Here is a 112,836-nt window from a genome sequence, read left to right on the forward strand (position 1 = left end):
CGCTGCGGATGCTGGCCGAGACGCCGGGCGTGGCCAACCGGGACGCGGTCGAACGGGCCCTCGCCAAGATCGAGGACGCCGCCGGTGACCAGGTGGCGGCCCCGGTGGAGGTGCGGCTGCCCGGCGACACCGGCCGGGTGGAGCAGCTCCGTGCCGCCGTGGAGGGCGGCCGCGCGCTGCGCATCACGTACTACACGGCGGCGCGGGACGAGACCACCGAACGCGTCATCGACCCGCTACGGGTGCTAATGGTCAGCGGTCGGACATACGTCGAGGCGTGGTGCCGCCGGGCCGAGGCGGTCCGGTTGTTCCGGGCCGACCGGATCGACGCGGTCACCGAGCTGGCCGAGCCGGCCGTGGTGCCGCCGCAGGCCCGCCCGCAGGACCTCAGCGAGGGCGTGTTCCGGCCCTCGTCGGAGCTGCCGCTGATCACGCTGCGGATCGGCCGGGGGGAGCGGTGGATCACCGAGTACTACCCCTGTGAGCGGATCGAGTCCGACGGCGAACGCTGGGTGGTCTCGCTGCGCGTCACCGACCTGGGCTGGGCCCGCCGGTTCGTGCTCGGCCTCGGGCCGGACGTCACCGTCGTGGCTCCGGCCGAGCTGGCCGAGCAGGTGCGGGACGCGGCCGTGGCGGCCCTGGAGGCGTACGCGACGCCGGTGTCACCGGGTGCGGACCCGGCGGCGCAGGCGGTCAGGCAGTAGGCTGACGCCCGTGCTGAAGTGGATCGTGCTCGCGCTGGTGCTGGTGCCGTTGGTCGTCCTCGCGCTGGCGGTTCGTCCGGTGCTGGCCCGGTTGCCGCATCTGCGCCGGGCAGTCGGGCGGTTGCAGCGGCGGGCCGACGAGGCCGTCGCGCTGAGCGCCGCCGCGGAGAGCCTCCAGCAGCGTGCCGAGAGCCTGCAGAGCCGGTTGGAGACGACCGAGCAGCGGCTGACCCTGATCCGCGCCCGCCGGGGCGACTGAGCGTCGACCTGCCCCGATCCGGCCCCGCATGATCGATTCGGTGGTTGACGGGATGCTCGTACGTGGTCGAGACTTCACCCACCGGGACGCCCCTTCGCCCGGCGGGTGGCAACAGCCGATGACGCACGTACGATGGGCTGCGGTACACCCTCATCGACACAGAGCGACTGGAGTTTCCCATGGGTGCCCTCAGGCCCTGGCACATCGCCGTACTCGTGGTCGTGATGATCCTGCTCTTCGGTGCGAAGCGGCTTCCCGACGCGGCGCGCTCCCTGGGCCGCTCGCTGCGGATCATCAAGGCTGAGACCAAGAGCCTCGCCGACGACGACCGCGACCTCGCCGGCAAGGCCGACGCGCAGGCCGGCTACCAGCCGTACCCGCCGCAGCAGCCCCAGCATGCCCCCCAGCAGCCGCCGTACCAGGGCACTGTGCAACCGCCGTACCAGGGTTCCGTGCAGCAGCCGGTCGCCGACCCGGTGCAGCGCGTCCGCGAGAACTGATTCCGGAGGCCGATCACCGTGGCCTTCGGACTCCGCAAACGCGGGCCGAGCAACTTCGAGCGGGCCTCCGACGGCTCGATGACCCTGGTCGAGCACTTCCGTGAGCTGCGCACCCGGCTGTTCAAGGCGTCGCTGGCCATCCTGGTCGGCTTCGGCATCGGTATCTGGCTGGCTGGTCCGGTCCGTCATTTGTTGTCGCAGCCGTACTGCCAGCTTCCCGGTAGTACGACGCCCGACGGTCGATGCAACTTCGTCCAGCTCGGCCCGGCGGACCTCTTCCTGCTCAACCTGAAGATCGGGTTGTGGGTCGGGTTGATCATTGCCGCGCCGATCTGGCTCTACCAGCTCTGGGCGTTCATCGCGCCGGGCCTGCACCGCAACGAGCGGCGGTACGCGTACATCTTCACCGCACTGGCGGCACCGCTGTTCGCGGCCGGCGCGGTGCTGGCGTACTTCGTCACCTCCAAGGGCCTGGAGTTTCTGCTCCAGGTCTCCGGCGACGACATCAACACGACGCTGGACATCACCCGCTACATATCGTTCGTCACCAACCTGATCCTGCTGTTCGGGGTGGCGTTCGAGTTCCCGCTGATCGTGCTGATGCTCAACTTCGTCGGTATCGCCAGCGCGAAGAAGCTGCTCGGCTGGTGGCGGATAGCCGTCTTCCTGTTCTTCGCCTTCGCCGCGGTGGTCACCCCCACGCCGGACCCGTTCGGTATGACCGCGCTGGCACTGTGTCTGTGCGCGCTCTACTTCGCCGCCGTCGGGGTCGCGTTCCTCAACGACAAGCGGCGCGGACGCGGCAAGGAGGTCTACGCCGGTCTCGACGACGACGAGGTCTCCCCGCTGGAGACCGACCCGGAACCGGTGCAGGCGGGCGCGCGGGTGGAGGCGTCCAGCCCGATCGAGGCCCCCGAGCCGGTCACCGCACCCAGGCCGATCGAGCGTCGCTTCGACGACGTGACCTGACCCGGACGATCACCACGAACGCCGCTCCCGCCAAGGGGCGGCGTTCGTGCTGTGCGGGCCCGGGAATTCGGCCCTTTCCCCGCTGACCCCGGGACCGGATGGCGGGTACGGTGCACGCCGTGACCGCAGACGATCACCTCCCGAACCCCGACGGGCCTGTCGCCGTACTGACGAATCCGACCGCCGGGCGTGGTCGACACCGGGGCCTGCTGCCGGACCTGGTGGACCGGCTCTCGACCGCCGGGCGCCCGGTGCGGCTGTTGCGCGCGGGCAGCGCGCTCGAGGCCGAGGCGGCCTGCCGGGCGGCGGTCGCCGAGGGCGTGTCCGCGCTGGTCGCGGTGGGTGGCGACGGCACGGTGCACCGGGCGATGCAGGCGGTGGCCGGCACCACGGTGCCGTTCGCCCCGGTGCCGGCCGGCACCGGCAACGACTTCGCGATCGAGACCGGATTCCCGAGCGACCCCTGCGCGGCGGCGGACACCATCGCGGCGGCACTGCGCGAGAGCCGCAGCCGGCCGGTCGACCTGGCCAGAATGACCGGGTACGACGACACGGTGCGCTGGTACGGGGCGGTGCTCGCGGCCGGCTTCGACGCGATCGTCAACGAGCGGGCCAACCGGATGCGCCGGCCGAAGGGCGCCCGGCGCTACGACCTGGCGATCCTGGTGGAGTTGGCCCGACTACGCCCACGCCGGTACACCCTCACCCTCGACGGCGAGCGGGTCGACGTGGACGCGGTGCTGGTGGCAGTCGGTAACAGCGCCAGCTACGGCGGCGGAATGCGGATCTGCCCGGACGCGGACCCGACCGACGGGCTGCTCGACGTGGTGGTCGGCGGCCGGTTCGACCGCCGTACCCTGATCCGCGTCAAGCCGCGCATCTACGCCGGCACGCACGTGGACCACCCGCTGGTACGCACCTACCGCGCCCGCACGGTGACGGTGGCCGCCGAGGGCATCACCACGTACGCCGACGGCGAGCGCTCGCTACCCCTCCCGGTCACCGTCACCGCCGTCCCCGCCGCCCTCCACCTCCTCCGCTGACCCCTGCCCTCACCCTCCCTGCTCGCACCACCCTCCGCCCCTGCTGCCGTCGCCCGCACGTCCGCCGCCCTCCCTGCCTACGCCAGGTCGCACGCTCGCCGCCGACTCTCCGCACCTCACGCTGACGCCGCCGATCATGGAGTCGTGGCGGCCAAAAATGCGAACAAAAGCCACAAACCAGCGACCACAACCCCATGATCGCGAGAGCTGCCCGCGCCCGCGCCCGCGCTCGCCTCCGTGTCCGCCTCGTTGATCAAGGAGTTTGGTCGCGCCCAGAGGCGGTGGGTGACGCAAACTCCTTGATCAACCGGACCCCCGGCGGGGAGGGGGCAGGGGTGGGGTGGGGGTTAGGGGTGGGGGAGGAGGTCCAGGACGGAGCCGAGGCCGTTGGGGCGGCCTGGGTCGGCGGGGGGTAGGACCAGCACGGCGCATCCGGCGGCTACGGCTCCGGCGTCGGCGGGGGTGTCGCCGACCATCAGGGACTCCTCCGGGTCGACGCCGAGCATCCCGCAGGCGCGCCAGAAGATCGCCGGGTCGGGCTTGCAGCGGCCCACCTCGTAGGAGAGCACGAACGCGTCGACCAGGTCGGTGAGGCCCCAGGCGTCGAAGATGGGCCGTAGGTCGAAGCCGATGTTGCTGACCACGCCCACGCGTACGCCGGCCGTCCGCAGCCCGGCCAGCGTCGGGGCGGTGTCCGGGTACGGCACCCAGCCCTCCGGCACCAGCACGCGCTCGTAGAGGGCGTCGGCGAACCCGTCGATCCCGGCGTCGACCGTGGCGGCCAGCCCGGTGTACGCGCCCCGGTGGGCGTGCTCGTAGAGGTCACGGTCGGCCCAGAGCTCGGCCAGTCGGGGCGGCACCCGGCCGGGCAGCGGTCCACCGGCCCGGCCGGCGGTGAGCAGTCGGTCGGCCAGCGAGGTGGCCCGCATCCGGTCCAGCGTCACACCGCACGCCGCCGCGGCGGCCAGCACCCACTCCCGGGGCTCCTCCACCTGCGCGAGCGTGCCGTGGAAGTCGAGCAGCACGGCTCGTACGGGCCGGCGGGACGGCTCGCGGCGGGTGTGGTCGACGCTGGGGAGGGCGTCGGTCGGTTCGGGATGATCCGGCACGACGTGCACCCTACCGACCCACCCGGACCGCCCTGCCGGACGGCCTTGTCGGGTGGCCGTCGGTGGCACGCACTAATCTTGGTGACATGTCGAGCCCCGCCGAGCGGTACGCCGCGGCACGTCGCCGGGCCGCCCAGGCCTCACAGTTCCCGGCGCTGGAAGAGTTCACCGCCGATCTCGGGTTCGACCTCGACGACTTCCAGCGCGAGTCGTGCCAGGCGCTGGAGCGGGGCAGCGGGGTGCTGGTGTGCGCCCCGACCGGGGCCGGCAAGACCGTGGTCGGGGAGTTCGCCGTACACCTGGCGCTGCGGGGTGCCCCGGGGCAGCCGGCGCCGGCCGACGGCGCCCGGCGCAAGTGCTTCTACACCACGCCGATCAAGGCGCTGTCCAACCAGAAGTACCACGACCTGGTCGACCGCTACGGTGCCGAGCAGGTCGGGCTGCTGACCGGCGACAACGCCATCAACGGTGACGCGCCCGTGGTGGTGATGACCACCGAGGTGCTGCGCAACATGCTCTACGCCGGGTCGAGCACCCTCCAGGGCCTCGCATACGTGGTGATGGACGAGGTCCACTACCTGGCCGACCGGTTCCGGGGCGGTGTGTGGGAGGAGGTCATCATCCACCTGCCCGCCTCGGTCACGCTGGTGTCGCTGTCGGCGACCGTGTCCAACGCCGAGGAGTTCGCCGACTGGCTGATCACCGTGCGCGGCGAGACCACGGTGGTGGTCAGCGAACACCGTCCGGTGCCGTTGTGGCAGCACATGCTGGTCGGCAAGCGGATGTTCGACCTGTTCCACGACGCGGACGCCGCCCGCAAGCACGACGTGCACCCGGAGCTGCTGCGTTACACCCGGGACACGGTGCGCCGCCTCGACCTGGGCGAGGGGCGTTCCGCCGGGCCGGGTGCCGGACGGCGGGGACCGCGCTGGCGCGGGCCGCTGCGGGCGGACATCGTGGATCGGCTGGACCGCGAGGGCCTGTTGCCGGCGATCCTGTTCATCTTCAGCCGCGCCGGCTGCGACGCGGCGGTGCAGCAGTGCCTGGCGGCCGGGCTGCGGCTCACCTCGCCCGAGGAGCGCGCGGAGATCCGGCGGGTGGTGGAGTCCCGGATCACCGCCATTCCGGGCGAGGACCTGTCGGTGCTGGGCTACTGGGAGTGGCTCGACGGTCTGGAGCGTGGGCTGGCCGCCCACCACGCCGGCATGCTGCCGGCGTTCAAGGAGGTCGTCGAGGAGCTGTTCGTCCGGGGGCTGGTGAAGGCGGTCTTCGCCACCGAGACGCTCGCCCTGGGCATCAACATGCCGGCCCGCTGCGTGGTGCTGGAACGCCTGGTCAAGTACAACGGCGAGGCCCACGTCGACCTGACCCCGGGGGAGTACACGCAGCTCACCGGGCGGGCCGGGCGGCGCGGCATCGACGTCGAGGGGCACGCCGTGGTGGTGTGGTCCCCGGAGACCGATCCGCGGCACGTGGCGGGGTTGGCCTCCACCCGGACGTACCCGCTGCGGTCCAGCTTCCGACCGTCCTACAACATGTCGGTCAACCTGGTCGGCAGCGTCGGCGCGGCACCCGCCCGCGAGCTGCTGGAGTCGTCGTTCGCGCAGTTCCAGGCGGACCGGTCGGTGGTCGGCCTGGCCCGGCAGGTGCAGCGCAACACCGAGACCATCGAGGCGTACGGCGCGGAGGCGGCCTGCCACCACGGCGACTTCGACGAGTACTTCGCGCTGCGGGTGGCCATCGCCGACCGGGAACGGGCGATCGCCCGCCAGGGGCAGAGTCAGCGCCGGGCGGCGGCGGTGGCGGCGCTGGAACGCCTGCGGGTGGGTGACGTGATCCGGGTGCCGTCGGGGCGCCGGGCCGGTCTGGCCGTGGTTCTCGACCCGGCGGCCGGTGGGTTCAGCGAGCCCCGGCCGTTGGTGCTCACGCAGGACCGGTGGGCGGGCCGGATCAGCCCCGGCGACTTCACCACCCCGGCCGAGGTGCTGGCGCGCATCCGGGTGCCCAAGCACTTCAACCACCGCAACCCGGCCGCCCGACGGGACCTGGCGGCGCAGGTCAGCGGCACCGGCCTGGACCGGCACTCCCGGCGGGGTGCGCGCGGTCGACAGTCGGGGGAGGACCACCGGCTGACCCAGCTCCGCACCGAGATGCGGCGGCATCCCTGCCACGCCTGCCCGGAGCGGGAGGAACACGCCCGCTGGGCGGAGCGTCGCCGTCGGCTGGAGCGGGACACCGAGGAGCTGCGGCAGCGGGTCTCCGGCCGGACGGGGTCGTTGGCGCGTACGTTCGACCGGATCGTGGCTCTGCTCACCGCGCGCGGCTACCTGACCGCCGAGGGCGGCGTGACCGATGCCGGGCGGATGTTGGGGCGGATCTGGACGGAGGCCGACCTGCTGGTGGCGGAGTGCCTGCGGCGCGGGATCTGGGACGGATTGTCCCCGGCCGAGCTGGCGGCGGCGGTCTCGGTGGTGGTCTTCGAGGCGCGTCGGGACGTCGACGAGCGGGCGTCGCTGCCGCGTGGCGCGGTCGCCGAGTCGGTCGACGCCACGTTGAAGCTGTGGAGCGAGATCGAGGCCGACGAGGCGGCGCGGGGCCTGACCGTCACCCGGGAGCCCGATCTGGGCTTCGCCTGGCCGGTCTATCGCTGGGCTCGGGGTGAGGCGTTGGCGAAGGTGCTGTCCAGCGGGCACGAGTTCGACGGCGAGATGCCGGCCGGTGACTTCGTCCGGTGGGCGCGTCAGGTGGTGGACCTGCTCGGGCAGTTGGCCGACTCGGGTGGCGCCTCGACCGAGTTGCGGGCCACGGCCCGGCAGGCGATCGCCGCCGTCAACCGAGGGGTGCTGGCCTACCATTCGCCCGCGTGAGTGTGACGGCCGGGAATCGACGCATCGCTGAGTGATCGCGACAACACGCCACGAAGTGTCCCCGAACGCCTATTGTGCCTGCTCGGGTGCTCCCAGATCATGTCTTCGGCGCGACGCTACGCGCTGGTAGCAGCTCTGGGGGGAGCCCGTTGTGGCGGAAATCAACCATTTTGAATACGGATGGATCACGCCGGGGATCAGTTACGCCCTGTCCGTGCTGGGTTCCATCCTCGGCCTGATCTTCGCGGGCCGGATAAGGATCGCGCAGTCCACCGGGCAGAAGATCTGGTGGGGGACGCTCGCGGCGTGGGCGCTCGGCGGCACGGCGATCTGGACGATGCACTTCATGGCGATGCTCGGCTTCGCGGTGACCGGCTCGCGGATCCGGTACGACGTGCCGATCACCGTCGCCAGCGCCCTGCTGGCGGTGATCGCGGTCGGCATCGGTCTGGCCATCGTCGGCACCGGCCGGCTGTCCGCGGTCCGCATCCTGGCCGGTGGCCTGTTCACCGGTCTCGGTGTGGCGGCGATGCACTACAGCGGCATGGCCGCGATGCAGCTGGACGGCCGGATCGGCTACGACCCGCTGCGCGTGGCGGCGTCGATCGTGATCGCGGTGGTTGCCGCCACCGTGGCGCTCTGGCTCGCGGTCACCGTCCGTCGCGGGCTGGCGATCTTCGGCTCGGCACTGGTGATGGGTGTGGCGGTCAACGGCATGCACTTCACCGGGATGAGCGCGATGTCGGTGCACCTGCACGACCAGCGGACCGAGCTGACCGGGGCCACGGTCAGCACCATGCTGCTGCCGATCGTCCTGCTGGTGATCTTCGGCGTGGTGGGCCTGGTGTACGCCCTGCTCGCTGCCCCGACCGACGAGGACCGGGCGGCGATGGCGTACCTGGACTCCCTGCGCGACCCGGCCGCCACCGCGCCGGCACCGGCCGCCGTCACCGCGCCCGATCCGGTCGGGCTGCGCGCCCGGTCGAGCCTGGCCCGGCCCGGTGCGCAGTTTCCGTCCCGCCGGGACCGACCGACGCGCTGAGCGTCGGCCTGGCCCCCGGGCCGGTGGTGGCCCCGAGCAACGGCGCTCGGGGCCACCACCGTGTGTGGCCACCGGTCAGGGCAGGGCCTTGAGGAACGGGCCGTGGTTGCGGCCGAACTCCCACTGGTAGAAGCGGTCCCAGTTGATCGACCACGTCATCAGGCCGCGGAAGTTCGGGTTGGTGCCGCTGCGGGGCGTGTAACCGCCGCAGTTCTGTCCCCGGACCAGGCAGGTGACGGCCGCCTGGACGCCGGCCGGGGCGACGTAGCCGTTGCCCGCGCTGACCGACGACGGCGCGCCGAAGGCGACCTGGTCCTCCCGCAGCGCGGGGAAGACGCGGTCCGGGTTGCCGGCCACCGGGAAGCCGGCGAGCAGCATGTCGGTCATCGCGATGTGGAAGTCGGCCCCGCCCATGGTGTGGTATTGGCCGTCCAGCCCGACGATCGGGCCCGAGTTGTAGTTCTGCACGTGCAACACGGTCAGGCGGTCCCGCAGCGCGTGGATCACCGGCAGGTACGACCCGGCGCGCGCGTCCTGCCCGCCCCACGGTCCCGGCCCGTAGAACTGGTGACCGAGCTGGACGAAGAACGTCTCCGGCGCCATGGTGAGCAGGAAGCCGGACCCGTAGCGCTGCGTGAGCGTACGGATCGCCGAGATCAGGTTCACCACGACCGGGGTGGTCGGGTTGCGGAAGTCGGTGTCGCCGGGGTTCAGGTACAGGGAGTGGCCCTCGAAGTCGATGTCGAGCCCGTCGAGGCCGTACCGGTCGACGATCGCCGACACCGAGCGGACGAAGGTGTCCCGGGCGGTGGTGGTGGTGAGCTGGACCTGCCCGTTCTGCCCGCCGATGGAGAGCAGCACCTTCTTGCCCTGTTGCTGCTTGGCCCTGATCGCGGCGGTGAACTCGGCCTCGCTCTCCACGCCCGGACACTCGCTGGCCGGGCAGAGCTGGAACCGGATGTCGCCGGAGGTGACCGTGGTGGGCTCGCCGAAGGCGAGGTTGATGACGTCCCAGTCGGCCGGTACGTCGGCCATCCGCAGGTAGCCGGAGCCGTTGGCGAAGCTGGCGTGCAGGTAGCCGATCAGGGCCCGTCGGGGCAGCCCACCGGGCGGTGGCGTGGTCGGCGGTGGCGTGGTGGGTGGCACGGTGGTCGGCGGCGGGGTGCTGGGCGGTGTCGTGGTGGGCGGCGGTGTGGTGGGTGGCGCCGTGGTCGGCGGGGTGGTCGGGGTGCCGCCACCGCAGGACACGCCGTTGACCAGGCAGTCGGTGGGTGATCCGGGCCCGGTGGCCAGGAAGCCGAAGGAGGCCGAGGCGCCGGGCGCGAGGGTGCCGTTCCAGGACCGGTTGGTGAAGGTGTGCCGCTGACCGGCGCTGCTGACGGTGGCGTCCCAGAAGGAGCCCAGGGTGGTCCCGGCGGGCAGGGTGAAGGCGACCTGCCAGGAGGTGATCGTGCTGCTGCCGCCGTTGGTGACGGTGTACCTGCCCTCCCAGCCGGTGCCCCAGTCGGCGGTCTTGACGAAGCTGGCGGTGGGACCGGCGGCCTGGGCCGGGGTGGCCGCCACCAGCGTGGTGGCGGCGACGGTGGCCAGGGCGGCGACGGCGGTGAGCAGTAGATGTCGGGTGGGGCGACGCATCCGGACCTCCCGGGGGACGAGGGCCGTCGATCGACGGATGCACAATTATTAAGATTGTTTACTGTAGATGTCCAGGGTTCGGCGGTCGTCCGGTCGGCACGCTCCCTGATGGACGGTTGCGGAAAGTGTCGTACCCCGCACACACCATGTATTCATGGCTGTCCCCGCCCTCACCCCAGGCACCGTCCCGCCGCGCTCGCTGCCGTTGCGCGAGGCGCGCACCCGACTGAGTCAGCTCGTCGCCATGGCGGAGCTGACCGACACCGTCACCGTGATCACCCGCGACGGCGATCCCCGGCCGGTCGCCGCGATCGTGCCGCCGGGCGCGGTGCGCACCGCCACCCAGGCCCGCGCCGACGCCGACCGGCTCGCCGAGGTCACCGCCGGCTGGGCCCGCCGGCTGGAGGCCCAACGGGAGCAGAGCGGCCGTCGGCACGCCGCCGAGCTGCGCGCGGTGACGACCGCGCTCGCCGAGGTCTGGGCGGAACTGGAGCGACGCGCTCCGGCCGGCGGTGACCCGGCGCTCGCCCGGCTGCGCGCGGCACACGAACACCTGCTCGCCGGCTGATCACCGACCGGTCCCGCGCCCCTCGGCGTACCGGCCCGTCCGCCCCTTCAGGCGACGGCCCATCTCCCGGGCGATCTCCCGGTCGGCGTCCCGGGCGGCCAACGCCTGCCGCTTGTCGTACGCCTTGCGGCCCTTGGCCAGCGCCAGCTCGACCTTGGCCCAGCCGCCCGAGAAGTACATCGACAGCGGCACCAACGTGATCCCGCCCTCGCGGGTCTGCGCCAGGATGCGCTCGATCTCCACCCGGCGCAGCAGCAGCTTCCGGGTCCGCCGGGGCGCATGGTTCGTCCAGGTGCCGTAGCCGTACTCCGCGATGTGCAGGCCGTACAACATGATCTCGCCGTCGAGTTCCTGGGCGAAGGCGTCGACGAGCGAGACCCGCTTCTCCCGCAGCGACTTGACCTCGGTGCCGGCCAGCACGATCCCCGCCTCGTACGTCTTGAGGATCGTGTAGTCGTGCCGCGCCTTGCGGTTTGACGCGACAACCGTCCGCTCGCTGCCACCGGAGGTGCCCACCCGGCGAAGGATAGTGCCTGGCCGCCCCGGTCGCGCAGGCTCACCCGGCCCCGTCGACCGGCCGCCGTCCGGTGGACTTCTCCGGTGTGGTGGTGGCCGTGGTCGCGTGGCGGGCCCGCTCCCGGGCCCGCAGCCGGGCGGCCAACTCGGCCACGGCCGCGCTGAACCGGGGATCGGACTCGCCCGGCCAGTGGCCGACGATCGGCGGCGGCACGCTGTCGCCCGGCGGCGGCACCACGTCCACCGGGTCCCGCAGTCGACGGTCGACGTCACCGGCCGGACCGGGCATCGTCGGCCGCCGGTCCGGCCGGTGCGGCGAGAGGACCCAGCCGCCGATCGGGTCGGTGTCCCGCCACAGGTTGACCCAACGCCAGTTGACCCGGCGACCCACCTCGCACAGCACGTCCTCGTCGACGTAGGCCGGGAACAACCGCGCGTAGAGCCGACGCAGCGGCGACCCGTACGTCAGCAGGGCCAGCCGTCCGCACACCTGCGGCGGCAACTGGAGGATCGTGGCGGCCAGCAGCACCGCGCCGTGACTGTGCCCGGCCAGCAGCACGCCGTGCCCCTGCTCGGTGAGGTACGTGATGCGCCGACTCAGCTCCGGCACGGCGCGTTCGGCGTAGCAGGGCGGGGCGAACGGGTGCGCCGCGCGGGGCCAGAACGTGCCCAGGTCCCACAGCACGCCGACGTACCGCCGGAATCCCGCCGTGCGATAGGCGAAGATGCCACCGACCAGCAGGGCGAGCACCACCGCCGCGATCAGGAAGCTGCCCACCTGGATGCCGAACTCGGTGGCGGCGGCCGGGATCCCGGTGAGGCGCTGCACGACGGTGCCCGGTGCCAGGTCGAGCATGCCGAGCAGGCTGGTCGGCATGCCCGCGCCGACGACGCAGGCGTACACCACGGCGAGGATCTCCAGGCGTTCGGTGAACCGGGCCCGGGCGATGGTCCGTTCGACCTGGCGCAGACGGTAGCCCGCCGCCGGTGGCGCGTCGGGGTAGTCGCGCGCCACGGTGGCCCGGGCGGTGCGCCGCCGCGCGAGGCGACTGATCAGCGTGATCACGACCGCCCCCACCAGCACGGTCGCCGCCGCCACGAGGAACACGAAGATGGCCCACTTGTAGCCCAGCGGCGGCCCGATCGCCCGTTCGTTGTCGGCTGCGGCGCGCCGGTTGAGCAGGTCGGCGATCCGGTAGACGAGGTCGGCGGTGATCGCCACGGCGAGCCCGGTGGCGGCGGCCGCGATCACCGGAGCGCCCAGTCCCTGCAACGGCCCGGCGCCGAGCCCGTCGCGGCCGGGCCCGCGACGGATCTCGTCCCCGTCGAGTCCGTCGCCCGTCTCGCCGTCGTCGAGGCCGTCCGACGTCGGCACGGCGCCGCGAACCCGACGGCGCAGGGCCAGCGACACCGTGCCGAGTACGAACAGCAGCGCGGCCTGGGAGAGGATCAGGACGCCGACCATGCTGGCGTAGCCGGGCAGGCCGGTGCGCGGTTGCCAGGGTGCGGGATCGAGCGCCACCGTGACCAGCACCAACGGGGTCAGGGCACACGCCACGGTACGCAGCCCGCCGGTCAGCCGGTCCACCCGGCGGTCCGCGACCGGGGCGTCGATCAGCGGGTGGGCGCAGAGCAGCACGACGCAGCCCACCAGGACCACACCGGTGACCACGGCCAACGCGACCACGACGGCCGAGGCGCCCGAGTCGATCCGGGCGACGAGCACGCTGAGGGCGAGGGTGCCGAAGCCTGCGGCCACGTGCAGCGACCGCAGCCGGCCGACCGTCGGCGCGCTGTCCCACTGGCCGACCGCGCTGAGATGGTGCGGGCCGGAGGCGGTGGTGGGGGTCTGGAAGGCGTCGAAGTTGCGCCCCGGGCGCGCCGCGAGCCGCCAGACGAGGCCGAGCGCGGCGGCGGGAATCAGCCCGAACACCGCCAACGTCACGCCGGTGGGTCGGCCGCCGAGCCAGGACAGCCAGGGACGATCCTGGAGGCAGTACGGGTTCGGCAGGCAACGCCAGGCGAGCAGGTCGACCGACATGCCGACGGCGCCGAGCACGTACAGCATGGTCAGGGTGAGCGCGAGCAGCCGGCACACCGCCTTGAGCCCCGCGCCGGAGGTACCCCGGTGTGCCGGGCGCATCCAGATCGCGACGTTGCACAGCATGAAGGGCAGCAGGAACATCAGCGACAACGTCCGGACCAGGGTGCCCGACGGCAGGTCGCTCCACCGGTACGCCTCCAGCGTGACCCCGGCCGGCCCTCTGGTGTCGGGGTAACCGGGTCGCGGGCGGTAGAAGCCGCCGCTGCCGTCCCCGGCGACCTGGTGGCTGTGCGGGCGGTCCAGGATCTGTTCGGCGCCCGCGCCGGACACCCCGTGCACCCGCAGCTCCACGACGTCGTCCGAAGTCCTCGGCCAGTCCGTCATCGGCCCCCCGGAAGATCACGCTGTCCCGGCAACCGACGGGCCGGCCGCCGGCCGGCGCGGCACGGCGTCGCCCCGTCTACCCGTCCAGGGCCCGGCCACGCCTCGGCGGCCGGGCGCCCGGTCACCTCGGCCCACCAGGTACGAGGTCGTTGCGGACCCGCCTCGCCTCCACCGCCTCGTGTCGGGCGCTCTAAGCTGCTCAGCGATGAACTCCGCCGACTCCAGCGATTCCGCTCGCATCGCCGCCCAGATCGTCGCCGCCCGTGGCGACCTGGCCGACGATCTCGCTGATCTGACCGACGCGCAGTGGGCCACCCGCTCGCTCTGCGACTCCTGGAGCGTCGAGGAGACGCTGGCCCACCTGACCTCGGCCGCGCGCATGACTCCGTTCCGCTGGATCCGCAGCATGGCCGCAGCCGGGTTCCGCCCGGACGTGCACAACCGGCGTCGCCTGCGCGAGCAACTCGGTGCCACGCCCGCCGACACGCTGGCGACGTTCCGGGCCGCCGTGTCCGCCACGACCGCCCCGTCGGGGCACACCGCCGCGTGGCTGGGCGAGGTCGTCGTGCACGGCCAGGACATCCGCCGCCCGCTCGGACTGCCCGGCGGGCCGACGGTCGAGGCGGCCACCACGGTCGCCGAGTTCTTCGTGTCCAGGAACTTCGCCGTCAACAGCCGCAACGTGGCGAAGGACCTGCGGTGGGAGGCGACCGACGGGCCGTTCCGCAGCGGCGACGGCCCGGTCGTCCGGGGAACGACGGAAGCGCTGGTCATGGTTCTCGCGGGCCGACGTGCCTACCTCGCGGACCTCACCGGTGACGGTGTCGAGACGGTGCGCGCCCGCATCTAGGGGACCGGCGTGGCACCGCGCCGACCCGTCGCCGTGGCCCGGACCCTCGTCGAGGGACATGCGCGTCGCCCGGATCGTGGACAGCTCTTGTATTCCTACTTTGCCGGTAGGAATATAGTTCGGTGGTCACCGATCCTCGACTCACCTCCCGCCGGGTCGTCGACCTGATGCGGGTCGCCTCGGAGCTCTGTACCGGCTCGGGCCGCGCCTGACCGGCCCGAGCCCGACGTCGCGTCCGTCCGCCGGTGTCACCCGGCGGATTCGCTCACTCCACGCGTCCGTACGCCCTCGGCGTCGCCGTGCCCTCACACCCCCGGAGGAACCCCCATGAGTGCCCCCGAACCACCGCCCACCCCCACCACGCCGGAGAGCCGGTTCGCCATCAACGAGGACTGGGCCGCCACCCTCCTCGGCCTGGCCCTGCTCGGGCTGGTCCTGATCGGCGTCATCCCCACCGGGCTGGTGCCCTGATGACCACCGACGCCAGCCGACCCGCGACCGGCACCGCCGCACCCGCCGAGTCGGCCTCCACCGCCCCGGCCGACCCCGGGACCACCACCGGCTCGACGGCCACCACGGACGGCTCCGCAGCGGGCGCGACCGGTGCGCCCGTACACGCCGAATCGGCACCCGCCGGACCGGCGGGCCTGCCGCCCGCCGCGACACCGCCGCCCGGCGGCTCCTTCTGGGCCTGGACCGCCGTCGGCCTGCTGGTCGTCCTCGTCCTCGCCGTGCTGACCCGCTACCTGGAACAGAACGTGCCCACCTGGGCCGAGGGCACGGCGGTCGAGGACGTCGCGGGGGCGATCGAATACCCGGTGTACGCCATCCTGCTGGGCCTGCTCGGCAACGTGGCGGTGACGCTGACCGGGCTGCGGGACCGCATCGCCGCCGCGTTCCGCACCGAGTTCTTCATCAAGACCGGTCTGGTGCTGCTCGGCGCGTCGATCAACCTCGCGGTCATCGCCAGCGCCGCCGGTCCGGCCATCGCCCAGGCGATCCTGCTGATCAGCGGCGTGTTCCTGTTCACCTGGTGGCTCGCCGGGCGGCTCGGTCTGGACGACAAGCTGCGCGCGCTGCTCGCCTCCGCCGTCTCCATCTGCGGGGTCAGCGCCGCCATCGCCGCCGCCGGTGCGGTCCGCGCCCGCCGGGAGCAACTGGCCTACACGGCCAGCCTGGTGATCGTCTTCGCGTTGCCGTCAATCTTCCTGCTGCCCTGGCTGGCCGACGTGCTCGGGTTGGAGTCGGCGGTGGCCGGGGCCTGGATCGGCGGCAACATCGACACCACCGCCGCCGTCACCGCCGCCGGTGCGCTGGCCGGTGACGAGGCGTTGCAGATCGCCAGCATCGTCAAGGTCACCCAGAACGCGCTGATGGGCGTGGTCGCGGTGGCGCTGACCGCGTACTTCGCGCTGCACGTCGAGCGCCGGGCCGGCGCGGCCCGTCCGGGGCTCGGCGAGCTGTGGCGCCGGTTCCCGAAGTTCGTCCTCGGTTTCGTCGCCGCGTCGGTGATCGCCACCTGGTACCTCGACGCCGCCGGTGCGGACGGCAAGGCCACCATCGCGATCGTCAACGACCTGCGGACCTGGTTCTTCATCCTGGCCTTCGTCAGCATCGGCCTGGAAGTGCGGGTGGCGGCGCTGCGGCAGGCCGGGTGGCGACCGGTGGCGGTCTTCGGCGCCGCCACCGTGTTCAACCTGGTCCTCGCCCTGGGACTCGCCTCGGTGCTGTTCGCCGGCTTCTCGACGAGCTGAGGCGCGATCGGCCGGGAACCGGACCTTCCCCCGGTTCCCGGCCGTCGGTCTAGGCAGGCCCGGTGGCCGACAGGTAGGCGTGGCCGCGAGCGGAGAGTTCGTACCCGGAGGGCAGGCTGAGGGTCAGGCCATGTGCTTTGAGGGTTCGGAGGCGTCGTTTCAGGGAGTCCTTGTCGATCGACAGCTCGGCGGCGAGCCGCGTCGCGGTGATGCCCGGATGGCGGCCGATCCGGTCCAGCGCGGCGCGGGCCCACGGGGTTCGGGCGTCGAGCCGGTCCAGCACGGCGTCGAGGTCGGCGATGTCGGATGGCGAGAGCACCGGGTTCTCGGCGAGCGCGGTGCGGGGATCGGGCCCGGCCCACGACAGGGTGATCCGCCAGAGTGGATCGGCGTCGTCACCGCGCAGGGTCGAGAGCAGGGCGTCCCGTGTGGCGTAGCCGGCGTCCCGCGCGGCGGTCGTGTCGAGCTGTTCGGGCTCGACGCGGTCGACGGCCTCGACGCGTACGATCCCGGCCACCGTGTGGAACGTCGAGCCGGGTCGCACCCGTGGCCGGATCCAGCGCCGGTAGGCGACAGTGATCTGACCGGCGGCGACGCCCTGCGCGATCTCGTGGGTGAGTATCACCGGCGACCTTCGACGAACCGGGGCAGAGGTCGCCTCGGTGGCCGAGCCTGACGCAGCGCCAGAGTCGAACCCCGATGGCCCGGCACGAGTCCCCACCCGCTCATGTCCACACCGTACCGGGCATCGTCCTTCTTCCCGGTCCTTGAATCGGCAGGCGCGTCGGTGCGCTACACAGCCCGGCCGTCTGCACGAAGACCGCCCGCCGGGTGACAGCCTCTCCCCGCATGTCGATCTGACATCCCTCCAACCAGATCCACCCGTCGTACGTGGTCCAGGTCAAGAACACCCGGATCACGCGGAACAGGATCGGCCGACGAAACTGCACGCTGGCCTGCGGCCCGATCAGGAGCAGGTCACCGGCGTGCGGCGCGATGGTCACGGCAGCCATCCGAGGAACCGCCGATGCAGCAGCCCGGCCGGAGCCCACCCCATGTCCTGACTGGCCGACACCAGGCACGCACCCAGGTAGAGCGCCAACGGTGTATGTCGGCACTCTCACCGGTGCGCTGTATCTGGACAGGCCCGCGGTGATCTCTGCATACGCCACAGCTCATGAACAGCTTCAAGCTGTGGCTCTGGGACCGAAGCCCACTCGGGATAGGCTGCTCGCGTTGGCCGAGGAGTTGGTCAAGTAGGAGGACCCGCATGAACCCGAGTCGCCTGACCTGGCGCAAGAGCACCCGGTCGGGGTCGACCGGGAACTGTGTCGAGGTGGCCGCCAATCTCCCGGCCGTGGTCGCGGTGCGGGACAGCAAGGATCGGCAGGGGCCGGTGCTGTCGTTCAGCACCGACCAGTGGGCCGGCTTCGTCCGGGGCGTCAAGGGCGGCAGACTCACCGCCTGAGCGGCGAAACTCGTGTCCTCAGGTGGGTACGCCGAGTCGTTCGAGCAGGCGGCGGCGTAGTGCGCCGAAGGCCGGGTCGTCGGGAGTCCGGGTCGGGCCGAGGGGTACGTCCAGTTCCTTGGCGATGACGCCGGACTCCAGCAGGAGCAGTCGGTCGGCGAGCAGTAGTGCCTCCTCGACGTCGTGGGTGACCAGCAGCGCGGCGAAGCCGTGTTCGGTGCGTAGCCGACGCAGCAGCGCCTGCATCCGGAGCCGGGTGAGCGCGTCGAGCGCGCCGAACGGTTCGTCGAGCAGCAGCACGTCGGGTTCGCGTACCAGGGCTCGGGCCACCGCGACCCGCTGTGCCTGGCCGCCGGAGAGTTCGGCGGGCCAGGCGCGGTGCCGGTCGGCGAGACCGACCTCGGCCAGTGCCCGGTCGACGCGGCCGGCCACGTCCGGACCGGAGAGCCCGAGCGCGACGTTGTCGGCGACCCGTTTCCACGGCAGCAGCCGGTGCTCCTGGAAGACGACCGCGGCGGTGCCACGCAGGACGGTCTCGCCGGTGGCTTCCTCGTCGAGGCCGGCGAGTACGCGCAGCAGGGTGCTCTTGCCGGAGCCGCTGCCGCCGAGCAGGGCGACGACCTCGCCGGGCGCGATGCTCAGCGAGGTGCCGGCCAGCACGGTGGTGGTGCCGAAGGCACGGCGTACGCCGGTCGCGGTCAGCACCGCCGTCCCGGCGGTCAGGTTGCCCGAAGTCCGCGTCGCCATGACAGCGTCCTCCTTTCCAGGGTGCGGATGGCCACGTCGGAGAGCAGCCCGAGCAGGGCGTAGACGAGCAGGCCGAGGACCACCACGTCGGTCTGGCTGAACTCGCGGGCCTCCATCATCAGGAAGCCGATGCCGGTCTGCGCGTTGACCTGTTCCCCGACCACTAGGCTGAGCCAGGCGGCGCCGATGGCCAGCCGTAGCCCCAGGAACAGGGCGGGCAGCGCGCCGGGCAGCACCACGTGCCGCAGCCGGGCGAGTGAACCCAGTCCGCAGGTACGGGCCGCCTCGACCAGTCGTTCGTCGATGTCCCGGATGCCGGCGTAGGTGTTGAAGTAGAGCGGGAAGAACGCGCCGAGGGCGACCAGGCTGATCTTCAGCGACTCACCGATGCCGACCCAGATGATCAGCAGCGGTACCAGTCCGAGGTGCGGCAGCATCCGGGCCATCTGCACCGGTGGATCGATCAGGTCGTCACCGAGGCGCAGCAGCCCGGCGACGGCGCCGAGGAGCAGGGCGAGCCCGCCGCCGATGAGCAGCCCGGCACCGGCCCGGCTGAGTGAGTCGAGCAGGTGGGTCAGCAGGGTGCCGTCGCTGGCCAGACGCCAACCGGTGGCCAGCACGGTGCTCGGTGCGGGCAACTTCTCCGGGGCGAGCAGTCCGGTCCGGGCGGCCAGTTCCCAGCCGGCCACCAGCAGCACCGGACTGGCCAGCCGCCACCAGGCGATCCCCGAGATCTTGGTACGTCGACGCCCCTCGCGGGGCCGTGACGTACCGAGATCTGCCGCGCCCGACGCGGGCGGGGCACCCGACGTGGGCGGGGAGGTGTGCGAGGCGGTCGAACTGGTCACTGGTACACCTCGTTGAAACGGTCGTCGATCCGGGAGCGGATGTCGACCGGGCCGGGGATGAGTTCCAGCGTGGCGAAGCCGTCCGCGATGGCCTGCAACTCGTCGCCGACGGCGGGGGTGACCGGGGCCAGGGAGCGGGCGCTGCGGTCCAGGGCCCGGCTGGTGACGTCCTCGGCGATCTTCAGCTCGGGGGCGAGCACTGCGGCGCGTTCGGCGGGGTTGGCGATGCCCCAGTCGGTGACCGTCCGGTAGGTACGCAGGAACGACTCGATCTGCGGGGACTTGTCCGCCAGCGCGTCCGGGTGGGCCAGCACGTACTCGCGGTTGCTGGCCAGGCCGGTGGCGTCGGCGAGGATCCGGACCTCGGGGCGCTCGGCGAGGGCGAAGTACGGGTCCCAGATCACCCAGGCGTCGACCTGCCCGTTGTCGAAGGCGGGCCGCCCCTCGGCGGGCTTGAGGTACTTGACGTTGATGTCCTGCAACGTCAGGTTGTTCGCCTCCAACAGCCGCACCAGCAGCCAGTGCACGTTGGAGCCCTTGTTCAGGGCGACCGTGCGTCCCTTCAGGTCGGCGAAGGTGCGGATCCCGGAGTCCTCCTTGACCAGCACCGCCTCGCCCTGCGGGATCGGCTCGGAGGTCCCGATGACGGAGAACGGGATCTTGCCGGCGGCGGCGAAGATCGGGGGTGCCTCACCGGTCTGTCCGATGTCGATCGATCCGGCCTTGAGCGCCTCGGTCAGCGCCGGGCCGCTCTCGAACAGCGACCACTCGGCGTCTGCGGCCTCGCCGCGCGCCTTGACCAGGCTCAGCCCGCCGAACCGCTGGTAGCCGATGCGCAGTCGGGGAGTGTCGTCGTCACCGCTGGCCGACCCGCCGCACGCGGTGAGGCCGACCGCGGCGACCAGGGCGAGCGCCGTGAGCAGCGCGGTGCGGGCACGACGTGGGGAAGGGGTACGCATGAGGTCTCCTGGACACAGCGAAGGGGGATCGCCGGACATCGACACGAGTCCGTGACGGCAGCAGCCTACTAAACCGATAGGTTTTATCGGTAGTCTGTCCGCGTGGTCGTCTCATCTCTCAGGAGTGGACGGCCGGACCCACCCCTGCGCGCCCGAAGGATCGAGTCATGTCGTTGACGTTCCACTGGTTCCTGCCCACGTACGGCGACAGCCGGGACATCGTCGGCGGCGGGCACGGCATGTCGGCGGGAAGGGCCGGCGGCTCCCGCCCGCCCACCATCGGCTACCTCGGCCAGATCGCCCGCACGGCGGAGCAACTCGGCTTCGTCGGCGCGCTCACCCCGACCGGGGCCTGGTGCGAGGACGCCTGGCTGACCACCGCCATGCTCACCGAGGTCACCGAGCGGCTGAAGTTCCTGGTCGCCTTCCGGCCCGGCCTGCTCTCGCCGACCCTCGCCGCGCAGATGGGCGCCACCTTCCAGCGACTCTCCGAGGGACGGCTGCTGGTCAACGTGGTCACCGGCGGCGAGTCGCACGAGCAACGGGCGTACGGCGACTTCCTGGACAAGGACGCCCGGTACGCGCGTACCGACGAGTTCCTGCACGTGGTGCGGGCGCTCTGGCGCGGTGAGACGGTCGACCACGCCGGTGCTCACGTACGCGTCGAGCAGGCCCGCCTGGCCCGGCTGCCCGAGCCGGCCCCGCCCGTCTACTTCGGCGGCTCGTCGGCGGCGGCCGGCCCGGTCGCCGCCCGGCACAGCGACGTCTACCTGACCTGGGGCGAGCCGCCGGCGCAGGTCGCCGCCAAGCTGGACTGGATCCGCAAGCTGGCCGCCGAGGCCGGCCGGACCGTCCGGTTCGGCATCCGGCTGCACGTCATCTCCCGGGACACCAGCGACGAGGCGTGGACGCAGGCCCGACGGTTGCTCGACGGCATCGCCGACGCCGACATCACCGCCGCGCAGGAGGGGCTGCGCCGCAGCGAGTCCGAGGGGCAGCGGCGGATGCTCGACCTGCACGGCGGGTCCCGGGACGGCCTGGAGATCAGCCCGAACCTGTGGGCCGGCGTCGGCCTGGTCCGAGGCGGCGCGGGCACCGCCCTGGTGGGCAGCCACACCGAGGTCGCCGACCGGATCGCCGAGTACCACGCGCTCGGCCTGGACGAGTTCGTGCTCTCCGGGCACCCGCACGTCGAGGAGGCCTACTGGTTCGGCGAGGGGGTGCTGCCGATCCTGCGCGCACGGGGGCTGTGGCACCACCCGGCGGGCGCACCGGCGGTGTCGCAGCCCACCGGCATCCCGTTCGCCACCCCGCCGGTGCCGACCGCCCGGCGCTGATCCGCGCAGAGGTGGGCGGCGTCAGCGCCGGTCGGCGAAGAAGTCGGCCAGTACCCGGGTGTGGGTGGAGAACGCCAGCTCGGTCGGCTCGGTCAGCACCAGCCACTCGGTGGCCTCCGCCGTCGGCGCCGACGGCGGAAGCTCCTCGGACCGGCGGGCCGGCAGCTCACCGAAGATCATCATGGTGCCGCCGGCCGGGGCGCTGTGCACCGCGACCAGTCGGGCATCGGCCGCGTCCGCGCGCAGCCAGGTCTCCTCCCACAACTCCCGCACCAGCGCCTCACGCCAGTCCTCGCCGTGTTCGACGAAGCCGCCGGGGAGCGCGAGCAGGCCGCGCGCCGGCTCGATGTCCCGCCGGACGACGACCAGCCCGAGGCCGCCGGCGGTCTGCACCGGCAGCAGCGCCACGGCCACCGGCAACGGGTTGCGCCAGACCGTCTGGCCGCAGGCCGCGCAGATCCGGGGCCACCCGGCGTCCGCCGGGTAGGCGGCACCACAGTACGAGCAGTGCGAGTACGGCAGGCCGGTCATGCCGCTGCACGTTACCCGCCGGAGCGCCGCTCACCTGCCCCGCCGCCGTCCCCGCCGAGGCCCCGTCCGTTCAGGGCGCGCCCGTGCGGGCGTTGCCGATCGCGTCCTTGTGGCCCCAGCGACCCGGGATGTCGAGCAGCTCGATCCGGCCGAACCGCTCCGGGATCGCCGGATGCACCACCAGGTGCTCGCCGTACGGCTCCAGGCCGAGCAGGGTCCGCAGCAACAGGAAGATCGCGCCGGTGGCGGAGGCCTGCGGGCTGTTCGCCGCCGGGTACGGCACCGGGAAGCGGGTGAGGTCCCGGTCGTAGCCGGCGAACGACTCCGGTACCCGTCCGGCGAAGTGCTGCGCCGCGTCGACGATGCTCTCCGCGATGACGCCGGCCTCGGCGAGGAAGCCGTACCGGCGCAGTCCCATCGCGATCAGCGAGTTGTCGAACGGCCACACGGTGCCGACGTGGTAGCCGAGCGGGTTGTAGCTGACCTGCTCGGTGGCGAGCGTCCGGACTCCCCAGCCGGAGAACAGCCGGGGCCCGAGCAGGTGGTCGGCGACCGCTGCGGCCTTGTCGTCGTCGGCGATGCCGCTCCACAACAGGTGCCCCATGTTCGACGCCAGGGCGTCCACCCGGTCGCCGTCGGGGCCCAGCGCCAGCGCGAAGTACCCACCGTCGTCGATCCAGAAGTCGCGGTTGAACCGCTGCTTGAGCTCCGCCGCCTGCTGCTCCAGGCGGTCGGCGTACGCCGGGTCGCCCCAGAACTCGCGGGCCAGCCGGGCGCCGCGTCGTTTCGCGTCGTACGCGTAGCCCTGCAACTCGCAGGTGGCGCGAGGCAGCCCGGGCAGCCGGCCGTCGCGGTAGCAGATCGCCTCCGGGGAGTCCTTCCAGCAGTGGTTCTTCGCCCCGCTGCGCTCGTTGCGCGGCTGATACCAGATGTACCCGTCGCCGCGTACGTCGCCGTACTCGTCGATCCAGCGCAACGCGGCCCGGGCGGCGTCCTCCAGCTCGCGGACCAGCGCACCGTCACCGGTCCAGCGTTCGTACTCGTCGAGCAGGACGACGAAGAGCGGCGTGACGTCCGCCCCGCCGAAGTACGGCGACTGCGGGCGTTCCTCGAAGGCCGCCATCTCGCCGTACCGGAACTCGTTGAGGATCTTCCCGGGCTCCTCGTCCCGGAAGTCGTCGAGCACCGTGCCCTGGTTCAGGGCGAGCAGGCGCAGCGTGGTGGTGGCCAGGCGGGGCACGAAGGGCAGCGTCTGGAAGCAGGTGAAGATGCTGTCGCGGCCGATGATCGTCGCCGACCAGGGCAGTCCGGCCGCCGGCATGGACTCGCGCGGCGCGGCCAGCGGCGTGTAGCGCAGACCGGCCAGGTCCACCAGACCACGCCGGTAGGTGACGGCCATCGGTTCCCAGTCGCAGGTGAGCTGGGGTGCGTCGGCCAGCCACTCGCTCAGGTCGTGGCGCAGCCGCGCCCCCTTCTGGTGCCCGTGGTGGCCGAGCCGGGTCCGGATGTCCTCGCCGTTCGGGCTGGGGGCCAGACCGGTCACCTGGAGTCTCGTGCTCCACTTGCCCTGCCTCTCGACCCGGATCCGGAAGGTCAGCCCGCGCTCGTCGACCTCGGCGGGCTCGCTGGACGAGACGTCGGTGAGGCGATGGAACTTCTCCCGCCGGTAACCCAGCCGCAGGCAGCCGTCGGACACCTCGCGGTAGCCGCGCACCGCCGAGGCGCGCGGCCAGACCACGTTGTAGATCGGGGCGAAGTCGCTGTCCACCTCGACGCGCAGGACGTGGTCGACCGCCTCGCCGGTGTGGTTGAGCACGGTCAACTGCTCGACGAACCCGCAGCCCGAGATCCACCGGTCCCGGATCACCGACACCTTGGCGTCCACGTAGTGGGTCGGATGGCCGGGCACCAGGAAGAACCTGATCTCGTAGTAGCTGGGGTCGTGCACGGCCAGCGGGTTGAGCTGCTCTCCGTCCAGGCTCAGCCGCCAGGTGGACAGGAACCGGGTGTCGAAGGCGAAGAAGCCGCTGGGGTTGCTGAGGCTGAACGCCATGTCGCCGTTGTCCTCGCTGAGCGCGAAGACGTTGCCGTCGAGGATGCGGACCAGCTTCTTCACGTCAGGTCCGCTCCGGGGCCGGGGCCGGGGCTCCGTCACCGGCTACCTCCCGGGGGTGGCGGGCGCCCGGTGGCGGAGCGAAGATCCGCTCCAGCATGATCACGAAACGGAACTCGCCGTCCGCGGTGAAGTCGTTGCGCAGCCAGGCGGGTAGCGGCTTGACCTCGCCGTGCGCCATCCGCAGGAACAGCGCCTCGTCGGTGCCGATCACGGTGTCGGCGGGGGCCGCGTCACCCCGGGAGACCGTCACCCGCCCGTGGTCGATGGTGACCAGCCAGTGGTCGATATGGTCGGGGTACCTCAGGTCGAAGCGGACCGTGCCGCAGACCTGGCGCAGCATGCGACCGCCGTTGCGGGCGAGCCCGTCGAAGAAGTGGTGCACCGCCTCGGACATCCCACCACCTCCTGCGGACCGGCGGCAGCGGACGGCGACCGCCCCAGGGCGCGGCGGGCGTGCCGGTCAAGCTGCGGTATCTATCACTTTAGCGGCTTTGGTCCGCATACGGGCGGGTCTGCTGCGGCGACCGCCGGGATTTGCCATTGGATTCCCGTGCCGCCCCGCCTATGGTGGTCCGATGCATCCCGCCGCACCGCTGGACCGCGCCGCCGTCGCCACGGCGGTGTCGCTGGCGGCTGCGCTGGGGCGGTGTGCCGCGACCCGATCGGCATCGGTGTCCGCGCTCGCCGGAGACGGCCAGCCGCGTCCCACCGGTCGGGGCCCCCCGGCATCCCGTCGCACACACACGACGGCCAGGGGCGAAGCGGACAGCTTCGGCCCTTTTCTATTTTCCGAGAAGGGACAAGAGGGCAGATGAGCGAGCAGAGCGAGCGAATCATCAGGTGCGGTGCGGTGAGGTCTCAGGGCGGCACGCAGCGGAGCGGAGTGGCGGCATGAGCACGAATACGTACGACCAGCAGTGGCGCACCGAACTCCAGGCGACGTTGACCCACGAGTTCGAGGCGCAGACGGCCCGGCTGACCGAGCTGACGGCCGACACCGGCGACCCGTCGGAGGCGCACACCAACGCCGCGCTGATCGCCGCCACCCGGCAGAGCCTGGAGCAGATCACCGGTGCGCTGCGCCGTCTCGCCGGCGGCAGCTACGGCAACTGCGAGAAGTGCGGCACCACGATCCCTCGGGAACGCCTCGAGATCCTGCCGCACGCCCGGTTCTGCGTGCCCTGCCAGCAGAAGCACAACGGCTGACGCGGGGTGCCGGCTGCCGCGCCTACCGGCGCGGCAGCCCCTCGTCGCCGCCACGCCGGTCGGCGGGCGGACCGCCGGGAGACAGTCCCGGCAGCGCGGCCGGCGGGTCGATCAGGCTGGCGGAGACGGTGGCGGTCATGCCGTCGGGGCGGCGGGTGAGGGTCAGCGCTCCGGTGAGCTGGTGGGCCAGCCAGAGGCCGCGTCCGCCGGCGGTGGTGCTGGGTGGCAGGTGCACCGTCAGGTCGGCGTCGGGTTGGTCCCCGTGGTCGGAGACCTCGCAGACGAGCAGGTCGGCACGGCGGATCAGGTCCAGACGTCCCTGGCCGCCGCCGTGCAGCACGGCGTTGGTGACCAGCTCGTGCACGGCCAGGACGAGATCCTCGGCCAGATCGCCGGTGAGACCGGCGGCGGCTATCCGTGCGGCGAGCAGGTGCCGCAACGGTGTCACTGTCTGTGATGTGAACGACTCGGAAAGCAGGCAGGTCTCCTCGCCGACCCCCGACATCGGGCCGCCGGTGCCACCGGCGTCCGGTTGGGCGAGGTTGCTCATGCAGGCAGATTACGTCGTCCTCCAGCATCTGCGACTCTTGCTGAACAGCAAGCATCGCGGTTCGGGCGCTGCTCGGGCGCTGGCTAGCATGATCGAATGCCACAGCTCGCCGCGATCGTCATCCATTGCCGTGATCCGTACCTGATGGCCCCGTTCTGGAGTCGGGTCACCGGTCTGCCGGTGGCGCCCGAGGATCGGGTCAAACTCACCGCACGTACTCTCGGGCCCACCGAGTCGGTGCTGCTGAGCGACCCGGCCGGGACCGGACCGGACATCTGGATCGCCCCCGCCGGGGACCTGCCGCCGGTCGGCCGGATCCACCTGGACCTGGCCGCCGAGGACGACGAACTGGCGGCGGTGGTGGCCGCCGGGGCCACCGTGCGGCGTACCCTGCCGCGCTGGACCGTGCTCAGCGACCCGGAGGGCAACGAGTTCTGCCTGTTCCGCCGGCACTGAACGGGTTCCGACGGCGGTGAGCCGGGGTCCGGTCAGCCGGTTGTGGCCGGGCGGTCGGCCGGGCGGGTCAGCGCGCCGGTGGTCTCCAGGATCAGCGTCGCGACCGCCTCGGGATCGTCGCTCATCGGCACGTGCCCGCATCCGGACAGGGTCTGCACACGGGCACCCGGCAGGTCGGCGCGGGCCCGCTCGGCCTGGTGGACGCCGAAGATGCGATCTCGGTCACCCCAGCCGATGGTGACCGGTGTCGCGCACGCGCCCAGTGCGGCGCAGTCGACCCGGTAGCCCCGGGCGGCGCGGGCGACGGTGCCGAAACCGGCGCATCGGCGCAGGGCGAGGGCGTCGGCCAGGGCCCGCTCGGCGTCCAGCGCCGCCGGACGGGCCACCAGCGGGCCGAAGCACCACGCGCGCAGCCCCGGCGACCGCAGCGCGGCCCGCATCAGCGGTGTGGGCAGGTGGCTGGTGACCCGCATCCAGCTCAGGGCGCGCAGCGCCCGGCGGCGTTCGGCGTCGGTGAAGAACCCGGCGGGGGAGAGCGCGGTGACCGAGGCGGCCAGTCCGGAGGCGGCCAGTTCCAGGCCGATCGCCCCGCCGAGGCTGTACCCGGCGACGTGCGGCCGGTCCAGCCCCCATTCGGCGAGTACCGGCCGGATCGTCGCGACGATGGCCGCCATGTCGGTGGGCATCCCGGTCGGCGGCACCGGGGACTCGCCGAAGCCGGGCAGGTCGATCGCGATCACGTCGTGATGCGCGGCGAGCCGGTCGAAGATCGGGTCCCACGCCTGGTGCCGGTGCCCGATGCCGTGCACGAGCAGCAGCGGTTGCCCGGTCCCGGCCCGCCGGAAACGCAGTGTCACGAGCCGCCCCCCTCCACCGAGGTACGCCCGAAGGAGCGACCGAGCACACGTACCTCGTCCTCCATCTGCGCGACCATGGTCGTACCGCCGAAGCGGCTGATCACCGCGTCGGCCAGCCGGCTCTGCGCGATCGGCCGCAACGCCCCGACCAGGCCGATCGAACGCGGTATGTAGACCTTGCGGCGGCGACGCTCGATGCCGCGCAGCAGCTCCTCGGCGCACCGCTCCACGCCGACCACGGTGTTCAGCGGCCAGGGCAGCCGGCGTTGGGCCTGCCGGAACGAGGCCAGGTCGTCGCGCAGGTCACGGACCAGATCGGTGTCGATCCAGATCGGATGCGCGGTGCCCACGGTGAGGCCGTGCCGGCGGTTCTCCAGGCGCAGGACGTTGCCGAACTGCTCCGCACCCGCCTTCGACGCGCAGTACGCGGCCATCCCTGGCATCGCGCCGAAGGCCGCCGCCGAGGAGACGATCAGCACGTGCCCCCGGGCGGCGAGCACCTGCGGCAGGGCCGCGCTGACGGTACGCACCACGCCGGTGAGGTTGACCTCGATGGTGCGCGCGAGCGCGTCGACCGGCCCGAGCGCGACCGTCCCCAGGTTCGCGATGCCGGCGTTGGCCACCACCACGTCGATGCCGCCGTACCGCTCGACGGTGGAGGTGACGGCGTCGTCCAGCGCGGACTGGTCGGTCACGTCCGCCTCGTACCAGTGCCCGTCCAGCTCGGCGGCGAGCTGCCGCAGCAGCGCCGGCTCCAGGCCGACCAGCGCGACGCGGGCGCCTCGGGCTGCGGCGCCCCGGGCCAGCGCGGCGCCGATGCCCCGGGCCGCTCCGGTGATCAGGATCGTCCGGTCGCGAAGGTCGTACCGCATCGGCGTGCTCCCTGTCCCGGTCGGCGCCGCCGGTGGTGGTGGCGCGGTGGGCGACGGGACGGAACCAGACCGTACCGCGACCGCCGGGCGGCAGCTCGTCGGAGGCACCGACCGGGCGTCGGCGGCCCGTCCCGGCGTCGTCCTGCTGCGGACATCGGGGCGGACATCGGGAAGGATCGGCCCGACGACCACGACGAGAAGGAGACCCCCGCATGGCTGACTTCGTCGGCGCCGTGGACCAGGGCACCACCAGCACCCGCTTCATGATCTTCGACCACGGTGGCCGCGAGATCGGTCGTCACCAGCTCGAACACCAGCAGATCCTGCCGCGCGCCGGGTGGGTGGAGCACAACCCGCTGGAGATCTGGGAGCGGACCCGGACCGTCGTGCGTACGGCCCTGAACACGCACGGCATCGCCGCCTCCGATCTCGCGGCGCTGGGCGTCACCAACCAGCGGGAGACGACGGTGGTGTGGAACCCGCGCACCGGTCAGCCGTACTACAACGCCATCGTCTGGCAGGACACCCGTACCGACCGGATCGCCGCGGCGCTGGAGCGCGACGGCCGGGGCGACGTGATCCGCCGCCGGGCCGGCCTACCCCCGGCGACCTACTTCTCCGCCGGCAAGATCCAGTGGATCCTGGAGAACGTCGACGGGGTTCGGGCCGCCGCCGGTCGCGGCGAGGCGGTCTTCGGCAACACCGACACCTGGCTGCTCTGGCACCTCACCGGCGGCCCGGACGGCGGGGTGCACGTCACCGACGTCACCAACGCCAGCCGGACCATGCTGATGGACCTGGAGACGCTGGACTGGGACGACGAGCTGCTGTCGTTCTTCGACATCCCCCGGTCCATGCTGCCGGCCATCCGTCCCTCGTCCGACCCGGACGCCTACGGCAGCACCCGGCCCGACGGACCCTTCGGGGGGCCGGTCCGGATCACCGGCGACCTGGGGGACCAGCAGGCGGCCACCGTCGGGCAGGTCTGCTTCGCGCCCGGCGAGGCGAAGAACACCTACGGCACGGGCAACTTCATGCTGCTCAACACCGGCACGGAGTTGGTCCGGTCGAAGGCGGGCCTGCTCACCACCGTGTGCTACCAGTTCGCCGGAGCGGACCCGGTCTATGCGCTGGAGGGGTCGATCGCGGTCACCGGCTCGGCCGTGCAGTGGCTGCGCGACCAACTCAAGATCATCAACAGTGCGGCGCAGAGCGAGGACCTGGCCCGCCAGGTCTCCGACAACGGCGGGGTGTACTTCGTGCCCGCCTTCTCCGGATTGTTCGCCCCGTACTGGCGGTCCGACGCGCGCGGGGCCATCGTCGGGCTGTCCCGCTACAACACCGACGCCCACATCGCGCGGGCCACCCTGGAGGCCATCTGCTACCAGAGTCGGGACGTCGCCGAGGCGATGGCCCAGGACTCGGGCGTGGCCCTGGAGTGCCTGAAGGTCGACGGCGGCGTGACCGTCAACGACCTGTGCATGCAGTTGCAGGCGGACATCCTCGGGGTGCCGGTGAGCCGGCCGGTGGTCGCCGAGACCACCGCCCTCGGTGCCGCGTACGCCGCCGGTCTGGCGGTCGGCTTCTGGCGGGACACCGACGAGCTGCGGGCGAACTGGAACGAGAGCCGCCGCTGGCAGCCGACCTGGTCGCCGCAGGAACGGGCGACCGGCTATGCCGGCTGGCAGAAGGCGGTACGCCGCACCCTCGACTGGGTCGACGTGGACTGACCGGGGCGGCGATGCGACCGTCGGCGTTTCGGTCACGTTTCGTTTGCGCGCCATTACTGCGTGTTGGTGTCGCGTTCCCGGGATGTCCGGTCGGTCTGCCTTAGCATCCCGATGTCCGGCAGGTGCCGGTGTGGGACAGGGAGGGGCAAACATGCGGATCACGCGGGCCATCGTGGCGATCGTGGTCGTGTTGTCGGCCGGCGTGCTCGCGGGCACGGCGAACGCGGCGGAGCCGTCACCGTTCACCGTGGTCAACGGGTCGATCAACCCGGCGACCGGCACGCCCGTGCCGGCGTCGGGCACCCACGCCACGCTGTGGCGCAACAGCAGTAACGCCACCACCGTGTTGCAGGGCTCCGGCCAACTGGTGATCGGCGTGATCGGCGACGAGTGCGACGGCTGGCCGGTCGTCCGGGTGAGCGTCGGCGGCCAGCCGGTCGGCGAGGTGACCGTCGCGAGCGCCACCGACTACGGCAGCTACCTCGTCGGCGCGCCGCTGGCGGACGGGCGGCACTCGGTCCGCATCGAGTTGGTCAACGACCGCTTCACCGCCACCTGCGACCGCAACGTGCACGTGGCGTACGCCCGGACGGAGGCGGCCGGGCCGGTCGACACCACGTTCGGCTTCGCGGTCGTGCCGGACACCCAGGAGGAGGTGCTGACCGCGGGCGACACCCGGATGCGGCAGCGCATCGACTGGCTGGTGGCCCAGCGCGCCGCCCTGGACCTGCGCTTCGTCACGCACTCCGGGGACGTGGTCAACTACGACACCCCCGACCACGTGCAGTACGCCCGGGCCAGTGCCGCCCTGCGTCCGCTGGAGGCGGCCGGCCTGCCGTACACGCTGGCGGTGGGCAACCACGACACCCAGGTCTTCGGTCCCGACGGCGCGCTGCGCAGCCCGGCCGGGCCGTTGCTGCGCGACACCACCACCTTCAACCGGTACTTCACCGTCGACCGCTTCGGGGTGGCCGGGGGGCGGTTCGAACCGGGCAAGGTGGACAACGTCTTCGCCACCTACCGCGCCGGTGGGGTGCAGTGGCTGGTGTTGACCCTGGAACTGTGGCCCCGACGGGCGGCGGTCGCCTGGGCGCAGCAGGTCGTCGCGGCGCACCCCCGGCACAACGTGATCGTGGTGACCCACCACTTCCTGGAGAGCGACGCCACCATCGGCCAGAGCGCCGGCTTCGGGTCGACGAGCCCGCAGTACGTCTTCGACAACCTGATCCGGCGGTACGCCAACATCCGGTTCGTCTTCTCCGGACACACCGGCACCGCGGCGTCGCGGGTGGACACCGGGCTGCACGGCAACCGGATCCACTCGTTCCTGCAGACGTTCCACTCGCCCCGGACCAACCCGGTCCGACTGGTGGAGATCGACACCGCCGCGAACTCGCTGCGCACCTGGATCTACGCCCCGTACACCGACGAGAACTTCCCAGCCCACACCCGCACCTACCCCAACCTCAACCTGATCCGCTAACCCCCCTCCTCCCACCCACCCCCCATCGCCCCGCCCGGCCCCCGCCCCGCCCGGTCCCGTCCGCCGCGGTTGATCAAGAAGTTTTGGTCGCCCTGGGCGCGCGAATCGCGCCCAAACTTCTTGATCAACGCGGATGGCGGGGCGCGGGGAGCGGGGCGCCGGTGGCGGGGCGCGGGGCGGGGAGCGGCGGGGTGGGTTTGGGTTTTGCGACGTCTCGCAATTAGCTCGAAACCGTCTCAGTATTGTTGTCGGATTCGAGATGGCGGTAGACGGTGGCTCGGGACACCCCGAACTCGGCGGCGATCTCGTCGGCCGAGTGGGTGCCCGCCAGGTGCATCCGGCGGGCTGCCGACACCTGGTCCGGGCTCATCGAACGCGGGCGTCCCGGGCGCCGTCGGCCGGCGCGTGAACGCGGGTCGACGGTGGCCGGGGCGTTGGTGGCCGGCGTGCTGGTGGCGGCTCCGGCGTTGGTGGCGGCTCCGGCACTGGCGGTGGCTCCAGCGTTGGGGGTGGCTCCAGCGTTGGGGGTGGCTCCAGCGTTGGGGGTGGCTCCAGCGTTGGGGGTGGCTCCAGCGTTGGGGGTGGCTCCGGCGGGGTCGGCGGCGGTCGGCGGGGCGCTCGGCGACGCGGTCTGCGACGTGGCGGGTGGGGGGTCTGCGAGCAGGCGGCGGACGCCGTCGAGCATGTCCTCGCGCAGCGCCTCTGCGGGCACCTCGGCGAGGAAGAGCACCGGGTCGCCGCACATCGCGAGCGCCTGCACCGCCCGGACACGTTCCCGCACGCCCGGGTTCGGCCCGGCCACGATCTCGTTGGCCCGCATGGCGATCTGCATCAGGCTCTGGTAGTCGGTGCCCTGGCCGACCAGCGCCAGGTCGTGATAGAGCATGCCCAGCGAGTGCCGGTGGCCCAGCATGACGTCCACCCAGCCCTCCAGCAGCGCCCACCGGGCCTGCGGCGCCGGTAGCGCCTCGGCCCGGTCGAGCAGCTCCTCCAGGTCCCGCACGAACGGCGCGGCGAGATCGCTGAGCAGGTGTGCCTTGCTGGGGAAGTGATAGAGGATCGCCGCCTTGGTCAGTCGCAGGCGCTCGGCGATCTGGCGTAGCGAGGTGCGTTGGTAGCCCTGCTCGGTGAACATCTGCAGGGCCGTACGCAGGATCCGGCTGCGCGTGTCGTCGACTTCCTCCCAGGTCATGGCGTTCAGCCTAGCCCCTCCTGACCGCCGGACGGGGACCTGCGCGAAACCACTTACCGTCGGTCAGTACAGTGGGGTGGTCGGCACACCGAGCGACAGGAGGCACCCATGTCCGTGATCTCGATCGAGAACCTCGTCAAGACCTTCGGCGGAGTACGTGCCCTCGACGGGCTCGACCTGACGGTGGAACCGGGGGAGGTGCACGGCTTCCTGGGACCCAACGGCGCGGGCAAGTCCACCACCATCCGGATCGTGCTCGGCCTGTTGCGCCGCGACTCCGGGCAGGTACGCGTCCTCGACGGCGACCCGTGGCGGGACGCGGTCGCGCTGCACCGGCGGTTGGCGTACGTACCCGGTGACGTCAACCTCTGGCCCAACCTCACCGGCGGCGAGGCGATCGACCTCTTCGGCGCGTTGCGCGGCGGTCTCGACGAGCGCCGCCGCGACGAGCTGCTGCGACGCTTCGAGCTGGACCCGACGAAGAAGTGCCGCACCTATTCCAAGGGCAACCGGCAGAAGGTCGCCATCGTCGCCGCCTTCGCCTCCGGCGTGGAGCTGTACGTCCTGGACGAACCCACGTCCGGTCTGGACCCGCTGATGGAGGCGGTGTTCCAGGAGGAGGTCCGCACCCTCACCCAGGCCGGTGCGAGCGTGCTGCTCTCCAGCCACGTGCTCGCCGAGGTGGAGGCGCTCTGCGACCGGGTCAGCATCATCCGGGACGGGCGCACCGTGGAGTCCGGCAGCCTCGCCGAGCTGCGCCACCTGGCGCGTACCACGGTGACCGTCGAGACCGCACGGCCGCTGACCGGGCTGGCGGAGCTGCCCGGCGTACACGAGGTCCGGCCGGTCGACGGCCGGGTCAAGCTGGAGGTGGAGCCGGCGCACCTGGACAGTCTCCTCGGTCACCTGGTCCGCTTCGAGGTCCGCGCCCTGACCAGCACGCCGCCCACCCTGGAGGAGCTGTTCCTGCGGCACTACGGCGACAGCGCCGGCGTCGAGCGGCCGGGGGTCGACAACGAGCGGCAGACCACCGCCGGAGGTGCCCGATGAGCGCCTTCACCGGCACCGGGCGACTCGCCCGCCTCGCGCTGCGTCGGGACCGGACCCGCCTGGCCGTCTGGATCCTCGGCACCCCGCTGATCGGCTACGGCCTGGCCGAGAGCGTCGCCGGCCTCTATCCGGACGAGCAGACCCGCCTCGGGTACGCCGAGACCGCGCTGTCCAGTGTGGTCGCCCGCGCCTTCAACGGTCCGATCGCGAGCGCCGACCTCGGTGCGGTGGTGGTCGCCGAGACGTACCTCACCCTCACCCTGCTCGCCGCGCTGCTGAGCACCTTCGCGGTGGTCCGGCACACCCGGCAGAACGAGGAGACCGGGCGCGCCGAACTGCTCGGCGCCAACGTCGTCGGCCGGTACGCCCTGCTGACCGCCGCCCTGCTGGTGGTGGTCGGCGCGAACCTGGCCTCCGCCGCGCTGCTCGTCCTGGCCTTCGTCGGCGCCGGACTCCCGGTCGTCGGCTCGGTGGCCGCCGCCTCGGCGATCGGCGGGGTCGGTGTCGCCTTCACCGGCGTCGCGGCCGTCACCGCGCAGGTCTCGGTCAGCTCGCGGAGCGCGAACGCGCTCGCCGCCGCCACTGTGGGCGTCGCGTTCCTGCTGCGCGCCGCCGGTGACGTGCTCGGCGAGCGTGGCGGCGACGGCACCCGACTGGACAGCGCCTGGCCGACCTGGCTCTCGCCGCTCGGCTGGGGCACGCAGGTACGCGCCTTCGGCACCGAACGATGGTGGGTCCTCGCACTGCCGCTGGTCCTGCTGGTGGCCGGGGTCGCGCTGGCGTACCTGCTGGCCGAACGCCGTGACCTCGGCGCCGGGCTGCTGGCCGCGCGGCGTGGACCGGCCCGAGCGGGCTCGGGGCTGCTCGGGCCGGTCGGCCTGACCTGGCGGTTGCAGCGGGGCGCACTGGCCGGTTGGACGGTGGCGGTGGTGGTGCTCGGCCTCTCCATGGGGGTGGCCGGTCACGAGGTGGACGCGATGATCGCCGAGAACCCGGCGGCGGCCGAGGCGATCGCCCAGCTCGGCGGTGGGGCGGAACTGGTCGACGCGTACCTGGCCGCGATCCTCGGCCTGTACGCGCTGACCATCGGCGCGTACGTCGTGCAGGCCCTGCTGCGGACCCGCAACGACGAGTCCGACGGCATCCTGGAGGCGTTGCTGGCGACGGCGGTGAGCCGGACCCGGTGGCTCGGTACGCAGGTGTGCGGCGCGGTGCTCGGCGCGGTGTGGCTGGTGCTGCTGGCCGGGCTCACCACCGGCCTCGGGTACGGCCTGGCGGCCGGTGACCCGATCGGCTGGACGGTCGAGCTGGGCGGGGCGGCGCTGCTGCGGTTGCCCGCCCTACTGGTGCTCGTCGGGGTGGTGACCGCCCTGTTCGGCGCGGTGCCGCGCTGGTCGGTGGCGCTGAGCTGGACGGTGCTGATCGCCTTCCTGCTGCTCGGGCAGTTGGGCGCGGTGCTGGAGTTGCCGCAGGCGGCGCTGAACCTGTCGCCCTTCACCCACGTGCCCTCGGTGCCCGCCGCCGACCTCACGGTGCTGCCCCTGGTGGTGCTCACCGCCGTGGCAGCCGTGCTGCTGGCCGTCGGACTGGGCGCGTTCCGGCGGCGCGACACCCCGACCTGAGTGAAAGGAGGGGACCCCTGCTAACGCCTCGTGCATAGCAGGGGTCCCCTCCTTACATCCGACCCCGCGCTACGCCGAAACCCGCGCTACACCGAAACCCCGCGCTACAACACCTGCGACAGGAACCGGCGCAGACGCGGATGCTCGGCCGACTCGAAGATGGAGGCCGGCTCGCCCGCCTCCAGCACCACACCGGCGTCCATGAACGCGACGGTGTCGGCGACCTCGCGCGCGAAGCCCATCTCGTGGGTCACCACCACCATGGTCATGCCCTGCGACGAGAGGTCCGCCATCAACGTCAGCACGCCCTTGACCAGCTCCGGGTCCAGCGCCGAGGTGGCCTCGTCGAAGAGCATCACCTGCGGCTGCATGGCCAGCGCCCGGGCGATGGCCACCCGCTGCTGCTGCCCGCCGGACAGGTGCGCCGGCCGGGAGTCGGCCTTCGCCGCCAGCCCCACCCGGTCCAGGTGGGTACGCGCCACCGCCACCGCCTCGTCCTCGCCGAGCTTGCGGATGCGCCGCAACGCGACGGTGATGTTGCGCAGCACGCTCATGTGCGGGAACAGGTTGAACTGCTGGAACACCATGCCGACCCGCTGCCGCAGGGCGTCCGGGTCGTCGCGCAGCACGCTGCGACCGTCCAGCAGCACGTCACCCTTGTCCGGTTCGAGCAGCCGGTTGACGGTCCGCAGCAGCGTCGACTTGCCGGATCCGGACGGGCCGATCACACAGGCGGTCGCGCCGCGTGCGACGTCCAGGTCCACCCCGCGCAGCACCTGGTGACGGCCGAAGGCCAGGTGTACGTCGCGCAGGCTCAGGCTGACCGAGGTGCTCATCGTTGGTTGCCTCCGGCGGCGCCGGGCAGCGCCAGGTCGAGGTCGTCGGGGTCGTCACCGGCCGGTCCGGTCGCCGGGCGGCCGTGCCGCAGCCGCCGGTCGATCCAGTTGACGACGTGCGTCAGCGGCACGGTCAGGGTCAGATAGAAGAGCCCGGCCAGCAGCAACGCCGACTGGTTGCCGGTGTTGGCCGCGTAGTCCTGCCCGATCCGGAACAGCTCCCGCTGGCTGGCCAGCAGACCGAGGAAGTAGACCAGGCTGGAGTCCTTGATCAGCGCGATGAGCTGGTTCACCCAGGCCGGCAGGACCCGCCGGACACCCTGCGGGATCACCACCACCCGCATCGACTCCCACCAGGAGAAACCCAGCGCGCGTGCGGCCTCCACCTGGGTCGCCTCCACCGACTGGATGCCGGAGCGGAAGATCTCCCCGATGTACGCCGCCGCGATCAGCGACAGCGCCAGGATCCCCAGCGGGTACGGGTTCGGTCCCCACACCTGCATGCCCAACGGCGCCAGACCGACCCCGATCAGCAGGATCGTCGCCGCCGCCGGCAGGCCACGGAACACGTCGGTGTAGACCCGGGCCGGCCACCGCAACCAGCGGGTACGCGAGATGCCCGCGACGGCCAGCACGATGCCCATGGCCGAGCCGAGCAGGGCGGCGGTGACCGCCAGGATCAGCGTGTTCGGCAACCCGACGGTGATCATCTCGGGCAGCGCCTCGCGCATCGACTCCCAGTCGAAGAACGTCTCCCACAGGGTGCGCAACGGATCCACGGTCGACCTCCGCCCTACTCGCTCGTCGTCCTACCTCAGGAGGCGGCCGGCGCCGACACGTCGCCGCTGCCCGGGGTGAAGTCGGCCGGGATCGGCCGACCCGGGTAGTACTGCTCCTGCAGGCGGGTCCAGGTGCCGTCGGCGATCACCTCGTCCAGCGCCCGGTTCAGCGCCTCGCGCAGCAGGTCGTTGCCCTTTGCCACGGCGTACGCGGTAGGTGCCGGGCTGAGCTCCTTCGCCGCGACCTTGATCCTGCCGCCGCTGTCGGCGGCGGTCTTCTCACCGATCTCGGCCGGGGCGATCCAGGCGTCCGCGGTGCCGGCCTTGAGCTGGTTGATCGCGCCGTTGTAGTCCGGCACCCGCACCGGGTCGAGGCCGCGCCCGGTGGCGTAGTCGTCCTGGACGGTGCCCTGCACGACCACCACCCGCTTGCCGGACAACTCGTCGAAGCTCGCCAGCGTCGAACCGGCGGGCACGTCGAGCCCGAAGTAGCCGAAGTCGTAGCCGTTGCCGAAGTCGACCGTCTTCTTCCGCGCCTCGGTGATCGTGATCGAGGAGCTGCCGACGTCGAACTTGCGGTTGTTGACCTGGGCCAGCAGCCCGGAGAAGTCGGTGCCGACGAACTCCACCCGCAGCCCGAGCTTGTCGGCGGCGGCGACCAGCAGGTCGTTGTCGAACCCGGTGAACTGGCCGTCCTTGAGATAGACGTTCGGCGGCGCGTCGGTGAGCGTGCCGGCCCGCAGCACCCCCGGCTGGAGCAGGTTGTACGGGTTGTCGGCGGGGTCGCCGTCCGAGCCGCAGGCGGTGAGGGCGGTGGCGGCGAGCACGGCGGTGACGCCGACGGCGGCGGCCCGGGTCAGGGCAGGAAGGAAGCGCACAGGTGTCTCCTGATCGAGCGGCGGCGGGCACACGCGTGCCACGCCGACGGTCCGCCGTGGGACGGACCGCGAAGGGTGGGAAAGGGAACGAGGTGGTCGTCCGACCGGGTGGGTCGGCGGCCGGGTGGCGACGCGGTCAGCTACACGCGGCGCTGCACACCCGCATCATGTCGACGTGCCGGCGCCGGGTCAGGCCCAGGCAGGCCACAGGTCGATCGGGGTACGCCATGGTTCTCCTCGAGGTCGTGATGACCTGGGACACCAGGCCACGCTTGCACCGGAGGTCGCTCCGATGCCTGGTCCTCACCCGGGGCACCCCTGCGCGGACGAGGGTTGCCGGCCAGCGAGCCGGGGCTTGACGCTGGCGCTCTTGACCTGTCGCCGAGGCTAGCAGCCGGTGACGGGGCAGCGTCCACCCGTTATGACGACCCTCACGCGGGGTGTTGCCCGCCGCCCGCGTGATCCCTTACGGTCTGCTCAGCGGTGGGCGGTGCGGTCCGCATCCGACCCGACACCGCCGGTGGTCCGTCACGCGGACCTGGGGAGGTGGAAACCCCGGGCCCCGCGCACGTGGCGGTCGGGACCGGCGGGCGAACCCCGACCGGCGGTCGGCGCGTCGAGGCGCCGGGCCGACGGTGTCCGGGGGCGCGGACACCCACCGGGAGCACCCCGTGTATCTCACCCCCCACGAGCAGGACCGCCTGCTCGTCCACGTGGCGGCGGACGTCGCCCGGCGTCGCCGCGAGCGCGGCCTGCGCCTCAACTACCCGGAAGCCGTCGCGGTGCTCACCGCCTTCCTGCTCGAAGGCGCCCGCGACGGGGCGACCGTGGTCGACCTGATGGCCTCCGGCCGCACCGTCCTGACCCGGGACGACGTGCAGGACGGCATCCCCGAGTTGCTGAGGGAGGTGCAGGTGGAGGCGACGTTCCCGGACGGCACCAAGCTGGTGACGGTGCACCACCCGATCCCGTGATCCCCGGGGAGATCCTGCCGGCGGCTCGGCCGGTGGAGATCAACGCCGGGCGTCCGGTGACCACGCTGCTCGTGGTGAACACCGGCGACCGGCCGGTGCAGGTCGGGTCGCACTACCACTTCGCCGAGGCCAACCCGGCCCTGGACTTCGACCGGGCCGCCGCCTGGGGACAGCGCTTGGCCGTACCGGCCGGGACGTCCGTGCGTTTCGAACCGGGCGTGAGCCGCACCGTGGACCTGGTGCCGCTGCGCGGCGCGCGGATCGTGCCCGGCCTGCGCGGCGAGTGCGCCGGCCCGCTGGACCAGGCCCCGACGACGGCGGTGCCCGACGGCGGCGCGCAGCGGAGCGGAGCGACGGCATGAGCCTGGTGGAGCGGGAGCGCTACGTCGCGCTCTACGGGCCGAGCACCGGCGACCGGATCCGGTTGGCCGACACGAACCTGCTGATCGAGGTCGAGCACGACCACTGTGCCGGCGGCGACGAGGCGGTCTTCGGCGGCGGCAAGGTGATCCGCGAGTCGATGGGCCAGTCCCGGGCCACCCGGGCCGAGGGCGCCCTGGACACGGTCGTCACCGGCGCGGTGGTCCTCGACCACTGGGGCGTGGTCAAGGCCGACGTGGGGATCCGCGACGGGCGGATCGTCGCGCTGGGCCGGGCGGGCAACCCGGACACCATGGACGGTGTGCACCCGGAGCTGGTGATCGGACCGGCGACCGAGGTGATCGCCGGCAACGGCCGGATCCTCACCGCCGGGGCGGTCGACACCCACGTGCACTTCATCTGCCCGCAGATCGTCACCGAGGCGCTGGCCGGTGGGGTCACCACCCTGGTCGGCGGCGGCACCGGACCGGCCGAGGGGACCCGGGCCACCACCGTCACGCCGAACGCCTGGCACCTGGCCCGGATGCACGAGGCGCTGGACGCGTTCCCGGTCAACGTGCTGCTGCTCGGCAAGGGCAACACGGTCTCCGCCGAGGCGCTCTGGGAGCAGTTGCGGGCCGGTGCCGGCGGCTTCAAGCTGCACGAGGACTGGGGCACCACCCCGGCCGCGATCGACGCGTGCCTGCGGGTGGCGGACGCCTCGGGCGTGCAGGTCTCCATCCACACCGACACCCTCAACGAGGCCGGGTTCGTCGCGGACACCCTGCGGGCGATCGGCGGCCGGGCGATCCACTCGTACCACACCGAGGGGGCCGGGGGCGGGCACGCGCCGGACATCATCACCGTCGCCGGGGAACCGAACGTGCTGCCCTCGTCGACCAACCCGACCCGTCCGTACACCCGCAACACGCTGGCCGAACACCTCGACATGCTGATGGTCTGCCACCACCTCAACCCGGCGGTGCCGGAGGACCTGGCGTTCGCCGAGAGCCGGATCCGGCCGTCCACGATGGCCGCCGAGGACCTGCTGCACGACCTGGGCGCGATCTCGATCATCGGCTCCGACTCGCAGGCGATGGGCCGGGTCGGCGAGGTCGTGCTGCGGACCTGGCAGAGCGCGCACGTGATGAAGGCGCGGGTGGGGGCGTTGCCCGGTGACGGTGCCGCCGACAACCACCGGGCCCGGCGGTACGTGGCGAAGTACACCATCTGCGCGGCCATGGCCAACGGACTCGACCACGAGATCGGCTCGGTCGAGCCGGGCAAGCTCGCGGACCTGGTGCTCTGGGAACCGGCGTTCTTCGGCGTCCGACCGCACCTGGTGATCAAGGGCGGGTTCATCGCGTACGCCCAGATGGGGGACGCGAACGCCTCGATCCCGACGCCGCAGCCGATGCTGCCCCGCCCCATGTTCGGCGCGTACGGCGTGGCGGCCGCCGCCACCAGCCTGGCGTTCGTGGCACCCGCCGCGCTCGACGCCGGGCTGCGCCTGGACGTGCGTCGCCGGGTGGTGCCGGTGGCCGACGTACGGCAGCGCGGCAAGGCCGACCTGCCGGAAAACGGTGCGCTGCCGCGCATCGAGGTGGACCCGGACACCTTCACCGTCCGCATCGACGGCGAGGTGGTCGAACCCGACCCGGTGACCGAGTTGCCGATGGCCCAGCGCTACTTCCTGTTCTGATGAGCGCGCCGACCATGCTCCTGCTGCTCGCCGACGGGCGGTTCCCGGCCGGGGCGCACGCCCACTCGTCGGGGCTGGAGGCGGCTGTCGCGGCCGGGCGGGTGACCGACCTGGCCACGTTGGGGGAGTACCTGCGCGGGCGGCTGGCCACCGCCGGGCTGGTCGCGGCGGCGTTCGCGGCGGCGTCCCGTCGGGCCGCCCGGTCGGCCGGACGCCGGGACCTGCTGGGGCGGCTCGACGCCGAACTGGACGCCCGGACCGCGTCGCCGGCCCAACGGGCGGTGTCCCGTCGCCAGGGCCGGGCGCTGCTGCGGGCCGGGCGGGAGATCTGGCCCGGTGACACCTTCGACGACCTGCCCGCCAGGCCGCCCGGCCCGCACCAGCCGCTGGTGCTGGGGTTGGTCGGCGCCGCGGCCGGTCTGGACCCGGCGCAGGTCGCCACGGTCGCCGCCCACGCGACGGTGACCGGTTCGGCAAGCGCCGCCGTACGTCTGCTGGGCCTCGATCCCTACCGGGTGCAGGCCCTGCTGGTGCGGCTCACGGTCGCCTGCGACGCCACCGCGGCGCGGGCGGCGCGGGCCGCCGAGGAACCACCGGAGCGGCTGCCGGCCGCCGCCGCTCCGCTCGCCGACATCCATGCCGAAGTTCATGTCACCTGGGAGGTGCGTCTCTTTGCGTCCTGAGACCGAGCACGACGAGTCCGTTCCCCACACCCACCCGGAACCCGGTGTCGACCCGCACGCCCCGCTGCCCGCCGCGTCACGGGCGCTGCGGGTCGGCATCGGCGGTCCGGTCGGCTCCGGAAAGACGGCGCTGGTCGCCGCGCTGTGCCGGGCCTTCGCCGACGAGTTGCGGCTGGCGGTGGTGACCAACGACATCTACACCACCGAGGACGCCGACTTCCTCAAGCGGGCCGGGGTGCTCGACCCGGACCGGATCCGGGCCGTGGAGACCGGCTGCTGCCCGCACACCGCGATCCGTGACGACATCGGTGCCAACCTGGACGCGGTCGACGAGTTGGCCGAGGCGCTGGGTCCGCTGGACCTGGTGCTGGTGGAGAGCGGTGGGGACAACCTGACCGCCACCTTCAGCCGGGGTCTGGTGGACCGGCAGATCTTCGTGGTCGACGTGGCCGGCGGGGACAAGGTGCCGCGCAAGGGTGGCCCCGGCGTGACCGCCGCCGACCTCCTGGTGATCAACAAGACGGACCTGGCCCCGATGGTCGGTGCCGACCTGTCGGTCATGGACCGGGACGCGCGGGCCCGCCGGGGCGACCTGCCCACCGTCTTCCAGTCCATCACCGAGGATCCACTGGCCTCCCGGGTCGCCGCCTGGATCCGGCACGAGCTGGCCCACCACCGGGCCGCGACCGCGCACGCCGACCACCCGGTACCCGCCGGGCAGGCCTGATGCGGGCCACCGCCCGGCTGACGGCCCGCGTCGACCGACGCGGCCGCACGGTCCTGACGGAGCTGCGCGGGGAGAGCCCGCTGCTGCTGCGCCAGGTGCCGGCGTCGGGCGGTGGCGCCACGGTGTACGTCGTCGGCGGTGCGGCCGGTCCGCTCGCCGGCGACGACCTGCGGCTGGACGTCGAGGTGGGCCCCGGTGCGGTGGTCCGCGTCCGCACCGTGGCCGCCTCGATCGCCCTGCCCGGCCGTCCCGGCGCGGTCTCCCGGATGCTGGTCCGGGTGACCGTCGCCGCCGACGCCACGCTGCACTGGCTGCCGGAGCAACTGGTCGCGGCGGCGGGCTGCGCGCACGTGGCCGACGCCCAGGTGGACGTCGCCGAGGGCGGCACCCTGCACTGGCGCGACGAACTGATCTGCGGCCGACACCGGGAGGCACCCGGCAACGCCGAGGTCGTCACCCGGGTCGACCTCGGCGGTCGGCCGCTGCTGCGACAGTCGCTGGCGGTCGGGCCGGACGCATCCGGCTGGGCCGGACCGGCGGTGCTCGGCGGCGCTCCCGCCACCGGCTCACTGCTCCTGGTCGACCCGACCGCACCGGCCGAGCCTGCGGCGGTACGGGGCACGGTCGCCCGGCTACCGCTGGCCGGCGGTCCGGCCACCCTGTGGACCGCCACCGCCCCGGACGCGCACACCCTGCGCACGTACCTCACCCCAACGGCGACGGCGTTCCCGGCCGACGACCGGATCGCCCGAGTCGGGTGAGGCCATCCCGACGACCGTTCCGCTCCACTCTGGAGTGAGGTCCAGCGGAAGATGGGTGGGTATGGCAGGGTGTGTCCGGTGCCGGCGATCCCGCCGGTGGCACGCCGGACCAGAGGAGTGACAATGGCCGAGCAGATGAGTCGTCGGGCCGCGATCGGGATCGGTGCCGCTGCGGCGGCCCTGGTGGCGACACCGGCCGGTGCCGCCGCCGCGCCGAGTACGCCGACTGCCAGGGACGCGTCCGGCCCTGGTGGAGCGCAGGCGCTGATCCGGCGTACCTATCGACAGCAGAAGGCACGGGCGGGCGGCGTGTGGCACTCGCACGTGGCGATGGTGGACGGCTCCGGTGCACTGCGGACCGTGGTGGCCGACGACGCCGACCGGGTGACGCACGGCTACAGCGTGCAGAAGCTGGCCGTCGCGGTGGCGGTGCTGGACAAGATCGACCGAGGTGAGCTGGCGCTCGGCCAGCGCCTCGACCTGACCGGCGACATCATCCTCGGCGGCAGCGGCATCTATTTCCTGCACACCGTGTGGGGTGACGAGATCACCGTGGCGAACTTCCTCACCGCGATGCTGCTCGTCTCCGACAACACGTCGGTGCGGATGTGCGGGCGGGTGGTGCCGGCGCTGGAGATCAACGAGATCCTCGCCGCCAAGGGCTTCACGCACACGCGGGTCGAGCCGGTGGCCAACCCGAACCGCTTCTTCCTCGGCGTGACCACTCCGCGCGAGACCCACGACCTGCTCTGGCGGCTGGCCGACAAGACCCTGCTGTCGACCCGGTCGTGCGACTTCCTGCTGGGCATCCTGCGCTGGGTGAACGGCTACCACGACGGGATCCGTCGCGACATGTCGTCGGCGGAGCGCAGCCGGGTGGCCACCAAGTACGGCGCGGACTACGACACGCTGGGCGCGGCCCGGCACGAGGCCGGGATCATGTTCGACGCGACCGGCGCGCCGACGCTGACCTACGCCTTCTTCGCCGACTCCCTCGGCGACCTGGACAACTACGGCGGCACCCACCCGGCGGTACGCGCCCACGCGACCCTGGGCCGGGTGATGTTCGACGCCGTCGGGCCGGTCACCAACGGCGCGGCACGGGCCCGCCACTCCGTCGACCGGTTCCGCCCGGTCAACGGCGGCTGACCCGACGTCACCCGGCAGCGTGGCCGACCCGCGACGGTGACCGCCCGTCCGCCGGCCGGTGGCGGCGTCAGACCCGGGTGGGGGCGGGGCGGCGGTCCGGTTCCAGTCGTCCGATCAGGTCGTCGAGGTGCCCGGCCAGGTCCGCGTCGCCCGACGCGCTGAGCCCGGCCAGGTCGGCGTGGATCTGCGCGGCGATCCGTTCGTGCTCGCGTCGCCCCCGGTCGGTCAGGTACGCCCGGATGCGCCGCCGGTCGAACGGATCGACCCGCCGGAACACCAGGTTGCGGTCCACGAGCTGGTCGACCAGCTTGGTCAGGGTGCCCGGTGGCAGGGACGCCTCGGCGGCGACCTCGCTCATCGGGTGCCCTCGACCGTCGGCGAGCAGGCAGAGCACCCGCCAAGCCTCGATGGTGAGCGACTCGACGGCGAGCACCGTGCCGACCCGGCGGGCGAGCAGCCGCTCGGCGCGGGTGAGCAGGGGTAGCAGGTCGGCTGCGGAGCCGGGAAGGTCTGACATGGCACTCCCGCCTGGCGGTTGCCGGGTCATCGTACCGAGACGTCCCGTCTGCTGGGGAGGTCTGGTCATCATCCTCGGCTGCGGCCACGATGTGTTCATGTCCGCGCCGGCACCGGGGTACGGGCGTCCGCAGGCGGGGGAGAGGCTCGCCGCCGGGGCGTCCTGGCTCACCGTCGACCGGGGCGTGGTCAGCATCGCGCTGGTGTATCCGATGCGTGGCCCGGCCGGCATGTTCGGCCCGAGTTGTGAGCAGTGCGCGCAGCTCGCGGTGGAGGAGGTCAACCAGCGCGGCGGGGTGCTCGGTCGCGAGCTGCGGCTGGTGCCGGTCGACGGCGGTGCGCCACCGGCCGAGGTCGCCGCCGAGGTGGAGGCGCTGGTGTCGACGGGCGCCGTACAGGGCGTCACCGGCTGGCACATCTCCTCGGTACGGCAGGCGGTCGCACCGCGCATCGCGCACCGGGTGCCGTACGTCTACACCGCCCTGTACGAGGGCGGGGAGCGGACCGAGGGGGTCTTCCTGACCAGCGAGACGCCGGACGCGCAACTGTGGCCGGCGATGCGGGTGCTCGCCGCCGACCTCGGAATCCGGCGCTGGTTCGTGGTCGGCAACGACTACGTCTGGCCCCGCCGGACCACCCGCGCCGCCTACCGGTACGCGCTGCGCAGCGGCGGCCGGGTGGTCGGGCACCACTTCCTGCCGTTGGAGACGCACGACTACGTCGAGGTGCTGCGGCGCATCGAGCGCAGCGACGCCGACGCGGTGCTGATGCTGCTGGTCGGTGCCGACGCGGTCCGGTTCAACCGGGCCTTCGCGCGGTCCCGGTTGGACCAGCGCTGCCTGCGGTTGAGCACGTTGATGGACGAGAACATGCTGCTGGCCAGCGGCGCGACGAACACGCGGGGCCTGTTCAGCACGGCCGGCTTCTTCGCCGGCCTGGTCACGCCGGAGAATCTCGACTTCCACGGCCAGTTCGCCCGCCGCTTCGGGTTGGAGGCGCCGCCGCTGGGCAGCCTCGGTGAGTCCTGTTACGAGGGCGTGATGCTGCTGTCCGCCCTCATCGCCAAGGCCGGCACGCTGGACGTACGGGCGGTGGAGGCGTCCGCCGACGTGGTGTCGTACGACGGGCCGCGTGGTGAACTGCGGCTGCGGCGTCGGCACGTACGCCAGCGCATCTATCTGGCCGAGGCCGACGGCCTGGACTTCACCGTCCTCGCCGAGCTCTGAGGCGGTCGGCGGCCGGCACCTGCGGGCCGAGGATCGAGCGGGCGGCGCGGTCGCGCGAACGGCGGGGGTCGATCGGCGGCGTGACCCGACCGTGCCTTGACAGGATCGCGCACCGGCCACATAAGATACTTCCTGCGTGAAGTATCCGGCCCGTGTGCGGGATACGACCACCCACCCGACGGTGATCGAAAATTGCCACCGTCGCGGTCCATATTTGTGTGCCGGTGCCATTCCGCCGATTCTCGCGGCGGGGCTCCGGCATTTTCTGCATCCGCGCCTGCGATCAGCATCAGCCAGCGGAAACAGTCTATTGAGGATCGGGAAACATTCGCGCAACGAAGCGGATCGAAGCTTTCCCTGCCCGATATCCGAATCGGTGCCCGGACCGGCGTCCACCCGCCGTGCCGGGCAGCGCGACATGTTCCGACGGACCGCACCGCACACGCAGAATCCGCACTTCTCGACCCGGGACCGACGCTCGTTCCCGAGGTACTGACTCCACGCCCAGGCGCGAAGCAGGGAGCATTGATGACACTGATCCGGGGCCGCCGCATCCTGGCGGGTGCCATGACCCTGGTCGCCGCAGCCGCACTGGCCGCGTGCGGCAGCAAGACCACCGATGGGAACACCTCCGCCGGCGTCAGCGCCGACGTCTCCGGCGGCACCGTCAAGGTGGGCCTGCTCAACTCCCTCTCCGGCACCATGGCCATCAGCGAGGTGACCGTCCGCGACGCGATCACGCTGGCGATCGAGGAGATCAACGGCGCCGGTGGCGTACTCGGCAAGAAGATCCAGCCGGTCGGCGAGGACGGCGCCTCGGACTGGCCGACGTTCGCCGAGAAGGCCGAGAAACTGATCCGTGAGGACCGCGTCGCCGCCGTCTTCGGATGCTGGACCTCGGCCAGTCGCAAGGCCGTCAAGCCGGTCTTCGAGAAGAACAAGGCGCTGCTGTTCTATCCCGTGCAGTACGAGGGACTGGAACAGTCGCCGTACATCTTCTACACCGGCGCGACCACGAACCAGCAGATCGTTCCCGGCCTGGAGTATCTCAAGGCGCAGGGCGCCAAGTCGCTCTATCTGGTCGGGTCCGACTACGTCTTCCCGCGCACCGCGAACAAAATCATCAAGGCGTACGCGCAGGCCAACGGAATGACCGTGCTGGGCGAGGACTACGCCCCGCTCGGGTCCACCGAGTTCGGCACCATCACCAACAAGGTGAAGTCCGCCGGGGCGGACGCGGTCTTCAACACCCTCAACGGCGACAGCAACGTGGCGTTCTTCAAGGAGTACAAGTCCGCCGGGCTGACCGCCGCCGCCATGCCGGTGGTCTCGGTCTCCATCGCCGAGGAGGAGGTCAAGAGCATCGGCACGCAGTACCTGGAGGGCCAGCTCACCGCCTGGAACTACTACCAGACCACGCCGGGCGCGGCGAACGAGAAGTTCGTGGCCGCGTACAAGGCCCGCTTCGGCGCGGACAAGCCGACCAGCGACCCGATGGAGGCCGCGTACGTCTCGGTCTATCTGTGGAAGGCGATGGTGGAGAAGGCCGGCACGTTCGACGTGGAGAAGGTCCGGGAGGCCTCCGACGGCATCACCTTCGAGGCGCCGGAGGGTCTGGTCACCGTGGACGGTGCGACCCAGCACATCGCCAAGACGGCCCGGGTCGGCAAGGTCGGCGCGGACGGGCTGATCGCCGAGGTCTGGAACTCCGGGCAGCCGATCACGCCGGACCCGTACCTCAAGAGCTACCCCTGGGCCGGCGGCCTGAGCTGACCGACGCCCCGGTCCCACGGCCCGGGCGGGACCCGTCCCGCCCGGGCCCCCACCCGCAGTTCGGAGTACCCACCGTGACAGTTCTCATCGGTCAACTCTTCACCGGCGTCAGCATCGGCGCGGTGCTGCTGCTGATCGCGCTGGGCCTGGCGCTCACCTTCGGCCAGATGGGCGTGATCAACATGGCGCACGGCGAGTTCATCATGGCCGGCGCCTACACCACCTACGTCCTGCAACAGGTCATCACCGCAGCCGGGTGGTCGTTGCTGGTGGCGCTGCCGGTCGCCTTCGTGGTGGCCGGCGCGATGGGCGTCCTGCTGGAGATCCTGCTGATCCGCCGCCTCTACGCCCGGCCGCTGGACACGCTGCTGGTCACCTGGGGCGTCTCGCTGATCCTGCAACAGCTCGCCCGGGACGTCTTCGGCAGCCCCAACGTGCAGACCCGGGCCCCGGAACTGCTCACCGGCAACATCGCGCTGCCGGGCGGGATCACCGTCGCCAACAACCGGCTGTTCATCCTGGCCCTGGCCGGTGGCGCGGTGGTCGCGCTGACGCTCGCGTTGCGCTTCACCCCGTTGGGCCGCCGGATCCGCGCCGTGGTGCAGAACCGCGACCTGGCGGCCGTCTCCGGCATCGCCACCGCCCGGGTGGACCGGATGACCTTCTTCATCGGGTCCGGCCTGGCCGGCATCGCCGGAGTCGCGCTGACGCTGCTCGGTCCGATCGGCCCCACCATGGGCACCAACCTGATCATCGACGCCTTCCTGGTCGTCGTGGTCGGCGGCATCGGCCAGCTCAAGGGCACCGTGATCGTCGCCTTCGCGCTGGGCGTGCTCCAAGCCTCCGGCGAATACCTGACCACCCTCAGCGTCGCCAAGGTGATGGTGTTCGTCGCCATCGTCGCGTTCCTCCAGTGGCGACCCCAGGGCCTGTTCACGCTGCGTACCAGGAGTTTGGCATGACCACCGTCGCCAGAGATCCCGTCACCGCCGACGCACCCGCGCCCCCGCCGGCCACCCCCGCCGCCGGCCCGTCCCGGCACCGGTTCCGGGCCGCCGCCGGGTTCGCGTTCGGCGCGGCCCTGCTCTTTGCCGTCGCCCCGCTGCTGCTCTCCGACTTCCGGCTCTCCCTGCTGGCCAAATATCTCTGCGTCGCGATGGTCGCGGTCGGCATCGGTCTGGCCTGGGGACGCGGCGGCATGCTCGCCCTCGGCCAGGGCGTCTTCTTCGGTCTCGGCGGCTACGCGATGGCCATGCACCTCAAGCTCGCCGACGCGGGTCCGGGCACCATGCCCGACTTCATGATGCTGTACGGGCAACTCGACGAGTTGCCACTGTGGTGGCGACCGTTCGCCAGCCCGTGGTTCGCCCTGCCCGCCACGGTGTTGCTGCCGATGGCGGTGGCCTTCGTCCTCGGGTCGCTGGTGTTTCGCCGCCGGGTCCGGGGCGCTTACTTCGCCATCCTCAGCCAGGCCCTCGCCGCCGCCATGGTGATCCTGCTGATCGGTCAGCAGGGCACCACCGGTGGCACCAACGGCCTCACCGACATCCAGGGCTTCTTCGGCTACGACCTGGACGACCCGGTCAACCAGCGGATGGTCTACTTCATCATCGCCGGCACCCTGTTGGCGCTGCTGGCCCTGACCCGGCACCTGATGCAGAGCCGCTACGGCGAACTGCTCGTCGCGGTCCGTGACGGTGAGGAACGGGTCCGCTTCCTCGGCTACGACCCGGCCACCGTCAAGCTGGTCGCGTACGTGGTGGCGGCGGGGATGGCCGGGTTGGCCGGGGCGCTGTTCGTCCCCGCGGTCGGCATCATCTCGCCGGCGCTGATCGGGATCGTGCCGTCCATCGAGTTCGTCATCGGTGTCGCCATCGGCGGTCGGGCCACCCTGCTCGGGCCGGTCCTCGGCGCGGTCGCGGTGGCGTGGGCCCGGACCGCCCTGTCGGAGCGGTTCCCGGGCACCTGGACGTACCTGCAGGGCCTGTTGTTCGTGGTGGTGGTGGCCTTCCTGCCCGGCGGCCTGGCGTCGCTGGTCGGCCTGGTCCGCCGCCGCGACGACGGCGACGAACGTCGCGGTCGGTTCGGCCGGCTGCGGCGGCGGAAGGCGGAGGCGACCTCGTGACCGGGCAACTGCACGGGCTCACCGTGCGCGACCTGCGGGTCAGCTTCGACGGCTTCACCGCCGTGGACGGCGTCAGCCTGGACGTCGCACCCGGCGACATCCGGTTCCTCATCGGACCGAACGGCGCCGGCAAGACCACCCTGGTCGACGCCGTCACCGGGCTGGTCCGGGCCAGCGGCTCGGTCCGCTTCGGCGACCGGGAACTGCTCGGGCGGCCGGTGCACCGGATCAGTCGCCTCGGCGTGGGACGCACGTTCCAGACCTCGACCGTGTTCGAGGAGCTGACCGTGGTGCAGAACCTCGACATCGCGGCCGGTGCGCGGCGGAACTGGGCGACGCTGCTGCGCCGCCGGCACGGGGTGCCCGACGAGGTGGCCGAGGCGCTCGACGTGATCGGCCTGGCCGACCGGGCCGAGCAGCTCGCCGGCACCCTCGCACACGGGCAGAAGCAGTGGCTGGAGATCGGCATGCTGCTCGTCCAGGACGCCCGGCTGCTGCTGCTCGACGAACCGGTGGCCGGGATGAGCCACGAGGAACGTGACGCCACCGGTCGCCTGTTGGAGAAGGTCGGCCGGGACCGCACGGTGGTGGTGATCGAGCACGACATGGACTTCCTGCGCCGCTTCGCGCGGACGGTCACCGTGCTGCACGCCGGTCGGGTGCTCAGCGAGGGCACCGTGGCGCAGGTGCAGGCCGACCCGCGGGTGCAGGAGGTCTACCTCGGTCACCCGGTCGACGCCGGGGCGGCCCCGACGGCTACGGAGGCATGATGCTCAGTCTGCGCGGCGTGCACGCCGGTTACGGCCGCAGCCGGGTGCTGCACGGCGTCGACGTCGAGGTGCCCGACGACGGGGTGGCGGCGGTCCTCGGGCACAACGGTGCGGGCAAGTCCACCCTGCTACGGATCGCCGCCGGTCTGCTGCGTCCCCGCGCCGGTCGGGTCGAGCTGGACGGGGTGGACATCACCCGGCTGGCCCCGCACGAGCGGGTCGCCCGGGGCATCGCGTACGTGCCGCAGGGCCAGCAGTGCTTCCCGCACCTGACGGCGGCGGAGAACCTGCGGCTGGTCGCCGACGGTCGGCGTGACGGCGCGGCGGCCACCGCCGAGGTGCTGGACCTGTTCCCCGCGCTGCGACCGTTGCTGCGCCGTCGGGCGGGACTGCTCTCCGGCGGTCAGCGCCAGCAGTTGGCCATCGCGCGGGCGCTGATCACCCGGCCCCGGCTGTTGATGCTCGACGAGCCGACCGAGGGCATCCAGCCGTCGGTGGTGACCGAGATCCAGGAGCGGATCGTGGCGCTGACCGCGCAGCGCGGGTTCAGCGTGCTCCTGGTCGAGCAGCACCTCGGGTTCGCGCTGCGGGTGGCCGACCGCTACCACGTGCTGGAGTCGGGGCGGGTCACCTCGGCCGGCGCGGGCGGGGCCACGGCCGAGTCGACCGTACGGCAGGCGCTCGCGGTCTGAGTCCGCCGCAGGCTCCGGGACCCCTGCCCCACCCGCCCCCGGGTGAGGCAGGGGCCGTCCGGTGTCGCGACGCCACTCCGGACGGCCCCGCGCGGCCCGGGCCTGGAGTGGGCCGCGTCCTGGGTGTTCGCGCCGCCTAGACCAGCCGGATGGCGTCCCCGTCGACGGAGACGTTCGCGGCGGGCAGCGGGGACCCCGCCGGTCCGCTGCGCACCGAACCGTCGGCGATGTCGAACACGCTGTTGTGGCAGGCGCAGACGATGGTGCCGTTGGTCACCGAGGTGACCGTGCAGCCCTGGTGGGTGCAGGTCGACGAGTACGCCTTGATGGTCCCCGGCGTCGGCTGGGTGATCACCACCCCGGCGTCGCCGTAGATCTGTCCACCACCGACCGGGATGTCGGCCAGGGTGGCCAGGGCCGGCGGGCCGCCACCGGCGTCCGGCGCGCCCGACGCGGACGGGTCGGCACTGGGGTTACCGGCGGGCGGCGGCGGTGGCGGGGGCGCCGAGGTCGGCTGGCCGTACGTGGCGCATCCGGTCAGCGCGGCCACGCCCACCGCACCGGTGCCGGCCAGCACGGCCCGTCGCGACCGGCAGCAGCCGGCCTGCTCGTGGTTCATCCGAGGTGCCTTTCCGTCAGAGCTGGAAACCGAACGTGGTGAAGTACCAGACCGACGAGGTCAGGAAGACACCGATCAGGGCGACGAACACGACTCCGCCGACCACCGGCAGCACCCACCCGGCGAGACCACGCTTGGGCAGGGTCAGCATCTTGGTGGCGAACACGCCGAAGAAGAAGCAGCCCAGCAGGGAGTGCATCAGCACCCGGGTGTCGAAGTCGGCGAAACCGAGCGCGTACAGGCAGTGCACCGCGACCGGCACGGTGAGTAGGAAGGCGATCCGTCCCGACCAGCGGTGCACGGCACCGGCCCAGGGCGGGGAGAACCCGCCGAGCCGGCCCCACATGGACAGCGCCGAGAGCAGTTGGACGACGGCGAAGAACGCCGCGCCCGTGCCCAGCCACACCTTCACCGTCAGCGGCGACGAGAACCCCGCCACGTTGACCGCGATGCCGGTCGGGGTGTGGGTGCGGCCGTACACCCCCAATGCCACCGCGACCCCCGCCCCGACCAGCAGCGGGACCACCATCGAGGGACGCGGCGTCGGAGCGCTCGGCGGCGGGCCGTCGAAGTCGCGCATCACCTCCATGGACGGATCCCGGGGGCGGCGGGGCACGGTCCGCACGCTGCCGTGACGGTGCTGGGACATCACCGTGCTCCGGGGACGACCGGCGCGGCGGTGATGGTGACCCCGTTGACCTTGGTGCTGAAGAAGGCCGGGTCCAGCGGTGGTGCCGGGATGGGCTTGCCGTTCCAGGTGACGATCCCGATCTGGGTACCGTCCGGCAGCATGATCCAGCCACCGTCGATGCCGGCCGCACGGATGTCCTCGGTCGCCCGGTAGATCGCCGGGGCGGTGCCGGAGCCGGACTTGACCACCGGGCTGTCGTCGGTCTTCTGCTCGGGCCGCGCGGTGAACTTCCACCGGCGTACGCCGACGATCATTTCGCCGCTGGCCACGTCGCCCCGGATCACGCCGGAGAGCTTGGCGTCCTTGCCGGTCAGTTCGATCTTGCCGTCGCGGACCGTGCCGGACAACCAGACCTCCATCTCCCGACCGTCGCAGACGTACGCCTCCGCCTTGCCGTTCTTGACGGTGATCGCGATGGTGGCGCCGTTCTCCAGCTCACCGATCCAGTTCTGCTCCACCGAGTTGACCTCGGTGCCGGCCGACGACGGGTCCCGGTCGGCCGGTGGCGAGGTCACGCCCGGTCGTGCGCCGTCCGGGGCGTCCGGGTCCACCTCCGGCTCGGCGGGGTCGTCCACCTCGTCCTCGACGTCGGCCTCGACATCGTCCTCGATCCCGGTCGACGGTGCCGGCGCGGCGACCGGTGGTCCGTTCCCGGCGGCGGGCTGGGTTCCCGGCGGGGATGCCTGCGCACTCATCGTGAACAGCACGGCGGCCGTCACCGCCCCCGAGAGGAGGGTGAGCAACGGGGTCATGCGCTTCATGGGCCACTCCCTTCGCCCAAGACGTACGGCCGACGGCGGTGTAGCGGTTCAATCGGCGCGGGAGAACCTTTGCCGGACGGGCCGGGCGGTGTCCGAGGTGGTCCGTTCGGACAGGTGTCGATCACCCTGAGCGGTCGGTCGGCCCACCGTCGGCGACATTTGCGCGCGGACAGCCTGTCTCACGACATCGATAACGACTACCATTACACCGCTCAGGAGGTCCTCAAGGGACCGACGACCGCCGACGAGACGGGGTGGGCGATGGCCGCCGGGACCGACACGGACGCCGGTGGTGGCGGCCGCGAACTGCTCCGATCACTGGTACGCGCACAACGAGGCCGACTCACCTCGGCCGTGCTGCTCGCCGTCGCGGCGGTGGCGTTCCAGCTCGTGCCCTACCTGATGGCCTACCGGGTGGCGGTCGAGCTGGTCACCGCGGCGGATCCCGACGGCGGTTCCCTGATCCGGTACGCCGTCGTCGCACTGGTCGCCATCGCGGCCGGCACCGCGCTGATGGGCGGAGCCCTGGCGATCAGCCACGTCTGCGCGTACTGGCTGCTGCACCGACTGCGCCAGCGCATCGCCGAACGCGTCTCGGTGCTGCCGCTGGGCGAGGTGACCCGGCGCGGCAGCGGCGGGGTCGGCAAGCTCGCCATGGAGGACGTCGAACGCATCGAGGTCTTCGTCGCGCACATGCTGCCCGACGCGGTCGCCGCGTTGACCGTGGTCGCGGCCACCACCGTCTGGCTCTTCGTCATCGACTGGCGGCTGGCGCTGGCGGCGGTGGCGGTCGTCCCGCTGGCCATGCTGGCGATGCGGCACGCCACCCGGGGCTCCGGCGCGTGGGTGGCGCAGTGGCACGGCGCCGGCATGGCGATGAACCAGACGGTCACCGAGTTCCTGCACGGCATCAAGGCCGTCAAGGTGTTCAACCGGCAGACCGACACCGTGGCCCGGGCCACCGACGCGGTCCGCCGGTACGTCGACTCGGAGACCCGCTGGGGGCTGGCCTTCCTGCCCGGCGGGGCCGCGTACTTCACGATCATGGCGGCCAACGTGGCCGTCGTCGTACCGGTGGGGCTCTGGCTCTATCGCGACGGCGCGGTCGACGTGCCCACCCTGCTGCTGTTCCTGCTGCTCGCCCTCGGCTACACCGCGCCGCTGACCAAGCTCACCGGCTACAGCTCGCAGTTGCGCCAGGTGCGGTTCGGCGCCGACGAGATCGCCGCCCTGCTGAACAGCCCGGCGTTGCCGGACACCGGTCGCCGGGTGCCGCTCGGCCCGGCCTCGGTCGAGCTGGCGGACGTCTCGTTCGGCTACACCCCCGACCGACGCGCCCTCGACGGGGTGAGCATCCACGCGGAGGCGGGCCGGGTCACCGCCGTCGTCGGCCCCAGCGGCTCGGGCAAGAGCACCGTCGCCCGGCTGGTATCCCGGTTCTTCGACGTGGACGCCGGCAGCGTACGGGTCGGCGGTGTCGACGTCCGGGAGATGGCCGTCGACCAGCTGATGGACACGGTCGCGGTGGTGTTCCAGGACCCGTTCCTGTTCCACGACACGGTCCGGGCCAACCTGACCCTGGGCCGCCCCGACCTGGACGACGAGACCGTGCACCGGGCCGCCCGTGCGGCGCGCTGCCACGACTTCATCCTCTCCCTGCCCCAGGGCTACGACACCGTCGTCGGCGAGCGGGGCGCCACCCTCTCCGGTGGCGAGCGGCAACGCATCTCGATCGCCCGTGCCCTGCTCAAGGACGCGCCGGTGGTGGTGCTGGACGAGGCGACCGCCTCCACCGACCCGGAGAACGAGATCGCCATCCAGCAGGCGGTGGCGAACCTGGCCACCGGGCGCACCCTGCTGGTCATCGCGCACCGGCTCAGCACCATCCGGGACGCCGACCGGATCGTGGTGCTGACCGACGGCCGGGCGGTCGAGACCGGCCGCCACGACGACCTGGTGGCCGCCGACGGCACGTACGCGCGGCTCTGGGCCGACGCCACCACCAGCGCCCGATGGAGTCTCGGCGCCAGCGACGAGCGGAGCGGAGCGCGCGGATGAGCACCCTGACCTCACCCCTCGGCGGTCAGCAGGACGCCCCGCCGGTCAGCACCGTGGCCGGACGCACCGTGGCGCTGATCCGCCGGCTCTGGGAGCTGTCCGATCCCCGGCTGCGTCGTCAGCAACTGTGGGGGATCGCCGCCCGGATGGCGGCGGCGGTCTGCATCGCGGTGCCGATCTGGCTGCTCGTCGTGGTGCTGCAACGACTCCGCGAGGCCAACCTCGGCGGACCGCCGATCAGCCAACGTGAGGTGCTCCTGTGGAGCGCCGCCGTGGTGGCGGCGACCGTCGGCCAGTTCGGCTTCGACCTGCTCGCCCAGCGGCAGAGCTGGGTGGCCTCCTTCGAACTCCTCGGCGAGCTGCGCCTGCGGGCGCTGGAACACCTGCGCCGGCTCCCGCTCGGCTACCACACCAAACGGCAGACCGGTGACCTCACCGCCCTGGTCACGCACCACCTCAGCGAGCTGGAGCCGGTGGTCTTCGGCGCCGTACCCACCATCATCGGCGCGGCCCTGCTGCCGCTGGTGATCGCGGTGGGCCTGTTGGTCGAGGACTGGCGGATGGGCCTGGCCGCGCTGGCCACCATCCCGCTGGCGATGCTGGTCTACGCCTGGTCCCAGCGGACCTTCGCCCGGCTCGCGGCGGAACGCGCCCAGGCCAGCGGCCAGGCCGCGGCCCGTTTCCAGGAGTACGTCTCGGGCATCGCGGTGGCCCGCGCGCACGGCGCCACCGGTGAGCGCTCCAGTCGTCTCGCGCAGGCCCTGGTCCGGCACCGGGAGGCGAGCATCGGGCTGGTGAACAAGCTGGTCGTCCCGCTGGTGCTCTTCCTGACCGTGATCGAGCTGGGGCTGCCGGTGGTGCTCCTGGCCGGGGCCTTCCTGCTGATCGGCGGCGACCTGGCGCCGGCCACCTTCCTGGTGTTCGCGGTGCTGTCGCTGCGCATCCACGGGCCGCTGCGGGCGATGGGCGAGCAGACCGAGAGCCTGCGGGTCGGCGAGGCGGCCGTGGACCGGCTCGGCGCGCTGCTGGCCGAACCGGTGCCGGCGGAGGTCCGGGCCGGACCGGCGCCGCAGGGCCACGACGTCGAGTTCGACCGCGTCTCCTACACCTATCCGGGGGCGTCCCGCCCCGCGCTGCGGTCGGTCAGCTTCGAGGCCACCAGCGGCACGGTGACCGCGCTGGTCGGCAGCAGCGGCGCCGGCAAGACCACCTGCCTGCACCTGCTGGCCCAGTTCTTCGCGCCGGACTCCGGGACGATCCGGATCGGCGGAGTCGACATCCGGGAGCTGGACAGCCGGACCCTCTTCGACGCGGTGACCGTGGTCTTCCAGGACAGCTACCTGTTCAGCGAGTCGGTGCGGGACAACATCCGCTTCGGTCGGCCGGAGGCCGACGACGACGAGGTGGACCGCGCGGCGGCGCAGGCCCGGGTGGACGAGATCGTGGCCCGGCTGCCGCAGGGCGCGGACACCCTGGTCGGTGAGGGCGGGGCCACGCTCTCCGGTGGGGAGCGGCAGCGGTTGTCGCTGGCCCGGGCCATCCTCAAGGACGCACCGATCGTGCTGCTCGACGAGCCGACCGCGGCGATGGACGCCACCAACGAGCGCCACGTCCAGCAGGCCCTGTCCGGCCTGATCCGGGACCGTACGGTGCTGGTGGTCGCGCACCGGCTGGGCACGGTGCGGCACGCCGACCGGATCGTGGTCCTCGACGGCGGCGAGGTCGTCGAGGTGGGACGGCACGACGAACTCCTGGCCCGCGACGGGCGGTACGCGCGGATGTGGGCCGAGCAGGAGGCGACCCGGTCCTGGCGGCTGTAGTCGCCTGACGGGCGGCCGACGGCCGCCCGTCAGGCGGGTGACGCTCTCCGGGTGGTCCCGGCCGCAGCCGGGACAGCCTCAGGCGGCGATCCAGACGTTCTTCGGCCGCAGGAACTCCCGGACGCCGGCCTCGCCGCCGATCCGGCCCCAGCCGCTCTGCCGCATCCCGCCGAACGGGGCCGACGGCAGCACGCCGGGCACCCCGTTGACCCAGACGCTGCCCGCCGCCACCGCGCGGCTCACCCGGTGCGCCGTGCGCAGGTCGGTGGTGTGCAGGTACGCCCCGAGCCCGTAGCGGGTGCCGTTGGCCAGCCGGATCGCCTCCTCCTCCGTGTCGAAGGAGGTGAACGCCAGCACCGGCCCGAAGATCTCCTCCTGCGCCAGCTCGCTGTCCGGGTCGACCTCCCCGAACACCGTCGGCGCGATGAAGTACCCGTCGCCCAGATCGCCGCCGAGCCGTTCGCCGCCGGTCACCAGCCGCCCCTGGCCCTTGTCCCGGGCCCGGTCCACCACGCCCAGGATCCGGTGGCACGCCTGCTCACTGACGACCGGGCCCATCATGGTGCGCTCCTGCGCGGGATCGCCGAGCGGCACCCGGGCCAGCCGGGCGGCGACGGTCCGCAGCACCTCGTCGTAGACCGACGAGTGCACCAGCACCCGGGTGCCGTTGGCGCAGCCCTGGCCGCTGAGCGCGACGACGCCGCTCATCGCCAGCCGGGCCGCCATCCGGACGTCGGCGTCGGCGAAGATGACGTGGGCCGACTTGCCGCCCAGCTCCAGGCCCACCGGCAGGAGCCGCTCGGCGGCGGTGGCGAGGATCCGCCGGGCGGTGGTGCCGCCGCCGGTGAAGTGCACCTTGTCCACGCCCGGATGCCGGACCAGCGCCTCGCCGCCGGCCGCCCCGCCGGGCACCACGTTGAGCACGCCGGGCGGGAAACCCGCCTCCAGGGCCAGCTCACCGATGCGCAGCGCGGTGAACGGCGCCAGCTCGGAGGGCTTGAGCACGATGGTGTTGCCGGCCGCGAGCGCCGGGCCGAGCATCTGCGCGACCGACACCAGCGGGCCGTTCCAGGGAATGATCAGGGCCACCACGCCGTACGGTTCGTCCAGCGTGTAGTCGACGGCCCGGATCGGCCACGTCGGGACGACCTCGCCGCCGACCTTGTCCGCCCATCCGGCGTTGTACCGCAGGTGGTCCACGGCGACGCGGGGCATCACCGAGGCGAACTGCCGGGGGCAGCCGTTCTCCAGTGTCTGTAGCCCGCCCAGCTCGGTGGCGTGCCGCTCGACCAGGTCGGCCAGGGCGAGCAGCAGGTCCCGGCGTACGTTGCCGGGAGTGGCCCGCCAGCCGTCGAGGGCCTCGCCTGCGGCACGGACCGCCGCGTCCATCTCGGCGGCGCCGCCCAGCGGCACGGCGGCGGTGACGCGTCCGTCGGCGGCGTACACGTGCTCGTGCACGCCGCCGGTGGTGGTGGCCGTGCGAACGGCGCCGATCAGGGCGGCGGTGTCCGGGATCAGTTCGGTCGGAGCGGCGGTGACGGGCACGTGGTGACACCTCTTCCGGCTCGGCGCGCCATCCGATGGCGACGGTCAGCGGAGTATGTTGGGTCGAATCCTAGTGTAGTTTGTTGCGTTAGATAGCCCCCCGTCCGGACGGTCGGTCGGGTGGCGCACCGGATCGTTGGACCGAGGAGGCCGGTCGTGTCAGGACAGCTGTCGTACTTCGAGTTCGGGGTGCCGGACGTCGCGGTGGCCAGCAGCTTCTATGCCGAGTTGTTCGGCTGGAAGGTGCAGGCGCAGGAACACGGTGGGTCGATCGACACCGGGGAGGCGGCGGTGCCGGGCGGCTTCCACCGCGACCCCGGGCCGCCGCAGCACTACCTCTACTTCCGGGTGGACGACATCGACGCCGCCATCAAGCGGGTGCAGGAACTCGGCGGCGAGGTCGAGCCGATGCGCCCGGCCACCGAGGAGTGGGGCGCGTTCGCGGAGTGCCGGGACAACCAGGGGCTCGCCTTCGGCCTGCACGTACCGCCCAAGCCGAAGGGCTGACCACGGCGCGGGGGCCGGGTGTCCGATCGGACACCCGGCCCCCGCGCGGTCTCCGGCGGGTCACCCCGCCCCGTCACTGCTCGTCGGTGAGGAACCGGCCCGGCACGTATCCGGTCCGGGCGGTGGAGAGCCCGCCGTCGACCGTGACCACCGCACCGGTCACGTACGACCCGGCGCGGCTGCACAGGTAGATGGCGGTGCCGACGATGTCGTCCGGCCGCCCGATGCGCTGCAACGGCGTCACCGCGGCGATCTCCTCACCCATCGCCTCCAGCACGCCGGCCATCATCCGGGACGGGAAGCTGCCCGGCGCGATCACGTTCGCGGTCACCGTGGGCGCGAAGTCGTGCGCCAGCATCCGGGTGATGTGGTGGATCGCCGCCTTGGCCGCGGCGGCCGAGTAGGTCGGCATCTCCGGCACCCGTTGGGCGTCCGCGCTGCCGATGTTGACGATGCGTGCCGGATCCTCGGCGGTGCCCGCCGCCCGCAGCAGCCCGGCCAGCTCCCGCACCAGGAACAGCGGTGCCTTCAGGCCCAGGTCGAGCACGCTGTCCCAGGCGTCGGCGGGGAACTGCTCCACCGGCGCGGTCCAGGCGGTGCCCGCGTTGTTCACCAGGATGTGCAGCGCCGACTCCCGCTCGCCGATCTCCCGCGCCAGCCGGACGCACTCCGACTCGTCGGAGAGGTCGGCGGGGATCGCCACGCACGTCCCACCGCCGGCCGAGAGCTCCTGGGCCACGTCCTCGCAGTCGGACTTGGTCCGCGCGGTCAGATAGACCCGCACACCGGCGGCGACGAAACCCTCCGCGATCATCCGGCCGATGCCCTGGGTGCCGCCGGTGACCAGTGCCGTCTTGCCGGCGACCGAGAACAACTCACTCATTGCAACCTCCACAGACGATGTGCTCTCAGCGGCGCCGGTCCACGGCCGGCCCCGCGACGACTCGGGTCAGCGCGGCCCGGCGGACGTCTCCTCGTCCACCGCGAGCGCGCCCAACGTGGCGTACGAGTCGCGACCCGCCACGAAGTGCTGGGTGGCGGTACGCATGTCCCGCATCCGCCGTTGCAGCGACGAGGTGTCGTACACCCCGGTACCGCCGGACAGCGTGTACGTGGCGTCGACGACCTGCGCGCAGAGGCCGGTCACCTGGGCCGCCGCCGCGCGCAGCCGGGCCCGGCCACCCGGCGACGCGGAGTCGGGTGCCGTCGTGGCCTCGGCCGCCTCCGCGTACAGCAGCGCCCGGGCCGCGCGGTGCGTGGTCTGCGCCTCGCCCAGCCGGTCGAGGAAGACCGGCGAGTCGGCGAGCCGCCGCGCGCTCAACGCCGGGCGTTTGCCGTCGGCGGCCAGGCGCACCAGGTCGGTCAGCGCGCCGTCGGCCAGACCGACCGCCACCGCGCCGATGATCAGGCTGGACTGTGCGATGCGGTGCGCGGCGTCCTCGTCCTGCGGGGAGACTGCGAGATGCTCCGGCACCCGCGCGTCGTCGACCGTCACGTCGTGGCTGGCGGTGCCGCGTAGGCCCAGCACCTGCCAGGTGTCGAGGACGCGCACGTCGCGGGCCGGGACGAACAGGATGCGGGTGGCGGGTGCGCCGTCCGGGCCGACCGGGACGCTGCGACCGGACACCAGCACGCAGTTCAGATAGAACCAGGCGGCCCGGGGGCACCCGGTGACGAAGGGCCAGCGGCCGGTCACCCGCCAGCCGTCGTCGCCGGTACGGGCCCGGCCCTTGGGCGCCACGGCACCGGCGACCAGGGTGTCCGCGCCGTCGGCGAAGACCTCGTCCAGCGCGGCGGCCGGACCGCACCGCACGATCAGGTGCGACAGCGCCACCTGACCCACCGTCCACGAGGTGGCCGCGTCGGCACGGGCGAGTTCCTCCAGCACGGCGAGTACGTCGGGCAGGTCGAGCTGGTCGCCGCCGTGACTGGCGGGGGCGAACATCCGGAAGCAGCCGGCCGCGCGGAGGTCGTCCACGAGGTCGTCGGGGAGGCCGCGCCGCTGCTCGATCTCCTCGGCGTGCTTCGCCACTCGGGACGCCAGCTCGCGTACCCGGGACAGCGTTGGGTTCACGTCGGCCCCCTCCTGTGTTCGGTGTGTCGTGTTCGGACGCTATCTCCCGCCGCCGGGTGCTGTCCATGGCGCGCCCGCGTGGATAGAGTGTGTCGAGAAAACAACACACACATGTGTCGCCGGAGGGGATACCGATGACGACTCCCGTCGACCCGCAGGCTCGGGTCTTCGCGGTCCGGATGTGGACCTCGCTGCTGGCCACCCAGGAACTGCTCGCCACCTATCTCGGTGTCCGCCTCGGGCTCTACGACGACCTCGCGGCCAAGGGGCCCGGCACGGTGGGGGAGATCGCCGCGCGGGTCGGGGTCGACCCTCGGTACGCCCGCGAGTGGCTGGAACAGCAGGCGGTGGCCGGTGTCCTGACCGTCGACGACGCCTCGGCCCCGGCCGACGAGCGGGTGTTCACGCTGCCCGCCGCGCACGCCGAGGTGCTGACCGTCTCGGACAGTCCGTTGTCCATGTCGGCGTTGGCCGTGCTGCCGCTGGGCGGGGTGGCGGCGGCGCTGCCGGCGCTGCTCGACGCGTACCGCAGCGGCGACGGCGTGGCCGACGCGGTCTACGGCGTCGACTGGCGGGAGGGGCACGCCGGGGCGAACCGGGCGATGTTCACCCACCAGATGGCCGGCTGGCTGCGCCGGCACGCCCCGGACATCCACACCCGACTGGTCGGCGCCCCGGCCCGGGTCGCGGACGTGGCCTGCGGTGCGGGCTGGGCGGGCATCGGGTTGGCCCGGTCCTTCCCCGGGATCACCGTCGACGGGTACGACATCGACCCCGAGGTGATCGCGGACGCCACCGGGCACGCCGCCGACGCCGGACTGAGCGACCGGGTCTCCTTCGCCGCCCGGGACGCCGCCGATCCCGACCTGGCCGGCACGTACGACCTGGTCTGCCTCTTCGACGCGCTGCACGAGATCGCCCGCCCGGTGGAGGTGCTGCGGGCCTGCCGGCGGCTGTGCGCCGACGGCGGCAGCGTGCTGGTGCTCGACGCCCGGGTGGCCGAGCGGTTCGCCGCACCGGCCGACGAGATCGAACGCTTCCAGTACGCCACCAGCGTGCTGCACTGCCTGCCGGCGAGCCGCAGTCAGCAGCCGTCGGCCGGCACCGGCACCGTGCTGCGTCCGGACGTCGTCCGGGACCTCGCGACCGAGGCCGGATTCGTGGCGGTCACCCAACTGCCCATCGACGACCGCTTCCACCGGCTGTACCGGCTGATCGGCTGAGCCCGCCGCCGTCCCGGCCCACCCGGCGGGCGGCGGGCCGGACGACGAAACGGCCGACCACCTTGTGGGTGGCCGGCCGTTGCCGTTGCGAGGATCAGGCCCCGGCGTCACGCTCCGCGATCCGGCGCAGCACGTGCTCCTGCACCGCGCCGAGGGAGGTGATCGACCGGGCCGTCTTCTCGTCGATCGGTTCCAGGTCGAACTCGTCCTCCAGCGCGAAGGCGAGTTCCATCAGGGCCAGCGAGTGGAAGCCGAGGTCCTGGACCAGGGCCGTCTCCTCCCCACGCAGGCCGTCGGGGTTGGGCGCCAGGTCGAGCACGATGGCCTGGACCTGAGCGCGGATCTGCTCGTCGGACTGCTTCGGCCCCACGACCGTCGGGGTCTGCTCACTCATGGTCGCTACTTCCTTCCGGATCGCCCGGCTCACCGGAGCTGTGCGGGTTGATGGACGGGAACGGGTTCCGCGGGTCGGTGCGGTCCCACAGACGGGGTCTGGCAACTACGCAGCACGGCGGCGAGCACCGGCACCGCGGCCGTGGTCCATCCGGCGACCGCCGCGTCGAGGTCGCCGAACTCCTCCTCGAGCACCGCCAGACCACGGACCGGCACCACGGCGCCCAACTCCACCAGCAGTGGTCGAAGCTGGGCGTCGGCGACGTACCGGTGCTGCGCCCAGCCGGCGGTCGTCACCGGTACGGCGACCGTGCCCGGACGCAGGCCCTCGCGGGGGAGCATGTCGAGGAAGAGCTTCAGCAGGCCGGTGTAGGAACCCTTGAAGGTCGGGCTCACCACCACCAGCAGGCCGGGTCCGCGGACCCGGGCGACCACCCGTTCCAGGGGCGCGTGGGCGGCGGTGCCGGCGATCAGCCGGGACGGCAGGTCCGCGCCGAGCTCGGCGAGGTCGACCAGGTGCGGCTCGCCGAGGTGTACGCCGAGGTCGGCCAGACCGGTACGCAGAGCGCCGGTCACGTGCCGGGCCACGGTGAGGGTGCGCGAGCCCCGGCGCGGGTTGCCGATCAGGACGGTGGTCGGTACGGACCGGGGATCCGTCGGAGGGATCATCCGCTCGGGCGCGTGCTGCCGCAGGTCGGTCACCGGTCTCCTTCCGGTTCGGCCAGCAGTCCCCGCCTGCGGAGGATCGGCAGCACACCCTCGCCGAAGGTGTACGCCTCCTCCAGATGCGGCTGGCCGGAGAGGATCAGATGGTCCAGTCCGAGGGCGTGGTACTCCTCGATCCGGTCGGCCACCTCGACGTGGCTGCCGACCAGTGCGGCACCGGCGCCCGGGCGGACCAGCCCGTAGCCGGCCCACACGTTCGGATAGACCTCGAGGCTCTCGGTGCGGCCCTGGTGCAGGGCGGCCATCCGGCGTTGCCCCTCGGACTCGGTACGCGCGAAGCGCCGCTGGGCGGCGGCGATGGTGTCCGGGTGCATCCCGGCCACCAGGCGGTGCGCGACGTCCCACGCCTCCTCGGCGGTGTCCCGGCTGATCACGTGGAACCGGGAGCCGTAGGACAGCTCGCGGCCCTGCGCGTCGGCCCGGTCCCGGACCTTCTTCACCAGGGCGGCGAGTTGCTCGGGCGGTTCGCCCCAGGCCAGATAGACGTCGGCGTGCCGGGCGGCCACGTCGTGCGCGGCGGCCGAGGAGCCGCCGAGGAAGACCGGCGGGGTGACCGGGTGTCCCCGGGTCAGCCGACCGGCGCGGACCCGGTAGTGGGTGCCCTCGAAGTCGTACGTGCCGCCGGACCAGGCGCGGCCGAACACGTCGAGGAACTCCTCGGCCCGGGCGTAGCGCTGGTCGTGGTCGAGCCAGTCGCCGTAGCGCAACTGCTCGTCGCGGTCGCCGCCGGTGACCACGTTGAGCAGCAACCGGCCGCCGGAGAGGCGTTGCAGGGTGGCGGCCATCTGTGCGGCGATCGTCGGGGCCATCGAGCCGGGGCGTACCGCGACCATGAAGTGCAGCCGGCGGGTCCGGTCCGCCAGGGCGGCCGACACCAGCCAGGGGTCCTCGCAGAACAGCCCGGTCGGCACCAGGGCGCCGGTGAAACCGAACCGGTCGGCGGCCATCGCCACCTGCGCCAGGTAGTCGATGTCCGGCGCGCGCCGGACGTTGTCCGCCGGGTCGACGGGCGCGCCCTGCGGGGTCTTCGCCACCTCACGGCCGTCACCGTGGGACGGGAGGAACCAGTGCAGGTGAAGTGGCATGTGGACCTTCCTGTCACAGCAGTGGTCGTGTGAGCGGTCGCGTCCGGCGGGTACAGGCACCCCCGCTTCCTGCGCGCTACCAGGTAGGGCTGGTCGAAGCCTCTCAGCACCCGGATGCGGTGTCAAGAGTGTGTGACGCCAGTGTCGTGTTGTGTGGCGCTTGTTCGTGGTGCCGTCAGCCGCCGCGCCTCGTCCGCAGCGGTGCGGTCGGCTCGGCGGCCAGCCGGGCGGCCAGGTCCGCGTAGCCGGTCAGGAACGCCTGCGCCTCGGCGGGCGGGTACGCGGCGGTGCTGTGGTAGAAGACCGCCCGCAGGTCCGCCGTGCCGACCGGGGCCACCGCCAGCTCGAACTGGAACCGGCTGCCCAGCCCGGGCGGCACCAGCAGCTCGAAGCCGACGCCCGCCGACACCGTCTGGTGCTGCACCTCGGCCATCACGTTGAACAACACGTCGTCGGCGCGCCGGCCGCCGGTCTGCACCACGTCCAGCGGCAGCATCTGGTAGGGCAGGTCCTGATAGGTGAAGGCGCCGATGGCCGCCCCGTGCGCCTGCCCGACCAGCTCGGCGAAGGTCTCGGCCTGCCCGACCTTCGCCCGCAGCAGCACCATGTTGGCCAGCAGGCCGACGGTCTCCCGCAGCTCCGGACGGGACCGGTTGGCGAACATCGAGGCCACCGCCAGGTCGTCCTGACCGGTGATGCGGTGCAGGTGGTGGTAGAAGACCGCCAGCAGCACCGCGAACAGGGTGCTCCGCTGGGTACGCGCCAGCGCGCGCAGCCGCGCGACCGCCTCCCGGTCCAGGTCGACCGCCACGTCCGAGGTGGATGGACCGTCCGACGGCGGATCGGTGCCGGCGGTCGTGCCCACCGCCGGCAGTTCGCTGCCGGTCAGCTGCCGCCGCCAGTACTCCCGGTGCCGGCGCAGCCCGTCGCCGTCGAGCAGCTCCTGCTGCCAGCGGACGAACGACGCGTACTGCCAACCGGTGGCGGGCAGCCGCGCCGGCACCCCGAGGGCCTGCGCGTAGAGCACGCCGAGGTCCCGGAAGAGGATGCCGGTGGACCAGGCGTCGGTGACCAGGTGGTGCAGGTTCAGGCAGAGCACGTGCTCGTCCCGCCCGAGCCGCCACAGCGTGCTGCGCGACGGCCACTCGGTCGGGTCGATCGCGGTCCGCAGCTCGGCGCGTACCGCCTGGTCGAGGGCGGCGGCCGGGTCCGGCCGGTCGGACAGGTCCACCCGGCGGGCGGCGGCCGGTGCCGGCGGGTGCACCACCTGGGCCAGCCGCGCACCCCGACCGGTGAAGGTGGTGCGCAGCGACTCGTGCCGGGCGGTGAGGGCGGACAACGCGGCGTCCAGCGCGTCGGCGTCGACCCGACCGGTGAGCCGACACAGCAGCGGGCAGCTCAGCGCACCGAAGTCGGTGCGGTAGTGCTTGATCATCCAGAGGAGTCGTTGGGCCACGGAAGCTGGTGTCTGTTGTGTCTCCACGCACGGACCATAGCGTCACCGCATTGGCATCGGTGAGGTCTCTGGGTACCTTGTGTCGTATGAGCTTTGTTGTGCCGGCCCGCGTCGACACCACACTCACCTGGGACTACGAAGCCTCCGATCCACGGCTCGTGGCGCTCTACGAACGGGCCAAGGAAGCCCAGTGGAAGGTCTCCGACGTCGACTGGTCGGTGCCGGTGCCGTTCGGCGAACCGCTGCCGGACGACTCCGCCTTCGCGATGGCCGCGTTCGCCGAGTCGCCGCTGGCGCCGCGTGGTCCCCGGGCCTGGGACGCGTTCCGGTGGGAGTTCCAGTCCTGGATGGTCAGTCAGTTCCTGCACGGCGAGCAGGCTGCGATGATCGTCGCGGCCCGGCTGGTGGAGACCGTGCCGGACCTGGACAGCAAGTTCTATGCCGCCACCCAGGCCGTGGACGAGGCCCGGCACGTGGAGGTCTTCTCCCGGTACCTGCGGGAGAAGATCCCCGAACCGTACCCGGTCTCCGAGCCGCTGCGGGAACTGCTCACCGACATCCTGTCCGACTCGCGCTGGGACGTCACCGCGCTCGGCATGCAGATCATGGTCGAGGCGATCGCGATGGCCTCGTTCCGGCTCTCCAACAGCAGCTTCCACGATCCGCTGATCAAGGAGCTGACCCATCTCGTGGCCCGGGACGAGGCCCGGCACGTCACCTTCGGCGTGCTCTCCCTCTCCGGGCTCTACGACCAGCTCACCACGGCCGAGCGGGCCGAGCGGGAGGAACTGGTCCTGGACGCCGCGGCCCTGATCCGTCGGCGGTTCCTGCTCGACGACATCTGGGAGCGGCTGGAGGTGAACCGCGCCGAGGGCGTCGCCTTCGCCACCAACCACGACCTGATGATCAAGTACCGGCAGGCGGTGTTCTCGCGGGTGGCGGTGGCGCTCGGGCAGATCGGCCTGATGACCGAACCGGTCCGCACCGGACTGGACAAGCTGGGTCTGTTGCAGTTCGCCGGTGAGCGGCTGCGTATCCGAAGGGGGAGACTGGCATGACGGCCACCCGACGCAATCTCGACCTGACCGCCGTGGTCCGGCTCGGCGAGTTGGGGGACCAGATCACCCCGTTCGCCCTGCGGGCCGCCTGTGACCTGCGCATCGCCGACCTGCTGGTCGACGGTCCGCGACCGGTGTCGGAGCTGGCCGCCTCGGCCGGCGCGCATCCCGGGGCGCTGCTGCGCCTGCTGCGGGCGCTGGCCGCCCGGGGCGTGTTCAGCGAGGTCGCCGACGCCACCTTCGCGCTCACCCCGCTGGCCGAGCCGTTGCGCGGCGACCACCCGATGTCGCTGCGCGACAGCTTCACCCTGCTCGAATCCGACGTACGGGCCTGGGCCGCGATCGGGCACACGCTGCGCACCGGGGAACCGGCCTTCGGGCACGTGCACGGCCAGGACTACTGGAGCTACCTCGCCGACCACCCGCAGGAGAGCGCCCGGGTCGACGACTGGATGCGCAGCGTCAACCACCTGCACCTGCGGACCGTGCTCGGGGCGTACCCGTGGCGTCGGTTCGGCACGCTGGTGGACGTCGGCGGCGGGACCGGCGGGTTCCTGGCCGGCCTGCTCACCCGCTTCCCCGGCGTACGCGGGGTGCTGTTCGACCTGCCGCACGTGGTGGCCGGCGCGCCGAAGGTGCTGGCCGAGGCCGGTGTGGCCGACCGCTGCGACGTGGTGCCCGGCGACGCCTTCGGCACCGTGCCCGCCGGTGGGGACGGTTACCTGCTCAAGACCGTGCTGCCGGGCTTCGACGACGACGACGCGGCGCGCATCCTCGGCAACGTGCGCGCCGCGATGCGACCCGACTCGCGGCTGGTCCTGCTGGAGGCGGTGCTGCCGCCCGGGGACGCCTTCGACATGGCGAAGCTCTTCGACGTGCACGCGATGGTGCTCACCGGTGGCGCGCACCGCAGCGCCGAGGAGACCGGTCGGTTGCTGGAGCGGGCCGGGCTGCGACTGACCCAGGTCATCGGCACGCCCACGCTGACCGCGATCGAGGCGTTGCCCGCCGACTGAGCACGGCCGCTCCACCACGACCGGGGACAGGGCGGTGGCCGAGCCGCGGCCCTGTCCCCGGCCGTTCGTGGCGGTCCGTCAGCCGAGGCGGATCGGCACCGAGGCGTACGCGCGGAACGGCGTGTCGCGTTCGCGTACGGTCGGGCCGTCCGGTTCGAGTACGCCGAGGCGGGCCAGCCGGTCGAACACCACGGCACCCTCCATCCGGGCCAGGAAGGCACCGAGGCACAGGTGGGCGCCGCCACCGAAGGCGAGGTGCGGGTTGTCGGTGCGCCCCACGTCCAGCCGGTCCGGCCGGGTGAACCGGCGCTCGTCGTGGTTCGCCGAACCGATCATGAGCACCAGGACCCGTCCCCTGCGGACCGTGCGCCCGCCGATCTCGATCGGCTCGTGCACGTAGCGGGCCGTGCCCTGGATCGGGGCGTCCCAGCGCAGGAACTCGTCGACCGCGGTGGTCGCCAGGGTCGGGTCGGCCCGGAGCCGGTCGAGCTGGTCCGGGTGGGCCAGCAGCGCGGCGGTGCCGGTGGTGATCATGTGCACGGTGGTCTCGAAGCCGGCGAAGAACGAGAAGACGGTGTTGTCCACGATCTCGTCGTGGCTCAGGCTGTCGCCGGACTCCTCGACGTCGAGCAGCCGGGAGAGCAGGTCGTCGCCCCGGCGGGAGCGGCGCTGGTCGAGCAGGTCGCCGATGTGCTCGCGCAGCCAGCGGACGGCCACGTCGGCGTCGGCGCGGGCGTGCTCGGGGACCACGGCGGTGAAGGCGCGACCGAGGTTCATCGCGTGCCGACGGACGTCGTCGGTGGACTCCGGCGGAATGCCCATCAGCCGGCAGACCACCCGCACGGGCAGCGGGTAGGCGAGCTCGGGGACCAGGTCCATCCGGCCCGCCGCCACGGCCGGCGCGAGCATCTCGTCGACCAGTTCCTCGACGTAGGAGCGCAGTTGACGGACGACCGCGGGGCTGAACGCGCGGCTCATCAGCCGGCGCAGCCGGACGTGGTCCGGCGGGTCGCGGTAGAGCATGATGCGCTGGAAGAAGGCGCTGGCGGGGCCGTCGCCCACGGACACCTCGTGGTAGCCGGCGGGGAACTCGCTGCCCAGTCGGGGGTCGTGTTGCAGGGCCACCACGTCGGCGAAGCGGGTGACGCCCCAACTGCCCGGCCCGATCCGGCACAGCGGGCCGGCGGCGCGCAGCCGGGCGTACTCGGGGTAGGGGTCCTCGACGACGTTCGGGTCCAGGGCGTCGAACCGGGGTGCGAGGGTCGGTGCGCTCATCTGCCTAGTGTCTGTCGGGTTGCCGCCGTCGGGCAAGAGTGATGACGACACACCACACACTCCGTCGGTCCGGACGGGACGTCCGATCCGTGCCGGTCAGGGGCTCCGTCGACTTTTGTCGGATGTTCGGCCGGCGGTCCGGGTGCGATCACGTGCGGTGACCGGTGCGCCCGAACGGGCGTCGGCTGCGCTGTGCCGCGTGCACGGGACGGGTGTCCGGTTCCCCAGGTCGTCGCCGCTGCTCACCGTCGAGGCGTCGGTCCGGTGCCCGGGACCGGGGCCGGGCGGCCGGAGATCTTCCTGTGTAGGCACGGAAAGTAACGTGCATTGTGGTCCATCAGAATCATCAGCCGGAGATAGCACGCGGATGTCCCAGTATTGAAGCCGATCGGTTATTCCCATGCCGCGCGAGTGCGTTCTATGGTGTGAGATCAGCAGGAGGGGGGAATTGTGTTGCCTATGGTCAAGGCCCGGAGGGTGAGTCGAACCGCCGTAGCGATTTCCGTCAGCGGCAGCGTGGATCGGAGCACGGCGGGGTACGTCACCCGCGTCGCCGAGTACATGTTGGACCACGGTGACCTGCTGCCCGACCAGGTGGAACTGGACCTGACCGACGTCACCGGCGTAGACGAGGTGGGCTTCACCTCGCTCGTCGACGTCGCGGCCGGTGCGAGCGCGGCGGGGGCCGCGGTGGTCGTGCGCTGCGGGGCGGAGCGGGCGATGCTGGAGGGGCGGCGCAGCGGGCGCGGCGTGGCGTCCGAGCAGATCGGCCGCATGCTGCGGCTGCACCTGCAGTTCCTGGTGCGTCGGCGCAGGTCGCGACCGGCGGTGGCGGAGGCGCGGGTGGTGCGCTGGTGCCCCGGTCCGCTCGCCGGGCGCAATCGGGGCTGACCGGATCCGCGGGGGTGCGGGTCGGTCGGTCCGAAAGTTTATGTGTGCCGTTTCGGTCCGATTCAGAAAGACTTAACCGGAATATCCGCGCGGCGAGATCTGCAATTTGCATAAGTGGTCGGCGGCGTCACGTCGGTGGGGAATAGCTCGATTCGTGCGACGTCGATAATTGCGGTCTCAATCAATTGTGTTGTCGGATGTCGCCTCTCCGGTCGGCCGGGCGAGCCCACTACCCGACACCGCCCTCGCCCGGACGCGCCGCGTCGAACGCCGCCACCAGACGTCGGGGCGCCCGCCGTCGCCAGGCTTCGGTGAGCAGCTCGGACAGCTGCCCGGGATCGACCCGGTCCAGCCGGGCACTGGTCCAGCCCTGGCGTCCCCAGTGGTTGTCCGGGGCGCCGAAGGTGGCCGGGTCCTCGGCGAGCAGCGCGGCCTGCTCCTGCGGGTCGAGCCGCAGCATGACGGTGCCCGCGCCGGCCGGGAAGGCGGCGAAGATCTTGTTGCGGACCCGCAGGTCGGCGTTGTCGAAGTGGGCGCTGGCCTGCGCCTCGGGCAGGCCCAGCGCGATCCGCCGGACCTCGTCCTCAGTGATCATCTCGGCCCTCTCCGGGTCGTGCCGGCCCGGAGCGGACCGGCGGGCTCAGGTCACCGGCGCGCCGCGCAGCCGGGCGAGCGGGACGTCGGCGTCGGCGACCGCGCGTCGCACCAGGGTGACATAGTCGCGGACGAAGGTGTCCGCCCACAGTGGGTCGAACTCCGCCCGGGAACACAACAGCAGGGCGGAGAGCTGGTCGCCCTGCGGCACCACGACGAACTCCAGCGCGAAGCGCCGGCGTTCGAGCTGGGCCTCCATGTCGTCGAGCTCCTCGCCGGCCATGTCCGCCCGGGTCATCAGGCTGCCGAGCAGTTGGAACAGCACGTCGTCGGTGCGCCCGGTGCCGCCCGCCACGGTGTCCGGCGGGAGCAGCTGGTGCGGCAAGTCCTGGTGCCGCATCGCGTCCATCACGGTGGTCCGGGTGTGGGCGATCAGCTCGCTCAGTGTGGTGTCCGGCGTGAAGCGTTCCCGAAGCAACACCATGCTGGCGAAGAAGCCCACCGTGTCGCGTACCTGCGGCTGCCCACGGTTGGCGAACAGCGAGGCCACGGTGAGGTCGTCGGCGCCGGTCTCGGCGTACAGCAGGGCGTAGAACACCGCCAGCGTGACCGGGAACAGCGTGGTGCGGTGCCGACGGGCGAGCTGTCGCAGGGCGGCCGTGGTCTCGGCGTCCACGTAGTGCTCGACCGAGATCCACGGAGGTTCGCCCTCGGGCACCGGACGCCGTCTGCGGGCCGGCAGCTCCACCAGACGCGCGCCGCTCAGCTTGCCGGTCCAGTAGTCGGTGAGCCGCTGAAGGTTCGCACCGGAGAGCTGCTCGGCCTGCCAGCGGGCCCACTGCGCGTACTGCCACTGTGGGGCGGGCAGGTCGACCGTCTCGCCGGTCTCGGCCGCGTACAGCGCCCGCAGGTCGCGGGCGAGCAACGCGTTGGAGTAGTCGTCGGAGCAGTAGTGGTGCAGGGTGAGCACCACCAGGTGGTGCTCCGGGTCGAGCCGGACCACCCGTGGTCGCAGCGGCCACACCGAGGCGTCGACCCCGCCGGCCACCTCGGTGGCGACGATCTCCCGGGCGGCGGCGGCCGGGTCGGCCTCGGCCGACACGTCGGTCACCGGCACCGGCACCGGGCGCGGCTCGTGGATCTGCTGGCGCATCCGGCGACCCCGTGGGTACGTGGTCCGCAGCGGCTCGTGCCGGGCGGTCAGGGCGGCCACCGCCCGGGTCATCGCCTCGTGGTCGTACGGACCGCGCAGGCGCCACAGCACCTGTTCGTTGAGAGCGCTGTCCCGTCCCCGGTAGTGGTCCATCAGGGCCAGGAGGCGTTGGCCGACGGAAGCGGGTTCCTCACGCACGAGCTGAGCCACGGACCGAGCCTAGAACAGCCCGTGGACCTTGTCGACTGTGTCGATAGATGTATGTAGGGTCTTGCCGCCCGCCAGGCTCTCCCGGATAGTGCTCTGTATGCGAGCCGAGACCGCGCGTCCTCACCTGTCCGCGGCGTTCCTGGCGACCCAGGACGACCCGTACCCGGCCTACGCGCAACTGCGCGAACGCGGCCCGCTGTCCCGGGCCGAGCTGGGTCAGTGGCTGGTCACCGGGCACTCCCTGGTGTCCACGCTGCTGCGCGAGGGCCGGCTGGAGAGCCGGATGCCGCCGGAGTACACGCGGATCACCCTCGGCGACGGGCCGGGCGCGGAGTTCCTGGACCGGATCGTGCTGACCCGTACCCCGCCGGACCACACCCGACTGCGGCGGTTCATCGGTCGGGCGCTCGGTACCCCGGTGGCGCGCCGGCTGACCGGACACATCGGTGCGGCGGCCGACGCGCTGCTCGACCCCGCCCTGGAACGCGGCACCCTCGACGTGGTGACCGACCTCGCGGTGCCGTTGCCGGTCGGGGTGGTGTGCGACCTGATCGGGATCCCGGCCGAGGACCGGCCGGAGGTACTGACCCGGGTGATCTCGCTGGCCAAGGTGTTCGACGCGGCCAACCTCACCCCGGCCGACCTGCACGACATCAACGCCGCGCTGCCGTGGCTGCACGACTACCTCGGCGAGCTGCTCGCCACCCGTCGCGACGAGCCCGGCGGACCGACGCTGGCCGGGATGTACTGGGAGGAGTCGGCCACCGACCGGCTGTCCGTGGCCGACTTCGTGGACAACATGCTCTTCCTGTTCCACGCCGGCTTCGAGACCACCATGGGCCTGGTCTCCAACGGCGTCGCGGCGCTGCTCGCGCATCCGGACCAACTGCGCCGGCTGCGCGCCGACCCGGGCCTGGTGCCCACCGCGGTGGAGGAGTTCCTGCGGTACGACGCGCCGATCCAGAACGTCATCCGGGTGGCCCGCGAACCGGTGGAGGTGGAGGGGGTGAAGATCCGGGCGGGTCGGACCGTCCTGCTGCTGCTCGGCGCCGCCAACCGGGACGCCACCGTGTTCGCCGACGCCGAGCGCCTGGATGTCGGTCGTGACCCCAACCCGCATCTCGGGTTCGGCGGCGGGTTGCACCACTGTCTCGGCACCGCGATGGCCCGGTTGATGTCGGTGATCGTGTTCGAGCGGTTGGTGCGGACGGTGGAGATCCTCGGTCCGGCGGGGCCGCCGGTCCGGCGTCGACACGCCAGCCTGCGCTCGTACGACCAGCTACCGTTGCTGGTACGACCGCGCTGACCCGGGTGTGTCGGCTGTCTGGGCCGCAGGCGGCTGGGTAGGGTGGATGTCGTCTGTCGACATCAGGAGGATCCACACATGTCCGATGTGGTCGCACCGGTGATCCCTTTCCTTCGCTACCGGGACCCGGGTGCCGCCATCGACTGGCTCTGCTCCGCCTTCGGGTTCACGCTGCTGGAGAAGACCACCGGTGGCGAGGGTCAGGTGGTGCACGCCGAGCTGCGGTGGGGCATCGGGACGTTCCAACTCGGTCCGGCCGGCTCGTCCAGCCTGCCCATGGCCAGCCCACGGGACCTGCCGATGACCAGCCAGGGCGTCTACGTCTACGTCGGTGACGCCGTCGACGCCCACCACGACCGGGCGGTGGCGGCCGGCGCCGAGGTGGTCATGCCGCTCACCGACACCGACTACGGCTCGCGGGAGTACGTGGTCCGCGACCTCGAGGGCCACCTGTGGGGTTTCGGCAGCTACGCCCCGAAGCTCGACTGACCGTCGACGACAGAACGTCGGCTTCTTGTCGTCCGCCGGACGCAAAGAGCACATAGAGTGATTGTTCGTCCTGACAGGCTCGCCGTATCGACTCCGAGGAGTGACCCATGGCCGATTCCTCCGTGCCGCCCACCGTCGCCCCCTACATCGCCTACGAGAACCCGGCCAAGGCCATCGAATGGCTGGTGAACACGTTCGGTTTCACCACGCTCGGGGTCTTCGACGACGGGCAGGGCAACGTCTACCACGCCGAACTGAAGATCGGTGACCACGGTCTGATCATGATCAACCCGGCCAACGGCGGGCTGCGGCTCGGCGAGCCGCGGGCGCTCGGTGCCGCCACCGCCGGCACGTTCGTCCGGGTCGAGACCGACACCGAGGTGGACGCGCTGCACGCCAAGGCGGTCGCCGGTGGCGCCGAGATCCTGCTCGCGCCGGAGAGCAAGCCGCACGACTCGTACGAGTTCACCTGCCAGGACCCGCAGGGCCACGTGTGGACCATCGCGACCTACCGGACCGCGCTCGGCTGATCCGACCCGCGACACACCGCGGCCCCGGTGCCCTCCGCGACGGAGGTACCGGGGCCGCTGTTCGTGTCGGCCGAACCTGATCAGCGGCGAGGCAGCAGGAAGCTACCCAGCAGGGCCAGCGCGAAGCTGATCACGCTGAACCAGAGCGTGCCGACCATGGCCCGTTGGAAGCTGATCTGGCTGGCCTCGAACGACCGCTGTTCGATCACCTCGACGGCCCGGTCACCGCCGCCGGCGGCCACGGTCACGCTGTCGCAACCGGCCGGCGGCAGCGTCGGGTCGGCGGCGCCGAGCTGGGTGCTCACGCAGTCCCGGAAGCGTTGCCCGATCTGCTCGGCCTGGCCCTCGGCGACACCGACGGCGACCAGGTCCGCGCGCAGACGCGGTCCCACGTCGTCGGTGGCGGTGGGCGCGTTGGCGGCGATCAGGCTGAAGAAGAGCGTGCCGCAGGCGGCGATGCCCAGCGTCACACCGATCTGGTAGTTGGCGTTCACCACCCCGGAGGCCGATCCGGCCTGATGTCCGGGCACGTCGTGCAGGGAGTACCCCATCAGCGGCGGGAAGGTCATACCCATGCCGGCACCGCCGATGAACATCGGCACGAGCAACTGCCAGATGGTCACCTGCGGGGTGCTGTCGATCACCCACATGAACCAGAACATGCTGGCGATCAGCAGCACCAACCCGAACTGGAGGCCCACCCGACCGAGCTTCGGCGTGATCCAGCGGGCGGAGAGCCAGCCGAGCAGCGGCACCGCGATGTCCCAGGGCAGCCCGGCCAGCCCGGCGCGCAGGATGCTGTAGCCCACGCCGATCTGCACGTAGATCGTGATGACCAGGAAGAACGACATCACCGCGCCCTGGAAGAGGAAGACCACCACCAGGCCGGAGCTGAACGAGCGGTGCCGGAACAGCGACAGCGGCACCAGCGGCGACTCGGTGCGGGCGCGCTGGTGCAGCACGAACAGCGCGAACACCACCAGACCGGCGACCATCATGGCGTACGTCCACAGCGGCCAGCCGTGCTCGCGCCCCTGCACCAGCGGATAGACGATCAGCATCACCGCCGCCGTGATCAGCGTCGCGCCGACCACGTCGAGCCGTTCCCCACGGTTGCGCTCGGACTCGGGCAGCAGCGCCCGCGCGGCGAAGAACGCCGCGATGCCGATCGGGACGTTGACCAGGAAGATCATGCGCCAGCCGAGGCCGCCCACGTTCGCGGTGGTCAGCAGCGCGCCGACCAGCGGACCGCCGACCGTACCGAAGGCGAGCGCGGCGCTGAGCGCGGCGAACGCCCGGCCGCGTTCCTTGGGGGCGTAGAGCAACTGGATCAGCGTGTAGACCTGCGGCACCATCACCGCGCCCATCGCGCCCTGGAGGAAGCGCAGCACGATGAGCTGCTCGGGCGACTGGGCCATGCCGGCGAGCAGCGAGGTGAAGGTGAAGCCGGCGACACCGATCAGGAACATCCGGCGTACGCCGACGATGTCGCCGAGCCGACCGGAAATGATCAGCATCGAGGCGAAGGCGAGCGCGTAGCCGGCCACCAGCCACTGCATGGTGGAGGCGGTGGCGTTGATGCCGTCCCGGATCGACGGCAGCGCCACGTTGACGATGGTGATGTCGAGCAGGTCCAGCACGAACCCGGTGAGCACCACGATCAGGGCGAGGGTGCGCTTGCGACCGGTGACCGGTGGTACGAACTCGTCGGGTGGCGTCGCGGCCGGCGCCGGCGCCGACACTGTGTCGGTGTCGGTTCCTGGCGACGTGCGAGTGTCGTCAGACATCAGATCCCTCTCCTGGGGGGTTCGGTGGACGTGACGGTGCGGGTGCGTCCCCGGTGTCCGGGCACGGAAGGAGATCACCCGGTCGCTCTAGGTCAGCAACTTATTGGAAATGTGTGTCGATGCGAAACCCGCCACACCGGAGCGGATCGGGTCGAGCAGTGAATTGCCGTCGTGAGTGGACACGACAAGGGTTCTGCCGAGACTCGCCAGTGCGGCGGCGTACCCGGTGGGGGCGGCCAGGTCGGCGAGGTGCGGTCGGGCGACCGGGATTGGTGTGCCCGTCCAGCGCAGCATCCGGGCCGGCTGGTCCGGCGCGGACACCGTGATCGTGGCGGGGTCGACGGTCAGACCGTCCCCGGTCGCCTTGACCAGTGCCTCCTTCCTGGTCCAGTAGCGGATGAAGGCGGCCGTGCGGTCCCGGTCGGCGGTGGCCGCGACCACCGCGCGCTCGACCGGGGACAGGGCGCGCCACGGGAGGTCCCGTCCGCGTACCGCGATCCGTTCGACGTCCATCCCGACCTCGGTCCGGCCGGCGAACGCCACCGCACACCACCGCCCGGAGTGCGCGACGGAGAACGACACCGGTGCGGCGGGTACGCGCAGCACCGGCTTGCCGTGTGGACCGCCGCACTGTCGGCACACCGCCTCGAAACGCAACCCGGTGGCCGGGGTGTCGAGCATCCCGGCGAGCACCAGCCGGGTCAGCGCCCGGGCGGTGAGGTGTGTCGCGCGCGAGTGCGGGTCGGTGAACCCGGCGTGCCGGTCGCGTTCCGGCGCGGACAGCAGGGCGAGCAGGCGCTCGTCGTCCGGTGACCCGACCTCGGCCCACCAGACCTGGCAGCTGCCCTCCACGGGCGGGCCGGTCGCCATCGCGGGTGCCACCTCTCCGCCGGTCACCACCGGGGTCTGACCGGCCGTCATGCCGTCGTATGTGGAGCCTATTGCAAGTAGCATGTTCTTTCTACTGTACGTATCCGTGTCGGCTTGTTACCTTGGCGTCGGCACGGACTCGTGTGGCGGTGCCGGACAACTCCGTCGAACAGGGGAGACCCAGATTGGGCGTCGAGGCCGAACACACACGACCCTTCACCCGGGACGGCATGCGGGACGACATCGCGGCCGTCCTCGGTGAACCACCCGGCACTGTCGCGGACGACGCCGACCTGCTCCAGCTCGGTCTCGACTCGATCGGTGTGATGCGACTGGTGGCCCGCTGGCACCAGCGGGGCGTGACGGTGAGCTTCGCGGAGCTGGTCGAGGGACGCACACTGGACGACTGGTGGGCAATGGTCGCCGGGCGGGCTCCCGCCGACGCGGTGACGCCCGACGCGCCGCCGCTGACCGTCGTCGACGCGGACGAACCCTTCGACCTCGCCGCGATGCAACACGCGTACTGGGTGGGTCGGGGCGACGGCCAGGCCCTCGGCGGCGTCGGCGCGCACTTCTACAACGAGTTCGACGGCAGCGGCGTGGACCCGGCCCGGCTCGACGTCGCGGTCCGTGCCCTGCTGCGCCGACACGGGATGCTGCGGGCCCGCTTCGACGACGACGGCCGGCAGCGCATCCTGCCGGAGAGCCCGTGGCCCGGCCTGACCGTGCACGACCTGCGGGCCCACGACCACGCCGAGGCCGAGCGGACCCTGCTCGACCTGCGCGACCGGCTGTCGCACCGGCGGCTGGAGGTGGGCCGGGGCGAGGTCTTCGACGTGCAGCTCTCGCTGCTGCCCGACGGCGGTACGCGCTGCCACGTGCACATCGAGATGCTGGTGGCCGACGCGCACAGCTTCCGGATCCTGATGTCGGAACTCGCCCGCCTCTATCGGGACCCGGACGCCGAGCTGCCCCCGATCGCGCTGGACTACCCGAGCTACCTGGCGACCCTGCGTGAGCGCCGGGTCGGCGAGCGGGACGCGGACCAGGCGTACTGGCAGGCGCGGCTGCCCGAGCTGCCCGGCCCGCCGGAGCTGCCGCTGGCCGTGGACCCGCAGCAGGTCAGCGGCCAGCGGGTGGTCCGGCACCACCACTGGGTCGCCGCCGACCAGGTCGAGCGACTGACCCGCCGCGCCCGCACCTACGGGCTGACCCTGCCGGTGCTGTTCCTGGCCGCCTTCGGGCACGTGCTGGGCCGGTGGAGCGCCGCCGGCCGGTTCCTGCTCAACCTGCCGCTCTACGACCGGCAGCCGGTGCACCCGGACGTCGCCCACCTGGTCGGCGACTTCACCAACCTGCTGCTGCTGGAGGTGGACACCACCACCGAGCGCGACTTCGCCGCCTTCGCCCGCGCCGTGCAGGAGCGGCTACGGGCCGACGCCGCGCACCCCGGCTACACCGGAGTGGACGTGCTGCGGGACCTCACCCGGCTGCGCGGCGGTACGCCCGTCGGCGCCCCGGTGGTCTTCACCAGCGCGCTCAGCCTCGGCGAACTGTTCGACGGCGAGGTGCGGGAGAGCTTCGGCGCACCCGGCTGGACCATGTCGCAGACCCCGCAGGTGTGGCTGGACGTGCAGGTCACCGAGCGCGAGCACGGGCTGTTCGTGAACTGGGACTGCGTCGAGGAACTCTTCCCGGCCGGGCTGGTCGGCGAGATGTTCGACGCGTACCTGCGGATCCTCGGCTGGCTGCTCGACGACGACGCCGACTGGGCCGGGTACCCGCCGGAACTGCTGCCGGAGCGGACCCGGCAGGTCCGCGCGGCGGCCAACGACACGGCCCGTCCGGTCCGTCGTCGTCGGCTGCACGACGACTTCTTCGCCCGGGCCGCCGCCGAACCGGACCGTCCGGCGCTGCTCTGGGGCGCAGACGGTCGACTCGACTACGGCGACCTGGCCGCGCAGGCCGACCGCGTCGCCGGAGCGCTGGTCGCCAACGGGCTGCGCCCCGGCGACCCGGTGGCGGTCACCGTCGAGAAGGGACCCCGACAGGTCGTCGCGGTGCTCGGCGTGCTGCGGGCCGGCGGCGTGTACGTGCCGGTCGGCGTCGACCAGCCGGCCGCCCGCCGGGCGCGGATCCACGCGGTGGCCGGGGTGCGGCACGTGGTGGCCGGGGTTCCCCTGCCGGAGCTGCCCGGGGACCTGTGCGTGGTCGACGTGGCGGACCGCTCGTACCCGGCGGCCGGACCGGTACCCGGCAGCGACGACGACCCGGCCTACCTGCTGTTCACCTCCGGCTCCACGGGTGAGCCGAAGGGCGTGCAGGTGCCGCACCGGGCGGCGGTCAACACGATCGACGACATCGACCGGCGCTTCGACGTCGGCCCGGACGACCGGGTGCTCGCGGTCTCGGCCCTCGACTTCGACCTCTCCGTGTACGACATGTTCGGCATGCTGAGCGTCGGTGCGGCGCTGGTCTGCGTTGGCGAGGACGAGCGGCGTGACGCCGACCGGTGGGTGGACCTGGTCCGGCGACACCGGGTGACGATCTGGCAGTCCGTGCCGGCGTTGCTGGACATGCTGCTGACCACCGGCACCGACGGCGACCTGCCGCTGCGACTGGCCCTGCTCGGCGGCGACTGGGTCGGGCTCGACCTGGCCGGACGGCTGGCCGCGCAGGCGCCGGGCGCGGTCCTGGTGGCGCTCGGCGGCACCACGGAGACCGCGATCCACTCCACCGTCCAGGTGGTGCCGGTGCCGGTGCCCGACGACTGGCGCTCGGTGCCGTACGGCGTGCCGCTGGCCAACCAGCTCATGCGGGTGACCGACCCGGCGGGCCGCGACCGGCCCGACTGGGTCACCGGTGAACTCTGGATCGGCGGCCGGTCGGTGGCCGACGGCTACCGCGGCGACCCCGCCCGCACCGCCGCGCAGTTCCGCGAGATCGACGGGGTGCGCTGGTACCGCAGCGGTGACCTGGCCCGCTACCACCCGGACGGCACCGTGGAGTTCCTCGGCCGGGCCGACGCCCAGGTGAAGATTCGGGGTCACCGGATCGAGCTGGGGGAGATCGAGACCGCGTTGGAACGGCACCCCGCCGTCCGTCGCGCGGTCGCGGTCGCCCTCGGTACGCCCCGACAGCTCGCCGTCGCCGTCACCACCGACACCGACCTGGACCCGGCCGCGTTGCGCGACTGGCTGGCCGAGCAGGTGCCCGGGTACATGGTGCCCGAGCGGGTGGTGCTCACCGACGACCTGCCGCTGTCGGCCAACGCCAAGATCGACCGGCGGGCGGTGACCCGGCTGGTCGAGGCCGCCGGCCCCGGCCCCGAGCAGCTCGAACCGCCGGTCGGCGAGATCGAGCGCGAGGTGGCTCGGATCTGGGCCGACCTGCTCGGGGTACCCGCCGTCGGGCGGCGGCAGAGCTTCTTCACGGCGGGCGGCGACAGCCTGGTCGCCACCCGGTCGATGGCCCTGCTCGCCGCCGCCGGGCTGGACGGTGCGAACCTGCGCCAACTCTTCGCCACCCCGGTGCTGGCCGACTTCGCCGCCACCCTGCGCCGCGTCGAGGGGAGCCGCCCGGTCGCCGCCGAGCTGCGCTCCGACCCGGCCAACCGGTACGCGCCCTTCCCGCCCACCGACGTGCAGCGGGCGTACTGGCTGGGGCGCAGCAGCGAGTTCGCCCTCGGTGGCGTCGGCTCGCACTGGTACTGGGAGTTCGACGGTGCCGACGTCGACCTGGACCGGCTGGAGGACGCGGTCGACCTGCTGGTCACCCGGCACGACATGCTCCGCGCGATCTTCGACGACGACGGCGACCAGCGGGTGCTGGCCGAGGTCGACCGGTTCCGGATCACCGTCCACGACGGCGGCGACGCCGAACTGCGCGAGCTGCGGGAGCGGATGGCCCACCGGGTCCCCGACCCGAGCCGCTGGCCGCTGCTGGCGATCGCCGCCGTCCGGTACGCCGACGGCCGGGTCCGCATCGGGTTCAGCTTCGACTACATCGTGCTCGACGCGCTCAGCATCGTGATCTTCTTCGACGAGCTGACCACGCTCTACACCGACCCGGCGGCATTGCTGCGGCCGGTCGGGGTGACCTTCCGCGACTACGTGCTGGCCGACTCGTCGGCCGTGGAGGACGACCAGCGGTACTGGCGGGAGCGGCTGGACAGCCTCCCGCCCGCGCCGCCGCTGCCGCTGGCCGTGGACCCGGACACCGTGGTCGCCCCGCGCTTCGTCCGCCGGGAGGACCGGCTCGACCCGACCCAGTGGGCCCGGCTGACCGAGCAGGCCCGGCGGCACGGGGTGACCCCGGCCAGCGTCCTGGCCGCCGCCTTCGCCGAGGTGCTGTCGGCCTGGTGCGGTCGCGGGGAGCTGACCCTCAACCTCACCCTGTTCAACCGCCGTGACGTGCACCCCGACATCAACAACATCCTCGGCGACTTCACCTCGCTGCTGCTGCTGGCGCACCGGGCGGGGGAGGGGGACACCTGGCTGGACGTGGTCCGGCGGACCCAGGAGCAGGTCTGGGAGGGGATGGCCCACGACTCGGTCTCCGCGCTGTGGGTACTTCGCGAACTCGCCCGCCGCCAGCAGGGCGGCGCGGTGAGCATGCCGGTGGTGTTCACCAGCGCGCTCGGCGTCGCCGGTGGCATGAGCGAGATGTCGTTCCCCTTCGGCGAGCTGGTCTGGGGCATCTCGCAGACCCCGCAGGTCTGGCTCGACAACCAGGTGATGGAGCGCGACGGCGGGCTGGTCTACAACTGGGACTCGGTCGACGAACTGTTCCCGGCCGGACTGCTCGACGCCATGTTCGACGCGTACCGGGCGCTACTGCTGCGGCTGACCACGGCGGAGTGGGACGCGGTGCCCCCGGCCCCGCTGCCGGCGGCGCAGCGGCGGGTCCGGGACACGGTCAACGACACCGCCGGCCCGCTGCCGACCGGCCTGCTGCACACCGGCTTCTTCACGCACGCCACCGCCACGCCCGACGCCACGGCCGTGGTGACCGCCGACGGCGATGCGGTCGACTACCGCGAACTCGCCGTGCGGGCGCTGCGCCTCGGCGGGGCGTTGCGCGCGCACGGCGTCCAGCCCGGCGACGCCGTCGCGGTCACCCTGCCGCGCGGCGTCGACCAGGTCGCCGCGGTGCTCGGCGTGCTCGCGGCGGGCGGCCACTACGTCCCGGTCGGCGTCGACCAACCGGCCGAACGCCGCGACCGGATCTACTCCCGGGCCGGGGTACGCGCCGTCGTCGCCCGACCCGACCTGGACACCGGTCATCCGGTGGTGGCGCCGGACACGCCCGCCACCCCGCTGCCCGCACCCGTCGAGGTGGACCCGGAGCAGCTCGCCTACATCATCTTCACCTCCGGCTCCACCGGCGAGCCGAAGGGCGTGGAGATCACCCACCGAGCCGCGCTGAACACCATCGACGACATCAACACCCGCTACGGCGTCGGCCCCGACGACCGGGTGCTGGCCATCTCGGCGCTCGACTTCGACCTCTCCGTGTACGACCTGTTCGGGCTGCTCGGCGTCGGCGGCGCGGTGGTCTGCGTCGCCGACGAGGATCGGCGGGAGGCGCGCCGGTGGGCCGCCGCCGCCCGCAGCGCCGGTGTCACGGTCTGGAACTCGGTGCCCGCGCTGCTGGACATGCTGCTGGTCGCCACCGACAGCGACGGTCTGCCCGACCGGCTGCGGCTGGCCCTGCTCTCCGGCGACTGGGTCGGGCTCGACCTGCCCGGCCGGCTGCGCGACCGGTGCCCCGAGGCCCGGTTCGTCGCGATGGGCGGGGCCACCGAGGCGGCCATCTGGTCCAACGCCTGCGAGGTCGACGTGGTGCCCGCGCACTGGCGGTCCGTGCCGTACGGGCTGCCGCTGCGCAACCAGCGCTACCGGGTGGTCGATCCACGCGGCCGGGACTGCCCGGACTGGGTGCCCGGTGAGCTGTGGATCGGCGGCGTCGGGGTGGCCCGGGGCTACCGGGGTGACCCGGAGACCACCGCACGGCAGTTCGTCACCGTGGACGGAGCGCGGTGGTACCGCACCGGGGACCTGGGCCGGTACTGGCCCGACGGCACGCTGGAGTTCCTCGGCCGGGTCGACTTCCAGGTCAAGATCCGTGGGCACCGGATCGAGCTGGGGGAGATCGAGGCGGCCGCGGAGGCGTACGCCGGGGTGGCCCGCGCCGTCGGGCTGACCGTCGGCGAGGGTACGCACCGGCGGCTGGCGCTGGCCGTGGTCGCCGCCGACGAGCCGGTCGACGAGGCGGCGCTGGTCGGCTTCCTGGCGTCTCGGCTGCCCAGCTACATGGTGCCGGAGCGGGTGGTCGGCGTACCCGGGCTGCCGCTGACCGCCAACGGCAAGGTGGACCGTCGGGCGTTGACCGCCCAGGTGGACACCGAACCCGACGACGCGGCCGACGAGAGCCCGCGCGGGGACAGCGAGAAGCTGATCGCCGAGATCTGGGCCGAGGTGCTCGACTGCGAGCGGATCGGCCGGCAGCAGAGCTTCTTCGCCCTGGGCGGGGACAGCCTGCTGGCCACCCGGCTGGTGGAGACGCTGCGGCTGCGCCACGGGGTGGAGCTGTCGCTGCGGCAACTGTTCCTGGCGCCGACCGTGGCGCAGTTGGCAGACGTCTTCGACGCCCACCGCGGCGCGGTGGAACCCGGTGACTTCGAGGAGGGCACGATATGAGTCAGTCGTCCGCCGGTGACCTGCTCGCCGAGCTGGAGAGCGTGGGGGTACGGGTCTGGTTGGAGGCCGGTCAACTGCGCTTCCGGGCACCGCAGGGGGCGATGACGCCGGATCGCCGCGAGGCGTTGCGCGCCCGCCGCGACGAGATCGTGGCGCACCTCGACAACGCCGCCGGCAACGGCACCCTGGTCCCCGACCGGGCGCACCGGCACGACCCGTTCCCGGTCACCGACGTGCAGGCGGCGTACCTGCTCGGGCGGGGCGAGACGTTCGCGTACGGCGGCGTCGCCTGCCACGGCTACGGCGAACTGGTCTATCCCGAGCTGGACCCGGAGCGGATGACCGCCGCCTGGCGGGCCCTGATCGCCCGGCACGACATGCTCCGCGCGGTGGTGGAGGCCGACGGCGCGCAGCGCGTCCTCGCCGAGGTGCCGCCGTTCGAGGTGCCGGTGATCGACCTGACCGGCCGCCCCGAGGCGGTGGTCGAGGCGGCGGTCAGCGCGGTCCGCGCCGAGATGGACCACCTGGTGCACACGCCCGACCGGTGGCCGCTGTTCGCCGCCCGGATCACCCGCGCCGACCACCGGACCGTGCTGCACGTGTCGATCGACTTCCTGATCGCCGACTTCATCAGCGTCCAGGTGGTCCTCGACGAGCTGCACCGGCTCTATCACCGGCCGGACGAGCCGCTGCCGCCCCTGGAGATCACCTTCCGGGACTACCAGCTCGCCGAGCGCGCGGTGCGGGAGAGCCCGCGCCACGAGCGGGACAAGCAGTGGTGGCTGGCCCGGGTCGACGACCTGCCGGCCGCGCCGGAACTGCCCACGGTGGCCCGCCCCGCCGACAGCGAGGGCCGCTTCCGCCGCTGGGAGACCCGGCTGTCGCCGCAGGTCTGGGAGGGGCTGCGGCAGCGCGCCGGCCGACACGGGGTCAGTCCGTCCGGTGCGGTGCTGGCCGCGTTCTCGGACGCCATCGCCGCGTACAGCCGACGGTCCCGGTTCACCCTCGACATCACCCTGCTCAACCGGGCACCGGTGCACGAGCAGGTCAACGCCCTGGTCGGTGACTTCACCTCGGTGGACCTGCTGGCCGTGGACGCCGACCCGACCCGTCGGTTCGACGAGCGGGCCCGGGACCTGCAGGCCCAGCTCTGGGAGGACCTGGACCACCGCTCGTTCAGCGGCATCGAGGTGATGCGGGAGATCGCCCGCCGGCAGGGCGCCGAGGCGGCGCTGTTCCCGGTGGTGTTCACCAGCGCCATCGGCATCACCTCGGCCGGAGCCGCCGCCGACGGCGCGCCGCTGGGCGAGCTGGGCTACGGGATCAGCCAGACGCCGCAGGTCTGGATCGACTGCCAGAACATCGAGCGCGACGGCGGCCTGGTGTCCAACTGGGACGTCCGGGAGGAGGTCTTCCCGCCCGGCGTGGTCGACGGCATGTTCGCCGCGTACGACGCGTTGCTGCACCGGCTGGCCGGCGACGACGCGGCCTGGACCGGGACCGGGCACCCGGACCCGCCCGAGGAGACGCGGGACCGCCGCGCCGAGACCAACCGGACGCAGGCGCCGGTCCCCGCCGGGATGCTGCACGACCGGGTGGTGTTGCAGGCGCTGAGCACCCCGGACCGGCCCGCCGTCGTCGCCGCCGACCGTACGCTCGACTACGCCGAGCTGCTCGGCCGGGCCGCCGGGGTGGCCGAGGCGCTGACCGCCGCCGGCTGCCGCCGCCAGGAACTGGTCGCGGTGGTCATGGACCGGGGCTGGGAGCAGGTCGTCGCGGTGCTCGGCGCGTTGCTGGCCGGCTGCGTCTACGTACCGGTGGACACCTCGCAACCGGCGGCGCGCCGCCGGACCATCCTGACCAACGCCGGGATCCGCTGCGCACTCACCCAGTCCGCAGTGGACCGGGACGGCTGGGCCGAGGGGCTGCGCCTGCTCGACGTGGACCTGCTGGGCACCGGGCAGCCGCAGCCGGTCGAGGGCTCCGGCGACCCGGAGGAGTTGGCGTACGTCATCCACACCTCCGGCTCCACCGGCACCCCCAAGGGCGTCATGATCAATCACCAGGGCGCGGTGAACACCGTGCTCGACATCAACGACCGCTTCGGCGTCGGCCCCGACGACCGGGTGCTCGGCCTCTCCAACCTCGGCTTCGACCTGTCGGTGTACGACATCTTCGGGCCGCTGTCGGTGGGCGGTGCGGTGGTGCTGCCCGACCCGCAGCGCCGGGGCGACCCGTCGCACTGGGCCGACCTGGTCGGCACGCACGGCGTCACGGTGTGGAACTCGGTGCCCGCCCAGTTGCAGATGCTGCACGACTACCTCGTCTCGGCCACGGACACCGTGCCGGCCGGGCTGCGGCTGGCGATGCTCTCCGGCGACTGGATCCCGGTGGCGCTGCCGGACCAGATCCGCGCCCGGGTGCCCGGACTGCGGATCGTCAGCCTCGGCGGGGCGACCGAGGCGTCCATCTGGTCGATCTGGTATCCGATCGAGCAGGTCGACCCCCAGTGGCGCAGCATCCCGTACGGTCGTCCGCTGACCAACCAGAGCTTCCACGTGCTCGACGCGGCCCTGCGGCCCCGCCCGGACCTGGTCAGCGGTGAGCTGTACATCGGCGGCGTGGGGCTGGCGGTGGGCTACCTCAACGACCGCGAGCGCACCGCCGAGCGCTTCGTCGTGCACCCGCAGACCGGTGAGCGGCTGTACCGCACCGGTGACCTGGGCCGGTACCTGCCCGACGGCACCATCGAGTTCCTCGGCCGGGAGGACCTCCAGGTCAAGATCCGGGGCTACCGGATCGAGCTGGCCGAGATCGAGGCGGCGCTGGGCGGACACCCGGCGGTCGCCGGGGCGGTCGTGGTGGTCGACGGGGACACCCCGCTGGAGCGCCGGCTGGCCGCGTTCGTCGAACCGGCCGGACGGCCGGTCACCGCCGCACAGGCCGAGCACGACCAGGCGGCCGTCGGGCAGCTCGGCGAGGACGCCTGCGCCGACGCGGACAGCACGCTCGCCGGTGTCGACCGGGAGCGCTACCTCGCGTACGCGCACCGGCTGGACGACGTCGCGCTGCCGGCCATGGTGGACGCGTTCCGCGCCGCCGGGCTGTTCGCCGCCGGCAGCCGGCACCCGCTGGCGGACCTGCTGGAGACCGCGCACGTCGCGCCCCGCCACCACCGGCTGGTCCGGCGCTGGCTGCGCGCGCTCACCGGTGCCGGCCTGCTCGACCAGGACGCCGACGGCCGGTACGGGCTGACCCCGGCGGGCGCGGCGGCGGACACCGACGCCGGATGGCGGGAGGTCGCGCAGCTCGCCGACGCCGAGGAGCGGGACCTGCTGGACTACTTCCGGGCCAGCACCGCGCAACTGCCCGCGCTGCTGCGCGGCGAGGACGACCCGCTGGCGCTGCTGTTCCCGCAGGGCCGGGTGGACGTCTCGCAGGGCCTCTACGAACGCACACTGTTCAACCGGTGGGCCAACGAGGCGGCGGCGGCCCTGGTACGGCGGATCGCCGAGCAGCGGATCGAACCCGGTGCGCTGCGGGTGCTGGAGGTGGGGGCCGGGGCCGGTGGCACCACCGCCGCCGTGCTCGCCGCGCTGGACGGGCACGAGGTGGACTACCTGGCCACCGACCTGTCCCCGTTCTTCCTGGGCGAGCTGCGGACCCGGTTCGGCGAGCGGCCCAGCCTGCGCCTGGAGGCGGTCGACATCGACCGGGACCTGGCCGGGCAGGGGCTCTCCCCGAACTCCTTCGACGTGATCGTGGCCGGCGACGTGCTGCACGCCAGCGCCGACGTGGGCCGCGCGCTGGACCGGCTGCGCGAGGTGCTCGCCCCGCAGGGCTGGCTGGTCGCCTGCGAGATGACCCGCGACCACCACCAGATCATGACGTCGCTGGAACTGCTGGTCCGGGTGGACGAGGCCACGGCCGACTTCACCGACCTGCGTCAGGGCACCGAGCAGGTGTTCCTCGACCGACGCTCCTGGCTGGACGTGCTGGGCGCGGCGGGCGCGACCCGGCCGCTGTGCCTGCCCGAGCCGGACGGCTTCATCGCCGAGCTGGGCATGTGCGTGCTGGCCGCCCGGTTCAAGACCGACCGGGTGCGGATCTCCCGCGACGACCTGACCGAGCACCTGGCCGGGCGACTGCCGCAGTACATGGTGCCCTCGGTGGTCCAGGTCGTCGACGCCCTGCCGCTCAACGCCAACGGCAAGGTCGACCGGGCGGCGCTGCGCCGTCGACTGCCCCGGCGGGGCACGACGACCACCGCCGGGTCGTCCGGTGCCCTCGGCAGCGACCTGGAACGCCGGATCGCGGCGGTCTGGGCCGAGGCGCTGCGGCTGCCCCGGGTCGGCCGGGACGAGAACCTCTTCGAACTCGGCGGGGACTCCCTGGTCGCGGCGCAGATCACCGGCCGGATCCTGGAGGAGGTCCCGCAGGCCGCCGGTCTCTTCTTCGACCAGTTGCTGCGGCAGGTGCTGGAGCAGCCCACGGTGGCCGCGCTCGCCGGGCACATCGAGGCGGAGTCGGCCACCCCGGTCACCGCGTCGCCGTCGGAGCCGACCACGTCGAGCGGGGACGGGCTGTGGCTGCGGCACGAGGGCGCCGAGGGGGTGCCCTGGGTACTGGTGCCCGGCGGTGCGGACGCCGACCCGTACGCGGGTCTGGTGCCGCACCTGGCGGCGACCGGACCGGTGCTCGGGTTGGCCCCGGGCGCGGCCGACGACCTGCTCCGGGTCGCCGCCGCGCAGGCCCGGCTGGTCACCACGGCCGGACACCCGGCGGTACGGCTGGTCGGGTACGGCCTCGGCGCCACGGCCACGCTGGAGGTGGCCCGGTCGCTGATCGAGGCCGGCGGGCAGGTCGACGCGGTGGTGCTGATCTCGCCGTGGCGGCCGACCCCCGGCGGTGACCCGGCGGCGGCGTATCAGGCGGAGACCGGTGCTGCCGGGGAGCCCGGCGAGGACTTCGCCGCGCGACTGGCGGCCGTCGCCCGACACGAGCCGACGCTCTACGCCGGTGACCTCGTCGTGCTGCGGCCCACCGGCGCGGTGCCCTACGACGCGCAGGACCTGGAGTTCTGGGCCGACCTGTGCCTGGGCGACGTCCGCACCGTCGACGTGGACGCCGACCACCTGACGGTGCTGGGTCCGGCGGCCGGGACCGCGCTGGCGGCCCTCGACCCGGAGCCGGCGCGGTGACCGCTGTCGCCGTGCTCGGCGCCTCCGGGGCGGTCGGGCGGGCGGCGGTGACGCTGCTGCGGTCCTGGGACGTCGGCCCGCTGCGAGTGGGCGCCCGGCGTCCCCCGCAGCTCGACGGCGTCGACCGGATAGTCGTGGACGCCCGCGACGCGGCCGACCTGGCCCGGTTCTGCGCCGGTGCCCGGGTGGTGCTCAACTGCGCCGGCCCGGCCGTGGAACTTGTCGACCAGGTGGCCCGCGCGGCGGTGGCGGCCGGTGCCGACTACGTCGACGCGGCCGGTGACGACGCGCTGCACGCCGCGGTGGCGGCGGTGGCCGACGGCAGCGGTCGGGCGGCGGTGGTGTCGGCCGGCATGATGCCCGGACTGACCGGGCTGCTGCCCCGGCTGTTGGCCGCCCACCTGCCCGACGGCGAGCGGCTGACCGGCTACGTCGGTGGGCGGGACCGGTTCACCCTGACCGCCGCCGTGGACTACGTCGCCGCCGACGAGAGTTTCGGCTGGCCCGCCGCGGCCTGGCGGGACGGCCGGGTGGTGCGCAACGCGCTGCGCCCGGTGTCGGAGCTGACCCTGCCGTGGTTCCCCGAGCCGGTCACCGCACAGCCCTACCTGGGCACCGAGACCGCCCGGGTGGCCGCCGCGCTGGGGCTGCGACAGGTCGACTGGTATTCGGTCTTCGCCGGTGAACGGGTGCTGGCCGCGCTGCGGGCCGTTCCCGGGACCGCCGAGGGCGGGCACCGGGAGTCCGGCGAGCGACTGTGCCGGGCGGCCGAGCTGGACCTGTTCGGCCACCCGGCGTACCAGAACCTGGTGGTGACCTTATCGGGGCCGAGTGGGGAGCGGACCGCCGTGGTCCGCAGCACCGGCGCCAGCGAACTCACCGGCAGCATCGCCGCGCTGACGGCCCGGGCGGTGCTGGCCGGCGCGGTGCCGCCGGGCGTCTGGCACGCCGACGAGGTCCTCGACCCGATCGCCACCGTCACCGAACTGGCGGCGGTGCCGGCGGTGCCGCTGGCCACCGTGGTGGCGGACGTCTCCGCCGTCGAGCAGTACGAGGAGGACGTGATATGAAGCGACCCACCCGGGTGGTCGTCTGCGGCACCCGGTTCGGCCAGGTCTATCTGGAGTCCTTCCGCGAGGCGGACCCGAGCTTCCAGCTCGCCGGTGTCCTCGCCGGTGGCAGCGAACGGTCCCGGGCCTGCGCCGCGCACTACGGCGTGCCGCTGTACACGGCGGTGGACCAGTTGCCCGACGACATCGACATCGCCTGCGTGGTCATCCGGGGCGGGCTGCTCGGTGGCCGTGGCTCCGAGCTGGCCATGGAGTTGATGGCGCGGGGCGTACACGTGCTCCAGGAGCACCCGCTGCACCACGACGAGCTGGCCCGCTGCCTGCGCCAGGCCCGCCGGCACAAGGTGGTGTACCAGCTCAACCCGTTCTACCGGCACATCACCCCGGTCCGCCGGTTCCTCGGCGCGGCGGGCGAGCTGCTGCGTCGCCAGCCACCGCGCTACCTCGACGTGGCCTGCGGCTTCCAGCTGGCGTACTCGCTGCTGGATCTGCTCGGTCAGGCGCTCGGCGGGGTGCGACCGTGGCGGTTCACCGAGCTGCCGGCGCTGCCCCCGACGGTCACCTCGGCGACCGAGCTGGACCTGCCCTTCCGCAGCCTGGACGGGGTGCTGGCCGGAGTGCCGGTCACGCTGCGGGTGCAGAACCAGATGGACCCGGCCGACCCGGACAACTACGCCCACCTGATGCACCGCATCACCATCGGCACCGAGGCCGGCAATCTCACGCTCGTCGGCACGCACGGCCCGACGGTGTGGACCGCCCGGCCCGACTTCCCCCGCGAGGTCGCCGGCATCGGCGCCGACCCGCACTTCGCCGCCGACCGGGACACCAGCACCCCGAGCGCGGTCACCTTCGGCCCGAGCGAGGTGCCGCACTACGACACGGTCTTCGGCACCACCTGGCCGCAGGGCGTCCGGCGGGCACTGTGGACCCTGCGGGACACCGTCGAGCGGGGCGAGGACCCGCTGCGGCAGGGGCAGTACCACCTGACGCTGTGCCAACTGTGGCAGGAGCTGACCGCGATCCTCGGCCCACCGGAGCTGGTCTCCGCCGAGCCGCCCCGGATGCTCGGCGCGGAGGACCTGGCGGCCCTGGCGGCGGCCGGTGAGGCGGCGGTGGCCGACCCGGCGCAGACGCGGGAGCCGGCGGGAGTGGGCGGGTGACCTCGGTGGAGACCAGCGCGCGACGGTGGCTGCGCTGCTACCGGCCCCGGCCGGCGGCCACCGTGCGCCTGGTCTGCTTCCCGCACGCCACCGGCAGCGCCCCGTTCTATCGGAGCTGGGCCCGGGAGTTGCCGGACGACGTCGAGGTGCTGGCGGTGCAGTACCCGGGCCGGCTGGACCGGATCGCCGAGCCCGCGCTGACCGCCATGCCGGTGCTGGCGGACATGGTCACCGACGTGCTCGCGCCCCGGCGTGACCTGCCGATCGCCCTGTTCGGCCACAGCATGGGCGCCGCCGTCGCGTACGAGGTGGCGCGCCGGCTGGAGCGGCGGCACGCCGCGCCTCTGGCGCACCTGTTCGTCTCGGGACGTCCCGCGCCGTGCCACCATCGGCCGGGCAGCAAGCACCTCGGCCCGGACGACGACCTCTGGGACGAGCTGCGCCGGTTGGGCGGCACCGACCCGGCGGCGCTGGAGAACCCGCAGCTGCGGTCGGCGCTGATGCCGACGCTGCGGGCGGACTACCGGCTGATCGAGAGCTACCGCCCGGTCGACGCCGCGCCGTTGGCCACGCCCGTCTCGGCGCTGGTCGGCGACGTGGACACCGAGGCGGCGGTGGACGAGGTGGCGGCCTGGGCCGGCTACACCCGGGCCGCCTTCGACCTGACCGTCTTCGACGGCGACCACTTCTATCTGGTGCCGCACCGGACGAAGGTGCTGGCCGGCGTCATCCGGAGCCTCGGCCTGACCTGACCGGGCCCGCCGCGTCGTGCGGCGGGTGCGCGGACCCGTCCAGGTGCCGCCGCCACAGCTGACGCCGTCTCGGCTTGCCGCTGGTGGTACGCGGGATGGTGCCAGACGGCACCGGCACCACGTGCACGTCGGCCCCCGGCACCAGCGGCGCGACCAGGGCGGGGATCCGGGGCAGCCAGTCCGGCCGGGGATGTTCCAGGTGGACCACCACGGTCGGGGCGCCCGCCACCAAGCCGAGCACGGTGGCCAGCCGTCCGGGCGGCGCGTCCAGGGCCGCGCCGAGCACCGCGTCGACGTCCTCGGCGAACACCGTCCGGCCGTGGACCTTCAGGCTGTCACCGAGGCGGCCCAGCACGAAGAGCTGCCCGTCCCGCAGGAAGCCGGCGTCGCCGGTGCGGACCGTGCCGTCGAAGGGCGGCCCGCCCGCGTACCCGTCGGCGACCGACGCGCCGCCGACCACGATCTCACCGACCGTCCCGTCGTCGACCGGCCGGGCGTCGTCGTCGACCACCGCGATCCGGGCCCCGGTCACCGGCCCACCGCAGCCCACCACGGGTACGCCGTCCGGGCCGGGCACCTGCCGCCACCCGGTCCGCAGCGGCAGCCCGGTCACCGCCAGCGTCGCCTCCGCCAGCCCGTACGCGGGCAGCAGCGCCTCGCGGCGCAGCCCGTGCGGAGCGAGCAGGTCGGCGAAGGCGGCCAGGGTGGCCGGCGGGATCCGTTCGGCGCCGACGATGACCGCCCGCCACTGCCGGAAGTCCAGCCCGGCGAGCTGCTCGGGGCGGACCCGCCGCAGCACGTGCGCCAGCCCGAAGCCGGGCATCGCGGTCAGCCGGGCCCCGGCGCGGCCGAAGCACTCCAGATAGCGGCTGGGTCGCCGGACGAACTCCGCCGGGGTGAGCAGCCACAGGTCGGCGCCGGTGACCACGGGTGCCAGCAGGCAGCCGACCAGACCCATGTCGTGGTGCACCGGCAGCCACGAGGCGGTCGCGTCGTCGGGGGTCATCTCCAGCCAGTCCTGGACGGCCGCGATGTTGGCCTCCAGGGCGGTACGCGGCACCCGCACCCCGCGCACCGCGCCGGTGGTGCCGGAGGTGAACTGGAGCAGCGCCACCCGGGCCGACGCGACCGCCACCGGCTCCGCCACCTCGGCGGGCAGGTCCGCGACGTCGACCGTGGACACCCCGGCGTCGGCCGCCGCCCGGGCCACCGAGGGCGCGGACGTGGCGTCGACCACCAGCAGCCGGGGCCGCATCGCCGCCAGGGCGGCGCCCAGGTGCTCGGCGTACCGGTCGGGGTCGCCGAAGGCGGCGGGCGGGGCGAGCGGGGAGACCGTCGCCCCGGCCAGCAGCGCGCCGAACAGGGTGCCGACGAATCCGGGCCCGGAGGGCAGCACCACCCCGACCACGTCGTCCGGGCGTACGCCCCGCGCGGCCAGCCCGGCGGCGTGTCCGTGGGCCAGCCGGGCCAGTCGCGCGTACGACCACCGGTCCCAGTCCCCGTCCGGGCGGGAGAACCGGATGCCCCGGTCGGCGCGCGGCTGCGCCAGCCAGGACAGCAGCCCGGTCATACCGGTCGGGCCTCGATCACCGGGAACATCGGGGTCTGCGTCGCCTCGACCAGTTCCAGTCCGGCCCCGGCCAGGATCGCCCGCTGCTCGTCCAGGCTGCGCGCGCCGCCCGCGCTCAACGTCAGCATCAGCATGTCCATCCGGCGGGCCAGCGGGGTGCTCTCCGCCTCGGACTGCCGTCCGGCCTCGAGGATGAACACCCGGCCCTGCGGGGACATCGCGGCCCGGATGCGCCGCAGCACCCCGGTCGCCTCCTCGTCGCTCCAGCTGTAGAGGATCCGCTTGAGCACGTACGCGTCGCCGCCGGCCGGGATGTCGTCGGTGAGGAAGCTGCCGGGCACCACGCGTACCCGGTCGGTGACGCCGGCCGTGGCGAAGGTCTCCGGCGCGTTCGCCACCACGCCGGGCTTGTCGAACAGCACACCGCGCATCCGGGGGAAGCGGCCCAGCAGGTCGGCGAGGAAGCGGCCGTTGCCGCCGCCGACGTCGACCACGGTGCCGAACCGGGACCAGTCCGAGGCGCGCAGGATGGCCTCCAGCTCCATCCCGGTGACCCCGCTCATCACCTTGTCGAACGCCTCGCCGTCGCCGGGGTGCTGCCCGAAGTGGTCCCACATGCCGACGCCGTGCACCGCGTCGAAGGCGCCCTCACCGGTGCGCAGCGTGTGGTCCAGTCCCTCCATCGCCCGGGTGCACACCACGGGGGAGAGGAAGATGTCCCGGGCCGAGTACGGGTGGTCGGCGCGCAGCAGGTCGGCCATCGGGGTCAGCCCGAACTCGCCCGGCGTGACTTCGGCGAACAGGTCCCGGGAGGCCAGGTACCGCAGCGCCTTGGTCAGCGAGGGCTCGTGGGCGTCGCAGGCGCGGGCCAGGTCGGCGGCGGCCATCGGCCCGTCCGCGAGCTGGTCGGCCACCCGCAGCAGGCAGACCGCCCGGATCGTGTACGGCAGCAGGTAGTCGCCCACCTCCATCAGCCGCAGGATGGCCGGTACGTCGATGCGGGGACGTCGTCTCGTCAGCATCGCTGCTCCTTGTCAGTCTCGGTCGGTGCGCCGTCGGCCGGTGGGGTCACGCGGCCGGCCGTGCCGGTTGCGCCCGCCCGTTCAGCAGGTGACCGGCGAGGGTGGCGAGGTGGTGGTCGGTGGGGGTGTCGAAGCTGTCCAGCCAGAGCGCCCGGCGGTACCACCAGTGCAGCGGGTACTCCCAGGTCGCGCCGAGTCCGCCGGTGACCTGAAGTGCGTCCTCGCAGGCGCGGACGGCGGCCCGGCGGGCCGCGACGACGGCTTCGGCGTACGCCTGGGCGGTCTCGTCCGGTGCCGCGTCGTCCGGCCCGGTGCCGACCAGCCAGCAGGCCCGTAGGGCGAGTGAGGTGGCCAGTTCCAGTGCCACGTAGCCGTCGGCCAGCCGGTGCGCCACCGCCTGGTACGCCCCGATCGGTCGCCCGAACTGCACCCGGTCCAGGGCGTGTCGGCGGGCCAGGTCCAGGGCCCGGCGGGCGACGCCGACGGCCTCGCAGGCCAGCAACGTGCCGCCGTGCCGGCGCGCGTCGGCCAGCACCCGCTCGGCGTGCTCCGGCCCGATCAGCATCTCGGCCGGGGTGTCGACGAGGTCCAGCCGGGCGGCGCCACGCAGCCGGTCCAGGGCGGGCTGCGGTGCGACGGTGAGCCCGTCGGCCGAGGAGTCCACCAGGAACAGGGCCGGTCCGGTGTCGGTGTCGGCGGCGACCACCAGCGCGGTGGCGGCCGCCGCCTCGGTGACCAGGCCACGTCGACCGGTCACCCGCCAGGTGCCGGAGCGCTGCTCGGCGCGGGCGCCCTGAGCGCTGTCCGGGTGGTCCTGCCAGGCCAGGGTGAGCGGGCCCGTCGGCAGCTCACGCCCGGCCGCCGCGAGGACCGGGTGGGCCAGGCCGACCGTGCTCCACCAGCCGGTGGCGGCCAGCGCGTACCCGGCCTCCTGGGCCAGCAGGCCCTTCTCCACCACGCCCAGCTCCGGGTCGTACCAGCCCTGCCGGCGCAGGTGCGGCCATCCGTCCGGGTCGGCGTCGCCCGTCTCGGCGAGCGCGGCCACCCGGTCGACCGGGTACCGGTCGGCGAGCAGCCGGGCGGCGGCCGACGCCAGGTCACGCTGGTCGTCGGTGAGGGCGAAGTCCATGGTCATCCTCTCCGGGTCACCGGGTGCGGGGCAGACCGAGCACGCGCTCGGCGATGATGCCGCGCAGGATCTCGGAGGTGCCGCCCTCGATCGAGTTGGCGCGGCTGCGCAACCGCAGGTGCTGCCAGTGACCGGCGGCGTGACTGTCCGGGCCGTCGAGTACCGCCGCCGGGCCGAGCAGCCGCAGCGCGAACGCGGCCAGCCGCTGGTTGGTGACCGACCAGTGCAGCTTGAGCACCGAGCTCTCCGGGCCGGGCTTGCCGGTCCGCGCCAGCGTCGCCATCGTCCGGTGTCCGGTCCAGCGCAGGGCCTGCAACTGCACGTGCAACTCGGCCACCTCGGCGCGGACCGTCGGGTCGTCGGCCAGCCCGAGGTCGCGTACGGTGCGCAGCAGCCGGTCGAACTCGACGGTCAGCCGGGCGGTGAGCGTGATGCCGAAGGTGCCGCGTTCGTGGGCGAGGGTGGTCATCGCGATCCGCCAGCCCTCGCCGACCGGCCCCAGCACGCAGTCGCGGGGCACCAGCACGTCGTCGAGCACGATCTGGTTGAAGTCGGCGTCGCCGGTGCTCTGCCGCAGCGGCAGCACCTGCACCCCGGGGCTGCGCATGTCGACAAGCAGGCAGGTCAGGCCGGTGTGCGCGGTGGAGTCGGGCTGGGTGCGGGCCAGCAGCAGACACCAGTCGGCCTGGTGGGCGTAGGACGACCAGACCTTCTCGCCGGTGACCCGCCAACCGTCGGCGGTGGCCGTCGCCCGGGTCCGCACCGCGGCCAGGTCACTGCCCGCGTCCGGCTCGGAGAAACCCTGACAGAAGACGTACGCGCCGGACAGGATCGGCTCCAGGAAGCGTTCCTGCTGCTCGGGGCTGCCGTGCGAGACGATGGTCGGTCCCACCATGCCCAGGCCGATCACGTTGCCGTGGTCCGGCGCCTCGGCCAGCGCGCTCTCCTCGGCGTAGATGCCCTGGTAGGTCGGGGGCAGTCCGCGTCCGCCGTAGGCGGCCGGCCAGGTCAGTCCGGTGTAGCCGGCCGCGTGCAACGCCTTGGTCCAGTCCCCGGGTGCGCCGCCGTCGCGGTGTCGGGGCACGTGCTCGGCCAGCCAGGCGCGCAGGTCACGGCGGAAGGCGGCCTCCGGCGGGGTGTCGCGCAGGTGCATCCCTCAGCCCTCCCGCGCGGTGACGGCGCGCGCCGGGTCGCGGTAGGTGCTCACCCCGGCGCCGAAGTACCGCTCGCGCAGTGTCGTCTCCGCCGGGTCGTACGCGGTGCGGAACAGGCCCCGCCGTTGCAGCTCCGGCACCAGCAGGTCGCAGATGTCGTCGATGCCGTCCGAGGGCGGGCTGGGGATCAGGTTGAACCCGTCCACGTCGGCGACGGTCAGCCACTGCTCCATCCGGTCGGCGACCTGCTCGGGCGTGCCGAACAACGTCACCGGGGCGTCCACCCGGGGCCGGCGGGGACGCGAGACCAGATACTTCACGTCCCCGACGGTCCAGGTGCGGTCCGGGCTGAGCTTGCGCAGGAAGCCGAGGAAGGAGTGGCTGGCCTGGCTGCGGATCTCGTCCACCGGGGTCTCGTCGGGGAAGGCGGCGAGGTCGATGTCCATCCAGCCGCACCACTTGGCGAGCTGCCCCTCGCTGCTCCACAGCGTGTTGTACGCCTCGGCCTTGGCCTTCGCCTCGGCCCGGTCCCGCCCGATCATGACCATGCCGCCCTGCAACGCCTTGACCATGCCCGGGTCCCGGCCGTGCCGGGCCGCCGCCGCGCGCAGGGCGGCCACCGGCTCCGCGCCCGAGGCGGGATCGGCCAGGGTCAGGAAGGCCACCTCGGCGTGCCGGGCGGCGAACTCGATGCCCCGGGGCGAGGAACCGGCCTGGTAGAGCACCGGGGTGCGCTGCGGTGACGGCTCGCACTGGTGCGGTCCCCGGACGGTGAACCAGCGGCCCTCGTGGTCGATCTGGCGGACCCGGTCGGGGTCGGTGAAGATGTCGCGTTCGGCGTCGCGGACCACCGCGTCGGCGTCCCAGCTGTCCTCCCAGAGGGCCCGGGCGACCTGGACGTACTCGTCGGCCCGCTCGTAGCGCTCGTCGTGGTCGAGGTACTCCCCGAGGCCGTTGGCGGTGGCCGAGCGCAGGTAGGAGGTGACGATGTTCCAGCCGACCCGGCCACCGGTGAGGTGGTCCAGTGAGGAGAAGAGCCGGGCGCACTCGTAGGGGGAGTGGTAGGTGGTGGAGTAGGTGATCGCGAAGCCGAGGTGTCGGGTGGCCGCCGCCGCGGCCGACAGCAGCAGCGCCGGGTCGATCGAGGGGATCTGCACCGCGTGCCGCACCGCCGGTGCCCAGGAGCCCCGGTAGACGTCGTAGACGCCGTGGATATCGGCGAAGAACAACGCGTCGATGCAGGCCGCCTCCAGTTGCCGGGCGCGGGAGATCCAGTACTCCAGCGACCGGTATCCGGTGGCCGTACGGTCGCCGGGGAGCCGCCACATGCCCTTGAACTGCGGTGACGGCGAGCACTGGGTGAACACGTTCAGATGCATGCCCGGTTCCTCACATCCGTTCCGGCCCGGTACGGGCAGCGCGCTGCCAGGTGACGACACGCTACCGGTTGTCGACGACAACACGCCACACCCAAGATACAAGTGAAGCATCTATGATGCGTCATGTGCCTAAACTCAACGGCAGGAACCACGTCAACCTGACCGTCCGCGACCTGGATCGCAGCACCGAGTGGTACTGCCGGGTCATGGACTTCACGCCGGTACGCGACGCGAAGCCGGCCGAGTCCGGGTTCACCTTCCGCACGTTGGTGCACCGGGGCTCGCTCTCCTCGATCGTGCTCGGTCAGGCCGTCGAGCCCGACCCGGCTCCCTTCGACGAACGCCGGGTGGGCCTGCACCACCTGGGCTACCACGTGCCCGAACTGGCCGACCTGGACCAGTGGGCCGCGCACCTGGACGCCGTCGGCGCCGAGCACTCCGGTGTCCGCGAGCTGTTCCTGGAGGCCGGTTACGGCATCTGGCTGCGCGACCCGGACAACATCTGGCTGGAGTTCTACTGGCTCAACGCCGACTACTTCATGAACCGGCTGCGCCAGCAGCACCGGGCCGAGCGGGCGGCGCGGGTGGCCGCCGACCGGCAGTGATTGTCGGGTCTTGCCGAACACAACACACACTATGGATAGTGGGTGCGGACCGACGACTTGGAGAGCGACGTGGAAGAGACCCGGAACAGCGTCTACTGGCACGACACCGAGCCGGTCGAGGTCGGCGAGCCCCTCGACGGTGACGCGAGCTGCGACATCTGCATCGTCGGTGCCGGCTACACCGGCCTGTGGGCGGCGCACTTCCTCGCCGAGGCCGAGCCCTCGGCCGACATCAAGGTGCTGGAGGCGCAGGCGGTGGGCGGCGGCGCGTCCAGCGCCAACGGCGGGTTCGTCGGGCTGACCGCGGGCAAGGTGCTGCGCCGTTTGCTCTGGTATTACGGTCGGGAGAAGGCCGCCGGTGTCTACCGCAGCGGCGCCCGGTCGATCATCGACATCGGGCGGTTCTGCCGCCAGTACGGCATCGACGCCGACTTCGCCATGAACGGCGTGCTCCAGGTGGTCACCGACCGCAAGCAACTGGCCCGGCTCGAACTCCAGGTCAAGCGCAGCGAACGTACCGGCCTGCGCGGGTCGTTCAAGCTGCTGGACCGCGACGAGGCGCAGCAGCGCATCGGCTCCCCGCAGGTGCTCGGCGCGCTGCGCACCACCGGCGCACTGGTCAACCCGCACCGGCTGGTGCAGGGCCTGGCCCGCGTCGTGCGCGAGCAGGGCGTGGACATCCACGAGCGGACCCCGGTCACCGAGGTCCGCAAGGTCGGCGGACGGTACCGGGTGACCACCCCCACCGGCACGATCACCGCCAACGAGGTCGTCCTGGCGACCAACGCCTGGCAGCACAGCTTCGCCCAGACCCACACCAAGGTCATGCCGGTGTGGAACTACCTGATGGTGACCGAACCGCTGACCGACGCGCAGCTCTCCCGGGTCGCCTGGCCCGGCCGGGAGGGGGTCAGCAACTCGCTCTCCTTCGCCCATGCCGCGCGCCTGACCGCCGACAACCGGGTGGTCTGGTCCGGCGGCCGGTGGTACTACTACGACCAGCGGGACACCGACCGCTCGCACCTGCGCAACGACGCCGCCCACGCCGCCCTGCGGGAGTCCTTCGCCCGCTTCTTCCCGGCCTGGCGGGACGTCCGGTTCAGCCACGCCTTCGGCGGCCCGATCGGCTGGAGCCGCACCTTCATCCCGCAGTTCGGCCGCACCGACGACGGCCTGGTGTACGGGCACGGCTACACCGGCAACGGGATCGCGCCCAGCCACACCGGCGGCAAGATCCTGCGGGACCTGGTGCTGCGCCGGGACACCGAGTACACCGACCTGGCGTACGTGACCGTCAACCAGCCGAAGTTCGCCAAGGGCGCGATGGGCGACAAGGGCGCGCACCTGTTCATCTGGCGGCAGGAGACCGGAGACCGGCTGCCGCTGATGCTGCCGCACCCGGCCGCGCTGGCGCCCCGGTCGTTCTTCGCCGGACGTGCCGCACGCCGGGCCGCCGGCGCCAGCCGCTGATCCCTCGCACCGCACCCCGCAGCGGTCCGGCCCGACGACCGGGAACCACAGCGAACAGGCGGCCCGGCCGGTCACCACCGGCCGGGCCGCCTGCTCAGCTCCGGTCGGTGGTGCCGAACAGCCGGCTCTGTCCGACCGCGAGGTCCCAGAGGGTGTCCGCCGGTCGGCCCGACTCGGCCCACGCCTTGCGCGCCAGCTCCACCGGGGCCAGCACCGGCTCGGCGGAGAGCGCGAAGGTGCCCCAGTGGATGGTGAGCATCCGTTCCGCGCCCAGGTCGCCGCAGGCGCGGACCGCCTCGGCCGGGTCCATGTGCAGCGGCTTCATGAACCAGCGCGGTCGGAACGCGCCGACCGGCAGCAACGCCACGTCGATGCCGGGGAAGCGGGCGCCGATCTCGGCGAAGGCCGGCCCGTACGCCGAGTCACCGGCGAAGAAGACCCGGTGGGTCGGTGCGTCCTCGCTGCTCATCAGCCAGCCGCCCCAGAGGCTCTGGCAGGTGTCGAACAGGCCCCGCCGGCTCCAGTGGTGCGCCGGGGTGAAGTCGAACCGTACGCCGCCGACGACGGTCGACTCCCACCAGTCCAGCTCGACCACCCGGCGGAAACCCCGCGTCTGGAACCACCAGGCCAGCCCGGCCGGCACCAGCACCGGAGTGTCCCGGGGCAGCCGGCGTACGGTCGGCTCGTCGAGGTGGTCGAAGTGGTTGTGGCTGATCACCACCGCGTCGATCGGCGGCAGCGACTCCCAGTGCACCCCGGGCGGGGTGTACCGACGCGGCGTACCCGGGATCTTGTCGGCGAAGACCGGATCGGTCAGCACCGCCCGGCCGCCGATCTGCACCAGGCAGGTGGCGTGCCCGATCCAGGTCACCGCGGTCTGCCCGGCACCGACCCGGGGCACCGCCTCGTCCACCACCGGCACCCGGCCACCGGTCGCGCCGACCGGGCGGGTGCCGCGCTCGCGCATCAGCCGCAGCACCGCCGCCGGGCCGGGCACCGGGTGCGTGAGACGGTCGGTGAAACCACCGGGCCAGGTACGCCCCCGGGGCGCCCCGGTGAGCCGGGCGAGAGCGCGGTGCACGGCGCGTGGTCGGTACACGGGTTCCTCCTCGGGTAATGGGGTCGGCACCGGCGGCCGGGCCGTGGCCTGCGCATCGGCGTCACCCTCGCCGGTGCGCGGTGAGCAGCACGTAGCCCAGGCAGGACTCGGCGACCGCCTGGAGGTCCAGGACCGCGTCGCCGAGCTGGCGCAACACCCGGGGCCCGTACGTGCCGGCGAGGCGCTCGCGCTCGCGCGCCACCGCCTCGCGGGTGGCCTCGTGCGAGCGGCGGACGTGAGCCCCGGCGTCGAAGACGTCGACCACCTCGAAGCCGGCCGCGCGGACCAGCTCGACGTAGTCCGGTGCGGTCGGCGGCGTCGACATCGGCATCCCCGACCAGATCCGTGCCTGCGCGTCGTCCATCGGCCGGACCAGGGTGAGTTCGGCGAGGACGAGCCGCCCGCCGGGACGCAGCACCCGGTGCACCTGGCTCAACGCGGCGGCCTTGCCCGGCACGTGCACCAGCACCTCCAGCACCAGCGCCGCGTCGAACCACCGGTCCGGGTACGGCAGGGCGGTGGCGTCGGCCCGGGTGAAGCGGACCCGGTCGGCCAGACCTTCCTTGACGGCGAGTTCCCCGGCCCGCTCGACCTGCCGGCCGGAGAGCGAGACCCCGCTGACCTCGGCGCCGGTCACCCGGGCGACGTGGCGACTCGGGCCGCCCGTGCCGCAGCCGACGTCCAGGACGTGGTCGCCGGGTCCGACCGCCAGCCGACCGGCGAGTTCGTCGTTGAGCCGTGCCTGGGCCTGCGCGACGGTAGCCGGATCGTGCTCGTCGGACCAGTAGCCGTAGTGCAGGTTGTCGCCGTAGACGGCGTCGAGGAACGGGCCCATCAGGTCATAGAACAGACCGACCCGTTCGGCCCGTGTTTCCGGATCTTCGGTCACCTGCGACCTCCCCCGTGGATTGACGTTTCTCAGCATAGTGTCGGTCGTCCGCGGCAAACACAACACTGTCTTTATGTAGCTTCTAGGCTGTCGGTGACGTCTTCGTTAGGCTGTGCGCAGAACCCACACCGACTGACGACGGAACGGACGGTGGACCGACTGATGAGCAACTCTGCCAAGGTGCTGGACCGCGCGGAGCGCATCGCCGAGGAGGTGCTGTTCCCGGCGGCGGAGAAGGTCGACGCCGCCGACACGGTCCCGGACACCCACCTCGACCTGCTCGCCGCCGAGGGCTTCTACGGCCTGGCCGGCCCGCCGCAGTTCAGCGACATGGCCGCCGAGGAGACCGCCACCGCGGCCCGCGCGTTGGAGATCATCGCCAGCGGATGCCTGAGCACGGCGTTCGTCTGGGCGCAACACCACAGCGCGGTGATGGCGGCGACGCACAGCCAACGGCCGGGCATCTCCGACCAGTGGCTGGAGCCGCTGTGCCGGGGCGAGCGGCGCGCCGGGCTGGCCATCCTCTCCGCCACCCGGCCCGGCCCCCCGGCGGTACGCGCCGAAGCGGTCGACGGCGGCTGGCTGCTGCACGGCACCGCCTCCTGGGTGACCGGGTGGGGTCTGGTCGACACCCTGTTCACCGCCGCCCGGGACGCCTCGGACACGCTGGTCTGGTCACTGCTGGACGCCACCGAGAGCGACACCCTCAGCGTCACGCCGGTCGACATGGTCGCGGTGGCGGCGAGCCGCACCGTGCAGGTCACCTTCACCGGCCACTTCGTGCCGGAGCACCGGGTCACCGGCGTCGTCCCGCACGAGGTCTATCTGCAACGCGACCCGGCGACCCTGCGGTTCAACGGATCGCTGCCGCTGGGCGTGGCCACCCGCTGCGCCCGGCTGATCGGGCCGGGTCCGCTGGACGCCGCGATCGACGAGTGCCGGGCCACCCTCGACGCCGCCGGCCCGGAGGAACTGCCCTCGGCCCGGGGCGCGGCCGCCGCCCTGGCCCTGCGCGCCGCCGGACTGCTGGCCACCACCACCGGCAGCGCGGCCGTGCTGCGGCACCGCCCGGCCGAGCGGCTGATGCGGGAGGCGCTGTTCCTGCTGGTCTTCGGCACCCGCCCGGGCATCCGCGCCGACCTGATCGACCGGCTGCACCGAAGCTGAACCACCCGCCGACCACGCGCCCGGGGTACGGATGTTCGTACCCCGGGCGCCTGTCGGTCAGGACGCGGTGAGGACGTCGGTCACCACGGCGGCGGTCGGGGTCACCGCGTCCGGGTCGGTCACCGCGAAGTGGTCGCCGGGCACCTGCCGCCGGGTCGTCACGGCCCCCTTGGGCAGCCGCTCGCCCAGCGGCACCAGGTAGCCGCCGGCCGCGCCGCCCAGCGCGGTCCGGGCCTCCAGCAGGTGCACGGTGAGGCCGGGCGCCGCCGGGACCGGGTAGCGCACCAGCGCCCGGGTGTGCGCGGCGAAGACCTCGAACAGCCGCTCGGCCGAGTCCAGGCCCAGCGACGCCAGCGCCGGGCGGGCGGCGGCCACCTGCGGCCACGCCGCCCGCAACGCCTCCACTCCGGAGGCGTCCGGGCCCACCGCGGCGTCGTCGGACACCTCGCCCCGGGTCACGTCGGTCAGGAACGCCCGGACCAGTTCGGCGGCGCTCGGCTCGGCGGGCGCACCGGGCGGGCCGACCCAGGGGTCGATCAGCACCGCCGTGCAGGTGCGGCCCGCCTCGGTCAACTGCCGACCCACCTCGTACGCCAGCACCGCGCCGAGCGACCAGCCGACCAGGCGTACCGGGGCGTCCGCCGGCAGCGCGGCGGTCAGCTCGTCCCGGTAGGCGCGGGCCAGCTCGGTCAGGGTCGGCGGCACGGTGGCCGTACCGTCCAGCGCGGGCGACGCGACCCCCAGCACCGGCCAGCCCTCCGGCAGCCGCGCGACCAGCTCGCGGTAGCAGAGCAGGTCGCCGCCGACCGGGTGGATCAGCACGACCGGCGTGCCGTCGCCGGGGGCCAGCGACTGCACCGGCGAGGACCGGGCGGCGCCGTCCCGTTCGTCGAGCAGGCGGGCCAGCTCGGCGACGGTGCGGTGCTGGTAGAGGGCGGCCAGCGGGAGCCGGCTGCCGAACTCCCGCTCGACCCGGTTCATCAGTTGCGCGGCCTGCAACGAGCTGCCGCCGAGGGCGAAGAACGGGTCGTCGACGCCGACCGAGGGCAGGTCGAGCAGGTCCGACCAGAGCGTGGCCAGCCGCCGCTGGGTGGCGGTGTGCGGGGCGCGGAACCGCCCGCCGCTCGGTGCCAGCCCGGCCGCGTCCGCGACCAGGGCGGCCCGGTCCACCTTCCCGTTGCCGGTCAGCGGCAACGCCTCCCGCACCTCGATCACCGGCGGCACCAGGTAGGCGGGCAGCGTCGCGCCGAGCGCCGCGCGGACCTCGTCGGCGAGGTCCGGCTTCGCCGCCTCGGCGGCCACGAAGGCGACCAGCGACGCACCCCGCTCGCCCCGGCGGGCGACCACCACGGCGTCGGTCACCCCCGGCTGCGCCACCAGCGCCGCCTCGATCTCGCCCAGCTCCACCCGGAAGCCGTTGATCTTCACCTGCGGGTCGTCGCGGCCGAGGAACTCGATCACCCCGTCCGGGCGGTACCGGCCCAGGTCGCCGGTGCGGTAGAGCCGCTCACCGGTGACCGGGTGGGTGACGAAGGCGGCGGCGGTCAGCTCCGGCGCGTGCAGGTAGCCGTCGGCCAGCCCGCGTCCGGCGATGTACAGGTCCCCGGGCACCCAGTCCGGCCGGTGGGCGAGCCGGGAGTCCAGGACGTGGAAGCGCTGGTTCCGCAGCGGCCAGCCGTACGGGACGCTGGTCCACTCCGGGGGCACCCGGGCGGGGACGTCGAACCAGTTCGACCAGATCGACGCCTCGGTGGCCCCGCCGAGCGCCACGCACCGGGCCCTCGGGGCGATCTCGGCCAGCTCGCGGCCGAGCGACAACGGCACCCAGTCGCCGCTGACCATCGCCGTCCGTAGCGCCTCCGGGCGCTCCCGGTCCGCTGCGGCCCGGACGTAGTCGACGAACATCGCCAGGTAGGCCGGCACCGAGTTCCACACCGTCACGCCCGTCCGGACGGCCAGCTCGTGCAGGTGCACCACCTCGCGGGCCTGGCCCGGATCGGGGACGACCACGACGCCGCCGACGGCCAGCAGGCCGAAGACGTCGTACACGGACAGGTCGAAGGTGAACTCCGAGACGGCCAGCACCCGGTCGGCGGCCCCGACACCGAAGCGGGTGTTCACGTCCACGATGGTGTTGGCCGCGCTCTGGTGACGGATCATCACGCCCTTCGGCGTACCGGTGGTGCCGGACGTGAAGATCACGTACGCCAGCGCCTCCGGGTCGTCGGCGACCTCGGCGTCGGACAGGTCACCCGGCGGCAGGTCGGCCAACCGCCACCGGACCGCGTCGGCGGGAGCCCCGTCGAGGTCGTCGTCGGTGTCGCCGAGCACCGCGCGTACGCCCGCTCCGGCGAGGATCTGCGCGCGGCGCGGCAGCGGCCAGGCCGGCGCGACCGGCACGTAGGCCGCGCCGGTCATCAGCACCCCGAGCAGCGCGGCGATCTGGTCCACGCCCCGCTCGGCGACGACCGCGACCAGGTCACCCGGGCCACGCCCGGCGGTGCGCAGCGCGGCGGCCACCGCACCCGCCCGCGCCCGCAGCTCCCGGTACGTCACGGTACCGGCGGAGGTGACCACCGCGTCGGCGTCCGGGGTCCGGCGGGCCTGGGCCAGGAAGCCGCCGTGCAGGGTCTGCGCGGCCACCTCGGCGGCGGTGTCGTTGACCTGCGCCCGGACCGCGAGCTGCCGCGCCGGGGTGAGGCGGTCGCCCCGCGCCGTCGACCAGGCCGCGTCGTCGCCGGCCAGGTCGACCAGCAGGGCCCGGTACGCGGCGAACATCTCGTCGACCATGCCGGGCGGGTAGAGCCCGTCGGCGGTGTCCCAGCTGAACACCATCTCGCCGGAGCGCATGAACACCTGGTGGTCGAAGGCGACCTGCGGAGTTCGGACCAGCGACTCGCGGCGCTGCCAACCGAGCAGCTCCAGGAAGACCGGGTCGGTGTCGGAGCCGAGCCCGAGCATGCTGGTGAACACCACCGGCATCCGGGCACCGGAGACCGTCCCGGAGCGGCGGTTCAGCTCCCGGATCACCGACACCCCACTGAACGCGCCCTGCGCCATGTCGCGCAGCATCCGGCCCCGCAAGGCGGCGGCGTCGGCGGCGAAGTCGCTCTCCCCGCCGGCCGGTGAGCACTCCAGCAGCAGGGTGCTGGCGAAGCTGCCGATCAACTGGGACACGTCCGGGTGCAGGTTGAGCCGCTCGCCGTACATGATGTTGACGGTGAACCGCTCCTGGCGGCTCCAGTGCCGCAGCACCCGGGCGAACGCGGCGGCCACCGCCATCGTCGGGGTGAGCCGACGGCGGCGCAGCGCGGCGGAGAACGCGTCGGTCACCGCGACCGGCAGCGTGAAGACGCGCCGGATGAGCGGGCCATCGTGCCGTCCACCCCGGCGCAGCGGCAGCTCCGGCGCGCCGGGCAGGTCGTCGAGCCGGTCGGTCCAGTACCGGCGGGCCGCCGCGTACTCCGGGCCGTCCCGGCGTTGGTCCAGCTCCCGGCGGTACCGCTCGTAGGTGAAGTCCAGCGGCGCGAGATCCCCACCGGCGAGCAGGGTGCGCAGCTCCTGGGCGAAGACCTCGCCGGACTGGCCGTCGAAGACGATCAGGCGTCCGGCCATCTGGACCAGGTACTCCCCGTCGTCGCACCAGACGAGCATCCGGAAGGCCGCGGGTCCGGTCAGCGGCGGTCCGTCGCCGGAGAGTTCCCGGCGACCGGCGGCCAGCAGTTCGGCGCGGCGGTGGGCGGGTTCACCGCGCAACGACCGGACCGACAGCGGGGACGGCGGGTCGTCCAGGATCCGCACCTGGCCGTCCTCGCCGACCGCGCAGCGCAGCATGGGATGCCGGCGGACCAAGGCCTGCACGGCCGTGGCGAACGCGTCGGTGTCGAAGGGCGGCGCGGCGTACTCCTCGTAGAACAGCGCGGGGCCGCCGAGCTGGAAGTCACCCAGCTCGCCGATCAGGTACGCCTGCTGGAGGTCGCTGAGTCCGAACCCGGTTGCCGTGAGCTGGTCCATCGTGCTCCTCGCTGGGGTGGCCGGCGGTCAGCCGACCGTGAGCTGTTCCCGTACGGCCGCGAGCAGTTCCGCGGGCGTCGGGCGGTCGAAGACCTCGAACAGGGGCAGCGAGACACCGAACTCCTCGGCCACGTGGTGCACGAGGGCGGCGGCGGCCATCGAGTCGCCGTCGAGATCGGTGAAGAAGTCGGCGTCGTCGGTGACCGACTGCTGGAAGATGAACTCCCAGACCTTACGCATTCTCTGCAGGTCGTCCATGCCAGGCTCCTCGTCGCTGGTCGGGGGCACAGCCGGTCGGGGGCTCACACGATGGCGCGTAGCGCGAGCCGGGCCAGGGGCGCCGTCCGGTCGATACGGTGCTCGTAGTGGTCGGCTCCGGTGGCGACCGCGCTCACGCCCCGCACGCCGATGAACCGCAACGGTTCCGGCTCCCACCGGCGGGACGCGTTGTCCACCCAGCAGAGTCGGGTCTCCGGGCGGCTTACCCCGGCCACCAGCGCGGCCAGCGAACGGGCGGCCAGGTTGCTCAGCGCGATGCCCTCGCCGCCGTAGCCGCCCGCGTGCCCGAGCCCGGTGTCCCGGTCGTAGACCACCTCGGGCTCGGTGTGCCGGTGCAGCCCGTACACCCCGCTCCAGCGGTGCGACACCGGCACGTCGGCGAGGTCGGGCAGCAGCTCGGCCAGGGTGCGGCGCAGCCGGTCGTGCGCCCGGCGGTCGGCGGTGCGGCCCCGGTCGGTGGCCGAGCCGAACCGGTAGTAGGCGCCCCGTCCGCCGAGCACCAGCCGGTCGTCGAGGGTGCGTTGCAGGTAGCCGAACTGGTAGCGCCCGTCGGCGACGGTCCGGTGGTCGGTCAGGCCCAGCCGCTGCCAGGTCGCCTCGTCGAGCGGCTCGGTGGCCAGCACGTACGAGTGCAGCGGCAGCACCCGCCGGGCGTGTCCGGGCAGCCGACCGGTGTAGCCCTCGGTGGCGCAGAGCACCGACCGGGCGCGTACCGTGCCGGAGTCGGTGACCAGCAGACCCGGGGCGATCCGGAGGGCCCGGGTCCGCTCGGCGACGCGGACCCCGCGACGTTCGACGGCGGCGAGCAGGCCGCGCGCGATGCGGGCCGGCTGCACGGCGGCGCAGTGCGGCGTGTACGCGGTGGCGCGTACCCCGGTCAGTCCGATCTGCGCGGCGGCCGACGGCCCCACGGTGAGCGTGAGGCCGGTGATGCCGAGCTTGTCCCGCACCTCCTGCCAGCCGCGCAGCCGGTCGACCTGCGGCGCGCTGCGGGCGACGTAGAGCGAACCGTCGTGCCGCCAGTGCGCGTCGATGTCCTCCGCGGCGAACACCTTGCGCAGCTCGTCGAGGGTGCGTTGGCCGGCCCGGTACAGCCGCATCGCGGCCATCGGCCCGTGCCGGCGGATCAGACCGGGCAGCAGCGCCGGCATCTCGGCGGTGCACCAGCCCCCGTTGCGTCCGGAGGCCCCGAACCCGGCCCGCCCCGCGTCGACGACCACGATGGACAGCTCGGGGCGGTGCACGCTGAGGTAGTACGCGGTCCACAGGCCGGTGTACCCGGCGCCGACGATGGCCACGTCGGCGGTGGTGTCGCCGTCCAGCTGCGGGCGGGGGGCGAGCTGGTCGGCGGGCAGCCCGTCGAGCCAGAGCACCCGGTCGACGGTGCCGGTGACCGACGGTGGGCGGGTCACGCCGCCGCCACCTCACGGGCCAGCGCCCGCCGGTCGATCTTCCCGACCGGCGTGTAGGGCAGCGCGGGCGCGATGTGCAGCCGGTCGGGCAGCTTGAAGTCGGCGAGTCCGCGTTCGCGCAGGAAGTCGTGCAGGTCCCCGAGGCCGGGCGGGGTGTCCCGGGCGACGATCACCGCGCACGTCTTCTCGCCGAGGCGCGCGTCCGGCACCGGCACCACGGCGGCGGTCCGCACCGCCGGATGCGCGATCAGGTGGGCCTCGACCTCGTCGACGGAGATCTTCTCGCCACCCCGGTTCACCACGTCCTTGATCCGACCGGTCACCACCAGCCGCCCGGCGGCGTCGCGGCGGACCAGGTCACCGGTGCGCAGGAACCCGTCGGCGGTGAAGACCGTGCGGTTGTGCTCGGGCACCGCGTAGTACCCGCGCAGCGTGCACGGACCCCGGGCGAGCAGTTCGCCGACCTCGCCGTCGGGCACGTCGCGGTCGGCGTCGTCCACCACCCGCAGCTCGTCGGCGGGGCTCAGCGGGGTGCCCTGGCTGGTCGCGGCGGCCTCGTCGCCCTCGTCCGGGCGGGTGAAGCAGAGCACCCCCTCGGCCATCCCGAACCAGTGGGTCAGCGTGGCGCCGGTGGCCGGGCGCACCCGGCGGGCCACCTCCGGGCTCAGCGTGGCGCCACCCACCTCGATGACCAGCTTCGACAGGTCGGCGCCGAAGATGCCGGCGGTCTCGGTCCAGACCGGCAGCAGCGCCGGCATCAGCGTGGTCAGGGTGACCTGCTCGGCAGCGACCAGCGGGAACACCTCGTCCGGGGCCGGGCTCGCGGCGAGGACGGCCCGACCGCCGGCCCGCAGCGCCCCCAGCACCCCGGGGCAGCCGAGCGCGGCGTTGTGCGCCACCGGCAGCGCGGCCAGGTACGCGCCGTGCTCGTCGAAGCCCATCGCCTCGGCGGTGGCGCGTAGCTGGAACGCGTAGTCGTCGTGGGTGCGCGGGATCAGCTTGGGCAGCCCGGTGGTGCCGCCGGAGAGCAGGAAGAAGGCCACCTCCGACGGATCGGGGGCGGGCAGCTCCACCGGCTCGGCGTCGACGTCGCGCAGCGCGGTCAGCTCCTGCGGCTCGCCGGCCACCAGCACGTGCCGGACCGAGGGCACCGCCCGGCGTACCGCCCGGGCCAGGTCCCGGTGGTCGGTGCCGGCCACCACGTCGGGCACCACCAGCGCGACCGCGTCGGCGTACTCGGCGAGGTAGACCAGCTCGGCCCGGCGGTGGGCGGGCAGCGCCAGCACCGGCAGCGCGCCGAGTCGGAAAAGCGCCACACACGTCACTACGAAGTCGGGGGTGTTCGGCAGTTGCACGACCACCCGGTCACCCGGCCCGACGCCGAGCGCGACCAGGCCGGCGGCCAGCCGGTCGGCGCGGGTGTCCAGCTCGCGGTAGGTGTGCCGGCCGTGCCGGGTCACCACCGCGATCCGGTCCGGGTCCCGTGCGGCCCAGGGTCGTAGCAGGTCACCCAGCACTTCGCCGCGCCAGATGCCGTCGCGGCGGTAGCGCTGCGCGAACTCGTCGGGCCAGGGGACGCATCCGGTCAGCATGCTCGGCCTCCAGGACGTGCCATCGGGGACGCTACCCGCCGCAGCGGACCGCCCGACGCTATGCGACGTTTCTTCTCTCGCGCAAGTGTCTGTTGTTTCTGGTCGGCGAATCCTACATGCGTCATCTATCGTGGGCGTGCCCCGGCCAACCCGAAGCGTGGGAGAAGACGATGTGGATAGTCGTGGACTACGACCGCTGTGACAGCCACGGGGTCTGCGCCGACAGCGCCCCGGACGTGTTCGAGATCCGGGACGACGACCTGATGTACGTGCTGGTCGAGCAGCCGTCGGCGGAGCAGTTGCCGCAGGTCGAGACCGCGGTACGCGGCTGCCCGAAGCTCGCCCTGTCGTTGCGCGGGGAGTGAGCGCCGTGGCGGAGGCGGTGATCGTCGCGGCGGCGCGTACCCCGATCGGTCGCCGGGACGGGTGGCTGCGCGGGCTCAAGGCGGTCGAACTGCTGCGTACCGTGCAGCGGGAGGTGCTCGACCGGGTCGACCTGCCGGCCTCGGCGGTGGACCAGATCATCGGCGGTTGCGTCACCCAGGTCGGCGAGCAGAGTCTGAACGTGACCCGTAACGCCTGGCTGAGCACCGGGCTGGACCCGGAGGTCGCCTGCACCACCGTGGACGTGTCCTGCGGCTCGGCGCAGCAGGCCAACCACCTGGTCTCCGCGCTGATCACCGCCGGGGCGATCGACGTGGGGATCGCCTGCGGGGTGGAGTCGATGACCCGGGTGCCGGTGGGCACCAACCTCTACCAGGGGCCAGGCCACTACAAGACCGACGACTACCCGTGGGACGACCCGCCCAAGGCGCAGTTCGGCGGCGCGGAGCGGATCGCCGCCAAGTACGGCGTCGACAGGGCCGCCGCCGACGCGTACGGGCTGCGGTCGCAACGGCGCGCGGCGGCGGCCTGGGCGCAGGGACGCTTCGACGCCGAGGTGGTCCCGGTCCGCGCCCCCGGCCCCGACGGCGACACCGTCGAGGTGACCCGGGACCAGGGACTGCGCGAGAGCACCCCGGACGGGTTGGCCGCGCTCAAGCCCACCGTCGAGGGCGGCGTGCACACCGCGGGCACCACCTCGCAGATCTCCGACGGCGCGGCGGCGATCCTCTGGATGTCGGCCGAGCGGGCCGCCGCGCTCGGGTTGCGCCCGCGCGCCCGCCTGTTGCACCAGGTGGTCACCGGCTCCGATCCGGCCCTGCTGCTGGAGGGGCCGGTGGTGGCCACCCGCAAGATCCTCGACCGGGCCAAGATGCGACTGTCCGACATCGACGTCGCCGAGGTCAACGAGGCGTTCGCGGCGGTGGTGCTCGGCTGGACGGCGGCACACGACGCTGACCCGGAGCGGGTCAACGTCAACGGCGGCGCGATCGCGCTGGGTCACCCGCTGGGCGCCTCCGGCACCCGGCTGCTGGTCAGCGCGCTGCACGAGCTGGAACGCACCGACCGGGAACTCGCCCTGGTCACCATGTGCTGCGGTGGCGCGCTGGGCACCGCCTCGATCCTGCAACGGATGTGAGCGCGGTGCACGGGCACGACGCCGGGGACTTCTATCGCGAGGCCCGCGACGATCTGGCCGGACCGCTGGACGGGATCCGGGTGCTGGACGTGACGAAGGTCTGGTCCGGCCCGCTGACCAGCGCGATCCTCGCCGACCTGGGCGCCGACGTGATCCGGGTCGAGCTGCCGCACGGGCGCGACGGCGAGGTGCCGCCCCGGATTCCCGGCACCGGTCTGTCGTGGTTCCGGCAGACGGTCAACCGCAACAAACGCAGCGCCGGGCTCGACCTGCGCGAGACGGCCGGCCGG

100 protein-coding genes and 1 riboswitch (2 of these 101 running past the window's edge) are annotated in these 112,836 nt (G+C 72.9%); of the genes, 54 read left to right on the plus strand and 46 right to left on the minus strand.

Annotated features, from left to right (window positions below):
• The 5 genes from ACWDVW_RS05290 to ACWDVW_RS05310 form a co-directional block, all read left to right on the plus strand.
• Positions 1–704 carry the 3' portion of a helix-turn-helix transcriptional regulator gene (locus ACWDVW_RS05290; protein WP_350694786.1) on the plus strand. 301 nt of this gene lie to the left of the window's left edge, so the window shows 704 of its 1,005 coding nt (coding positions 302–1,005); the start codon falls outside the window, past its left edge; its stop codon occupies positions 702–704.
• Positions 705–714: 10 nt separating this feature from the next.
• Complete coding sequence (locus ACWDVW_RS05295; RefSeq protein ID WP_350694785.1) at positions 715–963, plus strand: hypothetical protein; 249 nt, start codon at positions 715–717, stop codon at positions 961–963.
• 179 nt (positions 964–1,142) lie between these two features.
• Positions 1,143–1,463, plus strand: a complete 321-nt coding sequence (tatA, locus tag ACWDVW_RS05300; protein WP_449945084.1) for a Sec-independent protein translocase subunit TatA — start codon at positions 1,143–1,145, stop codon at positions 1,461–1,463.
• An 18-nt stretch (positions 1,464–1,481) separates the two neighbouring features.
• The gene (gene tatC / locus ACWDVW_RS05305; RefSeq protein WP_449945087.1) at positions 1,482–2,432 is read left to right on the plus strand and encodes a twin-arginine translocase subunit TatC; all 951 of its coding nucleotides are present in this window, start codon (positions 1,482–1,484) and stop codon (positions 2,430–2,432) included.
• 98 nt (positions 2,433–2,530) lie between these two features.
• Positions 2,531–3,475: a diacylglycerol kinase gene (locus ACWDVW_RS05310; protein WP_449945090.1), complete on the plus strand. Its 945-nt coding sequence runs from the start codon at positions 2,531–2,533 to the stop codon at positions 3,473–3,475.
• Positions 3,476–3,822: 347 nt separating this feature from the next.
• On the opposite strand, the gene ACWDVW_RS05315 is transcribed toward ACWDVW_RS05310, so the two are convergent.
• A complete protein-coding gene (locus ACWDVW_RS05315) occupies positions 3,823–4,584 on the minus strand; it encodes an HAD family hydrolase (RefSeq protein ID WP_449945093.1) in 762 nt (253 codons plus the stop codon).
• A gap of 86 nt (positions 4,585–4,670) precedes the next feature.
• Here ACWDVW_RS05315 and ACWDVW_RS05320 point away from each other — a divergent pair, with 86 nt between their 5' ends.
• Positions 4,671–7,451, plus strand: a complete 2,781-nt coding sequence (locus ACWDVW_RS05320; RefSeq protein WP_449945096.1) for a DEAD/DEAH box helicase — start codon at positions 4,671–4,673, stop codon at positions 7,449–7,451.
• Positions 7,452–7,602: 151 nt separating this feature from the next.
• Positions 7,603–8,493: an MHYT domain-containing protein gene (locus ACWDVW_RS05325; RefSeq protein WP_449945099.1), complete on the plus strand. Its 891-nt coding sequence runs from the start codon at positions 7,603–7,605 to the stop codon at positions 8,491–8,493.
• A gap of 75 nt (positions 8,494–8,568) precedes the next feature.
• Here the strand turns inward: ACWDVW_RS05325 and ACWDVW_RS05330 are convergent, their stop codons facing one another.
• Positions 8,569–10,128, minus strand: a complete 1,560-nt coding sequence (locus ACWDVW_RS05330) for a chitinase (RefSeq protein WP_449945102.1) — start codon at positions 10,126–10,128, stop codon at positions 8,569–8,571.
• 154 nt (positions 10,129–10,282) lie between these two features.
• On the opposite strand from ACWDVW_RS05330, the gene ACWDVW_RS05335 reads away from it, so the two are divergent.
• Positions 10,283–10,696, plus strand: coding sequence for a type II toxin-antitoxin system Phd/YefM family antitoxin (locus ACWDVW_RS05335; protein ID WP_449945104.1), 414 nt, complete (start codon positions 10,283–10,285; stop codon positions 10,694–10,696).
• Here ACWDVW_RS05335 and smpB read toward each other — a convergent pair whose 3' ends face one another.
• Together smpB and ACWDVW_RS05345 are read right to left on the minus strand one after the other, a co-directional pair.
• On the minus strand, positions 10,697–11,212 hold the full coding sequence (gene smpB / locus ACWDVW_RS05340) for an SsrA-binding protein SmpB (protein ID WP_350694774.1): 516 nt from the start codon (positions 11,210–11,212) through the stop codon (positions 10,697–10,699).
• Positions 11,213–11,252: 40 nt separating this feature from the next.
• Positions 11,253–13,640, minus strand: a complete 2,388-nt coding sequence (locus ACWDVW_RS05345; RefSeq protein ID WP_449945107.1) for a hypothetical protein — start codon at positions 13,638–13,640, stop codon at positions 11,253–11,255.
• 205 nt (positions 13,641–13,845) lie between these two features.
• Between ACWDVW_RS05345 and ACWDVW_RS05350 the strand changes: the two genes are divergently transcribed.
• The 3 genes from ACWDVW_RS05350 to ACWDVW_RS05360 all read left to right on the plus strand — a co-directional run bounded on the left by ACWDVW_RS05350 (position 13,846) and on the right by ACWDVW_RS05360 (position 16,244).
• Entirely contained in the window at positions 13,846–14,490 is a 645-nt protein-coding gene (locus ACWDVW_RS05350) for a maleylpyruvate isomerase family mycothiol-dependent enzyme (RefSeq protein WP_449945110.1), read from the plus strand.
• Between the two features lie 327 nt (positions 14,491–14,817).
• Positions 14,818–14,961 carry a hypothetical protein gene (locus ACWDVW_RS05355; RefSeq protein ID WP_449945111.1) on the plus strand — a complete coding sequence of 48 codons (144 nt, stop codon included), beginning with the start codon at positions 14,818–14,820 and terminating at the stop codon, positions 14,959–14,961.
• Positions 14,961–16,244: a YeiH family protein gene (locus ACWDVW_RS05360; RefSeq protein ID WP_449945114.1), complete on the plus strand. Its 1,284-nt coding sequence runs from the start codon at positions 14,961–14,963 to the stop codon at positions 16,242–16,244. Before ACWDVW_RS05355 ends, ACWDVW_RS05360 begins: the two co-directional genes overlap by 1 nt.
• A gap of 49 nt (positions 16,245–16,293) precedes the next feature.
• On the opposite strand, the gene ACWDVW_RS05365 is transcribed toward ACWDVW_RS05360, so the two are convergent.
• Together ACWDVW_RS05365 and ACWDVW_RS05370 are read right to left on the minus strand one after the other, a co-directional pair.
• The gene (locus tag ACWDVW_RS05365; protein ID WP_449945117.1) at positions 16,294–16,869 is read right to left on the minus strand and encodes a MarR family transcriptional regulator; all 576 of its coding nucleotides are present in this window, start codon (positions 16,867–16,869) and stop codon (positions 16,294–16,296) included.
• 100 nt (positions 16,870–16,969) lie between these two features.
• Positions 16,970–17,257 (minus strand): hypothetical protein, encoded by a 288-nt coding sequence (locus ACWDVW_RS05370; protein WP_449945120.1) that lies wholly within the window; start codon positions 17,255–17,257, stop codon positions 16,970–16,972.
• On the opposite strand from ACWDVW_RS05370, the gene ACWDVW_RS05375 reads away from it, so the two are divergent.
• Entirely contained in the window at positions 17,241–17,504 is a 264-nt protein-coding gene (locus tag ACWDVW_RS05375; RefSeq protein ID WP_449945122.1) for a Scr1 family TA system antitoxin-like transcriptional regulator, read from the plus strand. The two genes, ACWDVW_RS05370 and ACWDVW_RS05375, sit on opposite strands and share 17 nt — an antisense overlap.
• 10 nt (positions 17,505–17,514) lie before the next feature.
• Positions 17,515–17,712 carry a DUF397 domain-containing protein gene (locus ACWDVW_RS05380; protein ID WP_449945125.1) on the plus strand — a complete coding sequence of 66 codons (198 nt, stop codon included), beginning with the start codon at positions 17,515–17,517 and terminating at the stop codon, positions 17,710–17,712.
• 18 nt (positions 17,713–17,730) lie between these two features.
• On the opposite strand, the gene ACWDVW_RS05385 is transcribed toward ACWDVW_RS05380, so the two are convergent.
• From ACWDVW_RS05385 to ACWDVW_RS05395, 3 genes are read right to left on the minus strand one after another with little or no spacing between them, the layout of a single operon-like run.
• Positions 17,731–18,459 (minus strand): ABC transporter ATP-binding protein, encoded by a 729-nt coding sequence (locus tag ACWDVW_RS05385; protein WP_449945128.1) that lies wholly within the window; start codon positions 18,457–18,459, stop codon positions 17,731–17,733.
• Complete coding sequence (locus ACWDVW_RS05390; protein ID WP_449945131.1) at positions 18,432–19,307, minus strand: ABC transporter permease; 876 nt, start codon at positions 19,305–19,307, stop codon at positions 18,432–18,434. Before ACWDVW_RS05390 ends, ACWDVW_RS05385 begins: the two co-directional genes overlap by 28 nt.
• The gene (locus ACWDVW_RS05395) at positions 19,304–20,266 is read right to left on the minus strand and encodes an aliphatic sulfonate ABC transporter substrate-binding protein (protein WP_449945134.1); all 963 of its coding nucleotides are present in this window, start codon (positions 20,264–20,266) and stop codon (positions 19,304–19,306) included. The genes ACWDVW_RS05390 and ACWDVW_RS05395 overlap by 4 nt, the downstream gene beginning before the upstream one ends.
• A 167-nt stretch (positions 20,267–20,433) precedes the next feature.
• On the opposite strand from ACWDVW_RS05395, the gene ACWDVW_RS05400 reads away from it, so the two are divergent.
• Positions 20,434–21,603 (plus strand): LLM class flavin-dependent oxidoreductase, encoded by a 1,170-nt coding sequence (locus ACWDVW_RS05400; protein WP_449945137.1) that lies wholly within the window; start codon positions 20,434–20,436, stop codon positions 21,601–21,603.
• A 21-nt stretch (positions 21,604–21,624) separates the two neighbouring features.
• On the opposite strand, the gene ACWDVW_RS05405 is transcribed toward ACWDVW_RS05400, so the two are convergent.
• The 3 genes from ACWDVW_RS05405 to ACWDVW_RS05415 all read right to left on the minus strand — a co-directional run bounded on the left by ACWDVW_RS05405 (position 21,625) and on the right by ACWDVW_RS05415 (position 24,644).
• Complete coding sequence (locus ACWDVW_RS05405; protein ID WP_449945140.1) at positions 21,625–22,134, minus strand: NUDIX domain-containing protein; 510 nt, start codon at positions 22,132–22,134, stop codon at positions 21,625–21,627.
• Positions 22,135–22,204: 70 nt separating this feature from the next.
• On the minus strand, positions 22,205–24,250 hold the full coding sequence (locus ACWDVW_RS05410) for an amylo-alpha-1,6-glucosidase (protein WP_449945143.1): 2,046 nt from the start codon (positions 24,248–24,250) through the stop codon (positions 22,205–22,207).
• Between the two features lies 1 nt (position 24,251).
• Positions 24,252–24,644 (minus strand): SCP2 sterol-binding domain-containing protein, encoded by a 393-nt coding sequence (locus tag ACWDVW_RS05415; protein ID WP_449945146.1) that lies wholly within the window; start codon positions 24,642–24,644, stop codon positions 24,252–24,254.
• A gap of 497 nt (positions 24,645–25,141) precedes the next feature.
• Here ACWDVW_RS05415 and ACWDVW_RS05420 point away from each other — a divergent pair, with 497 nt between their 5' ends.
• Positions 25,142–25,456, plus strand: coding sequence for a TraR/DksA family transcriptional regulator (locus tag ACWDVW_RS05420; protein WP_449945149.1), 315 nt, complete (start codon positions 25,142–25,144; stop codon positions 25,454–25,456).
• Between the two features lie 22 nt (positions 25,457–25,478).
• Here ACWDVW_RS05420 and ACWDVW_RS05425 read toward each other — a convergent pair whose 3' ends face one another.
• Positions 25,479–26,006 carry an ATP-binding protein gene (locus ACWDVW_RS05425; protein ID WP_449945152.1) on the minus strand — a complete coding sequence of 176 codons (528 nt, stop codon included), beginning with the start codon at positions 26,004–26,006 and terminating at the stop codon, positions 25,479–25,481.
• A 96-nt stretch (positions 26,007–26,102) separates the two neighbouring features.
• Here ACWDVW_RS05425 and ACWDVW_RS05430 point away from each other — a divergent pair, with 96 nt between their 5' ends.
• On the plus strand, positions 26,103–26,462 hold the full coding sequence (locus ACWDVW_RS05430) for a VOC family protein (protein WP_449945155.1): 360 nt from the start codon (positions 26,103–26,105) through the stop codon (positions 26,460–26,462).
• A gap of 32 nt (positions 26,463–26,494) precedes the next feature.
• Here the strand turns inward: ACWDVW_RS05430 and ACWDVW_RS05435 are convergent, their stop codons facing one another.
• Positions 26,495–27,319: an alpha/beta fold hydrolase gene (locus ACWDVW_RS05435; protein WP_449945158.1), complete on the minus strand. Its 825-nt coding sequence runs from the start codon at positions 27,317–27,319 to the stop codon at positions 26,495–26,497.
• Complete coding sequence (locus ACWDVW_RS05440; protein ID WP_449945160.1) at positions 27,316–28,191, minus strand: SDR family oxidoreductase; 876 nt, start codon at positions 28,189–28,191, stop codon at positions 27,316–27,318. Before ACWDVW_RS05440 ends, ACWDVW_RS05435 begins: the two co-directional genes overlap by 4 nt.
• A 212-nt stretch (positions 28,192–28,403) precedes the next feature.
• Between ACWDVW_RS05440 and glpK the strand changes: the two genes are divergently transcribed.
• Both glpK and ACWDVW_RS05450 read left to right on the plus strand, forming a co-directional pair.
• Positions 28,404–29,921 (plus strand): glycerol kinase GlpK, encoded by a 1,518-nt coding sequence (gene glpK / locus ACWDVW_RS05445; protein WP_449945163.1) that lies wholly within the window; start codon positions 28,404–28,406, stop codon positions 29,919–29,921.
• A 151-nt stretch (positions 29,922–30,072) separates the two neighbouring features.
• Positions 30,073–31,404 carry a carbohydrate-binding domain-containing protein gene (locus tag ACWDVW_RS05450; RefSeq protein WP_449945166.1) on the plus strand — a complete coding sequence of 444 codons (1,332 nt, stop codon included), beginning with the start codon at positions 30,073–30,075 and terminating at the stop codon, positions 31,402–31,404.
• A gap of 220 nt (positions 31,405–31,624) precedes the next feature.
• Here ACWDVW_RS05450 and ACWDVW_RS05455 read toward each other — a convergent pair whose 3' ends face one another.
• Positions 31,625–32,596 (minus strand): TetR family transcriptional regulator, encoded by a 972-nt coding sequence (locus tag ACWDVW_RS05455; RefSeq protein ID WP_449945168.1) that lies wholly within the window; start codon positions 32,594–32,596, stop codon positions 31,625–31,627.
• A gap of 108 nt (positions 32,597–32,704) precedes the next feature.
• Between ACWDVW_RS05455 and ACWDVW_RS05460 the strand changes: the two genes are divergently transcribed.
• Both ACWDVW_RS05460 and ACWDVW_RS05465 read left to right on the plus strand, forming a co-directional pair.
• Positions 32,705–33,646: an ABC transporter ATP-binding protein gene (locus ACWDVW_RS05460; protein WP_449945170.1), complete on the plus strand. Its 942-nt coding sequence runs from the start codon at positions 32,705–32,707 to the stop codon at positions 33,644–33,646.
• The gene (locus ACWDVW_RS05465) at positions 33,643–35,268 is read left to right on the plus strand and encodes an ABC transporter permease (RefSeq protein ID WP_449945173.1); all 1,626 of its coding nucleotides are present in this window, start codon (positions 33,643–33,645) and stop codon (positions 35,266–35,268) included. The genes ACWDVW_RS05460 and ACWDVW_RS05465 overlap by 4 nt, the downstream gene beginning before the upstream one ends.
• Before the next feature lie 104 nt (positions 35,269–35,372).
• Here the strand turns inward: ACWDVW_RS05465 and ACWDVW_RS05470 are convergent, their stop codons facing one another.
• Genes ACWDVW_RS05470 through ACWDVW_RS05480 form a run of 3 tightly spaced genes read right to left on the minus strand, consistent with a single transcriptional unit; the run spans position 35,373 to position 37,761 of the window.
• Positions 35,373–36,104, minus strand: coding sequence for an amino acid ABC transporter ATP-binding protein (locus ACWDVW_RS05470; protein ID WP_449945176.1), 732 nt, complete (start codon positions 36,102–36,104; stop codon positions 35,373–35,375).
• The gene (locus ACWDVW_RS05475; RefSeq protein WP_449945179.1) at positions 36,101–36,883 is read right to left on the minus strand and encodes an amino acid ABC transporter permease; all 783 of its coding nucleotides are present in this window, start codon (positions 36,881–36,883) and stop codon (positions 36,101–36,103) included. Before ACWDVW_RS05475 ends, ACWDVW_RS05470 begins: the two co-directional genes overlap by 4 nt.
• Before the next feature lie 35 nt (positions 36,884–36,918).
• Entirely contained in the window at positions 36,919–37,761 is an 843-nt protein-coding gene (locus ACWDVW_RS05480; RefSeq protein WP_449945181.1) for an ABC transporter substrate-binding protein, read from the minus strand.
• Positions 37,762–38,024: 263 nt separating this feature from the next.
• A riboswitch (SAM riboswitch) is annotated at positions 38,025–38,137 on the minus strand.
• Positions 38,138–38,432: 295 nt separating this feature from the next.
• On the opposite strand from ACWDVW_RS05480, the gene ACWDVW_RS05485 reads away from it, so the two are divergent.
• The 7 genes from ACWDVW_RS05485 (at position 38,433) to ACWDVW_RS05515 (ending at position 44,117) form a co-directional block, all read left to right on the plus strand.
• Positions 38,433–38,735: an urease subunit gamma gene (locus ACWDVW_RS05485; RefSeq protein WP_350694727.1), complete on the plus strand. Its 303-nt coding sequence runs from the start codon at positions 38,433–38,435 to the stop codon at positions 38,733–38,735.
• Positions 38,732–39,097 (plus strand): urease subunit beta, encoded by a 366-nt coding sequence (locus tag ACWDVW_RS05490; protein ID WP_449945184.1) that lies wholly within the window; start codon positions 38,732–38,734, stop codon positions 39,095–39,097. Before ACWDVW_RS05485 ends, ACWDVW_RS05490 begins: the two co-directional genes overlap by 4 nt.
• Positions 39,094–40,797, plus strand: a complete 1,704-nt coding sequence (locus tag ACWDVW_RS05495; RefSeq protein WP_449945187.1) for an urease subunit alpha — start codon at positions 39,094–39,096, stop codon at positions 40,795–40,797. Before ACWDVW_RS05490 ends, ACWDVW_RS05495 begins: the two co-directional genes overlap by 4 nt.
• Positions 40,797–41,480: an urease accessory protein UreF gene (locus ACWDVW_RS05500; protein ID WP_449945190.1), complete on the plus strand. Its 684-nt coding sequence runs from the start codon at positions 40,797–40,799 to the stop codon at positions 41,478–41,480. Before ACWDVW_RS05495 ends, ACWDVW_RS05500 begins: the two co-directional genes overlap by 1 nt.
• A complete protein-coding gene (ureG, locus tag ACWDVW_RS05505) occupies positions 41,470–42,207 on the plus strand; it encodes an urease accessory protein UreG (RefSeq protein ID WP_449945192.1) in 738 nt (245 codons plus the stop codon). Before ACWDVW_RS05500 ends, ureG begins: the two co-directional genes overlap by 11 nt.
• The gene (locus ACWDVW_RS05510) at positions 42,207–42,968 is read left to right on the plus strand and encodes an urease accessory protein UreD (RefSeq protein WP_449945195.1); all 762 of its coding nucleotides are present in this window, start codon (positions 42,207–42,209) and stop codon (positions 42,966–42,968) included. Before ureG ends, ACWDVW_RS05510 begins: the two co-directional genes overlap by 1 nt.
• Before the next feature lie 123 nt (positions 42,969–43,091).
• Complete coding sequence (locus ACWDVW_RS05515; protein ID WP_449945197.1) at positions 43,092–44,117, plus strand: serine hydrolase; 1,026 nt, start codon at positions 43,092–43,094, stop codon at positions 44,115–44,117.
• A gap of 67 nt (positions 44,118–44,184) precedes the next feature.
• Here the strand turns inward: ACWDVW_RS05515 and ACWDVW_RS05520 are convergent, their stop codons facing one another.
• On the minus strand, positions 44,185–44,634 hold the full coding sequence (locus ACWDVW_RS05520) for a MarR family winged helix-turn-helix transcriptional regulator (RefSeq protein WP_449945199.1): 450 nt from the start codon (positions 44,632–44,634) through the stop codon (positions 44,185–44,187).
• Positions 44,635–44,731: 97 nt separating this feature from the next.
• Here ACWDVW_RS05520 and ACWDVW_RS05525 point away from each other — a divergent pair, with 97 nt between their 5' ends.
• The 6 genes from ACWDVW_RS05525 to urtE all read left to right on the plus strand — a co-directional run bounded on the left by ACWDVW_RS05525 (position 44,732) and on the right by urtE (position 51,219).
• Positions 44,732–45,859, plus strand: a complete 1,128-nt coding sequence (locus ACWDVW_RS05525; protein WP_350694712.1) for a substrate-binding domain-containing protein — start codon at positions 44,732–44,734, stop codon at positions 45,857–45,859.
• A 528-nt stretch (positions 45,860–46,387) separates the two neighbouring features.
• Positions 46,388–47,632: an urea ABC transporter substrate-binding protein gene (gene urtA, locus ACWDVW_RS05530; RefSeq protein ID WP_449945202.1), complete on the plus strand. Its 1,245-nt coding sequence runs from the start codon at positions 46,388–46,390 to the stop codon at positions 47,630–47,632.
• 74 nt (positions 47,633–47,706) lie between these two features.
• On the plus strand, positions 47,707–48,594 hold the full coding sequence (gene urtB, locus ACWDVW_RS05535; RefSeq protein ID WP_396750849.1) for an urea ABC transporter permease subunit UrtB: 888 nt from the start codon (positions 47,707–47,709) through the stop codon (positions 48,592–48,594).
• Entirely contained in the window at positions 48,591–49,757 is a 1,167-nt protein-coding gene (urtC, locus tag ACWDVW_RS05540; protein ID WP_449945206.1) for an urea ABC transporter permease subunit UrtC, read from the plus strand. The genes urtB and urtC overlap by 4 nt, the downstream gene beginning before the upstream one ends.
• Complete coding sequence (gene urtD, locus ACWDVW_RS05545; RefSeq protein WP_449945209.1) at positions 49,754–50,527, plus strand: urea ABC transporter ATP-binding protein UrtD; 774 nt, start codon at positions 49,754–49,756, stop codon at positions 50,525–50,527. Before urtC ends, urtD begins: the two co-directional genes overlap by 4 nt.
• Positions 50,527–51,219, plus strand: coding sequence for an urea ABC transporter ATP-binding subunit UrtE (urtE, locus tag ACWDVW_RS05550; RefSeq protein WP_449945212.1), 693 nt, complete (start codon positions 50,527–50,529; stop codon positions 51,217–51,219). The genes urtD and urtE overlap by 1 nt, the downstream gene beginning before the upstream one ends.
• Positions 51,220–51,355: 136 nt before the next feature.
• Here the strand turns inward: urtE and ACWDVW_RS05555 are convergent, their stop codons facing one another.
• The 3 genes from ACWDVW_RS05555 to ACWDVW_RS05565 all read right to left on the minus strand — a co-directional run bounded on the left by ACWDVW_RS05555 (position 51,356) and on the right by ACWDVW_RS05565 (position 53,290).
• Positions 51,356–51,838 carry a Rieske 2Fe-2S domain-containing protein gene (locus ACWDVW_RS05555; protein ID WP_449945216.1) on the minus strand — a complete coding sequence of 161 codons (483 nt, stop codon included), beginning with the start codon at positions 51,836–51,838 and terminating at the stop codon, positions 51,356–51,358.
• Positions 51,839–51,854: 16 nt separating this feature from the next.
• Entirely contained in the window at positions 51,855–52,418 is a 564-nt protein-coding gene (locus ACWDVW_RS05560) for a DUF6529 family protein (RefSeq protein ID WP_449945368.1), read from the minus strand.
• 68 nt (positions 52,419–52,486) lie between these two features.
• On the minus strand, positions 52,487–53,290 hold the full coding sequence (locus ACWDVW_RS05565) for a hypothetical protein (protein WP_449945219.1): 804 nt from the start codon (positions 53,288–53,290) through the stop codon (positions 52,487–52,489).
• A gap of 261 nt (positions 53,291–53,551) precedes the next feature.
• Between ACWDVW_RS05565 and ACWDVW_RS05570 the strand changes: the two genes are divergently transcribed.
• Both ACWDVW_RS05570 and ACWDVW_RS05575 read left to right on the plus strand, forming a co-directional pair.
• Positions 53,552–55,348: an ABC transporter ATP-binding protein gene (locus tag ACWDVW_RS05570; RefSeq protein ID WP_449945222.1), complete on the plus strand. Its 1,797-nt coding sequence runs from the start codon at positions 53,552–53,554 to the stop codon at positions 55,346–55,348.
• A complete protein-coding gene (locus ACWDVW_RS05575) occupies positions 55,345–57,168 on the plus strand; it encodes an ABC transporter ATP-binding protein (protein ID WP_449945225.1) in 1,824 nt (607 codons plus the stop codon). The genes ACWDVW_RS05570 and ACWDVW_RS05575 overlap by 4 nt, the downstream gene beginning before the upstream one ends.
• A gap of 78 nt (positions 57,169–57,246) precedes the next feature.
• On the opposite strand, the gene ACWDVW_RS05580 is transcribed toward ACWDVW_RS05575, so the two are convergent.
• Entirely contained in the window at positions 57,247–58,713 is a 1,467-nt protein-coding gene (locus tag ACWDVW_RS05580; protein WP_449945227.1) for an aldehyde dehydrogenase family protein, read from the minus strand.
• A 156-nt stretch (positions 58,714–58,869) separates the two neighbouring features.
• On the opposite strand from ACWDVW_RS05580, the gene ACWDVW_RS05585 reads away from it, so the two are divergent.
• Entirely contained in the window at positions 58,870–59,220 is a 351-nt protein-coding gene (locus tag ACWDVW_RS05585) for a VOC family protein (protein ID WP_449945229.1), read from the plus strand.
• Positions 59,221–59,293: 73 nt separating this feature from the next.
• On the opposite strand, the gene ACWDVW_RS05590 is transcribed toward ACWDVW_RS05585, so the two are convergent.
• On the minus strand, positions 59,294–60,103 hold the full coding sequence (locus ACWDVW_RS05590) for an SDR family oxidoreductase (protein WP_449945232.1): 810 nt from the start codon (positions 60,101–60,103) through the stop codon (positions 59,294–59,296).
• 66 nt (positions 60,104–60,169) lie between these two features.
• Complete coding sequence (locus tag ACWDVW_RS05595; protein ID WP_449945234.1) at positions 60,170–61,294, minus strand: acyl-CoA dehydrogenase family protein; 1,125 nt, start codon at positions 61,292–61,294, stop codon at positions 60,170–60,172.
• Positions 61,295–61,428: 134 nt separating this feature from the next.
• Here ACWDVW_RS05595 and ACWDVW_RS05600 point away from each other — a divergent pair, with 134 nt between their 5' ends.
• Positions 61,429–62,517: a class I SAM-dependent methyltransferase gene (locus tag ACWDVW_RS05600; RefSeq protein WP_449945237.1), complete on the plus strand. Its 1,089-nt coding sequence runs from the start codon at positions 61,429–61,431 to the stop codon at positions 62,515–62,517.
• A gap of 94 nt (positions 62,518–62,611) precedes the next feature.
• Here the strand turns inward: ACWDVW_RS05600 and ACWDVW_RS05605 are convergent, their stop codons facing one another.
• The 4 genes from ACWDVW_RS05605 to ACWDVW_RS05620 form a co-directional block, all read right to left on the minus strand.
• Positions 62,612–62,911, minus strand: coding sequence for an acyl carrier protein (locus ACWDVW_RS05605; RefSeq protein ID WP_131057237.1), 300 nt, complete (start codon positions 62,909–62,911; stop codon positions 62,612–62,614).
• Between the two features lie 29 nt (positions 62,912–62,940).
• Positions 62,941–63,612: an NADPH-dependent FMN reductase gene (locus ACWDVW_RS05610; protein WP_449945240.1), complete on the minus strand. Its 672-nt coding sequence runs from the start codon at positions 63,610–63,612 to the stop codon at positions 62,941–62,943.
• Complete coding sequence (locus ACWDVW_RS05615; RefSeq protein WP_449945243.1) at positions 63,609–64,721, minus strand: LLM class flavin-dependent oxidoreductase; 1,113 nt, start codon at positions 64,719–64,721, stop codon at positions 63,609–63,611. The genes ACWDVW_RS05610 and ACWDVW_RS05615 overlap by 4 nt, the downstream gene beginning before the upstream one ends.
• A gap of 175 nt (positions 64,722–64,896) precedes the next feature.
• On the minus strand, positions 64,897–66,204 hold the full coding sequence (locus tag ACWDVW_RS05620; protein WP_449945246.1) for a condensation domain-containing protein: 1,308 nt from the start codon (positions 66,202–66,204) through the stop codon (positions 64,897–64,899).
• A 59-nt stretch (positions 66,205–66,263) separates the two neighbouring features.
• Between ACWDVW_RS05620 and ACWDVW_RS05625 the strand changes: the two genes are divergently transcribed.
• Together ACWDVW_RS05625 and ACWDVW_RS05630 are read left to right on the plus strand one after the other, a co-directional pair.
• On the plus strand, positions 66,264–67,235 hold the full coding sequence (locus tag ACWDVW_RS05625) for a ferritin-like domain-containing protein (RefSeq protein ID WP_396750947.1): 972 nt from the start codon (positions 66,264–66,266) through the stop codon (positions 67,233–67,235).
• Positions 67,232–68,251, plus strand: coding sequence for a methyltransferase (locus tag ACWDVW_RS05630; protein ID WP_449945250.1), 1,020 nt, complete (start codon positions 67,232–67,234; stop codon positions 68,249–68,251). Before ACWDVW_RS05625 ends, ACWDVW_RS05630 begins: the two co-directional genes overlap by 4 nt.
• Before the next feature lie 78 nt (positions 68,252–68,329).
• On the opposite strand, the gene ACWDVW_RS05635 is transcribed toward ACWDVW_RS05630, so the two are convergent.
• Positions 68,330–69,526 (minus strand): cytochrome P450, encoded by a 1,197-nt coding sequence (locus ACWDVW_RS05635; RefSeq protein ID WP_449945253.1) that lies wholly within the window; start codon positions 69,524–69,526, stop codon positions 68,330–68,332.
• A 516-nt stretch (positions 69,527–70,042) separates the two neighbouring features.
• Here ACWDVW_RS05635 and ACWDVW_RS05640 point away from each other — a divergent pair.
• The gene (locus ACWDVW_RS05640; protein ID WP_350694679.1) at positions 70,043–70,417 is read left to right on the plus strand and encodes a hypothetical protein; all 375 of its coding nucleotides are present in this window, start codon (positions 70,043–70,045) and stop codon (positions 70,415–70,417) included.
• Positions 70,418–70,646: 229 nt separating this feature from the next.
• On the opposite strand, the gene ACWDVW_RS05645 is transcribed toward ACWDVW_RS05640, so the two are convergent.
• Together ACWDVW_RS05645 and ACWDVW_RS05650 are read right to left on the minus strand one after the other, a co-directional pair.
• Positions 70,647–71,012 carry an MmcQ/YjbR family DNA-binding protein gene (locus ACWDVW_RS05645; protein WP_449945256.1) on the minus strand — a complete coding sequence of 122 codons (366 nt, stop codon included), beginning with the start codon at positions 71,010–71,012 and terminating at the stop codon, positions 70,647–70,649.
• Between the two features lie 45 nt (positions 71,013–71,057).
• Positions 71,058–72,317 carry a condensation domain-containing protein gene (locus tag ACWDVW_RS05650; RefSeq protein ID WP_449945369.1) on the minus strand — a complete coding sequence of 420 codons (1,260 nt, stop codon included), beginning with the start codon at positions 72,315–72,317 and terminating at the stop codon, positions 71,058–71,060.
• Positions 72,318–72,471: 154 nt separating this feature from the next.
• On the opposite strand from ACWDVW_RS05650, the gene ACWDVW_RS05655 reads away from it, so the two are divergent.
• The 3 genes from ACWDVW_RS05655 to ACWDVW_RS05665 all read left to right on the plus strand — a co-directional run bounded on the left by ACWDVW_RS05655 (position 72,472) and on the right by ACWDVW_RS05665 (position 74,699).
• On the plus strand, positions 72,472–73,680 hold the full coding sequence (locus tag ACWDVW_RS05655; protein WP_449945259.1) for a cytochrome P450: 1,209 nt from the start codon (positions 72,472–72,474) through the stop codon (positions 73,678–73,680).
• Between the two features lie 78 nt (positions 73,681–73,758).
• Positions 73,759–74,169 (plus strand): VOC family protein, encoded by a 411-nt coding sequence (locus ACWDVW_RS05660; RefSeq protein ID WP_350694674.1) that lies wholly within the window; start codon positions 73,759–73,761, stop codon positions 74,167–74,169.
• A gap of 107 nt (positions 74,170–74,276) precedes the next feature.
• Entirely contained in the window at positions 74,277–74,699 is a 423-nt protein-coding gene (locus tag ACWDVW_RS05665; protein ID WP_449945262.1) for a VOC family protein, read from the plus strand.
• An 80-nt stretch (positions 74,700–74,779) separates the two neighbouring features.
• Here ACWDVW_RS05665 and ACWDVW_RS05670 read toward each other — a convergent pair whose 3' ends face one another.
• Positions 74,780–76,486: an MFS transporter gene (locus tag ACWDVW_RS05670; protein WP_449945264.1), complete on the minus strand. Its 1,707-nt coding sequence runs from the start codon at positions 76,484–76,486 to the stop codon at positions 74,780–74,782.
• A gap of 87 nt (positions 76,487–76,573) precedes the next feature.
• Positions 76,574–77,407: a 4'-phosphopantetheinyl transferase family protein gene (locus ACWDVW_RS05675; RefSeq protein WP_449945267.1), complete on the minus strand. Its 834-nt coding sequence runs from the start codon at positions 77,405–77,407 to the stop codon at positions 76,574–76,576.
• A 179-nt stretch (positions 77,408–77,586) separates the two neighbouring features.
• On the opposite strand from ACWDVW_RS05675, the gene ACWDVW_RS05680 reads away from it, so the two are divergent.
• The 5 genes from ACWDVW_RS05680 to ACWDVW_RS05700 are packed head-to-tail and all read left to right on the plus strand — an operon-like array spanning position 77,587 to position 92,243.
• Positions 77,587–84,057 (plus strand): amino acid adenylation domain-containing protein, encoded by a 6,471-nt coding sequence (locus ACWDVW_RS05680; protein WP_449945269.1) that lies wholly within the window; start codon positions 77,587–77,589, stop codon positions 84,055–84,057.
• A complete protein-coding gene (locus tag ACWDVW_RS05685) occupies positions 84,054–89,258 on the plus strand; it encodes an amino acid adenylation domain-containing protein (RefSeq protein WP_449945272.1) in 5,205 nt (1,734 codons plus the stop codon). Before ACWDVW_RS05680 ends, ACWDVW_RS05685 begins: the two co-directional genes overlap by 4 nt.
• Positions 89,255–90,328: a saccharopine dehydrogenase NADP-binding domain-containing protein gene (locus ACWDVW_RS05690; RefSeq protein ID WP_449945275.1), complete on the plus strand. Its 1,074-nt coding sequence runs from the start codon at positions 89,255–89,257 to the stop codon at positions 90,326–90,328. Before ACWDVW_RS05685 ends, ACWDVW_RS05690 begins: the two co-directional genes overlap by 4 nt.
• A complete protein-coding gene (locus ACWDVW_RS05695) occupies positions 90,325–91,491 on the plus strand; it encodes a Gfo/Idh/MocA family oxidoreductase (RefSeq protein WP_449945278.1) in 1,167 nt (388 codons plus the stop codon). The genes ACWDVW_RS05690 and ACWDVW_RS05695 overlap by 4 nt, the downstream gene beginning before the upstream one ends.
• Positions 91,488–92,243 carry a thioesterase II family protein gene (locus ACWDVW_RS05700; RefSeq protein ID WP_449945281.1) on the plus strand — a complete coding sequence of 252 codons (756 nt, stop codon included), beginning with the start codon at positions 91,488–91,490 and terminating at the stop codon, positions 92,241–92,243. Before ACWDVW_RS05695 ends, ACWDVW_RS05700 begins: the two co-directional genes overlap by 4 nt.
• Here ACWDVW_RS05700 and ACWDVW_RS05705 read toward each other — a convergent pair.
• Genes ACWDVW_RS05705 through ACWDVW_RS05725 form a run of 5 tightly spaced genes read right to left on the minus strand, consistent with a single transcriptional unit; the run spans position 92,218 to position 98,497 of the window.
• Entirely contained in the window at positions 92,218–93,813 is a 1,596-nt protein-coding gene (locus ACWDVW_RS05705) for an AMP-binding protein (protein WP_449945284.1), read from the minus strand. The two genes, ACWDVW_RS05700 and ACWDVW_RS05705, sit on opposite strands and share 26 nt — an antisense overlap.
• Positions 93,810–94,835: a methyltransferase gene (locus ACWDVW_RS05710; protein WP_396750975.1), complete on the minus strand. Its 1,026-nt coding sequence runs from the start codon at positions 94,833–94,835 to the stop codon at positions 93,810–93,812. Before ACWDVW_RS05710 ends, ACWDVW_RS05705 begins: the two co-directional genes overlap by 4 nt.
• Before the next feature lie 46 nt (positions 94,836–94,881).
• The gene (locus tag ACWDVW_RS05715; protein ID WP_449945287.1) at positions 94,882–95,964 is read right to left on the minus strand and encodes an acyl-CoA dehydrogenase family protein; all 1,083 of its coding nucleotides are present in this window, start codon (positions 95,962–95,964) and stop codon (positions 94,882–94,884) included.
• A 16-nt stretch (positions 95,965–95,980) separates the two neighbouring features.
• On the minus strand, positions 95,981–97,117 hold the full coding sequence (locus ACWDVW_RS05720) for an acyl-CoA dehydrogenase family protein (RefSeq protein WP_449945290.1): 1,137 nt from the start codon (positions 97,115–97,117) through the stop codon (positions 95,981–95,983).
• Positions 97,118–97,120: 3 nt separating this feature from the next.
• Positions 97,121–98,497 (minus strand): NtaA/DmoA family FMN-dependent monooxygenase, encoded by a 1,377-nt coding sequence (locus ACWDVW_RS05725; protein WP_449945292.1) that lies wholly within the window; start codon positions 98,495–98,497, stop codon positions 97,121–97,123.
• A gap of 116 nt (positions 98,498–98,613) precedes the next feature.
• Here ACWDVW_RS05725 and ACWDVW_RS05730 point away from each other — a divergent pair, with 116 nt between their 5' ends.
• Both ACWDVW_RS05730 and ACWDVW_RS05735 read left to right on the plus strand, forming a co-directional pair.
• Positions 98,614–99,102, plus strand: a complete 489-nt coding sequence (locus tag ACWDVW_RS05730; RefSeq protein ID WP_449945294.1) for a VOC family protein — start codon at positions 98,614–98,616, stop codon at positions 99,100–99,102.
• 42 nt (positions 99,103–99,144) lie between these two features.
• Positions 99,145–100,572, plus strand: coding sequence for an NAD(P)/FAD-dependent oxidoreductase (locus ACWDVW_RS05735; protein WP_396750985.1), 1,428 nt, complete (start codon positions 99,145–99,147; stop codon positions 100,570–100,572).
• A gap of 94 nt (positions 100,573–100,666) precedes the next feature.
• Here the strand turns inward: ACWDVW_RS05735 and ACWDVW_RS05740 are convergent, their stop codons facing one another.
• Together ACWDVW_RS05740 and ACWDVW_RS05745 are read right to left on the minus strand one after the other, a co-directional pair.
• A complete protein-coding gene (locus tag ACWDVW_RS05740) occupies positions 100,667–101,671 on the minus strand; it encodes an MBL fold metallo-hydrolase (RefSeq protein WP_449945297.1) in 1,005 nt (334 codons plus the stop codon).
• Positions 101,672–101,732: 61 nt separating this feature from the next.
• Positions 101,733–102,560 carry an SAM-dependent methyltransferase gene (locus ACWDVW_RS05745; protein ID WP_449945299.1) on the minus strand — a complete coding sequence of 276 codons (828 nt, stop codon included), beginning with the start codon at positions 102,558–102,560 and terminating at the stop codon, positions 101,733–101,735.
• A 162-nt stretch (positions 102,561–102,722) separates the two neighbouring features.
• On the opposite strand from ACWDVW_RS05745, the gene ACWDVW_RS05750 reads away from it, so the two are divergent.
• Positions 102,723–103,727 (plus strand): acyl-CoA dehydrogenase family protein, encoded by a 1,005-nt coding sequence (locus ACWDVW_RS05750; protein WP_449945300.1) that lies wholly within the window; start codon positions 102,723–102,725, stop codon positions 103,725–103,727.
• Between the two features lie 57 nt (positions 103,728–103,784).
• Here ACWDVW_RS05750 and ACWDVW_RS05755 read toward each other — a convergent pair whose 3' ends face one another.
• The 4 genes from ACWDVW_RS05755 to ACWDVW_RS05770 are packed head-to-tail and all read right to left on the minus strand — an operon-like array spanning position 103,785 to position 111,024.
• Entirely contained in the window at positions 103,785–107,741 is a 3,957-nt protein-coding gene (locus ACWDVW_RS05755; RefSeq protein WP_449945302.1) for a non-ribosomal peptide synthetase, read from the minus strand.
• Between the two features lie 27 nt (positions 107,742–107,768).
• Positions 107,769–107,999 (minus strand): acyl carrier protein, encoded by a 231-nt coding sequence (locus tag ACWDVW_RS05760; RefSeq protein ID WP_350694643.1) that lies wholly within the window; start codon positions 107,997–107,999, stop codon positions 107,769–107,771.
• A 44-nt stretch (positions 108,000–108,043) separates the two neighbouring features.
• Entirely contained in the window at positions 108,044–109,432 is a 1,389-nt protein-coding gene (locus ACWDVW_RS05765) for an NAD(P)/FAD-dependent oxidoreductase (RefSeq protein ID WP_449945304.1), read from the minus strand.
• On the minus strand, positions 109,429–111,024 hold the full coding sequence (locus ACWDVW_RS05770) for a (2,3-dihydroxybenzoyl)adenylate synthase (RefSeq protein ID WP_449945306.1): 1,596 nt from the start codon (positions 111,022–111,024) through the stop codon (positions 109,429–109,431). The genes ACWDVW_RS05765 and ACWDVW_RS05770 overlap by 4 nt, the downstream gene beginning before the upstream one ends.
• A gap of 170 nt (positions 111,025–111,194) precedes the next feature.
• On the opposite strand from ACWDVW_RS05770, the gene ACWDVW_RS05775 reads away from it, so the two are divergent.
• The 3 genes in view from ACWDVW_RS05775 to ACWDVW_RS05785 are tightly spaced (at most 5 nt apart) and all read left to right on the plus strand, a layout consistent with a single transcriptional unit that may run on beyond the window.
• Positions 111,195–111,389, plus strand: coding sequence for a ferredoxin (locus ACWDVW_RS05775; protein WP_449945308.1), 195 nt, complete (start codon positions 111,195–111,197; stop codon positions 111,387–111,389).
• Positions 111,390–111,394: 5 nt separating this feature from the next.
• Positions 111,395–112,546, plus strand: coding sequence for a steroid 3-ketoacyl-CoA thiolase (locus tag ACWDVW_RS05780; protein WP_350694637.1), 1,152 nt, complete (start codon positions 111,395–111,397; stop codon positions 112,544–112,546).
• Positions 112,543–112,836, plus strand: partial view of a CaiB/BaiF CoA transferase family protein gene (locus ACWDVW_RS05785; protein ID WP_449945310.1) — the 5' end (the start) only. 945 nt of this gene lie beyond the right edge of the window; 294 of the gene's 1,239 nt are visible here — the first part of the coding sequence; the start codon lies at positions 112,543–112,545; its stop codon lies beyond the right edge, outside the window. The genes ACWDVW_RS05780 and ACWDVW_RS05785 overlap by 4 nt, the downstream gene beginning before the upstream one ends.

It is taken from the genome of Micromonospora sp. NPDC003241 (assembly GCF_053589795.1).

Coding starts and splice junctions, on each gene's coding strand:
- ACWDVW_RS05575 (WP_449945225.1), top strand. CDS start 55,345: ATGAGCACCCTGACCTCACCCCTCGGCGGTCAGCAGGACGCCCCGCCG.
- ACWDVW_RS05710 (WP_396750975.1), bottom strand. CDS start 94,835: ATGCTGACGAGACGACGTCCCCGCATCGACGTACCGGCCATCCTGCGG.
- urtA (WP_449945202.1), top strand. CDS start 46,388: ATGACACTGATCCGGGGCCGCCGCATCCTGGCGGGTGCCATGACCCTG.
- ACWDVW_RS05565 (WP_449945219.1), bottom strand. CDS start 53,290: ATGAAGCGCATGACCCCGTTGCTCACCCTCCTCTCGGGGGCGGTGACG.
- ACWDVW_RS05330 (WP_449945102.1), bottom strand. CDS start 10,128: ATGCGTCGCCCCACCCGACATCTACTGCTCACCGCCGTCGCCGCCCTG.
- ACWDVW_RS05600 (WP_449945237.1), top strand. CDS start 61,429: ATGACGACTCCCGTCGACCCGCAGGCTCGGGTCTTCGCGGTCCGGATG.
- ACWDVW_RS05430 (WP_449945155.1), top strand. CDS start 26,103: ATGCCACAGCTCGCCGCGATCGTCATCCATTGCCGTGATCCGTACCTG.
- ACWDVW_RS05455 (WP_449945168.1), bottom strand. CDS start 32,596: ATGACCTGGGAGGAAGTCGACGACACGCGCAGCCGGATCCTGCGTACG.
- ACWDVW_RS05375 (WP_449945122.1), top strand. CDS start 17,241: ATGGTCACGGCAGCCATCCGAGGAACCGCCGATGCAGCAGCCCGGCCG.
- ACWDVW_RS05650 (WP_449945369.1), bottom strand. CDS start 72,317: ATGGACCACTACCGGGGACGGGACAGCGCTCTCAACGAACAGGTGCTG.
- ACWDVW_RS05385 (WP_449945128.1), bottom strand. CDS start 18,459: ATGGCGACGCGGACTTCGGGCAACCTGACCGCCGGGACGGCGGTGCTG.
- ACWDVW_RS05725 (WP_449945292.1), bottom strand. CDS start 98,497: ATGCATCTGAACGTGTTCACCCAGTGCTCGCCGTCACCGCAGTTCAAG.
- ACWDVW_RS05590 (WP_449945232.1), bottom strand. CDS start 60,103: ATGAGTGAGTTGTTCTCGGTCGCCGGCAAGACGGCACTGGTCACCGGC.
- ACWDVW_RS05695 (WP_449945278.1), top strand. CDS start 90,325: ATGAAGCGACCCACCCGGGTGGTCGTCTGCGGCACCCGGTTCGGCCAG.
- tatA (WP_449945084.1), top strand. CDS start 1,143: ATGGGTGCCCTCAGGCCCTGGCACATCGCCGTACTCGTGGTCGTGATG.
- ACWDVW_RS05705 (WP_449945284.1), bottom strand. CDS start 93,813: ATGACCGGGCTGCTGTCCTGGCTGGCGCAGCCGCGCGCCGACCGGGGC.
- ACWDVW_RS05515 (WP_449945197.1), top strand. CDS start 43,092: ATGGCCGAGCAGATGAGTCGTCGGGCCGCGATCGGGATCGGTGCCGCT.
- urtE (WP_449945212.1), top strand. CDS start 50,527: ATGCTCAGTCTGCGCGGCGTGCACGCCGGTTACGGCCGCAGCCGGGTG.
- ACWDVW_RS05465 (WP_449945173.1), top strand. CDS start 33,643: ATGAGCGCCTTCACCGGCACCGGGCGACTCGCCCGCCTCGCGCTGCGT.
- ACWDVW_RS05630 (WP_449945250.1), top strand. CDS start 67,232: ATGACGGCCACCCGACGCAATCTCGACCTGACCGCCGTGGTCCGGCTC.
- ACWDVW_RS05730 (WP_449945294.1), top strand. CDS start 98,614: ATGCGTCATGTGCCTAAACTCAACGGCAGGAACCACGTCAACCTGACC.
- ACWDVW_RS05440 (WP_449945160.1), bottom strand. CDS start 28,191: ATGCGGTACGACCTTCGCGACCGGACGATCCTGATCACCGGAGCGGCC.
- ACWDVW_RS05715 (WP_449945287.1), bottom strand. CDS start 95,964: ATGGACTTCGCCCTCACCGACGACCAGCGTGACCTGGCGTCGGCCGCC.
- ACWDVW_RS05615 (WP_449945243.1), bottom strand. CDS start 64,721: ATGCCACTTCACCTGCACTGGTTCCTCCCGTCCCACGGTGACGGCCGT.
- glpK (WP_449945163.1), top strand. CDS start 28,404: ATGGCTGACTTCGTCGGCGCCGTGGACCAGGGCACCACCAGCACCCGC.
- ACWDVW_RS05560 (WP_449945368.1), bottom strand. CDS start 52,418: ATGCGCGACTTCGACGGCCCGCCGCCGAGCGCTCCGACGCCGCGTCCC.
- ACWDVW_RS05380 (WP_449945125.1), top strand. CDS start 17,515: ATGAACCCGAGTCGCCTGACCTGGCGCAAGAGCACCCGGTCGGGGTCG.
- ACWDVW_RS05685 (WP_449945272.1), top strand. CDS start 84,054: ATGAGTCAGTCGTCCGCCGGTGACCTGCTCGCCGAGCTGGAGAGCGTG.
- ACWDVW_RS05645 (WP_449945256.1), bottom strand. CDS start 71,012: ATGATCACTGAGGACGAGGTCCGGCGGATCGCGCTGGGCCTGCCCGAG.
- ACWDVW_RS05750 (WP_449945300.1), top strand. CDS start 102,723: ATGAGCAACTCTGCCAAGGTGCTGGACCGCGCGGAGCGCATCGCCGAG.
- ACWDVW_RS05370 (WP_449945120.1), bottom strand. CDS start 17,257: ATGGCTGCCGTGACCATCGCGCCGCACGCCGGTGACCTGCTCCTGATC.
- ACWDVW_RS05680 (WP_449945269.1), top strand. CDS start 77,587: ATGCGGGACGACATCGCGGCCGTCCTCGGTGAACCACCCGGCACTGTC.
- ACWDVW_RS05555 (WP_449945216.1), bottom strand. CDS start 51,838: ATGAACCACGAGCAGGCCGGCTGCTGCCGGTCGCGACGGGCCGTGCTG.
- ACWDVW_RS05760 (WP_350694643.1), bottom strand. CDS start 107,999: ATGGACGACCTGCAGAGAATGCGTAAGGTCTGGGAGTTCATCTTCCAG.
- ACWDVW_RS05350 (WP_449945110.1), top strand. CDS start 13,846: ATGAACTCCGCCGACTCCAGCGATTCCGCTCGCATCGCCGCCCAGATC.
- ACWDVW_RS05675 (WP_449945267.1), bottom strand. CDS start 77,407: ATGACGGCCGGTCAGACCCCGGTGGTGACCGGCGGAGAGGTGGCACCC.
- ACWDVW_RS05425 (WP_449945152.1), bottom strand. CDS start 26,006: ATGAGCAACCTCGCCCAACCGGACGCCGGTGGCACCGGCGGCCCGATG.
- ACWDVW_RS05770 (WP_449945306.1), bottom strand. CDS start 111,024: ATGCTGACCGGATGCGTCCCCTGGCCCGACGAGTTCGCGCAGCGCTAC.
- ACWDVW_RS05655 (WP_449945259.1), top strand. CDS start 72,472: ATGCGAGCCGAGACCGCGCGTCCTCACCTGTCCGCGGCGTTCCTGGCG.
- ACWDVW_RS05605 (WP_131057237.1), bottom strand. CDS start 62,911: ATGAGTGAGCAGACCCCGACGGTCGTGGGGCCGAAGCAGTCCGACGAG.
- ACWDVW_RS05665 (WP_449945262.1), top strand. CDS start 74,277: ATGGCCGATTCCTCCGTGCCGCCCACCGTCGCCCCCTACATCGCCTAC.
- ACWDVW_RS05450 (WP_449945166.1), top strand. CDS start 30,073: ATGCGGATCACGCGGGCCATCGTGGCGATCGTGGTCGTGTTGTCGGCC.
- ACWDVW_RS05345 (WP_449945107.1), bottom strand. CDS start 13,640: ATGACGGACTGGCCGAGGACTTCGGACGACGTCGTGGAGCTGCGGGTG.
- ACWDVW_RS05525 (WP_350694712.1), top strand. CDS start 44,732: ATGTCCGCGCCGGCACCGGGGTACGGGCGTCCGCAGGCGGGGGAGAGG.
- ACWDVW_RS05400 (WP_449945137.1), top strand. CDS start 20,434: ATGTCGTTGACGTTCCACTGGTTCCTGCCCACGTACGGCGACAGCCGG.
- ACWDVW_RS05775 (WP_449945308.1), top strand. CDS start 111,195: ATGTGGATAGTCGTGGACTACGACCGCTGTGACAGCCACGGGGTCTGC.
- ACWDVW_RS05570 (WP_449945222.1), top strand. CDS start 53,552: ATGGCCGCCGGGACCGACACGGACGCCGGTGGTGGCGGCCGCGAACTG.
- ACWDVW_RS05755 (WP_449945302.1), bottom strand. CDS start 107,741: ATGGACCAGCTCACGGCAACCGGGTTCGGACTCAGCGACCTCCAGCAG.
- ACWDVW_RS05395 (WP_449945134.1), bottom strand. CDS start 20,266: ATGCGTACCCCTTCCCCACGTCGTGCCCGCACCGCGCTGCTCACGGCG.
- ACWDVW_RS05405 (WP_449945140.1), bottom strand. CDS start 22,134: ATGACCGGCCTGCCGTACTCGCACTGCTCGTACTGTGGTGCCGCCTAC.
- ACWDVW_RS05415 (WP_449945146.1), bottom strand. CDS start 24,644: ATGTCCGAGGCGGTGCACCACTTCTTCGACGGGCTCGCCCGCAACGGC.
- ACWDVW_RS05355 (WP_449945111.1), top strand. CDS start 14,818: ATGAGTGCCCCCGAACCACCGCCCACCCCCACCACGCCGGAGAGCCGG.
- ACWDVW_RS05500 (WP_449945190.1), top strand. CDS start 40,797: ATGAGCGCGCCGACCATGCTCCTGCTGCTCGCCGACGGGCGGTTCCCG.
- ACWDVW_RS05720 (WP_449945290.1), bottom strand. CDS start 97,117: ATGCACCTGCGCGACACCCCGCCGGAGGCCGCCTTCCGCCGTGACCTG.
- ACWDVW_RS05420 (WP_449945149.1), top strand. CDS start 25,142: ATGAGCACGAATACGTACGACCAGCAGTGGCGCACCGAACTCCAGGCG.
- ACWDVW_RS05360 (WP_449945114.1), top strand. CDS start 14,961: ATGACCACCGACGCCAGCCGACCCGCGACCGGCACCGCCGCACCCGCC.
- ACWDVW_RS05635 (WP_449945253.1), bottom strand. CDS start 69,526: ATGAGCGCACCGACCCTCGCACCCCGGTTCGACGCCCTGGACCCGAAC.
- ACWDVW_RS05460 (WP_449945170.1), top strand. CDS start 32,705: ATGTCCGTGATCTCGATCGAGAACCTCGTCAAGACCTTCGGCGGAGTA.
- ACWDVW_RS05310 (WP_449945090.1), top strand. CDS start 2,531: ATGGCGGGTACGGTGCACGCCGTGACCGCAGACGATCACCTCCCGAAC.
- ACWDVW_RS05510 (WP_449945195.1), top strand. CDS start 42,207: ATGCGGGCCACCGCCCGGCTGACGGCCCGCGTCGACCGACGCGGCCGC.
- ACWDVW_RS05470 (WP_449945176.1), bottom strand. CDS start 36,104: ATGAGCACCTCGGTCAGCCTGAGCCTGCGCGACGTACACCTGGCCTTC.
- ACWDVW_RS05320 (WP_449945096.1), top strand. CDS start 4,671: ATGTCGAGCCCCGCCGAGCGGTACGCCGCGGCACGTCGCCGGGCCGCC.
- ACWDVW_RS05520 (WP_449945199.1), bottom strand. CDS start 44,634: ATGTCAGACCTTCCCGGCTCCGCAGCCGACCTGCTACCCCTGCTCACC.
- ACWDVW_RS05625 (WP_396750947.1), top strand. CDS start 66,264: ATGAGCTTTGTTGTGCCGGCCCGCGTCGACACCACACTCACCTGGGAC.
- urtC (WP_449945206.1), top strand. CDS start 48,591: ATGACCACCGTCGCCAGAGATCCCGTCACCGCCGACGCACCCGCGCCC.
- ACWDVW_RS05660 (WP_350694674.1), top strand. CDS start 73,759: ATGTCCGATGTGGTCGCACCGGTGATCCCTTTCCTTCGCTACCGGGAC.
- ACWDVW_RS05335 (WP_449945104.1), top strand. CDS start 10,283: ATGGCTGTCCCCGCCCTCACCCCAGGCACCGTCCCGCCGCGCTCGCTG.
- ACWDVW_RS05495 (WP_449945187.1), top strand. CDS start 39,094: ATGAGCCTGGTGGAGCGGGAGCGCTACGTCGCGCTCTACGGGCCGAGC.
- ACWDVW_RS05670 (WP_449945264.1), bottom strand. CDS start 76,486: ATGTCTGACGACACTCGCACGTCGCCAGGAACCGACACCGACACAGTG.